Origin of the sequence: Streptomyces sp. NBC_00704 (genome assembly GCF_036226605.1) — a bacterium.
Lineage (GTDB): Bacteria > Actinomycetota > Actinomycetes > Streptomycetales > Streptomycetaceae > Streptomyces.
In genome coordinates this window covers 2302586-2417928 of sequence record NZ_CP109000.1, presented here as the reverse complement: position 1 = coordinate 2417928, position 115343 = coordinate 2302586, and the positions used below count along the sequence as shown (strand labels likewise).

At 72.4% G+C, this 115343-nt stretch carries 100 protein-coding genes, 1 tRNA gene, 1 other RNA gene and 1 pseudogene (1 of these 103 cut by a window edge); 50 read left to right on the top strand and 53 right to left on the bottom strand.

Features of this window, described 5'->3' with window-relative positions; translation table 11 throughout:
• Both OG802_RS10685 and OG802_RS10680 read left to right on the top strand, forming a co-directional pair.
• Positions 1–609, top strand: partial view of an MFS transporter gene (locus tag OG802_RS10685; RefSeq protein ID WP_329409438.1) — the 3' portion only. It extends 1011 nt beyond the left edge of the window; 609 of the gene's 1620 nt are visible here — the last part of the coding sequence; the start codon falls outside the window, past its left edge; its stop codon occupies positions 607–609.
• A gap of 265 nt (positions 610–874) precedes the next feature.
• Positions 875–1180, top strand: coding sequence for a small hydrophobic protein (locus tag OG802_RS10680; RefSeq protein ID WP_329409436.1), 306 nt, complete (start codon positions 875–877; stop codon positions 1178–1180).
• Positions 1181–1426: 246 nt separating this feature from the next.
• On the opposite strand, the gene aceE is transcribed toward OG802_RS10680, so the two are convergent.
• Entirely contained in the window at positions 1427–4174 is a 2748-nt protein-coding gene (gene aceE / locus OG802_RS10675; RefSeq protein ID WP_329409434.1) for a pyruvate dehydrogenase (acetyl-transferring), homodimeric type, read from the bottom strand.
• A 419-nt stretch (positions 4175–4593) separates the two neighbouring features.
• Between aceE and OG802_RS10670 the strand changes: the two genes are divergently transcribed.
• The 6 genes from OG802_RS10670 to OG802_RS10645 all read left to right on the top strand — a co-directional run bounded on the left by OG802_RS10670 (position 4594) and on the right by OG802_RS10645 (position 9293).
• The gene (locus OG802_RS10670) at positions 4594–5031 is read left to right on the top strand and encodes a DUF3052 domain-containing protein (protein ID WP_057583034.1); all 438 of its coding nucleotides are present in this window, start codon (positions 4594–4596) and stop codon (positions 5029–5031) included.
• A gap of 135 nt (positions 5032–5166) precedes the next feature.
• The gene (locus OG802_RS10665; protein WP_069769030.1) at positions 5167–5625 is read left to right on the top strand and encodes a peroxiredoxin; all 459 of its coding nucleotides are present in this window, start codon (positions 5167–5169) and stop codon (positions 5623–5625) included.
• Between the two features lie 172 nt (positions 5626–5797).
• Positions 5798–6373 carry a calcium homeostasis/redox stress adaptation protein gene (locus OG802_RS10660; RefSeq protein ID WP_329409430.1) on the top strand — a complete coding sequence of 192 codons (576 nt, stop codon included), beginning with the start codon at positions 5798–5800 and terminating at the stop codon, positions 6371–6373.
• A 128-nt stretch (positions 6374–6501) separates the two neighbouring features.
• A complete protein-coding gene (locus OG802_RS10655; protein ID WP_329409429.1) occupies positions 6502–7077 on the top strand; it encodes a TerD family protein in 576 nt (191 codons plus the stop codon).
• Between the two features lie 211 nt (positions 7078–7288).
• Entirely contained in the window at positions 7289–8437 is a 1149-nt protein-coding gene (locus tag OG802_RS10650) for a DUF475 domain-containing protein (RefSeq protein ID WP_329409427.1), read from the top strand.
• Positions 8438–8555: 118 nt separating this feature from the next.
• The gene (locus OG802_RS10645; RefSeq protein ID WP_329417019.1) at positions 8556–9293 is read left to right on the top strand and encodes a TerD family protein; all 738 of its coding nucleotides are present in this window, start codon (positions 8556–8558) and stop codon (positions 9291–9293) included.
• 64 nt (positions 9294–9357) lie between these two features.
• On the opposite strand, the gene OG802_RS10640 is transcribed toward OG802_RS10645, so the two are convergent.
• A complete protein-coding gene (locus OG802_RS10640) occupies positions 9358–10143 on the bottom strand; it encodes a TerD family protein (protein ID WP_329409425.1) in 786 nt (261 codons plus the stop codon).
• Between the two features lie 209 nt (positions 10144–10352).
• Between OG802_RS10640 and OG802_RS10635 the strand changes: the two genes are divergently transcribed.
• Genes OG802_RS10635 through OG802_RS10625 form a run of 3 tightly spaced genes read left to right on the top strand, consistent with a single transcriptional unit; the run spans position 10353 to position 14970 of the window.
• Complete coding sequence (locus tag OG802_RS10635) at positions 10353–11516, top strand: HpcH/HpaI aldolase/citrate lyase family protein (RefSeq protein WP_329409423.1); 1164 nt, start codon at positions 10353–10355, stop codon at positions 11514–11516.
• Positions 11517–11542: 26 nt separating this feature from the next.
• Positions 11543–14161, top strand: a complete 2619-nt coding sequence (locus OG802_RS10630; RefSeq protein WP_329409421.1) for a phosphoribosyltransferase — start codon at positions 11543–11545, stop codon at positions 14159–14161.
• Positions 14161–14970: an HAD family hydrolase gene (locus OG802_RS10625; RefSeq protein WP_329409419.1), complete on the top strand. Its 810-nt coding sequence runs from the start codon at positions 14161–14163 to the stop codon at positions 14968–14970. Before OG802_RS10630 ends, OG802_RS10625 begins: the two co-directional genes overlap by 1 nt.
• Before the next feature lie 62 nt (positions 14971–15032).
• Here OG802_RS10625 and OG802_RS10620 read toward each other — a convergent pair whose 3' ends face one another.
• Entirely contained in the window at positions 15033–15263 is a 231-nt protein-coding gene (locus OG802_RS10620) for an FmdB family zinc ribbon protein (RefSeq protein WP_329409418.1), read from the bottom strand.
• A gap of 285 nt (positions 15264–15548) precedes the next feature.
• Here OG802_RS10620 and OG802_RS10615 point away from each other — a divergent pair, with 285 nt between their 5' ends.
• From OG802_RS10615 to OG802_RS10605, 3 genes are all read left to right on the top strand, one after another.
• A complete protein-coding gene (locus OG802_RS10615) occupies positions 15549–17753 on the top strand; it encodes a transglycosylase domain-containing protein (protein ID WP_329417018.1) in 2205 nt (734 codons plus the stop codon).
• Between the two features lie 49 nt (positions 17754–17802).
• Positions 17803–19086, top strand: coding sequence for a hypothetical protein (locus OG802_RS10610; protein ID WP_329409415.1), 1284 nt, complete (start codon positions 17803–17805; stop codon positions 19084–19086).
• 123 nt (positions 19087–19209) lie between these two features.
• Positions 19210–20379: an amidase domain-containing protein gene (locus tag OG802_RS10605; RefSeq protein ID WP_329409414.1), complete on the top strand. Its 1170-nt coding sequence runs from the start codon at positions 19210–19212 to the stop codon at positions 20377–20379.
• Here the strand turns inward: OG802_RS10605 and OG802_RS10600 are convergent.
• The 3 genes from OG802_RS10600 to OG802_RS10590 all read right to left on the bottom strand — a co-directional run bounded on the left by OG802_RS10600 (position 20367) and on the right by OG802_RS10590 (position 23477).
• The gene (locus tag OG802_RS10600) at positions 20367–20948 is read right to left on the bottom strand and encodes a DUF4383 domain-containing protein (protein WP_329409412.1); all 582 of its coding nucleotides are present in this window, start codon (positions 20946–20948) and stop codon (positions 20367–20369) included. The two genes, OG802_RS10605 and OG802_RS10600, sit on opposite strands and share 13 nt — an antisense overlap.
• Before the next feature lie 307 nt (positions 20949–21255).
• Complete coding sequence (locus OG802_RS10595) at positions 21256–22629, bottom strand: hypothetical protein (protein WP_329409410.1); 1374 nt, start codon at positions 22627–22629, stop codon at positions 21256–21258.
• Positions 22630–22703: 74 nt separating this feature from the next.
• A complete protein-coding gene (locus OG802_RS10590; protein WP_329409408.1) occupies positions 22704–23477 on the bottom strand; it encodes a DUF4097 family beta strand repeat-containing protein in 774 nt (257 codons plus the stop codon).
• A 166-nt stretch (positions 23478–23643) separates the two neighbouring features.
• On the opposite strand from OG802_RS10590, the gene OG802_RS10585 reads away from it, so the two are divergent.
• Positions 23644–23715, top strand: a tRNA-Val gene (locus OG802_RS10585).
• 282 nt (positions 23716–23997) lie between these two features.
• Here OG802_RS10585 and OG802_RS10580 read toward each other — a convergent pair.
• The 3 genes from OG802_RS10580 to OG802_RS10570 form a co-directional block, all read right to left on the bottom strand.
• Positions 23998–24342 carry a hypothetical protein gene (locus tag OG802_RS10580; RefSeq protein WP_329409407.1) on the bottom strand — a complete coding sequence of 115 codons (345 nt, stop codon included), beginning with the start codon at positions 24340–24342 and terminating at the stop codon, positions 23998–24000.
• A 127-nt stretch (positions 24343–24469) separates the two neighbouring features.
• Complete coding sequence (locus OG802_RS10575) at positions 24470–25378, bottom strand: serine hydrolase (RefSeq protein ID WP_329409405.1); 909 nt, start codon at positions 25376–25378, stop codon at positions 24470–24472.
• Entirely contained in the window at positions 25348–25764 is a 417-nt protein-coding gene (locus OG802_RS10570; RefSeq protein WP_329409403.1) for a thiol-disulfide oxidoreductase DCC family protein, read from the bottom strand. Before OG802_RS10570 ends, OG802_RS10575 begins: the two co-directional genes overlap by 31 nt.
• Before the next feature lie 122 nt (positions 25765–25886).
• Here OG802_RS10570 and OG802_RS10565 point away from each other — a divergent pair, with 122 nt between their 5' ends.
• Both OG802_RS10565 and OG802_RS10560 read left to right on the top strand, forming a co-directional pair.
• Positions 25887–26501, top strand: coding sequence for a GNAT family N-acetyltransferase (locus OG802_RS10565; RefSeq protein ID WP_329409401.1), 615 nt, complete (start codon positions 25887–25889; stop codon positions 26499–26501).
• Between the two features lie 110 nt (positions 26502–26611).
• Positions 26612–26842 carry a DUF2277 domain-containing protein gene (locus tag OG802_RS10560; protein WP_329409399.1) on the top strand — a complete coding sequence of 77 codons (231 nt, stop codon included), beginning with the start codon at positions 26612–26614 and terminating at the stop codon, positions 26840–26842.
• Positions 26843–26921: 79 nt separating this feature from the next.
• Here OG802_RS10560 and OG802_RS10555 read toward each other — a convergent pair whose 3' ends face one another.
• The 4 genes from OG802_RS10555 to OG802_RS10540 form a co-directional block, all read right to left on the bottom strand.
• Positions 26922–27533, bottom strand: coding sequence for a DedA family protein (locus OG802_RS10555; RefSeq protein WP_329409396.1), 612 nt, complete (start codon positions 27531–27533; stop codon positions 26922–26924).
• Positions 27534–27755: 222 nt separating this feature from the next.
• Positions 27756–28208, bottom strand: coding sequence for a DoxX family protein (locus OG802_RS10550; protein WP_329409394.1), 453 nt, complete (start codon positions 28206–28208; stop codon positions 27756–27758).
• A gap of 319 nt (positions 28209–28527) precedes the next feature.
• Positions 28528–30219: an alkaline phosphatase D family protein gene (locus OG802_RS10545; protein ID WP_329409392.1), complete on the bottom strand. Its 1692-nt coding sequence runs from the start codon at positions 30217–30219 to the stop codon at positions 28528–28530.
• Between the two features lie 88 nt (positions 30220–30307).
• Positions 30308–30952 carry an HNH endonuclease family protein gene (locus OG802_RS10540; protein WP_329409390.1) on the bottom strand — a complete coding sequence of 215 codons (645 nt, stop codon included), beginning with the start codon at positions 30950–30952 and terminating at the stop codon, positions 30308–30310.
• A 411-nt stretch (positions 30953–31363) separates the two neighbouring features.
• On the opposite strand from OG802_RS10540, the gene OG802_RS10535 reads away from it, so the two are divergent.
• Together OG802_RS10535 and OG802_RS10530 are read left to right on the top strand one after the other, a co-directional pair.
• On the top strand, positions 31364–31945 hold the full coding sequence (locus tag OG802_RS10535) for a TMEM165/GDT1 family protein (protein WP_329409388.1): 582 nt from the start codon (positions 31364–31366) through the stop codon (positions 31943–31945).
• A gap of 347 nt (positions 31946–32292) precedes the next feature.
• Complete coding sequence (locus OG802_RS10530; RefSeq protein WP_329417017.1) at positions 32293–32946, top strand: HAD-IA family hydrolase; 654 nt, start codon at positions 32293–32295, stop codon at positions 32944–32946.
• A gap of 78 nt (positions 32947–33024) precedes the next feature.
• Here OG802_RS10530 and OG802_RS10525 read toward each other — a convergent pair whose 3' ends face one another.
• The gene (locus OG802_RS10525; RefSeq protein ID WP_329409387.1) at positions 33025–34401 is read right to left on the bottom strand and encodes a peptidoglycan-binding domain-containing protein; all 1377 of its coding nucleotides are present in this window, start codon (positions 34399–34401) and stop codon (positions 33025–33027) included.
• A gap of 172 nt (positions 34402–34573) precedes the next feature.
• Here OG802_RS10525 and OG802_RS10520 point away from each other — a divergent pair, with 172 nt between their 5' ends.
• Positions 34574–36613, top strand: coding sequence for an MDR family MFS transporter (locus tag OG802_RS10520; RefSeq protein WP_329409386.1), 2040 nt, complete (start codon positions 34574–34576; stop codon positions 36611–36613).
• Between the two features lie 45 nt (positions 36614–36658).
• Here OG802_RS10520 and OG802_RS10515 read toward each other — a convergent pair whose 3' ends face one another.
• Positions 36659–37150, bottom strand: a complete 492-nt coding sequence (locus tag OG802_RS10515; protein WP_329409384.1) for a GNAT family N-acetyltransferase — start codon at positions 37148–37150, stop codon at positions 36659–36661.
• A gap of 234 nt (positions 37151–37384) precedes the next feature.
• Here OG802_RS10515 and OG802_RS10510 point away from each other — a divergent pair, with 234 nt between their 5' ends.
• Both OG802_RS10510 and OG802_RS10505 read left to right on the top strand, forming a co-directional pair.
• A complete protein-coding gene (locus tag OG802_RS10510; RefSeq protein ID WP_329409382.1) occupies positions 37385–38047 on the top strand; it encodes a hypothetical protein in 663 nt (220 codons plus the stop codon).
• A gap of 5 nt (positions 38048–38052) precedes the next feature.
• A complete protein-coding gene (locus tag OG802_RS10505) occupies positions 38053–38928 on the top strand; it encodes a hypothetical protein (RefSeq protein ID WP_329409380.1) in 876 nt (291 codons plus the stop codon).
• A gap of 49 nt (positions 38929–38977) precedes the next feature.
• Here OG802_RS10505 and OG802_RS10500 read toward each other — a convergent pair whose 3' ends face one another.
• The gene (locus tag OG802_RS10500) at positions 38978–39400 is read right to left on the bottom strand and encodes a J-domain-containing protein (protein WP_329409378.1); all 423 of its coding nucleotides are present in this window, start codon (positions 39398–39400) and stop codon (positions 38978–38980) included.
• 117 nt (positions 39401–39517) lie between these two features.
• On the opposite strand from OG802_RS10500, the gene OG802_RS10495 reads away from it, so the two are divergent.
• Positions 39518–39904, top strand: a complete 387-nt coding sequence (locus OG802_RS10495) for a hypothetical protein (protein ID WP_329409376.1) — start codon at positions 39518–39520, stop codon at positions 39902–39904.
• Between the two features lie 132 nt (positions 39905–40036).
• Here the strand turns inward: OG802_RS10495 and OG802_RS10490 are convergent, their stop codons facing one another.
• Positions 40037–40708 carry an O-methyltransferase gene (locus tag OG802_RS10490; protein ID WP_329409374.1) on the bottom strand — a complete coding sequence of 224 codons (672 nt, stop codon included), beginning with the start codon at positions 40706–40708 and terminating at the stop codon, positions 40037–40039.
• Between the two features lie 512 nt (positions 40709–41220).
• Between OG802_RS10490 and OG802_RS10485 the strand changes: the two genes are divergently transcribed.
• The 5 genes from OG802_RS10485 (at position 41221) to OG802_RS10465 (ending at position 55881) form a co-directional block, all read left to right on the top strand.
• Positions 41221–43335 (top strand): bifunctional glycosyltransferase 87/phosphatase PAP2 family protein, encoded by a 2115-nt coding sequence (locus OG802_RS10485; RefSeq protein WP_329409373.1) that lies wholly within the window; start codon positions 41221–41223, stop codon positions 43333–43335.
• A 67-nt stretch (positions 43336–43402) separates the two neighbouring features.
• Entirely contained in the window at positions 43403–43819 is a 417-nt protein-coding gene (locus tag OG802_RS10480; protein WP_329409371.1) for a hypothetical protein, read from the top strand.
• 457 nt (positions 43820–44276) lie between these two features.
• Positions 44277–48677 (top strand): FG-GAP-like repeat-containing protein, encoded by a 4401-nt coding sequence (locus tag OG802_RS10475; RefSeq protein WP_329409369.1) that lies wholly within the window; start codon positions 44277–44279, stop codon positions 48675–48677.
• Between the two features lie 272 nt (positions 48678–48949).
• Entirely contained in the window at positions 48950–55534 is a 6585-nt protein-coding gene (locus OG802_RS10470; protein WP_329409367.1) for a polymorphic toxin-type HINT domain-containing protein, read from the top strand.
• 2 nt (positions 55535–55536) lie between these two features.
• The gene (locus OG802_RS10465; protein WP_329409365.1) at positions 55537–55881 is read left to right on the top strand and encodes a hypothetical protein; all 345 of its coding nucleotides are present in this window, start codon (positions 55537–55539) and stop codon (positions 55879–55881) included.
• 131 nt (positions 55882–56012) lie between these two features.
• On the opposite strand, the gene OG802_RS10460 is transcribed toward OG802_RS10465, so the two are convergent.
• The gene (locus OG802_RS10460; RefSeq protein ID WP_329417645.1) at positions 56013–56357 is read right to left on the bottom strand and encodes a hypothetical protein; all 345 of its coding nucleotides are present in this window, start codon (positions 56355–56357) and stop codon (positions 56013–56015) included.
• A gap of 459 nt (positions 56358–56816) precedes the next feature.
• Positions 56817–57260 carry an ATP-binding protein gene (locus OG802_RS10450; RefSeq protein WP_329409363.1) on the bottom strand — a complete coding sequence of 148 codons (444 nt, stop codon included), beginning with the start codon at positions 57258–57260 and terminating at the stop codon, positions 56817–56819.
• Positions 57261–57339: 79 nt separating this feature from the next.
• Between OG802_RS10450 and OG802_RS10445 the strand changes: the two genes are divergently transcribed.
• Together OG802_RS10445 and OG802_RS10440 are read left to right on the top strand one after the other, a co-directional pair.
• Positions 57340–58188, top strand: a complete 849-nt coding sequence (locus OG802_RS10445) for a helix-turn-helix domain-containing protein (RefSeq protein WP_329409361.1) — start codon at positions 57340–57342, stop codon at positions 58186–58188.
• Complete coding sequence (locus tag OG802_RS10440) at positions 58148–58348, top strand: DUF397 domain-containing protein (protein WP_329409360.1); 201 nt, start codon at positions 58148–58150, stop codon at positions 58346–58348. The genes OG802_RS10445 and OG802_RS10440 overlap by 41 nt, the downstream gene beginning before the upstream one ends.
• Here OG802_RS10440 and OG802_RS10435 read toward each other — a convergent pair.
• Entirely contained in the window at positions 58332–59501 is a 1170-nt protein-coding gene (locus OG802_RS10435; protein ID WP_329409358.1) for a steroid 3-ketoacyl-CoA thiolase, read from the bottom strand. The two genes, OG802_RS10440 and OG802_RS10435, sit on opposite strands and share 17 nt — an antisense overlap.
• 161 nt (positions 59502–59662) lie before the next feature.
• Between OG802_RS10435 and OG802_RS10430 the strand changes: the two genes are divergently transcribed.
• Positions 59663–60901 carry a cytochrome P450 gene (locus tag OG802_RS10430; RefSeq protein WP_329409356.1) on the top strand — a complete coding sequence of 413 codons (1239 nt, stop codon included), beginning with the start codon at positions 59663–59665 and terminating at the stop codon, positions 60899–60901.
• A gap of 54 nt (positions 60902–60955) precedes the next feature.
• Here OG802_RS10430 and OG802_RS10425 read toward each other — a convergent pair whose 3' ends face one another.
• The 8 genes from OG802_RS10425 to OG802_RS10390 all read right to left on the bottom strand — a co-directional run bounded on the left by OG802_RS10425 (position 60956) and on the right by OG802_RS10390 (position 69970).
• The gene (locus OG802_RS10425) at positions 60956–61675 is read right to left on the bottom strand and encodes a YoaK family protein (RefSeq protein ID WP_329409354.1); all 720 of its coding nucleotides are present in this window, start codon (positions 61673–61675) and stop codon (positions 60956–60958) included.
• Positions 61676–61832: 157 nt separating this feature from the next.
• The gene (locus tag OG802_RS10420) at positions 61833–62249 is read right to left on the bottom strand and encodes a transglycosylase SLT domain-containing protein (protein ID WP_329409352.1); all 417 of its coding nucleotides are present in this window, start codon (positions 62247–62249) and stop codon (positions 61833–61835) included.
• A gap of 330 nt (positions 62250–62579) precedes the next feature.
• Positions 62580–63440, bottom strand: a complete 861-nt coding sequence (locus OG802_RS10415) for an ECF transporter S component (RefSeq protein WP_329409351.1) — start codon at positions 63438–63440, stop codon at positions 62580–62582.
• Entirely contained in the window at positions 63437–65368 is a 1932-nt protein-coding gene (locus OG802_RS10410; RefSeq protein WP_329409349.1) for an ABC transporter ATP-binding protein, read from the bottom strand. Before OG802_RS10410 ends, OG802_RS10415 begins: the two co-directional genes overlap by 4 nt.
• Positions 65365–66438 carry an energy-coupling factor transporter transmembrane component T gene (locus OG802_RS10405; RefSeq protein ID WP_329409347.1) on the bottom strand — a complete coding sequence of 358 codons (1074 nt, stop codon included), beginning with the start codon at positions 66436–66438 and terminating at the stop codon, positions 65365–65367. The genes OG802_RS10410 and OG802_RS10405 overlap by 4 nt, the downstream gene beginning before the upstream one ends.
• Positions 66431–67105, bottom strand: coding sequence for an SCO2322 family protein (locus OG802_RS10400; RefSeq protein ID WP_329409345.1), 675 nt, complete (start codon positions 67103–67105; stop codon positions 66431–66433). Before OG802_RS10400 ends, OG802_RS10405 begins: the two co-directional genes overlap by 8 nt.
• Complete coding sequence (locus OG802_RS10395) at positions 67102–68376, bottom strand: prenyltransferase/squalene oxidase repeat-containing protein (RefSeq protein ID WP_329409344.1); 1275 nt, start codon at positions 68374–68376, stop codon at positions 67102–67104. The genes OG802_RS10400 and OG802_RS10395 overlap by 4 nt, the downstream gene beginning before the upstream one ends.
• A 487-nt stretch (positions 68377–68863) precedes the next feature.
• Positions 68864–69970, bottom strand: a complete 1107-nt coding sequence (locus OG802_RS10390; RefSeq protein WP_329409342.1) for an MBL fold metallo-hydrolase — start codon at positions 69968–69970, stop codon at positions 68864–68866.
• 312 nt (positions 69971–70282) lie between these two features.
• On the opposite strand from OG802_RS10390, the gene OG802_RS10385 reads away from it, so the two are divergent.
• Together OG802_RS10385 and OG802_RS10380 are read left to right on the top strand one after the other, a co-directional pair.
• Entirely contained in the window at positions 70283–71740 is a 1458-nt protein-coding gene (locus tag OG802_RS10385; RefSeq protein ID WP_329409341.1) for an aldehyde dehydrogenase, read from the top strand.
• 5 nt (positions 71741–71745) lie between these two features.
• Positions 71746–72018, top strand: coding sequence for a ferredoxin (locus OG802_RS10380; protein ID WP_329409339.1), 273 nt, complete (start codon positions 71746–71748; stop codon positions 72016–72018).
• Between the two features lie 50 nt (positions 72019–72068).
• Here the strand turns inward: OG802_RS10380 and OG802_RS10375 are convergent, their stop codons facing one another.
• On the bottom strand, positions 72069–72791 hold the full coding sequence (locus OG802_RS10375; protein ID WP_329409337.1) for a TetR family transcriptional regulator: 723 nt from the start codon (positions 72789–72791) through the stop codon (positions 72069–72071).
• A 231-nt stretch (positions 72792–73022) separates the two neighbouring features.
• On the opposite strand from OG802_RS10375, the gene OG802_RS10370 reads away from it, so the two are divergent.
• The 3 genes from OG802_RS10370 to OG802_RS10360 are packed head-to-tail and all read left to right on the top strand — an operon-like array spanning position 73023 to position 76377.
• Entirely contained in the window at positions 73023–74573 is a 1551-nt protein-coding gene (locus OG802_RS10370; protein WP_329409335.1) for a glycosyltransferase family 4 protein, read from the top strand.
• Positions 74567–75310, top strand: coding sequence for a class I SAM-dependent methyltransferase (locus tag OG802_RS10365; protein ID WP_329409333.1), 744 nt, complete (start codon positions 74567–74569; stop codon positions 75308–75310). The genes OG802_RS10370 and OG802_RS10365 overlap by 7 nt, the downstream gene beginning before the upstream one ends.
• Positions 75307–76377: a prenyltransferase/squalene oxidase repeat-containing protein gene (locus OG802_RS10360; RefSeq protein ID WP_329409331.1), complete on the top strand. Its 1071-nt coding sequence runs from the start codon at positions 75307–75309 to the stop codon at positions 76375–76377. Before OG802_RS10365 ends, OG802_RS10360 begins: the two co-directional genes overlap by 4 nt.
• A gap of 77 nt (positions 76378–76454) precedes the next feature.
• Here the strand turns inward: OG802_RS10360 and OG802_RS10355 are convergent, their stop codons facing one another.
• From OG802_RS10355 to OG802_RS10335, 5 genes are all read right to left on the bottom strand, one after another.
• Positions 76455–76745 (bottom strand): hypothetical protein, encoded by a 291-nt coding sequence (locus OG802_RS10355; RefSeq protein WP_057583141.1) that lies wholly within the window; start codon positions 76743–76745, stop codon positions 76455–76457.
• 80 nt (positions 76746–76825) lie between these two features.
• Positions 76826–77836 carry an LLM class F420-dependent oxidoreductase gene (locus OG802_RS10350; RefSeq protein ID WP_329409327.1) on the bottom strand — a complete coding sequence of 337 codons (1011 nt, stop codon included), beginning with the start codon at positions 77834–77836 and terminating at the stop codon, positions 76826–76828.
• Between the two features lie 116 nt (positions 77837–77952).
• Entirely contained in the window at positions 77953–78780 is an 828-nt protein-coding gene (locus tag OG802_RS10345) for a hypothetical protein (RefSeq protein ID WP_329409325.1), read from the bottom strand.
• Between the two features lie 173 nt (positions 78781–78953).
• Positions 78954–79925: an N-acetylmuramoyl-L-alanine amidase gene (locus tag OG802_RS10340; RefSeq protein WP_329409324.1), complete on the bottom strand. Its 972-nt coding sequence runs from the start codon at positions 79923–79925 to the stop codon at positions 78954–78956.
• A gap of 142 nt (positions 79926–80067) precedes the next feature.
• Positions 80068–80916 (bottom strand): NAD(P)H-binding protein, encoded by an 849-nt coding sequence (locus tag OG802_RS10335; RefSeq protein ID WP_329409322.1) that lies wholly within the window; start codon positions 80914–80916, stop codon positions 80068–80070.
• A gap of 150 nt (positions 80917–81066) precedes the next feature.
• Between OG802_RS10335 and OG802_RS10330 the strand changes: the two genes are divergently transcribed.
• The 3 genes from OG802_RS10330 (at position 81067) to OG802_RS10320 (ending at position 84590) form a co-directional block, all read left to right on the top strand.
• A complete protein-coding gene (locus OG802_RS10330; protein WP_329409320.1) occupies positions 81067–81888 on the top strand; it encodes a TetR/AcrR family transcriptional regulator in 822 nt (273 codons plus the stop codon).
• 120 nt (positions 81889–82008) lie between these two features.
• Positions 82009–83751, top strand: coding sequence for an MFS transporter (locus tag OG802_RS10325; RefSeq protein ID WP_329409318.1), 1743 nt, complete (start codon positions 82009–82011; stop codon positions 83749–83751).
• Positions 83752–83888: 137 nt separating this feature from the next.
• On the top strand, positions 83889–84590 hold the full coding sequence (locus tag OG802_RS10320; RefSeq protein ID WP_329409316.1) for a class I SAM-dependent methyltransferase: 702 nt from the start codon (positions 83889–83891) through the stop codon (positions 84588–84590).
• A 123-nt stretch (positions 84591–84713) separates the two neighbouring features.
• On the opposite strand, the gene OG802_RS10315 is transcribed toward OG802_RS10320, so the two are convergent.
• Both OG802_RS10315 and OG802_RS10310 read right to left on the bottom strand, forming a co-directional pair.
• Positions 84714–85346 carry a response regulator transcription factor gene (locus tag OG802_RS10315; protein WP_329417016.1) on the bottom strand — a complete coding sequence of 211 codons (633 nt, stop codon included), beginning with the start codon at positions 85344–85346 and terminating at the stop codon, positions 84714–84716.
• Positions 85347–85702: 356 nt separating this feature from the next.
• Positions 85703–87085, bottom strand: a pseudogene (locus OG802_RS10310) (sensor histidine kinase); the annotation flags it as partial.
• 474 nt (positions 87086–87559) lie between these two features.
• Here OG802_RS10310 and OG802_RS10305 point away from each other — a divergent pair.
• The 3 genes from OG802_RS10305 to OG802_RS10295 all read left to right on the top strand — a co-directional run bounded on the left by OG802_RS10305 (position 87560) and on the right by OG802_RS10295 (position 90736).
• A complete protein-coding gene (locus OG802_RS10305) occupies positions 87560–88417 on the top strand; it encodes a MaoC/PaaZ C-terminal domain-containing protein (RefSeq protein ID WP_329409313.1) in 858 nt (285 codons plus the stop codon).
• 201 nt (positions 88418–88618) lie between these two features.
• Positions 88619–89695, top strand: a complete 1077-nt coding sequence (locus tag OG802_RS10300) for a Zn-dependent alcohol dehydrogenase (protein ID WP_329409311.1) — start codon at positions 88619–88621, stop codon at positions 89693–89695.
• 72 nt (positions 89696–89767) lie between these two features.
• Positions 89768–90736: a 3-oxoacyl-ACP reductase gene (locus tag OG802_RS10295; protein ID WP_329409310.1), complete on the top strand. Its 969-nt coding sequence runs from the start codon at positions 89768–89770 to the stop codon at positions 90734–90736.
• A gap of 195 nt (positions 90737–90931) precedes the next feature.
• On the opposite strand, the gene OG802_RS10290 is transcribed toward OG802_RS10295, so the two are convergent.
• Entirely contained in the window at positions 90932–91114 is a 183-nt protein-coding gene (locus OG802_RS10290) for a hypothetical protein (protein ID WP_329409308.1), read from the bottom strand.
• Between the two features lie 97 nt (positions 91115–91211).
• Positions 91212–92387: a hypothetical protein gene (locus OG802_RS10285; protein ID WP_329417015.1), complete on the bottom strand. Its 1176-nt coding sequence runs from the start codon at positions 92385–92387 to the stop codon at positions 91212–91214.
• Between the two features lie 413 nt (positions 92388–92800).
• Between OG802_RS10285 and OG802_RS10280 the strand changes: the two genes are divergently transcribed.
• Genes OG802_RS10280 through OG802_RS10270 form a run of 3 tightly spaced genes read left to right on the top strand, consistent with a single transcriptional unit; the run spans position 92801 to position 95877 of the window.
• A complete protein-coding gene (locus tag OG802_RS10280; RefSeq protein ID WP_329409307.1) occupies positions 92801–93667 on the top strand; it encodes a Nif3-like dinuclear metal center hexameric protein in 867 nt (288 codons plus the stop codon).
• Positions 93664–94407, top strand: a complete 744-nt coding sequence (locus tag OG802_RS10275; RefSeq protein ID WP_329417014.1) for a zinc ribbon domain-containing protein — start codon at positions 93664–93666, stop codon at positions 94405–94407. Before OG802_RS10280 ends, OG802_RS10275 begins: the two co-directional genes overlap by 4 nt.
• Positions 94408–94431: 24 nt before the next feature.
• Positions 94432–95877, top strand: a complete 1446-nt coding sequence (locus OG802_RS10270; protein WP_329409304.1) for a bifunctional RNase H/acid phosphatase — start codon at positions 94432–94434, stop codon at positions 95875–95877.
• Here the strand turns inward: OG802_RS10270 and eda are convergent.
• The 3 genes from eda to OG802_RS10255 form a co-directional block, all read right to left on the bottom strand.
• A complete protein-coding gene (gene eda / locus OG802_RS10265; protein ID WP_329409303.1) occupies positions 95852–96517 on the bottom strand; it encodes a bifunctional 4-hydroxy-2-oxoglutarate aldolase/2-dehydro-3-deoxy-phosphogluconate aldolase in 666 nt (221 codons plus the stop codon). The genes OG802_RS10270 and eda overlap by 26 nt on opposite strands.
• Positions 96518–96688: 171 nt before the next feature.
• On the bottom strand, positions 96689–97471 hold the full coding sequence (gene yaaA / locus OG802_RS10260) for a peroxide stress protein YaaA (protein WP_329409301.1): 783 nt from the start codon (positions 97469–97471) through the stop codon (positions 96689–96691).
• Between the two features lie 85 nt (positions 97472–97556).
• Complete coding sequence (locus OG802_RS10255; protein ID WP_329409299.1) at positions 97557–97916, bottom strand: aromatic-ring hydroxylase C-terminal domain-containing protein; 360 nt, start codon at positions 97914–97916, stop codon at positions 97557–97559.
• A gap of 15 nt (positions 97917–97931) precedes the next feature.
• Between OG802_RS10255 and rnpB the strand changes: the two genes are divergently transcribed.
• Positions 97932–98334, top strand: an RNA gene (gene rnpB / locus OG802_RS10250) — RNase P RNA component class A.
• Between the two features lie 388 nt (positions 98335–98722).
• On the opposite strand, the gene OG802_RS10245 is transcribed toward rnpB, so the two are convergent.
• From OG802_RS10245 to OG802_RS10210, 8 genes are all read right to left on the bottom strand, one after another.
• On the bottom strand, positions 98723–99049 hold the full coding sequence (locus OG802_RS10245) for a Fic family protein (RefSeq protein ID WP_329417013.1): 327 nt from the start codon (positions 99047–99049) through the stop codon (positions 98723–98725).
• Between the two features lie 57 nt (positions 99050–99106).
• A complete protein-coding gene (locus OG802_RS10240; RefSeq protein ID WP_329409298.1) occupies positions 99107–99295 on the bottom strand; it encodes a hypothetical protein in 189 nt (62 codons plus the stop codon).
• Positions 99292–99642: a type II toxin-antitoxin system Phd/YefM family antitoxin gene (locus OG802_RS10235; RefSeq protein WP_329409296.1), complete on the bottom strand. Its 351-nt coding sequence runs from the start codon at positions 99640–99642 to the stop codon at positions 99292–99294. The genes OG802_RS10240 and OG802_RS10235 overlap by 4 nt, the downstream gene beginning before the upstream one ends.
• A gap of 323 nt (positions 99643–99965) precedes the next feature.
• On the bottom strand, positions 99966–102173 hold the full coding sequence (locus OG802_RS10230; protein WP_329409294.1) for a bifunctional serine/threonine-protein kinase/ABC transporter substrate-binding protein: 2208 nt from the start codon (positions 102171–102173) through the stop codon (positions 99966–99968).
• Entirely contained in the window at positions 102173–104881 is a 2709-nt protein-coding gene (locus tag OG802_RS10225; RefSeq protein WP_329409292.1) for a protein kinase domain-containing protein, read from the bottom strand. The genes OG802_RS10230 and OG802_RS10225 overlap by 1 nt, the downstream gene beginning before the upstream one ends.
• Positions 104881–105492, bottom strand: coding sequence for a hypothetical protein (locus tag OG802_RS10220; RefSeq protein WP_329409291.1), 612 nt, complete (start codon positions 105490–105492; stop codon positions 104881–104883). The genes OG802_RS10225 and OG802_RS10220 overlap by 1 nt, the downstream gene beginning before the upstream one ends.
• Positions 105493–105971: 479 nt before the next feature.
• Complete coding sequence (locus tag OG802_RS10215; RefSeq protein ID WP_329409289.1) at positions 105972–106343, bottom strand: MazG-like family protein; 372 nt, start codon at positions 106341–106343, stop codon at positions 105972–105974.
• 31 nt (positions 106344–106374) lie between these two features.
• Complete coding sequence (locus OG802_RS10210) at positions 106375–106920, bottom strand: DoxX family membrane protein (protein WP_329409288.1); 546 nt, start codon at positions 106918–106920, stop codon at positions 106375–106377.
• A 244-nt stretch (positions 106921–107164) separates the two neighbouring features.
• Here OG802_RS10210 and OG802_RS10205 point away from each other — a divergent pair, with 244 nt between their 5' ends.
• Positions 107165–107491 carry a nuclear transport factor 2 family protein gene (locus OG802_RS10205; RefSeq protein WP_329409287.1) on the top strand — a complete coding sequence of 109 codons (327 nt, stop codon included), beginning with the start codon at positions 107165–107167 and terminating at the stop codon, positions 107489–107491.
• A 366-nt stretch (positions 107492–107857) separates the two neighbouring features.
• Here OG802_RS10205 and OG802_RS10200 read toward each other — a convergent pair whose 3' ends face one another.
• The 4 genes from OG802_RS10200 to OG802_RS10185 all read right to left on the bottom strand — a co-directional run bounded on the left by OG802_RS10200 (position 107858) and on the right by OG802_RS10185 (position 112588).
• Positions 107858–108613 (bottom strand): SDR family oxidoreductase, encoded by a 756-nt coding sequence (locus OG802_RS10200; protein ID WP_329409286.1) that lies wholly within the window; start codon positions 108611–108613, stop codon positions 107858–107860.
• 154 nt (positions 108614–108767) lie between these two features.
• The gene (locus tag OG802_RS10195) at positions 108768–109754 is read right to left on the bottom strand and encodes a small ribosomal subunit Rsm22 family protein (protein WP_329409284.1); all 987 of its coding nucleotides are present in this window, start codon (positions 109752–109754) and stop codon (positions 108768–108770) included.
• A gap of 396 nt (positions 109755–110150) precedes the next feature.
• Entirely contained in the window at positions 110151–111344 is a 1194-nt protein-coding gene (locus OG802_RS10190) for a serine hydrolase domain-containing protein (protein WP_443055441.1), read from the bottom strand.
• A complete protein-coding gene (locus OG802_RS10185; protein WP_329409282.1) occupies positions 111272–112588 on the bottom strand; it encodes a multidrug effflux MFS transporter in 1317 nt (438 codons plus the stop codon). Before OG802_RS10185 ends, OG802_RS10190 begins: the two co-directional genes overlap by 73 nt.
• A gap of 87 nt (positions 112589–112675) precedes the next feature.
• Here OG802_RS10185 and OG802_RS10180 point away from each other — a divergent pair, with 87 nt between their 5' ends.
• From OG802_RS10180 to OG802_RS10170, 3 genes are all read left to right on the top strand, one after another.
• Positions 112676–113677, top strand: coding sequence for a Gfo/Idh/MocA family protein (locus tag OG802_RS10180; RefSeq protein ID WP_329409280.1), 1002 nt, complete (start codon positions 112676–112678; stop codon positions 113675–113677).
• Positions 113678–113768: 91 nt separating this feature from the next.
• Complete coding sequence (locus OG802_RS10175; RefSeq protein ID WP_329409279.1) at positions 113769–114401, top strand: TetR/AcrR family transcriptional regulator; 633 nt, start codon at positions 113769–113771, stop codon at positions 114399–114401.
• A gap of 149 nt (positions 114402–114550) precedes the next feature.
• Entirely contained in the window at positions 114551–115288 is a 738-nt protein-coding gene (locus OG802_RS10170; RefSeq protein WP_329409278.1) for a bifunctional DNA primase/polymerase, read from the top strand.
• The last annotated feature ends 55 nt before the right edge of the window (positions 115289–115343 follow it).

Here is a 115343-nt window from a genome sequence, read left to right as displayed (position 1 = left end):
ATCGTCGGCTCCCCGCTCGCGGGCGCGCTGATCACCAAGCTCGGCCCCCGCATCCCGCTGGCCGGCGGCATGGCGGCCACCGCCGTCGCCATGTACGGCATGTCCACGCTGGAGACGGACACCGGCAGCGGTGTCATGTCGGTCTGGTTCGCCCTGCTGGGCCTCGGCCTCGCGCCGGTCATGGTCGGGGCCACCGAGGTGATCGTCGGCAACGCGCCCATGGAGCTGTCCGGCGTGGCAGGCGGTCTCCAGCAGGCGGCCATGCAGATCGGCGGCAGCCTCGGCACGGCCGTGCTGGGCGCCGTGATGGCCTCCAAGGTCGACAGCGACCTCCCGGTGAACTGGAAGGAGGCGGGCCTGCCCGCGCTCACCCCCGACCGGCTCGACCAGGCGTCGGAGGCGGTCCAGGTCGGCGCGGCCCCGGTGGGTCCGGGCACGCCCCCGGCGATCGCCGCGAAGATCGCCGACGTCGCCCACGACACGTTCATCTCGGGCATGAGCCTCGCGTCCCTGGTGGCGTCCGGGGTCGCGGTGGTCGCCGTCGTCGTCGCGCTGTTCACCAAGCGCGGGGAGAACGCGGACGCGGGAGCCGGTGTGGGCCACATCTGAGGCTCCCGCCGGGTCGGCGGACCTGACGGGATTTCAACGAATATCCCTCATCTATCCCTCATCAGGGTGACAACGCTAAAGGTTCCTCGCATCCGGCACGCGCCGCAGGTCACAGTTAGTCAAGCCCTCCGGATGGCAGGGCTGCCAGGGCCGCGGCGCGCTGCCGGAGGGGGACAGCGCGCCGACAGCCCGGCAACCGCGGCGCATAGTCCGCCTGTCGCGGGTACCCGACCATCGAACAGCCCCGGATTCCAGGGAGTTGACGATGGCCGGTCTCGGAAACGGCGCCCGCAGGTACCCCCGCTCGAGTGGCCGCACGGGGTCACGGTCCGGGCCGGATCGCGCGACGCTGGGCATCATCGGCCTCGTCTGCGCGGTCGCCGGATTCTTCACGCTGGGGATCGTCCTCGGCCCCGCGGCGATCGTCTGCGGCTGGCTGGCCATGGGCCGCACCTGGGCGGGCTCCCGCCCGGTACCGGCCCTGGTCGCCGTCGTCCTCGGCGCCATCGACACACTGCTCGCGATCATCTGGCTGGCGGGCGCCACGGGAACGGGCAACGGACTGCTCTGACCGACGGCGGGATCCGTCCCGGCCCGGTGGCCGGCGAGGGCTCCCCGCCCCGCGGCTCAACGCCGTCGTGAACGGCCGCCGCGGGGCGTCACCCGGTGTGCGGATGTTCCCGTCCGGCGACCGTCGCCCTACCCGCGCGCGGGCAGGGCCTGCGGCCGGGAGCGTCAGGAACGGACGGGCGCGGGGAACGCGTGAAGGGGCGGCGGAGCCGGACCGGCTCCGCCGCCCCTTCACGCACGGCCCGTGCTACGCGTCGCCCCCGGCGACCCCCGGGTCCGCCGCCGACGCGTCCAGCAGCTGGTACCGGTCGATGGCCTGCTTGAGCAGCGACCGGTCGATCCTGCCCTCCTTGGCCAGCTCGGTGAGCACGCCGACGACCACCGACTGGGCGTCGATGTGGAAGAACCGGCGGGCCGCGCCGCGGGTGTCGGCGAAGCCGAAGCCGTCCGCCCCCAGCGACTGGTACGGGCCCGGCACCCAGCGGGCGATCTGGTCCGGCACCGACCGCATCCAGTCCGAGACGGCCACGAACGGCCCCTCGGCCCCGGCCAGCTTGCGCGTCACGTACGGCACGCGCTGCTCCTCCTCCGGGTGCAGCAGGTTGTGCCGCTCGACCTCGACGGCCTCGCGCCGCAGCTCGTTCCAGGAGGTCGCCGACCAGACGTCCGCCCGGACGTCCCACTCCTCGGCGAGGATCCGCTGCGCCTCGACCGCCCACGGCACCGCCACGCCGGAGGCGATGATCTGCGCCGGGATCGAGCCCGAGACGCCCTCGCTGAACCGGTGGATGCCCTTGACGATGCCCTCGGCGTCCACGTTCTCCGGCTCGGCCGGGTGCTGGATGGGCTCGTTGTAGACGGTGAGGTAGTAGAAGACGTCCTCGCCGTGCGGGTGCTCGGGCGAGCTGCCGTACATCCTGCGCAGCCCGTCCTGCACGATGTGCGCGATCTCGAAGCCGTACGCCGGGTCGTAGGCGACGCAGCCCGGGTTCGTCGAGGCGAGCAGCTGTGAGTGGCCGTCCGCGTGCTGAAGGCCCTCGCCGGTCAGCGTCGTACGGCCGGCGGTCGCGCCCAGGACGAAACCGCGCGCCAGCTGGTCCGCCATCTGCCAGAACTGGTCGCCGGTGCGCTGGAAACCGAACATCGAGTAGAAGACGTAGACCGGGATCAGCGGCTCGCCGTGGGTGGCGTACGCCGAGCCCGCGGCGATCAGTGACGCCGTGCAGCCCGCCTCCGAGATGCCGTCGTGCAGCATCTGCCCGGTCGGCGACTCCTTGTAGGCGAGCAGCAGTTCACGGTCCACCGACTCGTACTGCTGGCCGAGGGGGTTGTAGATCTTCGCACTCGGGAAGAAGGAGTCCATGCCGAACGTGCGGTACTCGTCCGGCGCGATCAGCACGAACCGCTTGCCCAGTTCCTTGTCCCGCATGAGGTCCTTGAGCAGCCGTACGAACGCCATGGTCGTGGCGATCGACTGCTGACCCGAGCCCTTCTTCACGGTCGCGTACGTCTTGTCGTCCGGCAGTGCGAGCGGCTTCGAGCGCACGACACGGGTCGGCACATAGCCGCCGAGGCCCTTGCGGCGGTCGTGCATGTACTGGATCTCTTCCGAGTTCCGGCCGGGGTGGAAGTACGGCGGGAGGCCGCTCTCCAGCTCCTTGTCGGAGATCGGCAGGTGCAGCCGGTCCCGGAAGCCCTTGAGGTCGGCGACCGTCAGCTTCTTCATCTGGTGGGTGGCGTTGCGGCCCTCGAAGTTCGGGCCCAGCGTCCAGCCCTTGACCGTCTTGGCCAGGATGACCGTCGGCTGGCCGGTGTGCTCCACGGCCGCCTTGAAGGCCGCGTAGATCTTCTTGTGGTCGTGACCGCCGCGGCCCAGGTGCAGGATCTGGTCGTCGGTCATGCCCTCGACCATCGCGCGCAGCCGCTGGTCGTCGCCGAAGAAGTGGTCGCGGATGTAGGAGCCGGACTCGGTGGCGTAGGTCTGGAACTGGCCGTCCGGCGTGGTGTTCATCCGGTTGACGAGGATGCCGTCGCGGTCCTGGGCGAGCAGCGGGTCCCAGGACCGGTCCCAGATCAGCTTGATCACGTTCCAGCCGGCGCCGCGGAAGACCGACTCCAGTTCCTGGATCACCTTGCCGTTGCCGCGCACCGGGCCGTCGAGCCGCTGGAGGTTGCAGTTGACGACGAAGGTCAGGTTGTCCAGGCCCTCGCGGGCGGCGATGGTGAGCTGGCCGAGCGACTCCGGCTCGTCCATCTCGCCGTCGCCGAGGAACGCCCACACGTGGGACTTCGACGTGTCGGCGATCCCGCGCGCGTGCATGTAGCGGTTCATCCGCGCCTGGTAGATCGCGCCGATCGGGCCGAGGCCCATCGACACCGTCGGGAACTCCCAGAAGTCCGGCATCAGCCGCGGATGGGGGTACGAGGACAGCCCGTGCGGCGCCTTCGACTTCTCCTGGCGGAACGCGTCGAGGTTCTCCTCGCTGAGCCGGTCGAGCAGGAACGCGCGCGCGTAGATGCCCGGCGAGGCGTGGCCCTGGAAGAAGACCTGGTCGCCGCCGTCGCCCTCGTCCTTGCCGCGGAAGAAGTGGTTGAAGCCGACGTCGTACAGGGACGCGGAGGAGGCGAAGGTGGCGATGTGACCGCCCACGCCGATGCCCGGGCGCTGGGCCCTGGACACCATCACGGCCGCGTTCCAGCGGGTCGCGTTGAGGATCTTGCGCTCGATCTCCTCGTTGCCCGGGAAGAACGGCTCGGCCCTGGTGGGGATGGTGTTGACGTAGTCCGTGCTGCGCATCTCGGGCACGGCCACGCGCTTCTCGCGGGCCCGCTCGATCAGGCGCAGCATGAGGTAGCGGGCCCGCTCCCGGCCGCGCTCGTCGATCGCGGCGTCGAGGGAGTCGAGCCACTCCTGGGTTTCCTCGGGATCGAAGTCAGGAACCTGACTCGGAAGGCCGCCAATGATGATCGGGTTGCGATCGGATCCGGAAGCCACGCTGTTCCTTACCTGTCAGAGGGGCTGTGTGGGGCTGTATGGGGCAGTGTGGGGGTGTTTTGTCTCGCTGGGGGTTGTCACCGGCGTCAAGCTGCTTCTCTCCGGTAGCTGCACCGCCCCCCATCGTGTACCTAGGGGCCGCAAACGTCATCTCTACCCCTAGGTAACCGGCACCCGTTCGAATCTCGTACCCTTGGATGGTTCTCAAATACGCAAACAGGGCAGATAGGTGTGGTGTGCATCACCATTCGTCCGCATCGAGTGCCTGAAGTTGCGTCGACACGGCCAGGATCGTCACCGTTTCGGCGGTCCGAACCGCCGGGTACTTGCGCGATCCGTCCCGCCCGTGTGGACTACGGCCAATGCTTCGCGCACGCGCGTGGCTGAGACATTCCCACATCATGATCAGGAGGCAACCCGTGAGCGCGACCGCGGACCACGCGGAGGAGCGGACCAGCCCTGCCGTCAGGCTGGGTTTCCAGCCCGAGCAGGTGGTCCAGGAGATCGGCTACGACGACGACGTCGACCAGGAGCTCCGCGAGTCCATCGAGGAAGTCATCGGCAGCGATCTGGTGGACGAGGACTACGACGACGTCGCCGACGCCGTAGTGCTCTGGTTCCGCGACGATGACGGAGACCTGACGGATGCGCTGGTGGACGCCACCACGTACATCGAAGAAGGCGGGTCCATCCTCCTCCTGACGCCGAAGACCGGCCGTACGGGATACGTGGAGCCGAGCGACATCTCCGAAGCCGCGACGACTGCGGGTCTGTCGGCCAGCAAGAGCGTCAGCGTGGGCAAGGACTGGAGCGGCAGCCGGCTGGTGACGCCCAAGGCGGCCAAGTCCAAGAAGTGACGTCCGAGGAGTGACGTCCCAGAAGTGACCGCGTCCGGACGGGCCGGGTCCCAGCGACCCGGCCCGTCCGTCCGTCCCGGTGATCGCTGCGTAGGCTGGTCTCACCCAGACAGCCCACGAAGGGACATCCAGGCGATGGCGATCCAGGTCGGCGACAAGGCCCCCGACTTCGAGCTCAAGGACAACCACGGCCGGGACGTGAAGCTCTCCGACTTCCGGGGGAGCAAGAACGTGATCCTGCTCTTCTACCCCTTCGCGTTCACCGGCGTGTGCACGGGCGAGCTGTGCGAGGTGCGCGACAACCTGCCGAAGTTCGCCGACCGCGAGACCGAGGTGCTGGCCGTCTCCAACGACTCCATCCACACCCTGCGCGTCTTCGCCGAGCAGGAGGGCCTGGAGTATCCGCTGCTCAGCGACTTCTGGCCGCACGGCGAGGTCTCCCGCGCCTACGGCGTGTTCGCCGAGGACAAGGGCTGCGCGGTGCGCGGCACCTTCGTCATCGACAAGGAGGGCGTCGTGCGCTGGACGGTCGTCAACGCGCTGCCGGACGCCCGTGACCTGGGCGCGTACGTGAAGGCGCTCGACACCCTCTGATCGCTCCGGCGGGGCTCGCGCGCGCCCGGATCGCGGCGCGCGGTTCCCGACACCCTGGGAATCTTCGGGTGCGGGGCCTGCGTAGTGCGGGAACCCGTCACTAGGATCGACTCGTTGATCCGATATCCAACGCACGACGGGGCCCCCGCCCCAGGACACCAATGGAGGACTCGTGGGAGTCAGCCTCAGCAAGGGCGGCAACGTTTCGCTGACCAAGGAGGCCCCGGGCCTGACCGCGGTCATCGTCGGTCTGGGGTGGGACGTGCGCACCACGACCGGCACCGACTTCGACCTGGACGCCAGCGCGCTGCTGCTGAACAGCTCGGGCAAGGTCGCCAGCGACGCCAACTTCGTCTTCTTCAACAACCTCAAGAGCCCCGACGGCTCGGTCGAGCACACCGGCGACAACACCACCGGTGAGGGCGAGGGCGACGACGAGGCGATCAAGGTGAACCTCGCCGCCGTCCCGGCCGACGTCGAGAAGATCGTCTTCCCGGTCTCCATCTACGACGCCGAGAACCGTCAGCAGTCCTTCGGGCAGGTCCGCAACGCGTTCATCCGCGTCGTGAACCAGGCCGGCGGCGCGGAGATCGCCCGCTACGACCTCAGCGAGGACGCGTCGACCGAGACCGCCATGGTCTTCGGTGAGCTGTACCGGCACGGCGCCGAGTGGAAGTTCCGCGCCATCGGCCAGGGCTACGCGTCCGGCCTGCGCGGCATCGCGCAGGACTTCGGCGTCAACGTCTGAGCCGCAGGGCTGAACCCACCCGACCGTCCGCTCCGTCCGGCGCCGCACCGTTTACGGTCGGCGCCGGACGCGCAGGACATCCAAGAGGCAGCACAGCACCGGGCACCACCTAGGGGAGGACCAGCAACATGGGCGTCACGCTCGCCAAGGGAGGCAACGTCTCCCTGTCCAAGGCCGCGCCGAACCTCACTCAGGTGATGGTCGGACTCGGCTGGGACGCGCGCTCCACCACCGGAGCCCCTTTCGACCTGGACGCCAGCGCCCTGCTGTGCACCAACGGGAGGGTGATGGGGGACGAGTGGTTCGTCTTCTACAACCAGCTCACGAGCCCGGACGGCTCGGTCGAGCACACCGGAGACAACCTCACCGGCGAGGGCGAGGGCGACGACGAGTCGCTCCTGGTGAACCTCCCCAAGGTGCCGCCGCAGTGCGACAAGATCGTCTTCCCGGTCTCCATCCACATGGCCGACGAGCGGGGGCAGACCTTCGGCCAGGTGGCCAACGCCTTCATCCGCGTCGTCAACCAGGCCGACGGCCAGGAACTCGCCCGCTACGACCTCAGCGAGGACGCGAGCACGGAGACCGCCATGATCTTCGGCGAGCTCTACCGGTACCAGGGCGAGTGGAAGTTCAGAGCCGTGGGACAGGGGTACGCGTCCGGACTGCGGGGCATCGCCCTCGACTTCGGGGTGAACGTCTCCTAGCGTTCTCGAGCGTTCCCGAACGCTCAGGAGCGCCCGGGACGGCGCGGCGCCCCGGCTACCGGCCGGTACGGGACCTCCTGTACCGCACGTAACGGTCGACCCTTAGACTCAGCAGCTCATAGTCAACGTTTCGTAAAGCCGAGTACGGCGCGGGGAGGCCCTCCCCCCGGACATCGTCCGGGAGGACCCCCAATACACGATTGGGTAGCCAGTGCTTCTGAAAACCTTCGGCTGGTCGTTCGCGATCACCGCGCTCGGCCTCGTGGCGGCGGGCTTCTACGGGGGGTGGGAGGCGCTCGGCATCGTGGCGATCCTCTGCATCCTGGAGATCTCGCTGTCGTTCGACAACGCGGTGGTCAACGCCGGGATCCTGAAGAAGATGAACGCCTTCTGGCAGAAGATCTTCCTCACGGTCGGCGTGCTGATCGCCGTCTTCGGCATGCGGCTGGTCTTTCCCGTCGTCATCGTCGCCATCAGCGCCAAGATCGGTCCGATCGACGCGGTGGACCTGGCGCTCAACGACAAGGACAAGTACCAGCAGCTCGTCACCGACGCCCACCCGTCGATCGCCGCCTTCGGCGGCATGTTCCTGCTGATGATCTTCCTGGACTTCATCTTCGAGGACCGGGACATCCAGTGGCTGCGCTGGATCGAGCGCCCGCTCGCAAAGCTGGGCAAGGTCGACATGCTGTCGGTCTGCATCGCGCTGATCGTCCTGCTGATCACCTCCTTCACCTTCGCCACCCACGCCCACCAGCACGGCGGCGCGCACGTCGACAAGGCGCAGACGGTCCTGATCTCCGGCATCGCCGGTCTCATCACGTACATGATCGTCGGCGGTCTCTCCGGCTACTTCGAGGACAAGCTCGAGGAAGAGGAGGAGCGCGAGCACGAGGAGGAGGAAGAGGCCGCGCGCAGCGGGAAGAAGCGCTCGCCCGTCGTCCTCGCCGGCCAGGCCGCCTTCTTCATGTTCCTCTACCTCGAGGTCCTGGACGCGTCCTTCTCCTTCGACGGCGTGATCGGCGCCTTCGCCATCACCAACGACATCGTCCTGATGGCCCTCGGCCTCGGCGTCGGCGCCATGTACGTCCGGTCGCTCACCGTGTACCTGGTCCGCCAGGGCACCCTCGACGACTACGTCTACCTGGAGCACGGCGCCCACTACGCGATCGGCGCCCTCGCCGTCATCCTCATGGTCACCATCCAGTACCAGATCAACGAGGTCATCACCGGCCTCGTCGGCGTCGTCCTGATCGCCTGGTCCTTCTGGTCCTCCGTGCGCCGCAACAAGGCGCTGGCAGCGGCAGAGGGAAAAGCCCAGGGCACGGACGAGAAGACTGAGGTCTCGTCCGGGGTGTGACCGCTCGCCCGGTGAGGAACGCTCTGAACGGGGCGGCCGTTGCGGACACTGTCCTGCACGCGGCCGCCCCGTCGCTTGTGTCCCGGCGAACGCCGTGGACGTGGATGTGGGGGCGGGAATGGGCTTCTTCGACGGGATCCTGGGCAGCAGGGCGGCCGACTTCGACTCGGGCAGCGCGGCCACCAACGCGATAGAGCTGACCAAACGGCATCACACGGTGTCCCTCACCAAACAGGGCGCCGCCACCGGCAACCTGCGGGTGAACCTGGCCTGGCGGATGCGCACCTCCGACATCGGCGGGCCGCAGCGCGAGAGCCTGCTGCGCCATCCGCTCAAGGCGCTGCGGCCCCCGGAGGTCGTCGGGCACAGCCAGAGCATGGTCAACGTCGACCTCGACCTCGGCTGCCTGTACGAGCTGGCCGACGGCACCAAGGGCGTCGTCCAGCCGCTGGGCGGCCTGCTGGGGGACGTCAACGCGCCGCCGTACGTGAAGCTGAGCGGCGACGACCGGTTCGGGTCGGCGTCCGGCGAGACGATGTACGTCAACCTCGACCACCGCGAGCAGATCAAGCGCCTCCTCGTCTTCGTCTACATCTACGACCAGACGCCGGCCTTCGACCGCACGCACGCGATCGTCACCCTCTACCCGAGCAACGGGCCGCGCATCGAGATCGGCCTCGACGAGCGGCATCCGCAGGCCCGCTCGTGCGCGGTGGTGATGATCGAGAACGTCAAGGAGGAGCTGATCGTGCGACGCGAGGTGCGCTTCGTCTACGGCTTCCAGGCCGAGCTGGACCGGCTCTACGGCTGGGGGCTCCAGTGGGGGCGGGGCTACAAGGCGAAGGCCGACAGGTGACGCCCGCAAGCGCCGGCTCCCCGGCCCGCCCCGAGGCGGGCGGTCCGCGCGCCGCCCCGGCGGCTCACCGGCCGATGAACTGCGGCCCCTGCGGCGGCAGGCGGAAGGCGCCGTCCGGATAGCCGTAGCCGTACGTCGGCAGACTCGCCGGATAGCCGTAGGACGGCTGCTGCTGGGGCACGGCCGCGGCCGGGCGCTCCGGAGGCAGCGGCTGGGCCGGGGCGGTGGTCGGCGGCGCCTGCTGGGTCTGCGGCGCCTGCTGGGCCTGGGACTGGGACTGGGCCGGCGTCGGGTCGGCGGCGGCCTCCTCCGACTCGTCCACCGAGATCCCGAAGTCGGTGGCCAGGCCCTTGAGGCCGTTGGAGTAGCCCTCGCCCAGCGCGCGGAACTTCCAGCCCTCGCCGCGCCGGTACAGCTCGCCGCAGATCAGGGCCGTCTCCTCGCCCGTCTCGGGCCGGATGTCGAAGGTGGCCAGCGGCTCGCCGTCGGCCGCCGCGTCGTACAGCAGGATGCTGAGGGAACGTACGCGGTCGAACGTGACGCCGTCCGCCGAAGCGACCAGCAGGATCTGGCCGACGCCGGACTCGACACCGGAGAGATCCGTCTGGATGGTGTCGGTGAGGCCCTCGGCGACGCGCTTCTTGCCGAGTCGCCACACCTTCCCCGACGGATGGCGGGGCTGGTTGTAGAAGACGAAGTCCTCGTCGGAGCGCACACGGCCGTCGAGCCCGAGGAGCAGCGCCGAGACGTCGACGTCCGGGACCCCCTGCCCGGGGGTCCAGCGCAGCACGGCGCGTACCGTGGTGGCTTCCAGCGGGACGTTCGACCCCTTCAGCATCGCGTGCGTCATGCGGTCATCCTGCCTTCTCGGGCCTGCTCACGACAATGCGGGGTACCCGGGTGCCCCGCACGCGACCGTACGGGCGGGTGCGCGACTGTACGAGCCCGGGTTACCTGAAATTCATCACCGGTGGGAACCCGGGACACCGATCCCTACGTACTATTACCGGCCACCTCTTGCCGAATCCACCGCCTCACCTTGCATCACCGGGGAGCTTTATGCGTCATTTCGGGCACCTCGCCCCTGAGGTGCGGCATCGCCTCTTCCACCGGGAGCCGTGCGTCTTCGACGCCGGCTCCCCGGCCAGGCTGCTCTCCGCCGCCCTGGGCGCCACGCTCTACAGCCCGGCCACGCGGCCCCGGCTGGCGGACGACATCGTCAAGCAGACCGGGCGCGGCGTCGTGTCGATGGTGCTGTGCCTGGAGGACTCCATCGGCGACGAGGACGTCGAGGCCGGCGAGGAGAACCTCGTCCGGCAGTTCGCCGACCTCGCCTCCCGCGGCGCGGACCTGCCGCTGCTCTTCATCCGGGTGCGCACCCCCGAGCAGATCCCGGACCTCGTCCGGCGCCTGGGGGACACCGCCGCCCTTCTCAGCGGGTTCGTGTTCCCGAAGTTCACCGAGGAACGCGGCATCCCCTTCCTGGAGGCCCTGGCGGGCGCCGAGGCGGCGAGCGGGCACCGGCTGTTCGGCATGCCCGTGCTGGAGACGCCGGAGCTGATGTACCGCGAGTCGCGCGTGGACGCCCTCGAGGGCATCGCCCGCGCCGTCGAGAAGTACCGCAGCCGGGTCCTCGCCCTGCGCCTGGGCGTGACCGACTTCTGCTCCTCCTACGGGCTGCGCAGAGCGCCCGACATGACCGCCTACGACGTCCAGATCGTCGCTTCCGTGATCGCCGACGTCGTGAACATGCTGGGCCGCGCCGACGGCACCGGGTTCACCGTGACCGGGCCGGTCTGGGAGTACTTCCGGGTCCCCGAGCGCATGTTCAAGCCGATGCTGCGGCACAGCCCCTTCCTGGAGGGGCAGGCCGTCGAGCTGCGCGAGAGACTGATCGAGCACGCGATGGACGGGCTGCTGCGCGAGATCTCCCTCGACCACGCCAACGGTCTGCTCGGCAAGACCTGCATCCATCCCTCGCACGTGCCGGCCGTGCACGCGCTGTCCGTGGTCAGCCACGAGGAGTACAGCGACGCGGCGGACATCCTGCGGCCGGAACGCGGCGGCGGGGGTGTACTGCGGTCGCAGTACACGAACAAGATGAACGAGGTGAAACCGCACCGCGCCTGGGCCGAGCGCACCATGCTCCGCGCGGAGGTCTTCGGCGTCGCCCACGAGGACGTCAGCTTCGTCGACCTGCTCGCCGCCGGCATACCCGGCTGACCACCCACCTCATCCACAAGGGACGCATGAACAACGCAGTGAACAACGGGCCCGGCGACGCGATCTGGTCCGGGACCTGGGTCGCGGAGCGGCTCGGCGTCGAGCTCGTCGGCGACGACACGCTGACCGACCTGCTGGGGCTGGCGCTGCGCCGCAACCCCAAGCGGGCGCATCTGCTGGTCTCCCACGTGCTGGGCAAGCACATCCCGCAGTCCCCGTCCGTCGTGCACGGACACGGCTTCGCGCTCGGCCGCCGGGTCCGCGACCTCCTCGGCGACCGGGAGGCGGCCCGCGCGGTCGTCCTCGGCTACGCGGAGACCGCCACCGGCCTCGGCCACTGCGTCGCCGACGGTCTCGGCTCCGCCCCCTACCTGCACTCCACCCGCCGTCCCGTCGCGGGCGTCGTCACGGCGGGCGGCTTCGAGGAGTCCCACTCCCACGCCACCTCACACCTGCTGCTCCCCGAGGACCCCGCGCTGCTGGTCGGGGACGGCCCGCTGGTCCTCGTCGACGACGAGTTCTCCACCGGCAACACGGTCCTGAACACGATCCGGGCCCTGCACGAGCGCTATCCGCGCCGGCGCTACGTCGTCGTCGCCCTCGTCGACATGCGCTCGGCGGACGACGCGGGCCGGCTCGCCGCGTTCGCCCGCGAGATCGGCGCCCGGGTGGACCTGATCGCCACCGCCTCCGGCACCGCCCGCCTGCCCGAGGACGTGCTGGAGAAGGGCCGGGAACTGGTCGCCCGGTACGAGGGCGACGCGGGCGGTGACCGGCCGTCCGCGGGGGAGCGGGGCGCCGGCGCCGGGTCCGGCCCCTCCGGGGCGCGCGGCGCCGCCGACGCCGGGTCCGGCCGTGCGGCGGAGCCCGCCCCGGCGGACCCGCACCCGGAGACCGGCCGCACCCGGCACGCCCGGCCCGCGACGCCTCCCGGCCACGTCACCCGCGTCGACCTGCGCTGGCCCCGCGGCCTTCCCGACGGCGGCCGGCACGGCTTCACCCCGCGCCACCGCACCCGCCTGGAGACCGCCCTGCCCGCGATGGCCGCGAGGCTCGCCGAGGCGATACCGCAGGACGCCTCCCGCGTCCTCGTCCTGGGCTTCGAGGAGCTGATGTACGCCCCCCTGCGCCTCGCCCGGCAACTGGAGGAGAGCGTCCCCGCCGAGGTCCGCTACTCGACCACCACCCGCTCGCCCGTGCTCGCGGTCGACGACCCCGGCTACGCGATACGCAGCCGCATCGTCTTCCCGGCCCACGACGACCCGGCCGACGGCCCCGGCGAGCGCTACGCCTACAACGTCGCGGGCAACGGCTTCGACGCCGTCGTCGCCGTCGTGGACTCCGTGGCCGACACCCCGCAGCTGCACGCCCCCGACGGCCTCCTGGCCCGGCTCGCCGCGCACACGCCGCACGTCGTCCTCGCGGTCGTCCCCTCGTACGTCCCCGAGCCGCTGTACGCAGCCGCCCCGTCTGAAGAGAGACCCGCCATGCTGCCCGAGCCCCTCCGCGGCCCCGCCTTCTCCTCGTACGCGCCCGAGGAGGTCGGCTGGCTGCTTCAGGACCTCTCGGACGTCACGCTGGAGGCGCCGACCGAGGAGCGCGAGGAGGCCATCCAGGCCGGCGGCGCACACTACGCCGAGTCGCTGCCCGTCGAGTACCAGCCCAGCGAGCAGTACCAGCAGCTCTTCCACGCCGCCCTGGAGACCTCGGCGCCGCGGATCGCGCGGGCCGTGGGCGTCGTCACGGACACCGTGATCGCCGAGCGGTCGCCCCGGCCCGTCCTGGTCTCGCTGGCCCGGGCCGGCACCCCCGTCGGCGTGCTGATGCGCCGCTGGGCGCGGTTCCGGCACGGACTCGACCTGCCGCACTACGCCGTGTCGATCGTGCGCGGCCGGGGCATCGACGCCAACGCGCTGCGCTGGCTGGCCGCGCACCACGACCCGCGGGACGTCGTCTTCGTGGACGGCTGGACCGGCAAGGGCGCGATCACCCGGGAACTGGCCGCGGCGGTCGAGGAGTTCGAGGCGGGCGGCGGAGCGGCCGGTTTCGACCCGGAGATCGCGGTGCTGGCCGACCCCGGCTCGTGCGTGCGGACCTACGGCACCCGCGACGACTTCCTCATCCCCTCCGCGTGCCTCAACTCGACCGTGTCGGGGCTCGTCTCGCGGACCGTGCTGCGGGCCGACCTGGTCGGACCCGACGACTTCCACGGCGCGAAGTTCTACCGCGAGCTGGCCGGCGCGGACGTCTCGGCGGACTTCCTGGACGCCGTCGCCGCCCGCTTCCCGGAGGTCGCCGACGCCGTCGACGGCGCGGTGAAGGAGCTGCTGGCCGGCGACCGCACGCCGAGCTGGGAGGGCTGGGCGGCGGTCGAGCGGATCAGCGAGGAGTACGGCATCCACGACGTGAACCTGGTCAAGCCGGGCGTCGGCGAGACCACCCGGGTGCTGCTGCGCCGCGTGCCGTGGAAGATCCTGGCGCGGGCCGGGGCGGGCCCCGACCTGGACCATGTGCGCCTGCTCGCGGAGCAGCGGGGCGTGCCGGTCGAGGAGGTCGGCGACCTGCCGTACACCTGCGTCGGCCTCATCCACCCGCGGTTCACCCGCGGCGCGACCGGCGCCGACGGCCGGGCGGTGACGGTCTGATGCCGGTTCTGGTGGCGAGCGACCTCGACCGGACGCTCATCTACTCGGCGGCCGCCCTGGCGCTGACCATGCCGGACGCCCGCGCGCCGCGGCTGCTGTGCGTGGAGGTGCACGAGGCGAGGCCGCTGTCGTTCATGACGGAGACGGCCGCGCAGCTGCTGACCGACCTCGGCGACACGGCCGTCTTCGTCCCGACGACCACCCGCACGCGCAAGCAGTACCAGCGCATCAACCTGCCGGGCCCGCCGCCGAAGTACGCGATCTGCGCCAACGGCGGCCATCTCCTCGTGGACGGGGCGACCGACCAGGACTGGCACGCGTCGGTGCTGGCGCGGCTGGCCGCCGAGTGCGCGCCGCTCGCCGAGGTGCAGGACCACCTGACGAGGACCGCCGACCCGCTCTGGCTGCGCAAGCAGCGGATCGCCGAGGACCTCTTCGCGTACCTGGTGGTGGAGCGCGAGCTGCTGCCCGAGGAGTGGGTGAAGGAGCTGGGGGCCTGGGCGGAGAACCGCGGCTGGACGGTGTCCTTGCAGGGCCGCAAGATCTACGCGGTGCCGGGGCCGCTGACCAAGAGCGCGGCCGTGCACGAGGTGGTCCGCCGCGCCGGCGCGGAACTGACGCTGGCGGCCGGCGACTCGCTGCTCGACGCCGACCTGCTGCTGGCCGCCGACCGGGGCTGGCGTCCGGGGCACGGCGAGCTGGCCGACGCCGCCTGGACGGCCCCGCAGATCACCGCCCTGCCCGAGCGGGGCGTCCTGGCCGGCGAGCGCATCCTGCGCGAGTTCCTCAAGGGATCACGGCTCGGCTAGGGCGAAGCACGCCCTGGAGGACCCGGCGACGGCCCGCACGGACCGGCCTCGCCGGGACCGGGTCAGCCGCAGCAGCCGCCTCCGCAGCAGCCGCCCCCGCCTCCGCCGCCCGCGCCGGGCGCGGGTGCGGGGGCGGCGGCGGACCGGGAGCCGCCCACCGCGACCGTTGAGAGAAGCTTCACTGTGTCGTCGTGTCCGGCGGGGCAGGCGGCGGGATCGGCGGACTGCGCCATGGGACGGCTCAGTTCGAAGGTGTCGCCGCAGGTCCGGCAGCGGTACTCATAGCGAGGCATGCCGTCAGACTAAGGCCCTATGCTCGGTGGTGGCGTCAGCAGTTTGACCTCTGTTCACTTCTGTCGATTTCTTATGTGGAGAATTTGCGAAGGGCGCTGGTAATTTGAGAGCGCCGTGTTGAACCCCGAGGTCGGGAGGGTTCGAGGATTGCGGCCGCGTCAACGGCAACCATGTCAGGCCCTCGTAAGTCTGTACGTCTGCCCGCGAGCAACACGGAATGCGGAGGGAGACGCGTAGTGACCCGTACGGGGCAGGGGGAGGAGCCCCAAGAGCCGGATGCCACCATGCAGTTGAAGGTCCCCGCCTCTTTGAAGGCGGACGAGACCATGCAACTGCGGGTATCGGATATTCCGGTGATGCCGGACATATCTGATGAGGGCGCCGACGAGAAAGCGCGTTCCTCGAAGAACAGACGCAAAGCCCCTCGACTCTCCCTCTTTGTCCGCGTATGGGCCGTTCTGGGTCCTCGACTGGCCCCGCTCGTCGCCGCTCTGACGCCGTATGTGGCTCGTGTCACGCCGTACGCCCGCAAACTGCGCCCGCTGTACCCGCGCCCCGGCCGCACCGACTGGCGGCGCTGGATACCCTCCTGGCGCCAGTGCCTCGGCGGCGTCCTCGCGTCCATAGGACTCAGCGGCATGTTCCTCGTCGTGGCCTACGCGGCCACCGACATCCCGGACAACCTCAACACGTACGCCACCCAGCAGGACAACGTGTACTTCTGGGCCGACGGCACACCGATGGCCCGCACCGGCTGGGTCCAGCGCCAGGCCATGCCGCTGAAGGACATCCCCGAGGACGTCCGCTGGGCGGTGCTCGCCGCCGAGAACGCCAGCTTCTACAGCGACCCCGGCATCTCCTTCAAGGGCATCAGCCGCGCCCTGTTCCGCACGCTCGGCCAGGGCGACACCCAGGGCGGCTCGACGATCACCCAGCAGTACGTCAAGAACGTCTACCTCAACCAGAACCAGACGGTGAGCCGCAAGTTCACCGAGGCGATGATCGCCCTCAAGCTCGACAACCAGATGAGCAAGGACGACATCCTCGAGGGCTACCTCAACACCAGCTGGTTCGGCCGCGGCACCTACGGCATCCAGCGCGCCGCCCAGGCCTACTACGGCAAGGACGTCAGCGAGCTGAACGCCAGCGAGGCCGCCTTCCTCGCCTCCCTGCTCAAGGGCGCCGGCCTCTACGACCCCACCCTCGGCCCCGCCAACCGCGCCCGGGCCGTCGAACGCTGGTCGTGGACCCTGGACCGGATGGTCGACATCGGCAAGCTGTCCAAGGCCGAGCGCGCCAAGTACACCAAGTTCCCCGAGCCGCTCAAGTCCAACCCGCTGTACGACACCGGCCAGCAGAGCGACTACCTGGTGGAGCTGGCCTCCCAGTACGCCAAGAAGGCCGGGCACATCTCCGACAAGGACTACGACCTCGGCGGCTACCAGATCTACACGACGTTCGACAAGAACCGTGAGGCCCATCTCACCGCCGCCGTCACCAAGGCCCGCAAGAAGGCCCTGAGGGACGACCCGAAGAACGCCGAGGACGCCCACTTCGGCGCCTCCTCGGTGGCCTCCGACGGACGGATCCTCGCCGTCTACGGCGGCCCCGACCACCGCACGCAGGGCTTCAACGAGTCCAACGCCACCACCGTCCCCGCCGGCTCGGCGTTCCAGCCGTTCGTCTACGCGGCCGGCCTGGAGCACGGCGTCCACAAGACCCGCGACGGCGACACCGAGACCGTCACCGGGCAGACGCTCTACAACGGCGACAACCTGGTGCCCGTCACCACGCCCGAAGGGCCGTACTGGGACCGCAGCGGCCGCAAGGCGGCCGCCAAGAACGACGGCGGCAAGTCGTACGGGCGGATCTCCCTGCACCGCGCGCTGGCACTCTCCGTCAACACGCCGTTCATGCAGCTCGGCATGGACACCGGCCTCGACGTGGTGCGCTCCACCGCGGAGCGCTCCGGGCTGCTGCCGTCCAGCTTCGGCGCCCAGGTGCCCGCCCTGTCCACGGGCAGCGCCACGCCCAGCGCGATCCGCATGGCGAGCGGCTACTCCACCTTCGCGGCGGGCGGCAAGCACACCGAGCCCTACTCGGTGCGCCTGATCACCAAGAACGGCACGAAGCTCGTCCTGGAGACGCCCGCCGCGAGCCGGGCGTTCGGCGCCGACGCGGCCGAGGAGGTCAACTCCGCCCTCGCGGACTCCTTCCGCACCGCCCACCCGGACGACGTGCCCGCCGCGCAGGCGCAGTCCGGCCGCACCGGGTCGCTCGGCCAGGTCACCGGCAAGGCGGGCACCACCCAGAACGACACCGCCGCCTGGTACGTCGGCACCGCCAAGACCGTCTCCACGGCGGTCGTCGTCTACCGCATCGACCTCGGAAAGAGTCTCGAACCGCTTCCCCTGAAGGGCATCGCCGGCACGACCGACGACAACGTTCCGTACGGCATCTGGTCAGGTGCCATGAGCCCGCTCGGCTGACCACCGACCCGGGCACCCGCGCCCCCGAACCCCGGAGAATGATCCGCACATGAAGTCACCGTCGGGCCGCCGCCGCAAGGCCGTGGCAACGCGCCGCCCCGCCGCCACGCACCCGGGGTTCCTGACGCTGGCCGCGCTCCTCGTCGTCGCGTCCCTGGTGGGCGGGTACCTGGTGCTCAACCGCACCTCCAACACCCAGCCGACCGCGTCCGCGGGGGACAGCAAGAAGGCGTCGGCGGGGGCCGGCAAGGAGCCGAAGTGGGACGGCAAGACGCATGTCCTGGGGGACGGTTCCACCTCGTACACGGGCCCGCAGAAGGGACAGCTGAAGCCCGTCCCGCTCAAGCCCGGCGAGAAGCCGCCCCAGTTCGTGGTGTTCTCCTGGGACGGCGCGCTCCAGGGCGACGACGGCCTCTTCGAGCACTACCGCAAGATGGGCGAGCAGTACAACGCCGACATGACCTTCTTCCTCACGGGCATCTACCTGCTGCCCAAGAGCAAGAAGGACCTGTACGCCCCGCCCCAGCACCCCGTCGGCTCGGCCGCGATCAGCTTCCCCACCGACGAGCACATCCGCACCACGCTGGAGCAGCTCGGCGAGGCGTGGAAAGAGGGCAACGAGATCGGCACCCACTTCAACGGCCACTTCTGCGGAGCCAAGGGCGGCGGCTTCTGGAGCGTCGACGAGTGGAAGTCCGAGATCGACCAGTTCTACAAGTTCGTGGAGAACTGGAAGACCAACACCGGCTACAAGGACATCCCGCCGCTGCCCTTCGACTTCAAGAAGGAGGTCACCGGCGGCCGGGCGCCCTGCCTGGAGGGCCAGGCGAACCTCCTGAAGGCCGCCAAGGCCTACGGCTGGCGCTATGACGCCAGCTCCTCGGGCGACTTCCAGATCTGGCCCGCGAAGAAGGACGGCCTGTGGGACTTCCCGCTCCAGGCCCTCCCGTACGACGGCGGCAAGTACCAGGGCCTGTCCATGGACTTCAACTTCCTGGCCAACCAGTCCGACGGCGAACCCACGGGCGACCCCGCCAAGTACCCGCAGTGGGAGCAGCAGACGCTCGACGCCTACATGGCGGGCTTCAACCGGGTCTACTACGGCAGCCGGGCCCCGCTGTTCATCGGCAACCACTTCGAGGAGTGGAACGGCGGCATCTACATGAAGGCCGTCGACGAGGTCATCAAGAACGTGTGCGTCAAGAAGGACGTCAAGTGCGTGTCCTTCAAGGAGCTTTCGGACTGGATGGACGTCCAGTCGCCCGCGACGCTGGAGCGGCTGCGCAGCCTGGATCCGGCCCAGAATCCCGACTGGTCGACAGTCGTGAAGTGACCCACCCCGGGGGCGGCGGCGACGTAACCAAACCTCAACCGCTCCCCCCTTCACACGAGCCACACACCCCGTGCAAAGATGCCCTCCCGGCATCCCACCGCCGGGGCAAGAGGGGAAACACCAGTGAAGTCAAGGAAATTGAGCGGCACGCGCCGCCGCGTCACGATACTCGGGGCAGCCGCGACCTCGGTCGTCGCCGGAGTCGCCCTGCTGCCCAACTGGTCCGCGGGCGCCGCGGTCGTCGACGACCCCACGGTCGACGCGCGGACCAAGGCCACCTTCCAGCGGCTCGCCGACGCGGTCTTCACCGACCGCACGGACGCGCTGGTCACCGGCGCCCAGGGCGGCCGGTCCAAGCCGCTGACCCACGCCTTCTCCGGCGACGTCAAGCTGTCCTCCGGCACGGCCCGCACCGAGGGCGCGACCCTGTCCTCGCTCGGGCAGCGCAAGAACAAGCTGGCCAAGGCCGGCGAGAAGTACAGCAAGGCCTCCACGACCGTCACCCTGAACGCCACCCGCGTGACGGGCCGCACGGCCAAGGCCGACGTCACCGAGACCACGACCCTGACGTACTCCCAGGTCCGCGGCAACGCGCCGAAGTCGACCGGGTTCCAGGCCACGCACGAGCTGACGTTCAAGGCCGACCGCCACGGCAACTGGCAGCTCACCACGATCCGCGACACCGACCAGGGCGGTCTCGCGGTGAACACGCTGTCCAAGCCGGTCTCGGTCAAGACGGCGACCACCGACGACACCATGCCGAACGCCCCGCGGGCCGCCACCACCCGCAACCCGGCCGCCGCCCCGAAGACCGGCACCGCCTACGACTACAAGGCGATGGCGGCGTACGCCGAGAAGTACGTGTACACGTACAACAAGGACTACCCGGACTACAACAACCACACCGCGGGCGGCGACTGCACCAACTTCGTCAGCCAGTCCCTGAAGGCCGGCGGTTGGAAGCACGTCCCGGGCTACGTGTACGACTACACCCGGTGGTTCGGCAACGCCGACATCCAGTCGGACTCGTTCGTCGGCGTCAACGAGTGGTCCTGGTTCGCGCAGAACTCCAAGCGCACCACCCCGCTCGCCAACGTCTACCAGCTGGAGGTCGGCGACGTCCTCCAGATGGACTTCGACCGCGACGGGTCCAAGGACCACACGATGATCGTCACCGCCAAGAGCAACGGCGTGCCGTACGTGACGTACCACTCGAACAACACCCTGCGCCGGTCGGTGTCGAGCCTCGTCTCGTCGTACCCGACCGCGTACTTCTACGCCTACCGCACCTGATCCGACGACGGGGGCGACGACGGAGGCCAGTTCTCCCGGAGCTCCCGGTGGCGGTCCTGCTCCTCCACGAGATCGGGGTGGCGGGACCGCCAGTAGGGGTTGTCGTGCGGCAGGGCGGACCCCACCCTGCCGTACATCCCGAAGACCATCAGCAGGATCCCGATCACGAAGCTGAGCATGCAGTTCTGGATCTCGAAGGCCAGGAAGTTGTAGTCCGTCTGCAACAGGGCCATGTTCAGGAACCCGCTGAGGATGAACAGGACGCCGAGGACCATGTTCAGCGTGGACGCGAAGTTCCCGCCGATCACCATCCCCACGAAGAGCAGCAGCCCCACAGCCACCGACAGCCAGCTGAGCGCGCCGTTGGTGTTGAGGCTCCACACCTCGTCCCCACCGGTGTCGAAGAAGCCGATCTTGTCGATGATGCCGAAGATCCCGAAGACGAGCAGACCCAGGCCCATCAGCCCGGCGCCGATCCGGTAGACCAGGTTGAGCCGGTGGTCGAGCGGCAGATGGTCGTCGAACCGGATACGCCGCCTCGACTCGGAACGCACCGCGTGTGTCGCCATCTCCGCCTCCCGGAGGGTGAGACAAGCCGGCGTGCAACATGCCGACGAGGCCGTACCCCACTCAATATCCGCCCGTCGAGCGCGACGGGCAACGCAGCGCGGCGCCCCGCGGCGACGACGTGCGCCGTCCGCCCCCGGCCCCGCCCCCGTCCCGCCCGGCCATCAGCCTCCGGCCGTCAGCGGTCCCGACGCCGGTGTCCAGCCGTCCAGCGTTTCCGACGCCGGTGTCCCGTCGGCAGCGGTCCCGACGCCGGTGTCCCGCCTTCAGCGGTCCGGACGCCGGTCTCCAGCCGTCAGCTTCCGGACATCAGTGTCCGGCGCCGCGCTCCTCGCGGATACGGGCCACCACGTCGGCCGCCTCCCGCCGGACGGCCTCCGTCTCCGTCAGGAAGTGCCAGTAGTCGGGATGGCGGCCCTCCAGCGCGCCGATCGCCCGCTCCAGCCGCGCCACCGCGTCGTCCAGCGGACGCGCGTGCCGCGGATCGGGCGTGTTGCGGCCCGCCATGGCCAGCCGCTGGGCGTCCCGGATCGCGAACCTGGTCCGGTCGATCTCGGCCTGCGGATCCTTCTGGACGGCGTTCAGCCTGGCGAGGCGGTCGCCGGCGGCCGAGACCGCCTCGTCCGTGGTGTTCAGCAGGGCCCGCGCCGTCGACAGCAGCGAGGTGGCGTCCGGCCACCGCTGTGCGTCGCGCGCCGCCTGCGCCTCCTTCAGCTTGGCCTCGGCCTGCCGGACGTGCTCCCCGGCCTGGTCGGGCACGTGCTGGAGGTCCTGCCAGCACGCGGCCGAGAAGCGCCGCCGCAGCTCGCTCAGGATCGGCTCCACCTGCTCCGAGCGGGTCGTCAGCGCCTGCGCGCGGGTGCGCAGCGACACCAGCCGGTGGTCGGTCTCGGCGGCCCGCTCGGGCAGCCGCCCGGCCTCCGCACGGACCGCCTCCGCCTCCCGCGAGACCCGCTCCGCCCGCTCCAGGGTGAGCGCCACCCCGTGCCGGCCCGCGCCCTCGTTCAGCTTCGTCAGCTCGGGCGCCAGCGCCGCCAGCCGCGCCGCGAGGTCGTCCGCCCGCAGCCCGCTCTCCCGCACCGCGTCCAGCGCGTCCGACGCGCCCAGCAGCGCCTGCCGGGCCCGCTCCACGGCGGGCGCGAGCCGGGCGAGCCGGGTCTCCGCCTTGCCGAGCAGCGGACCCAGCCCCTCGGCGAAGCGGTCCAGCTCCCGCTTGACCCGCACCAGCTCGTCCTTGGCGCGGGTCAGCTGCGCGCGCGCCTGGGAGGCCGCGGCGGCCTCCAGGTCGTCCCGGTCGAGGTCGTGGGCGTCGACGGCGTCGATGTACTGGGTGCTGACCTCGTCGATGCGCCGGCCGACGGCCTCGAAGTCGGACACCGCGCGGCGGGCCGCCGGGGTGTCGTCGACGGCCCTGATCGTCTCGATGGAGATCCGCAGGTCGCGCTGGGCGCTGTCCAGCTCGTAGAACGCGGTCGCCGCCGCGTCCTTCGCCGCCTGCGCCTCGGCCCGCTGTCCTTCGGCGCGCCCGCCGAACCAGCGCCGGGTGCCGCCGCCGGCGAACGCGGCGGGCAGCGCGAGGGCGAGCACGAGCGGGAGCGCGACGAGGGTGAGGACGTCGCCCGGGGCACGGGTCCGTGCGCGCGGCTCCGACGGCGAATACCGCTGCGATGGTGTCGCCGTCACATCCCTCTCCCGTGCTGTGATCCGCCCTGCCCGGTGCCATTCTCCCACCGGTTAAGGACGAACACACGGGCCCGTTAGTTCGCGTTCCGGACCGTGACTTTGCCGTCGGCGGTGCGCGCGCTCACCACGTGGGCGCTGGACGCGTCGCGCGGCACCGACACGTCCACCCCGCCGTCGTCGGTCTTCGTGGAGACCCGGTAGGAGGCCGCGGGCAGCGCGATCGTCACGGACCCGTCCTCGCTGACGGAGTCCACCCGGTCCGGCACGGTGCTCAGGTCGAGGCGGACCGAGCCGTCCTCGGTGCGCGTGCGCACGGAGCGGGAGGCGACCTCGGCGCGCACGGAGCCGTCCTCGGTGCGCAGGTCCAGCGGCCCGCTGGAGTCGGTGACGTGCACCGAGCCGTCCTGGGCGCGCACGCTGAGCGCCTCGCGGAACCCCAGCGCGCGGACGCTGCCGTCGTCGTCCTCGACCTTCACGGCGACGCCGCGGGGCACCTCGACGCGGTGCTTGGCGGAGCAGTCGGCGATCACACCGGAGCAGTGCATCCGCAGCGTCAGCCGGTCGTCCTTCATGGACCAGGTCACCTTCGGCTCGGAGCCGACGGTGACGGATCCCTCGAACCACCGGGTGACGGCGACCGCGCCCGTCTTCGCCGCGTCCGTCGCGACGATCTCCAGCGCCGAGTCGTCGGAGTCGATCGTCAGGGTGTCGCCCTGCAAGGCGAACGAACGGTGGTCGGGGTGCTTGTCGTCGGCCGCGGAGGCTCCGCAGCCGACGGCGCCTGCGGCGAGGGCCACGACGACCGCGGTGACGAGGACCGAGCGGGCGGAAAGGGTCGTACGGGCCATGGTGGTCTCCCCCTGAGCTGCTTGACGACGCACTGACGACCCTAGGGAGACCGGCCCGGCCGGACGATCCGGCACACTCCCGGACACGGGGTGGGGTTAACCCCCCGGCCCCCGGCAGGCGTTTGCGGGGCACGGCCCAGGTCGATGTAGGCTGTCGACTCGTCTCGGGTGCGTAGCTCAGGGGTAGAGCGCCTGCCTTACAAGCAGGATGTCGGCGGTTCGAAACCGTCCGCGCCCACCGAGGACGACGCCCCGCGCGAGGCGTCGCCGGCCGCGGCCCTCCGGTACCTTCCGGAGGGCCGCGGCCGTGCCCGGCCCCCGTCCGGGGCGGGGGCCCCCGGCGACGGGAACCGCCCGACGGCCGCCCGTGGTCAGCTGCCGAGCGCCCGAGGCCAGCCGTCCGCCCGCCCACCCGTCCACCGCCCCGGCATCTCCGGACGGCACGCGCATGCGACGTCGTGCGATGCGGCGTCGGTCGACCTCGGTCGACGTCAGACGTCGTCCGGGCGCGCCATCGACGTCAGTCGGCGTCCGGGCGGGCGGTCTCGTGGGCGTGCTTGAGGTTCATGCGGGCGTCGACCCGGTCGGCGGCGGCGACCTCCGCCCAGAAGCGGTGGCACGTCACGAACACCGCCAGCTCGTGCTCGCGGCGGCGCAGCTTCTCGACCTCGGCCTGTTCGTCGGCCGTCCAGCCGGGGGAGGCGGGGCGCTCCGTCTTGCGCCAGCCCGCCGCGTCGCTGAAGCCGTCCAGGGGCTCGACCGACCAGGGAAGCCGCTTCAGCAGGGCCGACAGCTCGGCCCGGACCTGATGCAGCTCCTCCTGACCGGCGCGCAGGTCGCTGGGAAAGTCATAGGTCGTAGCCACCCGGCAATGGTACGCCTGTTCGAATTTGAGTCGCGAGGTTCTTCGGGGTGTTCCTGTGAACGTGTGTTCGATTAGAGGGGGAATGGGATGCGGATCGGCACGGATCGGCGGGTGGGCCGGATGCCGGTCAGGGCGCGGTGGACGGGGCTCCCGGAGCGGCGGCGCCCCGGATCGCCCGGAGGGTCTCCACGCCGAGACGGTCGGTGCCGTCCGGGTCCGCGCCGAGGCGGTGGACCAGCACCCAACTCCCGTCCTCCGTCGCCCCGGTGAACACCGAGGCGTGCCGGGTCGCCCCGTTGTGCCAGCGCAGCGCACCGGTCACCTGCCAGGACGGCGCGGGCTCGCCGAACCGCCGCTCGACCAGCAACCGGACGACCAGGTCGGCCGCCGCCCGGGGAGTGGCCCACAGTCCCCCGGCGGGCAGGATCGCCCCGGTCATCGTCCAGGGCCGGTGCCGGCCGCCCGGCCACCGCGGCGCGAGCAGCCTGCGCTCCGTGTCCGGACGCACGGCCACCTCGGTGACGCCCAGCGGGCGCAGCACGTACTCGTCCACCAGTTCCCCGTACGACGCCCCGGAGGCGGCCGCGCCCAGGGCCGCGCCGAGCACCGCGTACCCGAGGTTGGAGTACTCCTCCCGCTCGCCGGGCGCACCGGCGGCGAGCGCGTCGAGGCGGGGCAGGAGCGCCCGCAGGGCGGCGGCGTCGAACGCGGTGTACGGGTCGCGGCGGGGCAGCCGGCCCGGTGGCAGCCGGGGCAGTCCGGAGGTGTGGCGGGCCAGGTGGAGGAGGGTGATCCCGGTCGTGGGGGCCTCGGGGAGCCAGCGTTCGACCGGGTCGTCGAGGGCGAGGACTCCCGCGGCGGCCATCCGCGCCAGCGCCGTGCCGGTGACGACCTTGGTGAGCGAGCCGATCTCGACGTACCGGTCCACCGCGTGACCGGCGGTGAGCACGGGTCCGGCCGTGGACGTGAGGACGCAGACCGGGACGCGGGGACGCGCGAGAGGGCTCACCGCGTGCCGGCGGGGCGCACGGCGCACGCGGGCGTTCCGCCGGGCAGCCGGTGACGGTTGCGGGCCACCCCGCGGTAGACCACGCGCGCGCAGCCGCGGACTCCGGGCAGCCGCAGGACGGCCCCCACCACGCGACATCCGGCGGACGGCGACGAGCCCAGCCAGCGGGCCACCGCGTCCGCCCCGCCCGCGAGGACGGTGGAGCCGCGCAGCAGCAGGACCTCCCGGTCCAGTCGGGCGCGGTGCGGCGCGGTCGACTCCTCGGGCAGGAACTGCCAGGGCACCGCTTCCAGCGTCGGCGCCGCCAGGGAACGGATGCGGTCGACGGAGGACTGGCAGAAACCGCAGTCCCCGTCGTAGGCGAGGACAGGAGGCGCGGAGCCGGGGGCAGGCCCGGTCGCTCGTCGTCCCACCACGGTTCTCCCTCCGCGCCCTGCGCCGACGCCCGTCGCGGACGCCCGTCGCCGATGTGTGTGCGACGGCGATCGTACTGCCGTCCGGGGCCGCTGTCAGACCCACGTCCTAGTGTGGGGGAATGGACGGATCGGGCGTGGAGCGCGTGCGGTTGACCCCTTGGTCGGACGGCGATTTCTGGCTGCTGCGCCGGGCCAACAGCCCCGAGATGACCGAGCACCTGGGCGGGCCGGAGAGCGAGGAGAGGCTCGCCGACCGGCAGCGGCGGTACGTCGAGCCGTTCGCCGGCCGCATGTACCGGATCAGCCTCGCGGACAGCGGGGACAGCGGGGACAGCGCGGGCAGCGCGGGCAGCGGGGAGAGCGTCGGCTCGATCGGGTACTGGGAGCGTGAGTGGCGGGGCGCGACGGTGTGGGAGACGGGCTGGGCAATCCTGCCCGGGTTCCAGGGCAGAGGCCTCGCCGCGGCGGCGGCCCGTGTTCTCGTCGACGTCGTCCGGCAGGCGGGCGGCCACCGGGCCCTGCACGCGTTCCCCGGGGTGGACCACCGCGCGTCCAACGGGGTGTGCCGGAAAGCGGGGTTCACGCTGCTCGGTCAGGCGGACTTCGAGTACCCGAAGGGGCACTGGATCAGATCCAACGACTGGTTCGTCGACCTGAGCACCGGCCCCGCGGAGGATTCCGGCGCCGACTCCGCGCCGGGTCGGCACGACCGGCCGGCCCGACGTCGGGAATGACGATGAACGGCCGGGACGGCAGGTTCCGCAGACACGCCCCGGTCGGCCGCCGCGCTTCCCGCGCGGTGGCGGCGAACGCGACCGGGGCCCACAGGAGGGAGACTCGGAGTATGTGCCGGAGTATCAAGACATTGCGTCCGCCCGCGCTGCCCGAGGAGGCGACCGAGGACGACATCCGCGCCGCGGCCCTCCAGTACGTGCGCAAGGTGTCCGGGTTCCGGGCGCCGGCCGCGCACAACCGGGAGGTGTTCGACAGAGCGGTCGAGGCCGTGGCCGCGGCCACCGCCGAACTGCTGGACGGCCTGGAGGTACGCGGGTCGCACCGCCCGACGGCGGCATGACGGCAGGCCCGACGCCCTGCCCGGCGCTGTCGCGGGGCCGGGACCTCGTGGCGGGGCGGGAACCGTCGTGCGCGGTCCGTCACGCGGGCCGGCGGCGCATCAGGAACGCCGCGCCCGCGCCCGCGCCGAACAGGGCGAGGACCGACACCCCGGTGGCCACCCAGGTGGTGCCCAGCCAGTGGGCCCCGAAGTAGCCGAGGGCGACGCTGTAGCCCGCCCAGGACAGCCCGGCCAGCGCGGACCAGGGGAGGAAGTCGCGGGGGCGGCGATGCGCGGCGCCCGCGATGAGGGAGACGACGGACCGTCCGGCCGGGGCGAACCGCGCCAGGACGACCAGGGCGCCGCCGCCCCGCGCCAGCGCGCCGCCGAGACGTTCCTGCGCGCTGGTCAGCCGGCGCGAGCGGGAGATCGCCCGGTCCAGGCGCTCGCCGCCGCGCCAGGCCAGCCGGTAGGCGACCAGGTCGCCCAGCACCGAGGCCGTCGTCGCGGAGAGGATCAGCACCATGATGTCCGGGACCTCGTGCGGGACCTGGCCGGTCGCCGCGCCGGAGCCCGCCGCCGCGGCCGTCGCGGCCGTGATGACGAGCACTCCGCTGGGCAGCACCGGCAGGAACACGTCGAGGAGGACCGACAGGCCCACCACCGCGTAGATCCAGGGGCTGCCGAGCAGCGCCCCCACACTCTCCAACACCGCGTACTCCCCGTGTCTCCCCCCGTGACGGCCTGACGTGCCGCTGTGTCGCGGGGGAGCGGCAGATGCGGCCAATGACAGCCCTACAGCGTACGCCGGGGGTGGGGCAGCGGATTCACGGGGGGTGCGTGCGTTCGGCACGGCATGTTCACGGGCGGGGCGCGCCCAGGTGCAGGGCGCGTCCAGGTGGGGGGCGCGTCCAGAGCCCTTCGCGGCGACTGCTCAGGCGGAGACGGTGGCCTTGGGCGCCGCGGCCTCGCGCTGCGGGCTGGTGCGGCCCGCGAGAAGGCGGTCCAGGCCGAGGGCGCCGGAACCGGTGAAGATCAGCAGCAGGAACGCCCAGCAGAACATCGCCGAGGCCTCGCCGCCGTTCTGCATCGGCCACAGGGCGTGGGGCTGGTGCACGTTGAAGTAGGCGTAGGCCATCGAGCCCGAGGCCAGGAACGCGGCGGCCCGGGTGCCCAGGCCCAGCAGGACCAGGGTGCCGCAGACGAGCTGGATCGCGGCGGCGTACCAGCCGGGCCAGGTTCCGGCGTCGATGGTGCCGCCCTTGCCGCCGGCGCCGCCGAGGACGCCGAACAGGGAGGCCGCGCCGTGGCAGGCGAACAGCAGGCCCACGACGATGCGGAAGAGGCCGATGACGTAGGGCTGTGCGGTGTCGATGCGAGCGGACATGGGTGGGGGGTGCTCCTTCGGTCTCGGGTCGGGCCGGTCCGTGTCGGGGAGAGGGCCGGTCGGTTGGGGGAAGCGGTACCGAATCAGCGATTCACGGTAGGCGGGGCCGATCGATGCTTGCAAGTTCAACTTCTAGCCACGATCAGGGTCCCCGCATAGGCCCTTTTCCCCTGGTCGTCGCACGTCGGCCGACTCCCGTTCACCCCGCCCTCGTCCGAAAGCGTGACCGAATCCACTCCTGGGAGGGGGTGCGCGTCGGTCGCCACGAGGCGGGCGCCGACTCGACGTCGAGGAGCGGACCGGCCGCTATGGGGCCCAACTACCGTGGAGCCGAAGGTTTCTGACCATTCATCAGCAAAGGCCCCGGCCCGCGGGCTTCACCGGGGGTGAGGTCGGACTCCGTCACGGTCGCCAGACGGCCGTCCGCGCGGGCCTTCTCCAGCTTCAGGCGGGCCGAACGGCCGCGCACCGTCAGGGACATGAGCTGGTTGCCGAACCAGGGTCCGCCCGTCCTGCGCCAGCTGACGGGCGGCCGGGGGCAGCGGCCGTGTCTGCGCAGCCCGCGCCCGAGCGCACGGGCCGCCGCGCTCCACCCGAACCGGAAGCCCACCCGCATCGAGGCCGGGACGGAGTTGTGCACGGGGGAGCAGGTGAGCTGAAGCACCCGCGCGTCCGGGCCGGCGCCGTCGGGCCAGTGCGGCTCGGCCGCGTACGCGTGGTGGACGTCGCCGGACAGCACCAGCACGCTCGCGGGCGCCCGGCTTCCCGTGCCGACCTCGGTGATGAGGTCCGCCAGCGCCGTGAACGACTCCGGGAAGGCCGCCCAGTGTTCCAGGTCCGCCCCGCGCCGCAGCTTCTCCCCGAACCGGGCCCAGCGCGCCCCGCGCTCGCCCCGGCACAGGGCCGCGTCCCACTCCTCGGCGTCGTGCACCAGGTGCGGCAGCAGCCAGGGCAGGGAGGTGCCGATCAGGAGGTGGTCGTAGGAGCCGAGGCCGTCGAGGGCCTGTTCGCGCAGCCAGGTCTCCTCGCCGGGCTGGAGCATCGAGCGCGCGTCCTCGTCCAGCACGCGGGCGGCCCGGCTGTCGGCCATCAGCAGCCGCACCCGCCCGAAGTCGCGGCGGTAGCTCCACCGCACGGAGGCGGGGTCGGTGTCGGCGCGTCCGGCGAAGTCGCGCAGCAGGCCGGTGCCGTCGGCGGTCTCGCGCACGGCCGCGTAGAGCGGGTCGGCGGCGAGTTCGGCCGGGGTGAGGTTGCCGAGGTGCTGGTGCACCCAGTACGACATCAGGCCGCTCATCAGCCGCTCGTGCCACCAGGGCGTGTCCCGCATGTCGGCCAGCCACGAGGCGGAGGTGTTCCAGTCGTCGATGACGTCGTGATCGTCGAAGACCATGCAGGTGGGCACGGTGGACAGCAGCCAGCGCACCTCGGGGTCGAGCCAGGACTCGTAGTAGAGCCAGGTGTACTCCTCGTAGTCCGCGACCTGGGCTCCCGGCGCGTCGTCGAGCCCCCGGCGGGCGGCGATCCTCTCCTTGGTCGCGTCGGAGACCTCGTCGGCGTAGACCTGGTCGCCCAGCAGGAGCAGCACGTCGGGCCGCTCGCCCGTGGGGTCGGCGGCGAGCCGGGTGGCCAGGCTGTCCAGGGCGTCGGGACCGGCGGGGTCCTTGCCGCCGGCCGGGGGCGCCGCCCAGCGGCAGGACCCGAACGCGACGCGCACCTCGTCGGCGTCGTCGGCGAGGGTGCGGATCCGCGAGGGCGGGAAGCGGGAGCCGGGCGGCGGCCACACGGGGGCGTCGTCGAGGAACACCTCGTACGCGGTCTCGGCGCCCGGGGTGAGGCCGCCGACCTCGACGAGGGCGTAGTGGTGGCCCGCCACCTGGAAGGTCGCCGCTCTGCCGCCGGCGCCGTCGGCGCAGCGCACCTCGGCGGTGCACGGGCGGCTCGTCTCGACCCAGACGGTCGCCGTCGGGCCGTCGGCGTACCTCAGCAGTGGACCCAGCCGCAGTCCGGCCATGCGATCACCCTCCTCCGTCGCCCCGTACGGTACGGAACGACGGAGGTCCGCGGGAGGATCCCGGCGGCCGCGGCCCGGCCCGCTCCGGTCAGCAGTTGGCGAGGTAGCCCGTCAGCGCGCTCTTCTCGGCGGAGTCGACCGAGAGGCCGTAGTAGTACTTCACCTGCACCCAGGCGCGGACGTAGGTGCAGCGGTACGAGGTGAGGGACGGCATCCACTCGGCCGGGTCCTGGTCGCTCTTGGACTGGTTCACGTTGTCCGTGACGGCGAGGAGCTGCGGACGGGTGACGTCGTTGGCGAAGGACTGCCGCCGGGCGGTGGTCCAGGCGCTCGCCCCGGAGTCCCAGGCCTCGGCGAGCGGGACCAGGTGGTCGATGTCGAGGTCGGAGGCGGCGGTCCAGGTGGCTCCGTCGTAGGGGGAGTACCAGGTGCCGCTGGTGGCGGTGCAGGCGGAGTTGGTGACGACGTTCGAGCCGTCGCGCTTGAGGATGTACTCGCGCGTGTTGCAGGTGCCGCTGATGGTGATCCAGGTGGGGAAGAGGTCGCGGTTGTAGCCGGTGCGGTTCTCGGTCTTCACGCTGAGGGAGGCCAGGTAGGTCCGGGCGGTGGCGGCGCTGACCGGGGTGGGCAGGGCTGCGGAGGCGGTCGGGGCGGTGAAGAGCCCGACCGAGGCTATGAGACCGGTGAGGGCGGCGAGTACGCTCAGCCGTCCACGCGCGTAGAACTTCGACATGCGAACTCCGTTGGTGAGGCAGGGTGCTGAAGTGCGGGCAGGGGAATGCTCGCGCTCGCGCATTGCGGGGAGATGTGCGACCGGTTAGAAGCTAGTGACGCGAACATGACACGACAAGGTGTACGACGGAACGATCTCCGGGAACGGGCGTGCGAGCCGTCTCGTGGCCGTCTCGTACACTGGGGGACGCAGAAGGGGAGTAGCTCTTCGCCGGACCGTCGACACACTGCTCAGCTCGTCTGAGCCGGCGCCCGGAGGCAGACCCGTCGTACGGGCCGGCCAGCGAGACCTTCGGCAAGCAGTGCACATCCGTGCCGTACGGCACGGGTGACGTGTGCGCTGCCCTGCCGAGGCGTCTGGTGCGGAGCGTGCGGACTCTCGGTGGGGCGGCACCCGACCGATTGAGGAACCTTGATCAGCATCACCGTGACGGCGGTCGTCTTCGGCGTCGTCTTCCTGGCCGAGCTGCCGGACAAGACCGCCCTGGCCGGCCTCGTCCTGGGCACCCGCTACCGCGCCTCGTACGTCTTCGCCGGGGTCGCCGCGGCCTTCGCCCTGCACGTCGCGCTGGCCGTCGCGGCCGGCAGCGTCCTCACGCTGCTGCCGCAGCAGCTCGTGCACGCGCTGACCGGCGTCCTCTTCCTGGGCGGCGCGGCGGTCCTCCTGCTGAAGAAGGACGACGGCGAGGAGGAGATCCGGGGGCCCGGGGACCAGTCCTTCTGGAAGGTCGCGGGCGCGGGCTTCATGCTGATCCTGGTGGCCGAGTTCGGCGACCTCACCCAGATCATGACGGCGAACCTCGCCGCCCGCTACGACGACCCGCTCTCCGTCGGCCTCGGCGCGGTGCTCGCACTGTGGGCGGTGGCCGGACTCGGCATCGTCGGCGGAAAGGCGCTGATGAAGCGGGTGCCATTGAAGCTGATCACGCAGATCGCGGCGCTGCTGATGCTGGCCCTCGGCGTGTGGAGCCTGTGGGAGGCGGTCACCGGCTGAGCCGGACACGTACCGGGCCGGGCGTCGCGGCCGGTATGGGGGCGGATGCGGGCCCGGCGTCGCGGCCGGTATGGGGGCGGAGGCCGGGCGCGGCATCGGGGCGGACACCGGGCCCGGCGTCGGGGCGGACGTCTTTGGGCGTTCCCGCGTCCCCTGCGCCTCCCGCGTCCCCTGCGCCTCCTCGCGCCTCCCGCTCCTCCTCGCGCCTCCCGCTCCTCCCGCGCCTCCCGGTCGGGGTGGCGTCGGGGCGGCATTGTTTTGTACCGTGGGAAAACAAAGTGGCTCCCGCTCGTTTTCCCTGACCGGCGGGCGGGGCCGCCTTGTCCCCTACGCACCTGGAGCTGCTGATGCCGGCCCTGACCGCCCGCGCCCTCCTGCTCGACATGGACGGCACGCTCGTGAACTCCGACGCCGTCGTCGAACGGATCTGGCGGCGCTGGGCCGACGCGCACGGGCTCGACGGCGACGAGGTCATGAAGGTCGTCCACGGCCGGCAGGGCCACGCCTCGATGGCGGTGCTGCTGCCCGGCCGTCCTGTGCGTCTGAACCACGCGGACAACGCGCGCATGCTGGCCGAGGAGACCGCCGACATGGACGGCGTCGTCCCGGTGCCCGGCGCGCCGGAGTTCCTCGCCTCGCTGCGGGGCGTCCCGCACGCCCTGGTCACCTCGGCGGACGTCGCGCTGTCCACGGCCCGTATGGCCGCGGCCGGGCTGGACCTGCCCGACGTGCGGATCACCGCCGAGTCGGTCGGCGCGAGCAAGCCGGACCCCGAGGGCTTCCTCAAGGGCGCCGCCGAACTGGGGATCGCCCCGGCGGACTGCGTCGTGTTCGAGGACTCCGGGGCGGGCATCGCGGCCGGACACGCCGCCGGAATGCGGGTCGTCGGCGTCGGTCCCCGCGCGGCGGCGCACGCTCCGGACGTGCTCGTGCGCGATCTGCGCCAGGTGCGCGTGGAGCGACTGGCGGACGGCGTCCGCATCGACGTCCGCACTGCCTGAGGGCGCACCGTCCGCCGCACGAACTGACCGGGAGGCCGGGCGAGCGGCTCGCGGTGCGCTGACTCGCGGGGCCGCGGTTCAGGGTGTGTTCGTCTCCGACTCCAGGGCCTTGCGGGTCGCCGGGCCGTAGACGCCCAGGCCGTCCGACGTCGTCCCCCGGGACCACTGGTAGTTGCGCAGGGCGTCCTCGACCTCCCCGCTGAACGTGCCGTCGGCCTGCCCGTTGTAGAGGTACAGCTGACGCAGCCGCAGCTGGAGTTCGGTCACCTCGGCGCCCTTGTCGCCGCGCCGCAGGACGGCGGTGTCGGCCGGGGCGTCCGGCGCGTGGTCGCCCCCCTTGCCGGGCGCCAGGGAGGCGCTCGTGCCGGCGGTCGGCGTGGGGCTGGGGGCGTCGGCGGACGGGGAGGCCGAGGGCGAGGCGCTCGCCGCCGAAGGGGAGGGCGAGGGGCTCGCGCTCTCGGAGGGCGACGCCGAGGACTCGGACGGCGACGCGGAAGCGGAGGGGCTCGCCGAGGGCGAGCCGGACGCCGTCTCGGTCGAGGTGTCGGGCACGGCGGCCCGCACGTCCTCGGAGACGGCCCGGTCGCGCGTGGGCTTCTCGTAGGAGAACAGCCCGGTCGCGAACCCGGCGGCCGCCACCACGCCCACCGCGGCGGCGGCCGTGGCGATCAGCAGGGTGCGTCGGCGGCGCGAGCCGCGCGGTTCCTCGTCCTGCGGGTCCCCGGGTCCGACGTCCACCGCGTCGAACAGGCTCAGGTCGCCGGCGGCGGGCTCGGACGCGGACGCGTTCAGCGGTGCGCCGAGTGGCGCGTCGCCCGGCGCATCGCCCGGCGCGTTCAGCGGTGCGGGCAGCGCCGTCGTCGCGTCGAACCCGGAACCGCCGTGGGCGACGGCGGGCAGCCGCACGGTCGCGTCGGCGGGAACCGCCCGCAGCGGCATGGTGACGTCGGCGCCGGAAGCCGCGCCCGTACCCGCGCCGGAAGCCGCACCCGTACCCGCGCCCGTACCCGCGCCGGAAGCCGCACCCGTTCCCGCGCCGGAAGCCGCACCCGTACCCGCGCCCGTACCCGCGCCGGAAGCCGCACCCGTTCCCGCGCCGGAAGCCGCACCCGTTCCCGCGCCGGTCGACGCATCCGTTCCCGCGCCGGTCGACGCATCCGTGCCCGCGCCCGTACCTGTTCCCGCGCCCGTTCCTGTCCCCGTGCCCGTACTCGCGGCCGTGCCCGGTCCGGGGGGTGAGTCCGAGTCGTCCAGTTCCACGTACGGCCGTATCCGCAGCGGATCGAAGTCCTCCGCCGCTGCCGCCTCCGCCGTGCGCGTGTCGCGCAGGGCCTCGGAGGCGCGCCGGGCACAGGCGCAGGACGGGGTGTTGTCGGCCGCCCGGAGCGCTCCGCACTCCGGGCACGGCAGTCCCTGCCGCCCCGCTCGCCCCTGCTGTCCCGTCGGATCGCTCACGTGTTCGTTCCTCCCCGTTCAAACTTCAGAGATTATGCAGATCCTCTCCACAAGCGATCGCCCGTGGCCCCCGGAATGTCGGAATCCGTCAGAATCCAGGAGGACTACAAGAGGCCATAACGGGTCACACCGATCACGATGGAGAGGGTCACCAGAGCCCCAGGAGGCATCCATGGCCTTGGACGCGCACAGCAGGACGGCGGATCCACGTCAGGAACACGTGTCCGGAAACGTCCTCGTCTCGATCGGCGCCCTGCTGCTGGGCATGCTCCTCGCCGCCCTCGACCAGACGATCGTGTCGACCGCCCTGCCGACGATCGTCAGCGACCTCGGTGGTATGGAGCACCTGTCGTGGGTGGTCACCGCGTACATGCTGGCGTCGACGGCCGCGACGCCGCTGTGGGGCAAACTGGGTGACCAGTACGGGCGCAAGAGGCTGTTCCAGATCGCGATCGTCATCTTCCTCATCGGATCGGCGCTGTGCGGAATGGCGCAGAACATGCCCGAGCTGATCGCCTTCCGGGCCGTCCAGGGACTGGGCGGCGGCGGCCTGATGGTGCTGTCGATGGCGATCGTCGGCGACATCGTCCCGCCGCGCGACCGCGGCCGCTACCAGGGCCTGTTCGGCGCGGTGTTCGGCGCGACCAGCGTCCTGGGCCCGCTGCTCGGCGGCCTGTTCACCGAACACCTCAGCTGGCGCTGGGTCTTCTACGTCAACCTGCCCGTCGGCGTCGTCGCGCTCGTCGTGATCGCGGCGGTGCTCCACACCCCGCGCAAGTCGACCCGGCACGTCATCGACTATCTCGGCACCTTCCTCATCGCCTCCGTCGCCACCTGCCTCGTGCTGGTGGCCTCCCTCGGCGGCACCACCTGGGACTGGTCCTCGCCGCAGATCATCGGGCTGGCGGTCCTCGGCGTGTTGCTGGCCGTGGCGTTCGTCGCCGTCGAACGGCGGGCGGCCGAACCCGTCCTCCCGCTCAAGCTGTTCGGCATCCGCACCTTCACGCTCTCCGCCGTCATCAGCTTCATCGTCGGCTTCGCGATGTTCGGCGCGATGACCTACCTGCCGACGTTCCTGCAAGTCGTGCAGGGCGTCTCGCCGACCATGTCCGGCGTGCACATGCTGCCCATGGTGGCGGGCATGCTGCTGTCGTCCACGGGCTCCGGGCAGATCGTCAGCCGCACCGGCCGCTGGAAGGTGTTCCCGGTCGCGGGCACCGCGGTCACCACCGTCGGCCTGCTCCTGCTGCACCGGCTCGACGAGCACAGCTCCACCGCCGAGATGAGCCTCTGCTTCTTCGTGTTCGGCCTCGGCCTCGGCCTGGTCATGCAGGTGCTGGTGCTGATCGTGCAGAACGCCGTCGCCTACGAGGACCTCGGCGTCGCCACCTCCGGCGCGACGTTCTTCCGCTCCATCGGGGCCTCCTTCGGCGTCGCCATCTTCGGCACCGTCTTCGCGAGCCGCCTCGCCGACAAGCTCGCGGACGCCTTCCGCGGCGTCCGGCTCCCGCCCGGCGTCTCGGCGGGCACGCTGGAATCCGACCCGCGGGGCATCGCCGCCCTGCCGTCCGACCTGCGCCCGCGCGTCCTGCACGCGTACGCCGCGTCCATCACCGACGTCTTCCTGTACGCGGCCCCGGTCGCGTTCCTGGGCTTCGTCCTGGCCTGGTTCCTGCGGGAGGACCCGCTGCGCGGCTCGGTCACCGCGCCCGACGTGACCGAGACCCTCGCCAGCAACCCCGTCGAACGCTCCTCGTACGACGAGGTGTGCCGGGCGCTGTCCGCCCTCGGCACCCACGAGGGCCGCCGCGAGGTCTACCGGAAGATCACCGCGCGGGCCGGTTACGACCTCCTCCCGGCCGCGAGCTGGCTGCTGCTGCGCATCAAGCGGTACGGCAGCGTGGAGCCGTCGATGCTGGCCGAGCGCAGCACCGTCCCGCTGCGGGTGATCATGGAGGCTGCCCGGCAGATCGAGGAGCGCCGCCTCGCCGTGCGCGACGGCCTCGGCATGATCCTGACCGCCGAGGGCCGCGAGGTCGCCGAACGGCTCGGCGAGGTCCGCGAGGAGTCGCTGGCCGAACTGCTCGGCGACTGGTGGGGCCCGGACCGGCCCACCGACCTCGTCCAGCTGGTCAAGGAACTCAACGGCGAGCTGTGCGGCTCGGACCGGGAACAGCCGCACGACGCACGGCCGGCGCCCCGGGTCAGGTGACGCCGCGGGTCGGATGACGCCCCGGGTCAGGTGACGCCCCCCGATTCAGGTGAGCCGCCGGGCGAACCAGTGGTCGGCGTACGGCTCGTCGTTGTGCGCGTCGGTCTCCTCGTAACCGAGCCGGGCGTACAGGGCACGGGCCTCGACCAGGTCGCCGCGCGTGTCCAGCACCATCCGCGTGGCGCCGAACGCGCGAGCGGCGTCCTCGGCGGCCCGGACGAGCAGCGCCGCGCCGCCCTTGCCGCGCAGCCCCTCCCGCACGAACACCCGCTTCAGCTCGGCGGTTCCGTCCGGCAGCAGCCGCACCCCGGCACAGCCGCCCGGCTCGCCGTCATACCGTCCCACGACCAACTGCCCCCGCGGAGGCGTGAGTTCGTCCCAGCTCTGGGCGGCGATCTCCCGCTCCAGCTCGGCCGGATCGGTGCGGCGGCCCTCGTGGAGCAGATACCAGCGGTCGCTGACCTCGGTGTAGTAGTCCCGCCACAGCGCTGCGGCGACGGGGGAGTCGAACGGTTCCGGGGCGACGGTCCAGGTCATCCGCTCATTCTGCGACGACGGCCCGCCCGCCCGGCAACCCGATATCCACGGCCGACCGGACCGCCGGAACCTCCCGAATCACCTGGCCCGGACCGCCCGAAGCACCTGGCCCGGCTGGGTCGTCCGGCGTGACGGCCGGACCGGCGGGCGGCCGTGCCCGCCGTTTACGCCATCGGGTTGCGGCAACCCGATGGAAGAACCGGCCCGTGGGGCCGACACACCGGAAGGCAAGGCATGTCCACAGGAGTGATCATCGCTCTGATCGTGGTCGTGGCGGCCCTCGTCGCCGTCGCGGCCGTCCTGGTCGTGAGGGCCCGCGGCTCGCACGGCGGACACGGTCTGAAGCGCCGATTCGGACCCGAGTACGACCGGGCCGTGGCCCGCCACGACGGAGACGTCAAGGCCGCTGAGCGTGAACTCGGCGCTCTCGTCGAACGGCACGGCGGACTGCGCGAGCGGCCGCTGGAGCCCGCCGAGCGCGAGCGCTTCGAAGCCCGCTGGACGGCGGCGCAGGAGCGGTTCGTCGACTCGCCCCGCGAGGCCGTCGTCGAGGCCGACCGGCTGCTCGCCGAGGTGGCAGGCGCCCGCGGCTTCCCGGCCGGCGACCAGTACGAGGAGCAGGTCGCCGCCCTCTCCGTCCACCACGCGAACCACGTCCAGGGCTACCGGCGCGTCCACCGCGTCGTCCGGACCTCCGACGGCGGCGCGCCCGACACGGAGGACATGCGTTCCGCCCTGGTGGAGGCGCGCGCCCTGTTCGACGACCTGATCTCGACGTCCGGCCGTGACTTCGGCCGTGACTCCGACCGCCACCGCGCCCAGGAACCGGCGACCCGGGACCGCTCCGGACACCGTCCGCAGCTGGGCTTCCACCGGCACCAGACGAAGGAGGGCTGACCGTCATGTCCGACCTGACACCTGACAGGGGCGTGAGCGGCGACGACCGCCGCTCGGCCGACGACCGTGCCAAGTCCGCGCGAACCGGCCGAGCCGTCCTGCCCGGAGAGGTCGTCCTGCCGCTCGACAAGGACCGGTCGACGACCGGTCACCGCGGCGACGGCACGGCGGCCGAGCCCGGCACCGCGAACCACGGACACACCGCGCCGGACCCGACGGCCGCCACCGGGAACACGGACGTAGCGGGCACGACCGGCACAGCAGGTTCGGCGGGCACCCCAGGCACGGCGGGCGCCGCCGCTCCGACGGGTGCGAAGCCCGTGCCGCTCAGCCCCGAAACGGTCACGAACGCCCGAACCGGCACCAGCCCAGGCACCGGCACCGGCCCCGGCACCGGACTCGGCACCGGACTCGGCTCCCCCACCGGAACCGGCGACCGGAGCGAGGCCGGGCGCACCTCAGCCTCCGGAACTGCGGTCCCCCCGATCACGGCCCCCACCACCGGCCCGTCCTCCTCCGTCGAGCGGACGGCCCATGCGGGGACGTCCGGCGGGCACGAGAGCGCGCACAACGAGCGTGCGTCCCTGTTCCCGGACGAGGAGTGCGACCGGATCTCCGCCCGGATGCGGCAGGCGGTCGTCGGGTTCGTCGACGGTCCGCGCGACGCGGTGGCGGAGGCGGACGAGGTGCTGGAGGAACTCGCCGCGCGCCTGACGGACGTCGTGGACCGGCGACGCCGCACCCTGCGCGGTGCCTGGCACCAGCCGGAGGGCGGCGGCAAGGACAAGGCCGCCTCGGCCGCGACCGCCGTCGACACCGAACAACTCCGCCTGGCCCTGCGGGACTACCGCGAACTGACCGAGCGGCTCCTGCACCTCTGAAACCGGCCGCCCGCCCGGTCCCGGCCCATTGGGCCGACCCGTCGACCCGTCAGCCCTCCGCACCCTCAGCCGTCGCCCGGCGCTCCCGCCATTCCCGTACGACCGCTTCCACGTCGTACGGCTTCATGCCCAGCGGGGGCCCGGGCGGCGGCTTGAACATCATGTCGCGCAGCTTGACGTTGACGTCCGTGACGATCTTCCGGACGATCCGCTCCGAGGGCGCCGCGTAGGCCGCCGCGAGCGCGTCCTCCGCCTCCTTGCGCAGGGCGAGAGCCGGCGGCAGCACGGACAGGCCCTCGCGGGCCATCTTCCGTCTGATCCACCACAGTTCGTCGTACGGCGTTTCCAGTTCCGCAGGCAACGGCTTGCCCGCGCCCGGCAGTTGATCGAACTCGCCGCGCTGTTCCGCGTCCCGGATCTGCTTGTCGACCCAGGACTCGAACGGAACGCCCGGTGGCTTTCGCTCGGTCATGCGTCCATTGTGCCGGACGCGATGTGCCCGGGCGATTTATCATGCGGCCGCTGCACAAACACATTCGGGACCCAGGACGCCGACAGGCATGCCGAGGAAATCTCAAGGGGAGCGCACGTGCTCGAACTGACCATGGCCACCGTCTCCGGGACGGAAGAGGGCGCCACGGCCGGCATGCTCATGGCCGACTCGCCCAGCGACCCGGGCGCCGTGCTGCGGGTGGGCAGGGACAGGTCCGTGTGCCGCCTCGCCACACCCGAGGACTGGCTGTTCGTCTCGCGCGTGCACCTGGAGTTCCTGTGCGGGCCCGACGGCGCCTGGCAGGTCTCGTGGCTGCGCGGCTCGCAGGACGAACCGTCCTCCGAGGTGCGCCTGGTGATCGGGCAGTACACGCAGTCGCTCGTGTACGGCGGAACGCTGCCGCTGGCGGGCTCCGGCGAGATCATCGTGTACGACCGCACCGGACCGCGCAGCGTCAACGTCGGCTTCTACCACGAGGCCTGAGCCCCGGCACGAGGCCTGAGCCGCGGCAGCACGAGGCTTGAGCCCCGGCACGAGGCCTGAGCCTCGGCAGCACGAGGCCTGAGCCCCGGCACGATGCCCGAGGCCTGAGCCGCGGCGAGAGCCTGCGTGGGGCTACGCCAGGACGCGCGCCAGCGCGAAACCGTCGTAGCCCTTGGTCCCCACCGTCTGGATCGCGGTGCCGCTCAGCCTCGGGTGCGTCGCGATCAGGTCGATCGCGGCGCGGGTGCCCAGGACGTCCGCGGCGTCGCTGTCGGCGTCCACCACCCGGCCGCCCCGCACGACGTTGTCGAGGACGATCAGACTGCCCGCGCTCGTGAGCCTCAGCGCCCACTCCATGTAGGAGGCGTTGTTGGTCTTGTCGGCGTCGATGAACACGAGGTCGAACGGGGGCGGGTTCTCGTCGGCCAGCAGCGGCAGCGATTCCAGGGCCGCGCCGACCCGCACCTCGACCAGCTTGTCGAGACCGGCACGGGCGATGTTGCGGGTGGCCACCTCGGCGTGCCGGGGGTCGTACTCCAGCGAGACCAGGCGGCCGTCGGGGGGCAGTGCGCGGGCCAGCCAGATCGTGCTGTAGCCGCCGAGCGTGCCGATCTCCAGGATCGACCGGGCCCCCTGGATCTCCGCGAGCAACTGGAGCAGCTTGCCCTGGTTCGCCGTGACGCTGATCGCCGGCAGACCGGCGGCGTCGCTCTCCCGCAGAGCGGCGGCCGTGATCTCGTCGTCCGGGGCCAGGCGGTCGGTGAAGTAGGCGTCGACGGCGTCCCAGGCCTGCGACTCGCTCATGTTCTGCCTCTCGTGTCCTGTGGTTCCTGTCGATCCTGTCGTTCCTGCTCGCATCTCTAGTTAGGGATGCTAACTACTCATGTCAACGGCACGGCCGCCGCACCGGTTCCTTCCGGCCGCGCCGCACGGCCCTGCGGGGCGCGATTCAGCCATTCGGCCCAGGAAGCGCGAGGAACCCGGAAGGCGCGCCGTCACCCCCGTCGGGGAGGGAGGGCGATCGCGACGCAGGGTGAGGGACGTGGGGCGCGGGGTGAGGGGTGCGGGGCCGGGGTGCGGGGCGCGGGATGCGGGCGTGGATCGCGTGCGGGCCGCGCGCCGGATCCCGCCCCTCGTGGAAGCGGTCCCTCTCGGTACGGACTATCGTCTTCCGGACAAAAGGCGGGCCGACGGCAGGTGACGCACGGCTCGCCCGCGTCTGTGCCAGGAGACGCCGCCGAGCCGTGTCCACGGCTGTGTTCGGCGGCCCCGGCGCACGAAACGCGTGACACGAACGAGGCGGAGGCCGACGAAGCGTGGCGAATGCGGAGCACAGCGGGGGGACGGCGGGGACCTTCGGGGACACGGGGCTCGACACGGCGAGAGCGCGCCTGCGCGCGGCCCGCCTCGGCCTGTGGCTCCTGGCGGCGGCCCTCGCCGTACGCCAGGTGGCCGCCTTCCTCGGCACCCCGCGCGCGGAACGGCTGACGGACCTGGAGGCCTGGGCCGGACCCGACGGCGTACTGCACGTCAACGGCTCGCTCTACGCGTCGACCCGCTTCACCGGCACCCCCTTCACCGGGCTCGTCCTCAAGCCCCTCACCAGGGCCGCCGAACAAGCCCTCGGCTGGGGCTGGACCTTCGGCACCCTGCTGCTGGTGGCCGCCCTCGCCGTGGTCCTGGCCCGCTCCCTGCCCCGGCCGGCCGGCAGACGGACGGAGCTGCTGGCCGCGCCCGTCGCGGCCAGTCTGCTGATGCTCTCCCTGCCGGTGCGCAACACGTTCTGGCTGGGCCAGACCAGCATCCTCCCCGTCCTCCTCGTCCTGCTCGGCTGCCTCGTCGTACGCGACCGGCGGGCCGCCGGCGTCCTGATCGGGGTGGCCGCCGCCCTCCAGCCCACGGTGCTCCTCTTCACCGCCCTGCTGTGGTTCACCGGCCGCCGCCGGACCGCGGCGGCCGCCGGCGCGACCTTCGCCGTCGGGACGGCGCTCGCCTGGGCGGCGATGCCGCACGATTCGTACGTGTACTGGGTGCACCACCTGGCGGGGGCCGGGCTCGGCGGCGAGGCCGACGCGCTCGCCAACCAGTCCCTGCACGGCGCCCTGCTGCGCCTCGGCCTCACCGGCCCGCTGGAGATCGGCCTGTTCCTGTTCCTGGGCGCGGCCGTCGCCGCCCTGGGCGTGCGCCGGGCGGTCCGTTACGCCCGGGACGGCCAGCTGCTGCTCGCGGTCGCCCTCACCGGCTGCGCGGCGATCGTCGTCTCGCCCACGACCTGGCAGCACCAGCTGCTGTGGGTGCTGCCGACCCTCGTCGGCCGGGTCGGCAGGCGCGCCTCCGACCGCTACGTCTGGCCGGTGGCCGTCGTCCTGGTGACGACCCTCCCGACCACCATGCTGCTCCCGCACATGGAGTCCCTCTACCCCCTGCGCGACAACGCGGTGCTGCTCCTCGCGCTCGCCGCGGCGACCGTCGTCCCGTTCCTGCCGCGGACCTCCCCCCACTACCGCGCGCCGATCCCCACGCAGTGCGCCGAACCGGTCCCCGCCCGCTGGAAGCACGTCCCGCTGCTGCCGTTCCTCAAACGCGTGCTCACCCGCCCCAACCTGCTGCTGGAGCTTCTGCTGCTGCGCGTGACGTACGCGGCGTACCAGCAGGTGCGGCTCGCGGCGACCGGCGGCACCAACTCCGGCGGCCGGGCCCGGGCGGAGGTACACGGCCACGACGTCCTCGCCCTCGAACGGCTTCTGCACATCGACGTCGAACGATCCGTCAACCACTGGGTGGTCGGCGTCACCTGGCTGCGCGACTTCTTCGACTTCTACTACAGCTCCCTGCACTTCGTCGTCCCGCTGACCGTCCTCGGCGTCCTGTACTGGCGCCGCCCGGTCGACTACCGCTGGGCCCGCTCGTCCCTGGGCTTCGCGACCCTGCTCGCCCTGGCCGGCTTCTGGCTCTACCCGCTGGCCCCGCCGCGCCTGCTGCCGAACCTGGGCGTCATCGACACCGTCCACGGCGTCCAGGACTTCTCCAAGCCGGACTACGGCACGCTCACCTCGCTCACCAACCAGTACGCGGCGATGCCCTCCCTGCACTTCGGCTGGTCCCTGTGGTGCGGCCTGGTCATCGCGATCGTCGCCCGCAACCGGTGGACGAAGTCCCTGGGCCTGCTGCACCCTCTCTTCACCGTCTCGGCCATCGTGGCCACCGGCAACCACTGGGTCCTGGACGCGGTGGGCGGCGCGGCGGTGGTATGCGCGGGCTTCGCCCTGTCATACGTCCTGATGGGCCCCCGCCCCCACACCGCCAACCCGGCAACGACGACGACAACCCGGAACCCCCCGGAACCACCGACACCCCCGAAGCCGTCACCCTCCAGGGCGTCGGCATCGGCCTCGACCCCGACACCGACAAGGAACTCGACAGCGCGCTGACCGAACAGGACAGCAGCCCCAGTAGGTGAGCGGTGAGCGGTGAGCGGTGAGTGGTGATTGGGGAGCGATGAACAAGGAACGGGACGTCGGCAGGCGGCGGCAACGCCCCCTGCGCTGGCTCCTGTTCTCGACGCTGTCCTGCGCCGCGACGCTCCTGACCTGGCTCCGGGGAGCACTGGCCGGCGGCCTGGACGTCGGCGAAACCTGCGCCCTCTACAAGGGCCAGCCCTTCGACAGTGACTACCGCGCCGGTCACCTGCGCGAGTCGACCCAGTGGTTCCCCCTGCACAACATGTGCAACGCCTCCTACGACCTGGTCCCGGCCTGGATCAACCCGACGGTGGCCTTCCTCACCCTCGCCACCGCCGCCGGCCTGCTGATGACGGCCTGGGTTACGGGAGCCAGACTCCGAGCGCACCTGCTCGACCGCCGGGGAACTTCGACCGACGGGACGGGGGCGGGGACGGGCGCGGCGCGGGTGTGAGTGCGGGTGCCGGTGCCGGTGCCGGTGCCGGTGCCGGTGCCGGTGCGATGAGCCTCGGTGGGGACGGGGCGTCCGACCTGTCCGGCGACGGCGGATAGTGATCGTTTCAGCCACAGACGCTCGGCCGGTGATCGCGAACGGAATGCCGCGGACCGGCAGTCGCCGATCGCCCAACAGTCAGCTGACCAGGGCATACGTGCATGCCTCGTTGCCTCTGGCATGTCCTCAATGACGAGGCGTTTCACGCCAGATGAGCCTGACGGGGCGACTTCGCTAGGTGATAAATCCTTGACCCAATGTGAGAGGAAGGTTTGAATGCGCTGACCTTTTTTGAAGATCATGTGACTCTGGGGGCGGGGTTCTGTGGGGTTCTGTGGGGTTCGTGCGGGGTGCGTCGGCCGTGTTCAGACGTCCGGGACGCGGCACACGAGGGAGGCGAGGCAGTCGCCACGGGTCCATGGCGGGGAGCACGAGCGCCGTCACCCTTGCCGTGCTGCTCGGCACGGTGGCGCTACCCGCACAGCAGACCGCGGCGGCCTCTTCCGGGGCCACGTCCACACCCTCGGCCGTGACGGCTCCGTCCCTGGCCGACCCTGTTGCCGACGGGTCGATGAGCGAGGAGGACAAGGCACTCCAGGACGCCCGGGCCTCCAACCAGCCCGTCGAACTGATCTCCGCGCGCACGGAGGCGAGCGACACCTGGGCGCTGCCGGACGGATCGTTCTCGGTGAAGCGGCACGGCACGGTGGTGCGACTGTGGCGCGGCGGCGTGTGGGTCGCCGCCGACCCGACCCTCGCCTTCGCCACCGACGGATCCGTACAGCCGAAGGCGACGTCGGTGTCGGTCAAGTTCTCCGGTGGCGGCACGGGCCCGATGCTGACGGGAGTCAAGGACGGGCGCACCCTCTCGCTCGCCTGGCCCAAGTCACTGCCCAAGCCGACCCTCGACGCCAACGTGGCCACGTACGCCGAAGTGCTGCCGGGCGTCGACCTCCAGCTGAAGGCGGAGGTGGAAGGTTTCTCCCAACTCCTCGTCGTCAAGACCGCGGAGGCCGCCGGCAACCCGGAACTGGCAGCGCTGAAGTTCTCGATGAGCACGGTCGGCCTGGACGTGGCCGAGGACGCCGACACCGGCATGCTCGCGGCCACGGATCCCGCGGGACAGACCGTCTTCACGAGCCCCGCGCCCTCGATGTGGGACTCGCGGCCGCCCGCCGCCCCCGCGTCGCAGACCAAGGCGGCCGCCACCGCCGGCAGGACGGTCGCCGGGCCCGCCGACGATCCTTCGGCCGGGAACGTCTTCGAACCCGGCGCCGGCGCGCAGGAAGCGCAGATGCAGGCCGAGGTCAGCGGCGACGCTCTCACCATCACCCCGGACCAGAAGCTGCTGACCGGCGCGGACACGACCTACCCCGTCTACATCGACCCCAGCTGGGCCTGGGGTGAATGGCAGCACTGGACCCGCGTCTACCAGGCCTACCCGGACAACTCCTACTGGGACGCCAAGGGCGACGTACGCGTCGGATACGAGGCGGAGACCGGAGGACAGAACCGGATCTCACGCTCCTTCTTCCAGCTCGACACCGGTGACGTCGTCGGCGCCCACATCAAGAGCGCCACCTTCCGGGTGCGCAACACCTGGTCGTGGTCGTGCCAGGCCCGACCGGTCCAGCTGTACGAGGTCGGCGACATCTCGAAGAAGACCACCTGGAAGAACCAGCCCGGCAAGATCGGCTCCGCGCTGTCCACGGTGAACGACTCGAAGGGGTGGAGCAGGGACTGCGCCGCAGGCAACCTCGAGTTCGACGCGACCGACGCGGTGAGCAGAGCGGCCGGCAAGCGCGAAGCCAGCGTGACGCTCGGCCTCTACGCGAGCAACGAGGCGGACACCTTCGGCTGGAAGCGGTTCGACCCGAAGACCGCCACTCTCGAGATCAAATACAACAATCCGCCGAAGACTCCCACCGGTCTGGGCACCAACCCGCGCACCAGCTGCTCCGCGGGCGGGACCGTGGGCAACACCGCCGTCAGCGTCCACGCGAAGATCGACGATCCCGACGGCGGCAATCTCACCGCCCAGTTCCAGGTCTTCAGAACCGGCGCCTCGGCTGCGGTCGTCGACACCTCGGTGCCCGCGCTGAAGGGGAGGGTGGCCACGCTGGTCCTGCCCGCCGCGAGTACGCCCACGGGCGCGTACACCTGGAAGGTGCGCGCCAAGGACCCGGACGGGGCGTACTCGGACTGGAGCCCCACCTGCAAGTTCACCCTCGACCGCACCCGCCCGAGCAAGCCGCCGGTCATCACGTCCCAGGGCGACGCCTTCCCCGACGGTGACCAGGGCTGGCCTGCGCAGACCGGTCCCGCGCGGTCCGAGGGCACGTTCCTCCTGGCCCCCAACGGTGTCACGGACGTCGCCTCGTACCACTGGTGGACGGACAGCGACCCCGAGGTGCACGACACCACTGCGAGCACGGCCGTCTTCGGGGTGACACCGCCGTCCTACGGCCCCCACATGATCTACGCCTACAGCGTCGACGCCGCGGGCAACCGTTCCGACACGGCCACCTACCTCTACTACGCCACGCGCGCACAGGTGAGGGACGAGCCCGGGGACCTCAACGGCGACGGCTTCACGGACATCTGGAACACGGACTCCAACGGCACGCTGCTCACCTACGCGGGACAGGGCAACGGGCAGTTCTCCTCGGCGACGAACGGCGGCGGGGCCTTCCCCACGCAGCAGGTGACGTTCAGCGGCGACTGGAAGCAGGACGGGTACAACGACCTGGTCTCGCTGGAGAGCGGAGCGAGCGGCACCAAGAGGGAACTTCGTGTCTATGCGAACAACGGGACCGGAGTGATCGACGCCGAGTCGCCGCTCACATTGAACGTGAAGTGCCCCGTCGCGACCACGAGCGGCAGGTGCAAGGGGGACGCGAACTGGACCGGGGACGATCACTGGTCCAACGCGGAGCAGATCGCCACCAGCGGTGACCTCAACGGTGACGGGAACCCCGACCTGCTCGTCAAGCAGGGCAAGTACCTGTGGGTCTACTACGGCATGCGCTCGAACGTCCTGCTCGACATGGTTCGCCCTCACCCGGTCCTCGCCGGTGCGGCCGACTGGGACAAGTACACCGTCGTCGTCCCCGGGGACCTCAACGGCGACGGCATCCCCGACCTGCTTCTGCGGGAGAACGCCTCCGGCGATCTCTACCGTTCCTACGGCAAGAGCGACCCCAACGGCATCCTGGACGCCGCGACATGGGGCAACGCGAGCAGCCGTGTCAAGATCGCCTCCGGCATCCTGCCCCAGAGCCTCTACCCGGTCATCGGTTCCTCCGGAGACCTGGGCAGCGACGGCATCCCCGACCTCTGGGCCCGCAAGAAGGACAACGCCCTGATCGGCTGGGCCGGACGCAAGACCGGCGGCGACTACACCGGCGTCGGCACGGGCTTCCTCATCGACGGAGCCGGCGGAGGTCAGCGCATCACCGCCGGCACCACCCTCGCGAGCGGCCAGTCCCTCTCCTCGAACTCCGCCAAGCTCACCATGCAGGCGGACGGCAACCTGGTCATCACGTCGAAGGCCAACAAGGTCCTCTGGTCCAGCGGCACCGCCGGCAACAACGGCGCCACCGCACGCGTCCTCGCCAACGGCTATGTCGCGGTCTACTCGGCTGACGGCAGCACCGTGCTGTGGCGCCCCGCCGCCGCGAGCGGGGCCACCGGCGAGGGGTACGCGCTCCTTCAGGACCGCGGCAGTCTCGTCGTCTACAACGGCAAGGGCCAGTCGCAGTGGACGAGCAACAGCTCCGTGCGGGGCGACGTGGACGGAGACGGCTACGGCGACATGCTCACCTGGCGTGAGTACGCCGACGGCAGCGACAAGATCCACACCCTCTCCGGTACGTCCGACGGTTCCATCAAGGCACCGCGCGACGCCTTCACGTTCAGCGGCTGGACCGCGAGCAGTGTGAAGAAGGTGTCGGGCGACTTCAACGGCGACGGACGCACCGATGTCGCGGCCATGTACTACTACCCGGACCGTTCCACCAAGTTGTGGACGCTGCTCGGACAGGCCGACGGCACCTTCCGCTCGCCGGTCGTCTCCTGGGGAGCCAACCCCGGGAAATGGGGATTCGCCAACGCCACCCTCCAGGTGGGCGACTTCAACGGCGACGGCCGCGACGACATCGCCGCCTGGTACGCCTCTCCCGACGGCAGCGACACCCTGTACACCTTCACCGCGAACGTGCAGGGCGGGTTCAATGCGCTCTTCGCCAGTTGGAGCGGCACGTGGAACCGCACCATCGTGAAGCTGACGACCGGCGACTTCAACGGCGACGGGCGGGACGACATCGCCGCACTCGCCGACGCTCCTGACGACGCCGTGACGTTCTGGCAGTTCCAGGGACAGCCGGAAGGCGGGTTCAAGGCACCGGTGCAGTCCCTCGCCGTGACCAACTGGGGCGACTGGAACCGCACCGGCTTCTACGCCGGCGACTTCAACGGTGACGGGCTGGACGACGTCGCGACCTGGTACGACTATCCGGATACCAGCGACAGGGTCCACACCTTCGTCAGCCTCTCGTCGGGAATCGGAACGTTCGCTTCCCCGAAGATCGCCACCAGCGCGGACGCCGGCAAGCTGAACTTCCAGAAGATGCTGATCACGTCCGGCGACTACAACGGTGACGGACGAGACGACCTGGGCGCGGTGCACGACATGGGCGACGGCACGGTGAAGATGCTCACCTACCTGGGCCGGGCCGACAGCACGATGACCGGCGTGGCCAGTTGGGTCGGCGCCTGGGACTTCCTGCACACGTCTCTCATCACTCGCAACACCCCCTGAGCGGGGCCCGAAGCCGGGAGCGGCAGTCCTTCACCGCTCCCGGCGCCACCGCCGATCGCCCCGCCCAGCGGTGCTCCGGCGGCTGACCACTGCTGTTGTCCTGAAGATTCGATCACCGTCACGAGGGGTGGGGCGTGAGCCGGTACGGCGCGCGTAGATGGGGCAGCGTGATCTGCGCTGCCCTCATAGTCGGGTTGCTTCCCGCGAACAGTCTGGCCGCGGCTCCCTCGGCCAAGGGGGCCGGCACTCCCCGGCCGAAGCAGCCACCGACGGTGGCCGTGAAGACGGCGGCCGTGGGCAGCACCGACAAGCGCTCCGACGCCGCGCGTCCGTGGAAGGCGCCGAAGGTCACCTGGCCGACCGCGGGCACGGCGACCGTGAAGCTCGTCCCGTCGGAGACCAAGGCGTCCCTGCGGAAGGCTGGTTCGCTGCCGCTGGCTCTCGCGGCATCCCCGGCCCGGCCACCGGCCTCAGCCAAGACGTCCACGAAGGTCCCGACGAACACGGCCGCGCCGGCTCCCACCACGGCGACCGTCCGTCTCGCCGACCAGAAGACGACCCGCAAGGCCGGCGTCGAGGGTCTCCTGTTCTCGCTCGCAGCGGCGGACGGAAACAGTGCGGCGCCGGGCAGCGCCTCGGTCCAGGTGGACTACAACTCGTTCAAGGGTGCGTACGGCGGTGACTGGGCGGCCCGCCTGCGGTTGGTTCAACTGCCTGCCTGTGCGCTGACCACGCCGGACGAGTCGGCATGCCGCATCGCGAGGCCCCTGGCCACGACCAACGACACGAAGGCCGGAACGCTCACCGCGAGCGCCCCCCTGTCCACGGCCTCCGGGACGTCCAGGACCGCTACCGTGCTGGCGGCCACCGCCGCGGCCTCGGGGGCCGCCGGCGACTACAAGGCGACCTCCCTGCAACCCTCCGGCTCGTGGACGGCGGGCGGCGCGACCGGCGGATTCTCCTGGTCGTACCCGATCGACGCACCGGCGGTGCCCGGCGGTCTGAAGCCCGCGGTCTCCCTCGGCTACAGCTCGCAGGCAGTGGACGGCCGCACCTCGGCCTCCAACAACCAGCCCTCCTGGATCGGCGACGGCTGGGACTGGCAGCCCGGATACATCGAGCGCCGCTACAAGTCCTGCGAGGACGACAAGGACAAGGCCGGCGCGACCAACACCACCAAGGTCGGCGACCAGTGCTGGTACAACGACAACGCCGTCATGTCCCTGGGCGGCAAGAGCGTCGACCTGGTCTTCGACAAGACCGAGGGGTGGCACCCGGCCGACGACTCGGCCGAAAAGGTGGAGAAGCTCACCGGCGCCGTCAACGGTGACGACGGCACGACCGGGGTCGACGGCAAGGGCGAGTACTGGAAGGTCACCTCGGCTGACGGAACGCAGTACTTCTTCGGCCGCAACCGGCTTCCGGGCTGGAGCGACCACGGCACGGCCGCCGACGACCCGGTGACCAACTCGACTTGGACCGCGCCGGTCTTCGGCAACCACTCCGGCGAGCCCTGCTACAACTCCTCCTTCGCGTCGGCCTGGTGCCAGCAGGCCTGGCGCTGGCAGCTGGACTACGTCGTCGACCCGCGCGGCAACGCGATGGCCTACTACTGGTCCAAGGAGTCCAACAACTACGGACGCAACGTCTCGACGACGACCGGCAAGGCCACGGTCACCCCGTACGTGCGCGGCGGCTGGCTGGACCACATCGACTACGGTCTGCGCGACGACGCCGTCTACACGGGCAAGGCCGCGGGCCAGGTCCAGTTCGGCGTGTCGTCGCGCTGCCTGAGCGGCTGCACCTTCGACCAGACCAACGCCTCGCACTGGCCGGACGTCCCCTACGACCAGTACTGCAAGGACGGCTCCACCGAGTGCAAGGACCAGTACTCGCCGACGTTCTGGTCGCAGAAGCGCCTCTCCACCATCACGACCAGGATCCTCACCGGCGGTGTGTACAAGGACGTCGACACCTGGACCCTGGCACAGGACTTCCCCCCTTCCGGCGACGGCATATCCACCCCGATGTGGCTGAAGTCCATTCAGCACACCGGCAAGACGGGGACTGCCGAAATCCTGCCCGCCGTCACCTTCACAGGCGTGCAGAAGCCCAACCGCGTCGACAAACTGGGTGACGGCCTGGCGCCGTTCGTCCGGCTGCGGATGTCGCAGGTCAAGACCGAGACCGGGGGCACCATCGGCGTCGACTACTACGACCCCGACTGCACCGCCACCACGCTGCCCCCGGCTGACGGGACGAACACCACTCGCTGCTACCCGGTCAAGTGGCCCTTCGAGGGCGAGACGGCCAAGCAGGACTGGTTCGTCATCTACCCGGTCAAGCGAGTCGTCGAGGGCGACAACCTCGTCGAGTCCCCCGACGTCGTGACCGAGTACGCGTATCTCGGCGGCGCCAAGTGGGCCAAGAGCACGGACGAGTTCGCCAAGACCAAGGACCGTACCTACTCGGTCTCCCGCGGGTACGAGCGGGTCCAGACCCGCAAGGGAGCAGGGCTGGACGCCCGCACCCTGGCGGAGACCCGGTACTTCCGGGGCATCGACGGCGCCGACGTGAAGGACTCGGCGGGAGCGGCCGTCACCGACCGCGAGCAGTTCGCCGGGATGGTCCGCGAGAACGCGACCTACAACGGCGACGGCGGCGCGCTCGTCTCGGCGACCTCCTACACGCCCTGGCGCTCCGCCGCGACCGCGACGCGATCCCGCACGGAAGCGGACCTCCCCGCCCTCACCGCCTATCACACAGGCGTCGCGGCCGAGGAGACCCGCAGCACGGTCACCGGCGGCACCCGTACCACGAAGACCACACGGGCCTTCGACGCGTACGGCATGGTCACGCAGGTCGCCGAACACGGCGACATCGCCAAAACCACCAGCGACACCGTGGTCGGCGACGAGAAGTGCACCACCACGACCTACGCCCGCAACACCAGCGCCTGGATCCTCAGCGCCGTCTCCCGTACCGAGACCGTGGCCCGTCTGTGCAGCGTCACGGCCGAGCGTCCCGCGGACGTCATCGACGACGTACGCACCTACTACGACAACGCGGCCTTCGGCGTGGCGCCGACCAAGGGCCTGGTGACCAAGACCGACCGCATCAACGGGAAGGGCACCGGCTACGACACGGTCGGCTCCGTTCCCAGCGTCTGCGGAACGGCCAAGAACCAGCTCTGCTACGACCAGTACGGCCGGGCCCTGGCGGCCGCCGACGCGTACGGCGAGATCACGACCACCTCCTACGCGCCCGCCACCGGCGAGAACCCCACCGCGACGACGGTGACCAACCCCCTCGGCCACACCGCGACGACCAAGCTCGACCCGTTGCGAGGGCAGCCGACGGAGGCGAAGGACGCCAACGGCAATGTCACGACCACGGCGTACGACGGCCTCGGCCGCGTGAGCAAGGTGTGGCTGCCGACCCGCTCGGCGGCGTCCCTCCCCAACGCCCCGAACTACTCCTACGCCTACCTGGTCCGTGCCGACGGCCCCGCGGTCGTCACCAGCAAGCGCCTCGACCACAACTCCAAGTACCAGACCAGCTACGCCTTCTACGACGGCCTTCTCCGGGAGCGCCAGACGCAGGAGACGTCCCCGGACCGGGCCGGCCGCCTGGTGTCCGAGTCGTTCTACAACACGCGTGGCGAGGCGTGGCGTTCGTCGGGCGCCTACTTCACGACGGGCACCCCCGAACCGGTCCTCGTGACCGGCGAGGACACGAAGTACCCGTCGTCCACCGAGACCGTCTTCGACGGCGCGGGCCGGCCCACCGCCGTCATCGCGAAGAAGTTCGGCGACGAGACCAAGCGCACCACCACCAGCTACACGGGCGACACCACCACGGTGATCCCGCCCAAGGGCGGCACCGCGACCACCACGGTGGTGGACGCGCTCGGCCGCACGGTGGAACTCAAGCAGTACACGGACGCGGCACGCACGTCGTCGCAGTCCGTCGCCTACCGGTACGACAGCCACGGTCAGCTCGAACAGGTCACCGACGCCTCCGGGGCGAAATGGCAGTACACCTACGACGTCCGAGGCCGCAAGACCGTCGTCGACGACCCGGACACGGGCGAGTCCCACACGGTCTACGACAAGGCCGACCGGGTCAGCGACGTCACCGACGCCCGCAACATCACCCTCCACACCGACTACGACGCCCTCGGCCGCAAAACGGCTGTGAAGAAGGGCACGACGACGCTGTCGTCCTGGACCTACGACGAGATCGCCAAGGGCCAGCCCGCCAAGACCACCCGCTACATCGGCGACAAGGCCTACGTCAGCGAGATCACCGAGTACAACGCCTACTACCAGCCTGTCGGCACCAAGGTCACCGTGCCGGAGGGCCTGGGCGTACCCGCGGCAAGCTACGAGTGGTTCAACTTCTACGACGACAACACCGGGCTGCTCAAGGGCACCGAGCAACCCGAGATCTCCGACCTGCCGTTCGAATTCGTCACCACCGACTACGACACCGCCGGCCTGTTGACCCAATTCAGCGCCGAAGTAAGCGGCCCTCTGATCTCGGAGACCGTCTACGACCACTACGGTCGCAACACCCGCCTCGAGTACGGCGCGTTCGGCCGGCACATGGTCACCACCAGCGTCTTCGACGACCACACCGGTGCGCTGACAGACGCCTACACCGACCGGGACACAGCTCCCCAGCGGATCGAGGACTCGCACTACACCTACGACCCGGCCGGCAACATCACCCGGATCAACACCAACTACGGCCAGGACGCGGCACGCACGACCGACACCCAGTGCTTCACCCTGGACGGGCTCGCCCGTATCACGGAGGCGTGGACGAACACGGGCAGCGCGTGCGCCGACGCTCCCGCCGACACCGTGGTCGGAGGCCAGGACCCGTACTGGACGACCTACACCTACGACGCGCTCGGCAACCGCAAGACCGAAACCCAGCACAAGACGGCCGCGGGCCCGACGGCGGACACGATCCGCACCTACACCGAGCCCGCCGCCGGCACGCACAACCTGCCCGGTGTCACCCAGACGGGCACCGACCCGCACACGGAGACCTACACGTACGAGGCGGGCAGCACGAAGACCCGCACCTTCAAGCAGGGCGGCACGACAACTGTCGGCCAGGACCTGGTCTGGGACGACGAAGGCCACCTCAAGTCGGTCACCGACGGCGGAAAGTCCACCAGCTACACCTACGACGCCGACGGACAGCGCCTGACCCGCACCGACTCGACCGGCACGACGCTCTACCTCCCCGGGGGCAACGAGCTCACCATCGACAAGGCCGGCAAGGCCACGGGCACCCGCTACTACAGCACCGGCGCCCAGACGGTCGCCATGCGCACCGGCGGCAAGCTCACCTTCCTGCTCGCCGACCACCACGGCACGACCACGACCCAGGTCACGGCGGACGCGGCCCAGGCGATCACCCGCAGAAAGACGGGCATCTTCGGCAACCCGCGCGGCGCCCAGCTCGGACCCTGGTCGGGTGACAAGGGCTTCGTAGGCGGCACCAAGGACACAGACACAGGCCTGACCCACCTCGGAGCCCGCGAATACGACCCCTCGATCGGCCGCTTCCTCAGCGTCGACCCGATCATGGACCTGACCGACCCTCAGCAACTCCATGGCTATACCTACGCCAACAACAACCCCATCACCATCACCGACCCGTCCGGCCTGAAGCTCGACAACTGTGCCTACTACCTGAACTGCACGGCCAACGGCGGCACCATCGACGAGACGGTAAAGGCCAAGAAAAAGAAGACCACCGGTAAGACTACGAGTGAATCTTCCACGAACAAATCTCTTTCAGTAAGCGACCTTGCATATGTGGGACCCGACGGCGGCGACATTCCAATTCCCGACGATCCTGCATTTATCAAGGCATTCCATCGCTACTACGACTTCGAAATCCAGTGGCACGATCCTCGTGATAATGAAGCGCGTTGGCTCGTGCAGACCGGTGCAATGCTTCAGGCATGTCAAGATGTCGACTGCGATAGGTTGAGATACTACCTGGCCGTCTACCATCAGGGGAATCTTGACGCCGGATTTTACGTGGGGTCCGACTCATCCGTCGGGTTCTCTGAGGGCCTCGCGCTGGGCCCCGCAGCGCGCGGTGGTTCAAAGAGTGCGATCAAGCGCCCCTGCAGTCAGTGTTTCCTTGCCGGCACCGACGTCCTGATGGCGGACGGTGAGAAAAAGGACATCGAAGATGTCGGAATCGGCGACGAAGTATGGGCCACCGACCCTGAAACCGGCCAATCCGGAGCGAGAAAAGTAACCCGCCTCATCGTCACCGAGGACGACAAGCACTTCAACGAACTCGTAGTCGCCACCGAAAACGGTGTCGCGCAGGTGACGGCAACTTACGAGCATCCCTTCTGGTCGCCGTCCGCGAAACGTTGGGTCGAGGCGCGCAACCTGGCTCCCGGCATGACCTTGCTCACTGACAAGGGTGAAGCGGTCAGTATCCAGGCCAACCGTCCCTTCAGCAAGCATGCCCGCACGTACAACCTGACGGTAGAAGACCTGCACACGTACTATGTCCTGGCGGGCGACACGCCGGTTCTGGTTCACAATGCGGGCTGTGATGGGTGGGCAGCCGAGCATGCCGCCGCAAATGGCGGAAAAATTTTCACATTCCACGGTCCGGGCGGCAAAGATCTCCCTATGGGGCCATATCGGCCTAAGGGGCCGGGTACTCCGGAACTCGGTGAGAGCTGGTTCCATCACACTGTGGTGGTAAGAGACGGGAAAGTGTACGACCAATGGGCACCAAAGGGGATCGAAATTGACAAATTCAAGGAACGTTTCGACTACGGGGATGATATTGATTTCGGGTTCTGATCATGAGTGAACCGCTGCGTGAATTCTTTCCCGAGCTGAGGAAGCATCACGGCATTTACGTCATGCGGCGAACTTATGAAGGAACCTGTGCGTTCCTTTCGGGGTACGAGGTGGGGTCGGGTCACTACTTCCTGAAGGAATTTCACACTTGGCTGCTGCCTCGAAAGAAAGGGAGGCCAGAGCTCTTCTGGCCTTTGCTCGTGCTTTGTGAGGTCTATCCGGATGGCTCACTGCCAGACATTAGATACTTCACGGCCGAGCAGGACGAAAAGATGGTTGCGGTACTCTTTGATCTGCTTGGAGAGTTCTTCAATGCGACAGAGGAAATGGAGGCGGTTGAAGGCTGAGCAGCGGTCCTGGGTCCGGTCGCCTCTGACCCGACCGTCCTCCGCCTGATCGGCACCCTCACCGCGCTTCCAGCAAGACGAAGATGTGTGAGCAGGTGGACCGCGCCCACGCCCAACAGCGATTGTGCGAGTCAGAGCATGAAGCCGCCGCCGAGCGCCACTTCTGAACCGGCCTGGCCCTGACGTTGGACATGGCTGTTTACGACCGGCGTAAGTAGCTGGGCCTGAGCGTGGCCGACCCAACCGAGCGCATGCATGTCGACGTCGATGACATCGAAGGCATCGAGACGGTCACCGAGCTGCCGCCCATCGCGGTCATCATGCGCCTGGCCCGCGCAGTGGACCTCACGGTGGACGTACATCTCGCTGGCGGAGACGAGCCCACCGTCACCATCGTCGCCCCAGCAGCCTGTGGCGGGGAGGAAATGCAGGACCCGCCTTTCGTGCTCGCCCGTGAGCTTGGGTAACTCGTTCACGACCGGCGCGTCGAGCTCGGGCTGTCCCAGGCCGAACTCGCCGAGCGGTGCGGGATGAAGCAGCCGTGGATCCTCCGCTTTGAAGGTGGCGGGACCGTGCCCGCGCTTCCTCTCCTGCGCCGCCTTGCCTCAGGCTCTCGGCGCCGACCTGACCATCAGCTTCACTCCGCACGACGACGCCGCTTGACAAGCATTCAAATTCCTGGAATCACCCCTGCGTGTGGATCGCTGATGGCGGTAATGACGGCAACACCAGAAGACTCCAGCGTACGAGCACGAACGTCCGGCGAGTGTCAAATCGCCCGCTGCGCTGATGGTTACGCCGCGGACTACCGGCTTCTGTCCGACATAGTGGGCTGCATCGAAGCCTGGCCGGCTCTTCATCGGCTGATCGCTCGAGCTGGGCGAAAGCCGCGATGGGCAAGTCAGGGAGATCGGCGAGGAACTTGCCCGCATTCCTCAGGGGTTGCTGTCCTGCGCCTGCGGCGTGGCGTGCTCGAACCACACCGTTTTGCCGCCCTCCGGGGTCGGGGTCACGCCCCATGTGTCGACCAGGGCGTTCAGGAGGAGCAGGCCTCTGCCGCCTTCTGCGTCCGCCTGCTGCAATACCTGCCGAGCGGGCAGCAGTTGGCCGTAGGCGTCCGTCACCTCTGTCCGTACTCCCGGTCCCTGCTTCAGGAGCAGCAGTGTGCAGCGGCGGTCCGGGACGTGGCGGACCACGTTGGCGATCAGTTCCGTCAGCGCCAGTTCCACCGTGTCCGTCAGCTCCTCCAGCGCCCAGTCCGTCAGGAACCTGCGGGCGATCCTGCGGATGTGGCGGGCGGAGTGGGCGTCGACCGTCAGGGTCATCCGGTACTGCGTGGGGACCGGGGACGCGTAGATCGAGGGGAAGTATCCGTTCACGCTACGAGGGTGGCCTCGCGCAACTACTGTGGGCTACAGGTTGAATGCAACGAGTGGCCGCGTGAGAGAGGTGCCCTGCGTGACCCATGTGAACGTCCTTGACCCCGGAGCCTCGCCGCTCGACTACTACGGGTTCGAGCTGCGGCGGTTGCGGGAGGCCGCCGGGCTCACGCAGCGGCAACTCGGGGACATCCTGAATTACACCGGCTCGCTGGTTGGGCAGGTCGAGACCGCCCGCAAGGTGCCCACCCCCGAGTTCAGCGAACGGGTGGACGCCGCCCTCGGGACCGGTGGGCTGTTCTCGCGGCTCGTCGTACTCGTGCTTCGAAGTCAACTTCCGGCCTGGTTCAGGGAAGTCGCCGAGCTGGAAGCGCGAGCCACCGAGATCTGCACCTTCCAAACCCACCTGGTGCACGGCCTGCTTCAGACTCCTGCGTACGCGCGGGCCATCCTCGGGGTCTTCGACAAGGACGATCTCGACGACCGCACCGCCGTCCGGCTCGCCCGTCAGCGCATCTTCGAGAAGGGGGAGCCGCCCGTCTTCTGGCTGGTCCTGAGCGAGGCCGTGCTGCGGCAGGAGATCGGCGGACCGGCCGTCATGCGGCAGCAACTCGCTCACCTGTTGTCGTTCGAAGGCAACCCCCGGATCAACGTCCAGGTGCTGCCGTTCGTCGTCGGGGCGCACCCCGGGACGCAAGGCTCGTTCACGCTCTTCCGCTTCACGGCGGATCCGGCCATTGTCTATACGGAGGGGTACGGCAGCGGTGACCCCAGTGCAAACCCGAACGCGGTCAAGGACTGTTCGCTCCGTTACGATCATCTTCGGGCTGCCGCTCTCTCCCTCAAGGATTCGGCGGAGCTGATCCGGCGAGTGATGGAGGAGCGCTATGGGGAGCAACGTGACTCTGGCGGGGATCCAGTGGCGTAAGTCCAGCCACAGCGGTGATCAGGGCGGCGAGTGCGTCGAGGTCGCTGCCTTGCCCGCCGCCATCGCCGTCCGTGACTCCAAGTCCCCGGCGGGCCCGGTCCTCACTGTCGAGCCCGCCGTCTTCTCGGAGTTCGTGCGCTGGACTACAGCCGCTGGATGATCGTCCCCGTCGCCAGTGCGCCGCCCGCGCACATGGTGATCAGGGCGAACTCCTTGTCGGTGCGTTCCAGTTCGTGCAGGGCCGTGGTGATGAGGCGGGCGCCCGTCGCGCCGACCGGGTGGCCGAGGGCGATGGCGCCGCCGTTGACGTTGACCTTGGTCATGTCGGCCTCGAAGACCTGGGACCAGCTCAGGACCACCGACGCGAACGCCTCGTTGATCTCGACGAGGTCGATGTCCTTGAGGGTCATGCCCGCCTTTCCGAGGACGGCTTTGGTCGCGTCGATGGGGCCGTCGAGGTGGAAGTGGGGGTCGGCTCCCACGAGGGCCTGGGCCACGATCCTCGCCCTCGGCTTCAGTTTCAGTGCCTTCGCCATCCGTTTCGACGCCCACATGATCGCCGCCGCGCCGTCGCTGATCTGCGACGAGTTGCCGGCGGTGTGGATCGCCGTCGGCATCACCGGTTTGAGGCCCGCGAGGGCGTCGAGGGAGGTGTCGCGCAGGCCCTCGTCGCGGTCGACCAGGCGCCACATGCCCTGGCCCGCGGCCTGCTCGTCCTCCGTGGTGGGAACCTGGACCGCGAACGTCTCGCGCTTGAAGCGCTCCTCCGACCAGGCCGTCGCCGCCCGTTCCTGAGACATCAGGCCCAGTCCGTCCACGTCCTCGCGGCTCAACCCCCTTCTGCGGGAGATGCGTTCCGCCGCCTCGAACTGGTTGGGGAGGTCCACGTTCCACTCGTCCGGGAACGGTTTTCCCGGGCCGTGCTTCGAGCCGGAGCCGAGAGGGACGCGCGACATCGCCTCGACGCCGCACGAGATGCCGACGTCGATCACGCCCGCCGCGATCATGTTGGCCGTCATGTGCGAGGCCTGCTGCGAGGAGCCGCACTGACAGTCGACCGTCGTCGCCGCCGTCTCGTAGGGGAGGCCCACGGTGAGCCAGGCCGTTCTCGCGGGGTTCATGGACTGTTCGCCGGCGTGGGTCACCGTCCCGCCGACGATCTGTTCCACCGCGTCGGCGGGGATGCCGGTGCGGCCAAGGACCTCGCGGTAGGTCTCGCCCAGGAGGTAGGCGGGGTGCAGGTTGGCGAGCGCGCCGCCGCGCTTGCCGATGGGGGTGCGGACTGCTTCCACGATCACGGGTTCGGCGGCCATGGGTGCGGATCCCTTCGGAACTAGTACGTGTTCTAGTTCTCTGCTCCGTGCAGTCTGCTTACGTGATGTGCGTCACCGCAAGGGTCTTGCAGCCTCGAGGGTCCTGAACTACCTTCACCGCACTCTGTTTCTGATGGCTCGTCAGACGGCTGGAGCCGCCGATGCCCTGTCCAGCGCTTCCCGACGGGTTCGACTTCACCGACCCCGACCTGCTGCAACACCACGTGCCCCTGCCGGAGTTCGCCGCGCTGCGACAGGCCGAACCGGTCCGCTGGATCCCGCAGTCGGGCAACGTCGCCGGATTCCAGGACGCGGGGTACTGGGCCGTGACCCGGCACGCCGACGTGAAATACGTGTCCACGCACCCCGAGATCTACTCCTCCTACCTCAACACCGCGATCATCCGCTTCAACGAGCACATCGAGCGCGCCTCGATCGACGCCCAGCGCTTCATCCTGCTGAACATGGACCCGCCCGAGCACACCCGCGTCCGGCAGATCGTTCAGCGCGGGTTCACGCCGAGGGCGATCCGGGGGCTCGAGGGGCGGCTGCGGGCGCGGGCCACCGACATCGTCGCGCGAGCGCGCGAACAGGGCGGCGGCTCCTTCGACTTCGTGACGTCCGTCGCCTCGGAACTGCCGCTCCAGGCCATCGCGGAACTGATCGGCGTGCCGCAGGACGACCGGTCCAGGATCTTCGACTGGTCCAACAAGATGATCGCCTACGACGACCCCGAGTACGCCATCACCGCCGAGGTCGGCCAGCAGTCCGCCGCCGAGATCCTCGCGTACGCCATGGACATGGCCGCCGAGCGCAAGAAGTGCCCCGCCCAGGACATCGTCTCCACGCTCGTGGCCGCCGAGAACGAGGGCAACCTCAACTCCGACGAGTTCGGGTTCTTCGTGCTCATGCTCGCCGTCGCCGGGAACGAGACGACCCGCAACGCCACCACGCACGGCATGCACGCCTTCCTCACCCACCCCGAGCAGTGGGAGCTGTACAAGCGCGAGCGGCCCGCCACGGCCGCCGAGGAGATCGTGCGGTGGGCCACGCCCGTCGTCGCCTTCCAGCGCACCGCCACCCAGGACACCGAACTCGGCGGCAAGCTGATCAGGAAGGGCGACCGGGTCGGGATCTTCTACGCCTCCGCCAACCGTGATCCCGAGGTGTTCGACCGGCCCGACGACTTCGACGTCACTCGCGATCCCAATCCGCACCTCGGGTTCGGCGGGGGAGGACCCCACTTCTGCCTCGGCAAGTCCCTCGCCGTGCTGGAGATCAACCTCATCTTCAACGCCATCGCCGACGCCATGCCGGATCTGCGCCTCGTCGAGGATCCGCGCCGGCTGCGGTCCGCCTGGATCAACGGCGTGAAGGAGCTGCGGGTCGACGCGGGGTGAGGTGAGGGAGTGGCGCGCAGGCCCGGGTGGGAGCGTCGTGGGTCGGCGTCGGGGTCAGTCCTCGCCGGAGATCGTGCCCGCCAGGACCGCCGACGTCGCCGCCGCCAGCAGCAGTGGGACCGCCAGGTCGTGGTGGAGCACCAGGACCGCGCCGAGGACCGCGCCCGCGAACATCGTGACCACGGACCCCGTGCGGCGCGGGGAGCGCGGGCGGGTGCCGTCGCCCGCGCGGGAGTCGGCGGCCAGGCCGGTCAGGGTCATCGTCACGACGGTCGTCGTGGTGAGGCCGCGGACCCCCAGCTTGCGGACCGTCGCGTTGCGCAGTCCCATGGCGAACGCGGTCAGCGCGATGATCGTGTAGACCGTGACCGGGGCGTCGTCCGGGGTGAGGGCGGCCACGGCCGACGCCGCGCCCAGGAGGAGGGCCTCCGCGCCCAGCGTCGTGCGGGCCAGGCCGCGGCGGGAACGCGGGGTCAGGCGCCGTGTCATCCGGCCGCCGGTCGTGGCGCCCAGCAGGAAGCAGGCGAGCGAGGCCGCCGTGTGCGGGACCGAGAAGCCCGGGGCCCCGGCGGCGGCGAAGCCGAGGACGACGACGTTGCCGGTCATGTTGGCGGTGAAGACATGGCCCAGCCCGAGATAGGTCACCGCGTCGATCAGGCCGCTCATGGCGGTCAGGGCGAGCAGGGCGTGGACCAGACGCAGGCCGCGTGCGTCGTGCGGGGCCCCCGCCCGCGGGTCCCGCGGTGGGTCGGTCGGGTGCTGGGTGCCGGTCATCCGCTCAGTGCAGCACGAAGAGGTGAGGGAATGCCGAAGTCACCGCGGAGAGGGCGTGGAGCGCCGAAAGCGGCGGCCCCGGGGATCGGGGGCCGCCGCTCTCGGCGCGCTGAGCGCGCGTTCTTGGGGGGAACTCAGTGGTTCACCGGGGTTCGGCTCAGTACCAGCCGTTCGCCTGCCAGAAGTTCCAGGCGGCGACGGGGCTGCCGTAGCGGGAGTTCATGTAGTCCAGACCCCACTTGATCTGGGTCTTGGCGTTGCTCTTCCAGTCCGAGCCGGCCGAGGCCATCTTCGAGCCGGGCAGGGCCTGGACGAGGCCGTAGGCGCCGGAGGAGGAGTTGGTGGCGCTGACGTTCCAGCCGCTCTCGTGCTTCACGATGTTGGAGAAGGCCTTGTACTGGGCCGCGTTCGGGATCATCTTGTGCGCGATCGCCTGGGCCTGGGAGGCGGAGGACGTCGTCGCGGCGTGGGCGGGGGCGGCGGACAGCGCCATGCCCGCGGCGGCGGCGGCCACGGCGATGCCGGTGAGGGCCTTCTTCGGGGAAGCGATGCGACGGATGACGGAGACGGACACGGAGAACCTTTTCCTTCGGGGACGTTGTCGTCGCGTTGCATGCCGGAGTCACGCGGTGCGTGGGCCGCACCGCGTGAGGTGCGGTGGGTGGCTGCATGCCGTGGGGCCGAGGCCGTGAGGCCCGTCGGCGCCCTGCGACGTCATCCAGAGAAACAGGCTTCGACGCTGTCCGCAAAGACCCCTTTTGCTAGTTGTGGCCGTACTCGGGGGGAGGTTCGCGCGTGTGATCTGGATCTCGATGTGCAGGTCAGAGCGGGTGCGAGCGTGGACGCTCCGCCCCTTTTGTCCGACTAGGGCAGGTAGTAGGTGATGTGGGTCATGTGGGGTGGTTCACCGGTCAACGGCCTTCCGGGCCGCTTCCGCCGGTTCCTCGGGACCCTCGAACGTGACCGCGGTCTCGAAGGCCGCCCTGCGGGTGGCTCTGCGTAGCGCCTTGAGCACGGCCGGGCCGAGGGTGAGCGTCAGCAGCACCGTCACCAGGGCCCGCCCCAGGTCCCAGCCCAGCGACGTCGCCACGCAGTACGCGACGAACCGGGCCAGGTTCGCCGGGACCGTCCCGTCCGGGTCGAAGGCCACCCCCGAGGCCAGCGCGCCCATGAACGGCCAGCCCGCCATGTTCATCGCCGTGCCGTAGGCGAAGGCGGCCAGGAAGCCGTACGCGGCCAGCAGCGCCAGCTCCGCCCGGCCGCGCAGCCGCTCCGGGCCCGGCAGCAGGCCCGCCCCCATCGTGAACCAGCCCATCGCCAGCATCTGGAACGGCATCCACGGCCCCACCCCGCCCGTGAGCAGCGCGGACGCGAACATCGTGACGGAACCCAGGACGAATCCGAACCCCGGGCCCAGGACCCGGCCGCTCAGCACCATCAGGAAGAACATGGGCTCGATGCCCGCCGTCCCCGCGCCGATCGGACGCAGCGCCGCACCCGTCGCCGCCAGCACGCCGAGCATCGCGACCGCCTTCGCGCCCAGCCCGGACTCCGAGATCGTCGCCGTCACGACCGCGACCAGCAGGACCAGCAGGCCCGCGAACAGCCAGGGCGCGTCCTGCGCGTGCGCGTTCAGGGCGGAACTCGGCGGGGCCAGGAAGGGCCAGCCGAACGCGACCACGCCCACGGCCCCGACCAGCGCCAACGCCGTCAGGGAGCGGGGGCCCAGCCGCACGGGGCGGGGACGCCGAGGGGGAGTCGTCATCGCAGCGCCCGCCTCACCTGCGCGACGGTCAGCCACTCCTGCGGCGCGAGGATCTTGGTCACCTGCGGGGCGAAGGACGGGGACGAGACCACCACCTCCGCCGTGGGACCGTCGGCGATCACCTCGCCCTCCGCGAGCAGCACCACCCGGTGGGCCAGCTCCGCGGCCAGTTCCACGTCGTGCGTGGCCAGGACGATCGCGTGACCGGCCGCGGCCAGTCCGCGCAGGACGGCGACCAGGCGGCCCTTGGCCGCGTAGTCCAGGCCGCGGGTGGGCTCGTCGAGCAGCAGGAGCGGCGGCCGGGCGGCCAGCACGACCGCCAGTGCGAGCGTGAGCCGCTGCCCCTCGGACAGATCGCGGGGGTGGGTGTCGTCCGCGATGCCGGGGAGCAGCTCCGAGACCAGGGCGCGGCAGGTGCCGGGCGCGGCCTGCGCGTCGCGGTCGGCGGCCGCGCACTCGGCGGCGACCGTGTCGGCGTAGAGCAGGTCGCGCGGCTCCTGCGGGACGAGGCCGACGCGGCGGACCAGGTCGCGGGGAGAGGTGCGGTGCGGGACCGCGCCGCCGACGCGCACCGTGCCGGCGGACGGCGCGACCAGCCCGACGAAGGCGTTGAGCAGCGTCGACTTCCCGGCTCCGTTGCGTCCCATGAGGGCGACCGTCTCGCCGGGCCCGACGGTGAGGCCGACGTCGCGCAGCGCCTGGACGCCGCCCAGCCGAACGGCGAGCGACCGCGCCTCCGCGGGCGGCGAGGAGGGGGACGGCACGGAATCGGACGGTACGGAAGCGGAGGGGGCGGAGGGCGGGGCTGAGAGGGAGGGCGGGGCGGCAGGGGTGCGGCGCAAGCGGCGGAGGAGTCGGCGGGCCGGGGGGTCCGCGGGCGCGGCGGAAGCGGTGGGCGCCGACTCCGGCGCCTCCGCCGCTGCGGCCGTCGTGGCCGGCGCCTTCGCCGTCGCCGGGGCGGCTGCCGCTGCCGCCGCCGTCTCCGCCGTCACTGCCGTCTCTGCCGCCTCTGCCGTTTCGGGGTCGTCGTGGTCCGTCGGCCCTCCGGCCGCCTCGCGTATCTCCCCCGCCGGCCACGCCAGAGGTGCCCGCGCCGTCTCGCGGGGGTCCCGTGCGGCCAGGCGTTCCCGCAGGCCGGCCGCCCTGCGCCGGGCGTCGCGGACCGTCAGCGGCAGCGGGGACCAGCCCGCGAGCCTGCCCAGGTCCACCACCGGCGGGCACACGGGGGAGACGGCCATGACGTCGGCCGGCGCGCCGAGGAGCGGGGGCGCACCGGGGGCGGGCAGCAGGGCGACCCGGTCGGCGTACTGGAGCACGCGTTCCAGGCGGTGCTCGGCCAGCAGCACCGTCGTCCCGAGGTCGTGGACCAGCCGCAGGAGGACGGCGAGGACCTCCTCCGCGGCCGCCGGGTCGAGCGCGGACGTCGGCTCGTCCAGGACGAGCACCCGGGGGTGCGGGGTGAGGACCGAGCCGATCGCGACCCGCTGCTGCTGGCCGCCCGAGAGGGTGGCGAGGGGACGGTCGCGCAGTGGGGCCAGGCCGAGCAGGTCGAGGGTCTCCTCGACGCGCCGGCGCATCACCGCGGGCGGCAGGCCCAACGACTCCATGCCGTAGGCGAGTTCGTCCTCGACGGTGTCCGTCACGAAGTGCGACAGCGGGTCCTGGCCCACCGTCCCCACGACGTCGGCCAGTTCACGCGGCTTGTGGGTGCGGGTGTCGCGGCCGGCGACCGTGACGCGGCCGCGCAGGAGCCCGCCGGTGAAGTGCGGCACGAGGCCGCTCACCGCGCCCAGCAGCGTCGACTTGCCCACGCCCGACGGCCCGGCCAGCAGCACGAGTTCACCCTCGGGGACGGTGAAGTCGACGCCCCTGACGGTGGGTTCGGCGAGGCCGTCGTACGTCACGGAGACGTTCTCGAAGCGGATCACGACGGCTCCTTGTGCACGAACGCGGGCAGCAGGGCGAGGAGTACGGCCGCCGCGGGCCACAGCGGGAGGGCGGGCGCGGTCAGCGGGACCACTCCGGGGTTCAGGGCGGCCGGGTCGGCGGACGCGGCCAGGGCGAGCAGGGCCCCGACGGCGACGCCGGAGGCCGCGGTCACGACGGCCCGCGGGGTCCAGCGGTCCGGGCGGTAGCGGGTGCGCGCGGAGCGGCGGCCGCCCAGCCGCAGCCCGGCGAGGGCCGCGACCACGCCGGCGAGCAGCACCGGCAGTCCGTAGGCGCCGCCGGCGGCGGTGAGCAGTCCGTACGTTCCCGCGCAGACGCCGAGCAGGCCGCCCAGCGTGAGGGCGGCCGTCGTGCGGCGGACGGGGGCGGGGACGTCGGCGGTACGGCCGTAGCCGCGCGCGTCCATCGCGGCGGCCAGCGACACGGACCGCTCCAGCGCGCCCTCCAGCACCGGCAGCCCCACCTGGAGCAGCCCGCGCAGTCCCCGGTCCGGACGGCCGCGCAGACGGCGGGCGGCGCGCAGCCGCTGGACGTCCGCGATGAGGTTCGGGGCGAAGGTGAGCGCCACGACCACCGCGACGCCCGTCTCGTACAGGGCGCCCGGGAGCGCCTTCAGCATGCGCGACGGGGAGGCCAGGGCGTTCGCCGCGCCGACGCACACGAGGAGCGTGGCCAGCCTCAGGCCGTCGTAGCAGGCGAAGAGCAGGCCCTCCGCCGTGACCGCGCCGCCCAGCCGGATGCCCTGCGCCCAGTGCGGCAGCGGCACTTCGGGCAGCGTGACCACCACATGCGTGCCGGGGATGGGCGAGCCGAGCACGACCACGAAGGCGAGACGCACGACGAGGACGGCGAGGGCCAGTTTCAGGAACGCGGAGTAGGACCGGGACCAGGGGGTGTCGGGGCGGCACACCGTGACGACGTACGCGGAGGCGGTGAGCAGCAGGCCGAGCAGGAGCGGATTGGTGGTGCGGGTGGCCCCGGCGCCCAGGCCGAGGGCCCACAGCCACCAGGCGCCGGGGTGCAGCGGGGGCCGGGAGCGGCGGTCAGTCATTCCGGCGCCGCCGCGCCTGCCACACCGCGGCCGCGCCCAGCACCGCCACCGCCGCCGCGCCCGCGTACAGGCCCACCGACGGGCCGCCGTCCTCGCCGCCGCCGTTCCCGTCCGCTCCCGCTTTCGCGTCGGCCGACGCCGGTTTCCGGGTGCTCGTCCCGTCCGTCGCCACCTGCTCGCCGCAGCCCGAGCGCGGGTACCCGGCGATCGCGCACAGCAGGGCGTTGGCGTCGTAGCGCAGGGGTCTGGCGACGGCGGCGAGCGCCTCGGCCGTCGTCGCGCCGGAGGCGACGCGGGCGCACGCCGTGCGCGGCGAGGGCGGGGCCTCGCCGTCGGGGGCGTCCGCCGCCGTGCCGAAGTCGATGACGAGCGCCACCCGCTTCATGCCGTCCCGCGGGGGCGTCTTCGCACAGATCGCGGCGAAGGACACCGCGCCGCGCGGCCGGGTCGCGTCCTGGGAGTCCGCGCTCACCGCGAACCGGAAGCCCTCGACGTCGCCGTCGGAGGGGCGGGCGGTGGACGGGCCCTGGGTGGCGTACGTCCACCCGTCCGCGGTCCGGTCCCAGAAGGACCAGTAGCGGTACCCGGTCGCCTGCGCCGACTGGGCCGCGCCGGTCAGGGTCAGCAGCAGCGCGGCGAGGACGAGGGCGGCGGACCGGCGCTTCACGGCTGACGCCGCTTCCGGCCGCTGATGAGGAACCCGATGCCGGCACCGGCGACGAGGAAGACGCCGACCGTCCACCAGACGCCGAACACGGAATCCGACGCGTCCTTCTCGTCGGCCTTGTCGCCCTTGGCGTTCTTGTCGCCGTTTTTGTCGTCGTCGGCGTCGGCTCCGGAGGCCTTCGCCACGGCCTGCGGGACCGGGCCCGTCGCGTTGAGCAGGGCGACCAGGTCGGAGCCGCCGAAGTGGCGGGGGTCGGCGCCCATGGAACGGGCCGCGAAGATCAGCTGGGCGTAGGCGGCGGGGCCGCTCTGCTTCGCCCAGGCCGCGGAGTGCTGCCGGAGCCAGGCGAGGGGCTTCTTCGCCTGCTCGGTCCACCCCTGCGCGGCGAGGGCGACCACGGCGTCGGCGGTGTTGCCGTAGTCGGGCTGGTCCTCGGCGCCGGGGAGCACCGACTTCAGGTAGCCGGCGCCGCCGACCGCCGAGGCGAGGTACCGCGCGCCGTTGCGGGCGAGCGCGGCCGGGGTGAGCGGCTCGGGGGAGTCGCCGCAGATGTGGGCTTCCGTGGACGGCTTGCCCGCCTGCGCCGCGAACCCCTTGCCGAGGACGCCGAGCACGCCCGCGGCCGTGGCGTCCGCGTTGGCCGCGAGGGCGCCCTTCTTGTCCGGCTGGTACGCGAAAGCGCCGCCGCCGGACGGGTCGCCGCACGGGAGGGAAAGCCCGGCGAGGGCGTCGTACGGCGACTTGCCGGCCTTCTTCACCTGCGCCGGCTGCTGTCCGGTCGCCGTGAGCGCTCCCGCGACCACCGAGGTCGAGTTCGCGTCGCTGGCGCCGCCGGGGGTGTAGCCCCAGCCGCCGTCGGCGTTCTGGACCGACTTCAGCCAGCCGACCGCCTTGTCCGTCGCGGCCTCGTGGCCGCCGAGCGCGGCCAGCGCCTGGACCGCCGCCGCCGTGCTGTTGGTGTCCACCATCAGCTTGGCGTCGCACCCCTTGGCGGGGTCCGCGCGGAAGGCGGCGAACGCGCCGTTCGCGCACTGCTGCCCGGTCAGCCAGGACACCGCGCCGGCCGCCGGGGTGACGCCCGTGGTCCGCTGCGCGAGCAGGGCCACCGACTGGCGCCAGACGCCGTCGTACGTGGGGTCGGCGGTGCCGTACAGCCCGTCGGGTATCGCCACCGTCGGGGTGGGGGCCGGGGGCGCCGCGACGGCGGGGACGGCGGCACCCAGCACGACGGCTGCGGCGGCCAGGGTCGCGGCGCTGCGACGGATGTTCATGATCGGCGGGTGCCTCTCCCGGTCGGGGAGGTCACGCGGCCGGGCAGCGCGGGACATCCCGGCGGCTCGGCTCCGTGACCCGGACGGTGCCGTGCGACGGCGGGCTTGCTGACGCACGTGAGCCGGTCACGCCCCCGTGCCGGACGCGCCCGCCCCGCGCCGGGACAGGGGTCTGCCGGGACGAGGCGGCCGGGGCCCGGGAGGAGGACGACGCCGGAATTGCACCGGCTTTCCCCCGTACGGGCGTGATGACGACGCGGCCACTCTACCGGCAGGTACTCGGCCCGCCGGGGGGCGGCCGTACCCCGCGGGACCGGCCGGCGGCCGGTCGGGGGGCGATCGGCGCTAGGCCGAGGGCCGGCGGGCGGTCGGCCGGCGACGCGACGGCCCGTCACCGGCCGCCCGGACACGCCCTCGACCGACGGCCCGGAGCCGTCTGCCGGTCGCCGGGGGCGCGACGTAGGTCACCGCCGCACCGCGACGAACGTCACGCGCCCTGCGCCCACGCCCGTGTCCCGCGCCGCGCCCCGCCACCGCCGGTCTGCACGGCGACGTACGTCACCGGCTCGCTCCCCGTCACGGCCTCCGCGCGGCCCTGTTTCACCAGGCGCCGCAGATGGGCCTCGGCCTCCGACACCGCGATGTTGCGCGAGGCGTGGGCGATCTGCTCCCAGGGCCTGTTCCACTCCATGCGCTCCGCGAGCTGCCAGGGCGTGAGCGGGGTGACGAGCAGGGCGAGCAGGCCGGTGAGGCGCTCCTCGTGGTGGACGAGCAGTTCCCGCACCCGCGAGGGCGCGTCGGTGAAGGCGTGCTGGTGGGCGGGGAGGATCTCGGCGGGGGCGAGCCTGCCGACCCGTTCGAGCGAGTCGAGGTAGTCGCCGAGGGGGTCGGTGACGGTGGCGTCGTCGGGGTCCTCGTACAGGCCGATGTGCGGGGTGATCTCCGGCAGCAGGTGGTCGCCGGAGAACAGGCGGCCGCGGCCGGGGAGCCCGCGGGGGTGGTCCTCCTCCAGGTGGAGGCAGACGTGGCCCGGCGTGTGGCCCGGCGTCCAGATCGCGCGCAGGCGGCGGCCGGGCAGGGCGAGGAGTTCGCCGGGGACGATCTCGCGGTCCGGGAGGGCGGGCGCCAGCCCCGGGAAGGGGCGCCGGAGGGCGGGCGGTCTGCGCAGCGGGGCGATGTGCTCCTGCGGTGCTCCGGCGGCCGTGAGCTTGTCCGCCATGTACGTGTACCAGCGCTCGGGGCGGGTCTCGCGGGTGCGCCGGACGATCGCGGCGTCGGCCGCGTGCATCGCCACCCACGCCCCGGAGGCCTCCCGTACCCGGCCGGACAGGCCGTGGTGGTCGGGATGGTGGTGGGTGATCACCACGCCGTGCACCTCGCCGACGGAGACGCCGCACGCGTCCAGCCCGGCGGCCAGGGCGTCCCAGGACGCAGGATCGTCCCAGCCGGTGTCGATCAGGACCGGACCCCGGTCGGTGTCGACGACGTGGACGAGCGTGTGCCCGAGCGGGTTGTCCGGGATGGGCACCCGCAGCGAGCGGACGCCGCCGCCGTGGTCGTACGCAGTGGGTCCGTTCGGGCTGCTGCTCTTCATCTGCCCTCCGTCGCAAGGCCGTTGCCCACTATAGCCAGAGCTGACGTGCTGTCAGATAGATGGGAGCGACCCATACGCGTGGACCCCGTCAAGGGTGGCGACCGTCGCGCGGCAGTGCCACCACATCCAGTTGCGCCCGCCCTCCCCGGTCCGGCCGTGCCGTTCCGGGCAGGACGGTCCCGGCCGGTCCGGCGGCAGCGTCCGCCGGCGGCGAATCCGCTGGTGGAGGCCGCTCCCGCGGGAGCCCTGGCTTACTCGGGCGGGAACTGGTATCAGTTCCTGAAACACCGTCAGAAAATGAGGGCAGTGGCCATGGCCGAGCTCGTGGAACACGGAAAGCTTTTCATCGGCGGGAAGTTGACCGACCCGTTGGGCGACGACGTCATCGAGGTGATCTCGCCGCACACCGAGGAGGTCATCGGACGGGTGCCGCACGCTTCGCGGGCCGACGTGGACCGGGCCGTCGCCGTCGCCCGGCAGGCCTTCGACGAGGGCCCCTGGCCCCGCCTCCCGCTCGACGAGCGGATCGGGGTCGTCGGCCGGATCAAGGACGGCATCCTCGCGCGGCACGAGGAACTCGCCCGCCTCATCTCCTCCGAGAACGGCTCCCCGTACTCCTGGAGCGTCCTCGCGCAGGCCCTCGGCGCGATGATGGTCTGGGACGCGGCGATCACCGTCGCCCGCGGCTTCACCTACGAGGAGCGGCGCGACGGCGTGCTCGGCAGGATCCTGGTGCGGCGCGAGCCGGTCGGGGTGGTCGCGGCCGTCGTCCCCTGGAACGTCCCGCAGTTCGTCGCCGCCGCCAAGCTGGCCCCCGCGCTGCTCACCGGCTGCACGGTGGTCCTCAAGCCGTCCCCCGAGTCGCCGCTGGACGCCTATGTCCTCGCGGACATCGCGCGGGAGGCCGGGCTGCCGGAGGGCGTGCTGTCGATCCTCCCGGCGGACCGCGAGGTGAGCGAGTACCTGGTCGGGCACCCGGGCGTGGACAAGGTGTCGTTCACCGGCTCGGTCGCGGCCGGCAAGCGGGTCATGGAGGTGGCGTCCCGCAATCTCACCCGGGTGACCCTGGAGCTGGGCGGCAAGTCCGCGGCGGTCGTCCTGCCGGACGCGGACCTCGACACGGCCGTCCCGCAGATCGCCGCGGCCGCCTGGATGAACAACGGCCAGGCCTGTGTCGCCCAGACCCGCATCCTGCTCCCGCGTTCGCGCTACGACGAGTTCGCGGACGCCCTCGCCGCGGCGGCGGACGCCCTCGTGGTCGGCGACCCGCTGGACCCGGCCACCCAGCTCGGCCCGCTGGTGGCCGAGCGGCAGCAGCGCCGCAGCCTCGACTACATCCGCATCGGCCAGGAGGAGGGGGCGAAGATCCTCACGGGCGGCGGGCGTCCGGCGGGCCTGGAACGCGGCTGGTACGTCGAGCCGACGCTCTTCGGCGACGTCGACAACTCCATGCGGATCGCCCGCGAGGAGATCTTCGGCCCGGTGATCTGCCTGCTGCCCTACGGCGACGAGGCCGAGGCGGTGAAGATCGCGAACGACTCGGACTACGGGCTCAGCGGCAGCGTCTGGACCGCCGACGTCGGACACGGCGTCGACGTCGCGCGCCGGGTCCGCACCGGGACGTACTCCGTGAACACCTTCAGCCTGGACATGCTCGGCCCGTTCGGCGGCTACAAGAACTCCGGCCTGGGACGGGAGTTCGGGCCCGAGGGCTTCGGCGAGTACCTCGAACACAAGATGATCCATCTGCCCGCGGGCTGGGAGGGGTGAGCGGGGTGGAGGCGCCTCCCGCGGCACAGCGTCCCGGCGCAGGAACGGCCGACCGGTGGCACGTCGAGGTGGACCGGTCCCTGTGCATCGGCTCCGCCCAGTGCGTCCACCACGCGCCGGACGGCTTCCGCCTGGACACCGCACGCCAGTCCCGTCCGGCCGCCCCGGACACGGACGCCAACGAACGGGTGCTGGCGGCGGCGGAGAGCTGCCCGGTGGAGGCGATCATGATCACCCTGGCCCGCAACGGCGAACCGGTGTTCCCGCCCGAGGAGTGACGCCGGTCAGGCGGATCGCGGTCGCCGCTGTCCCGGCCGGCGCGTCCTGGTCAGGGAGCGGACCGCAGCGGCGGCGCCGGCCGCGTCGTCCCCGGCGGCTGCGGCTGCGGCTGCGGCTGGGGCAGGGGCAGGGGCACGGGCGGGGGCTCGGTCCGGGCCGCCGCCGCGGGGTCGGTGACGTCGATGAGCCGGCACACCGTCTCGATGTCGATGCGCACCTGGGCGATGGAGGCGCGGCCCGACAGCCAGGTGATGAGCGCCGAGTGCCAGGTGTGCTCGATGACGCGGACCGCGGAGAGCTGCTCGGGGGTGGGGTCGGTCAGGCCCATCGAGTCCAGGATGATCGCCGTCGTCTGACGCGAGACCTGGTCGACCTCCGGCGAGACGCTGCGGTCGGCGAAGGTGAGCGCGCGGACCATCGCGTCGGCCAGATGCGGCTCGCGCTGAAGGGCGCGGAACGCGCGCATCAGCGTCTCGGCGACCCGCTCCGCCGCCCGCTCGCCCGTCGGCGGCTTCTTCCGCAGCGTGCCGTGCATGTGCTCCAACTGGTCCTGCATGGTGGCCACCAGCAGGTGCACCTTGGACGGGAAGTAGCGGTACAGCGTGCCGAGGGCGACCTGCGAGGACTCCGCGACCTCGCGCATCTGCACCGCGTCGAAACCGCCCCGGCTGGCCAGCTGCGCGCTCGCGTGCAGGATGCGGCGGCGGCGCGCCTCCTGCCGCTCGGTGAGGGCGGAGTGCGCGGGGCGCTGAGGGGTGGCTTCCGCAGACATGGGTCCCGTTCCGGTCCGTTCCGTGACAGTCGTGGTGACAGTCGGTGAGGGGGCGGTGATCATACGGCTCGGCGGGGTGATCGGTGGTGGCGTGAATCACCTGATCCACCGCTCACAGCGCTCGTACCTGCCGGTAGATTCAGAGCCTCCCGAACGATCAAGTCTGAAACTTGTTCTAGATTAGCGTCCCACGTAGTCTCGCGGGACAATGCAGGCAGAAGGGGGCCCGGGGTGACCGCTGAGGCCAGTCAGGCAGGGTCTCGGCATGACCTTGCCGCTGACGGCGGGCGACCGCTCAAGATCGCGCTCCTCACCTACAAGGGAAACCCGTTCTGCGGGGGCCAGGGCGTCTACGTACGGCATCTCTCGCGCGAACTCGCCCGGCTCGGGCACAGCGTCGAGGTGATCGGTTCGCAGCCCTATCCGGTCCTCGACCCGGGCCACGAGGACCGGCTGTCGCTGACCGAGCTGCCCAGCCTCGACCTCTACCGCCAGCCGGACCCCTTCCGCACTCCCGGCCGGGGCGAGTACCGCGACTGGATCGACGCCCTCGAAGTGGCGACGATGTGGACCGGAGGGTTCCCCGAGCCGCTGACCTTCTCGCTGCGCGCCCGCCGCCATCTGCGCGCCCGCCGCGGCGAGTTCGACGTCGTGCACGACAACCAGACCCTGGGCTACGGCCTGCTCGGCGACGTCGGCGCGCCCCTGGTCACCACCATCCACCACCCCATCACCGTCGACCGGCAGTTGGAGCTGGACGCGGCCGAGGGGTGGCGGCGCCGGTACTCCGTGCGGCGCTGGTACGGCTTCACCGCCATGCAGAAGCGCGTCGCCCGCCGCCTGCCCTCCGTGCTCACCGTGTCCGGCACCTCCCGCCAGGAGATCGTCGACCACCTCGGCGTCCGCGACGACCGCATCCACGTCGTCCACATCGGCGCCGACACCGACCTGTTCTCGCCGAATCCCGCCGTGGCGCGGATACCGGGCCGGATCGTGACGACGTCCAGCGCGGACGTGCCGCTCAAGGGCCTCGTCCATCTCGTCGACGCCCTGGCGAAGACGCGCACCGAGCACCCGCACGCGCACCTGGTCGTCGTCGGCAAGCGCCCGCAGGAAGGGCCGGTCGCCCAATCGATCGAGCGGTACGGCCTCGAAGGGGCCGTCGAGTTCGTCAAGGGCATCTCCGACGCCCAACTGGTCGACCTGGTGCGCTCGGCGGAAGTCGCCTGCGTGCCGTCGCTCTACGAGGGCTTCTCCCTGCCGGCCGCCGAGGCCATGGCCACGGGCACCCCGCTGCTCGCCACGACCGGCGGGGCGATCCCCGAGGTCGCCGGGCGCGACGGGGAGACCTGCCTGGCCGTGCCGCCCGGCGACGCGGGGGCGCTCGCCGCGGGCCTGGGCCGGCTGCTCGGCGACCCCGCACTGCGGGCCCGGCTCGGCGCGGCCGGACGGCAGCGGGTGCTGGAGCGGTTCACCTGGGCACGGGCGGCCGAGGGGACCGTGGCCCGCTACCGCGAGGCGATGGCCGACGACCGCCGCACCCGCCGCGCCCCCGGGTCCTCCCCGGCTCCCGCATCCTCGCCGGCTCCCGGGTCCGCGCCGAGCCGTTCCGGCGCCGTCACAGCCGACGCGGGCACGGCAGCGTCCCCCGCGGCCGCCGTGGTGACCGCGGCGCTCGCCGCTCCCTCCGCTCCCGAGGCCGTCGACGCCCGGGCCACCGGCGGCGCTCCCGCCGCCGACGTAACCGAAGCATCCGATCGCGAAAGCAGGGCCACGTGCTGACCGTCGACTTCTCCCGGTTCCCGCTCGCCCCGGGAGACCGGGTCCTCGACCTCGGCTGCGGGGCCGGCCGGCACGCCTTCGAGTGCTACCGGCGCGGCGCGCAGGTGGTGGCCCTCGACCAGAACGCCGAGGAGATCCGCGAGGTCGCCAAGTGGTTCGCGGCGATGAAGGACGCCGGGGAGGCCCCCGAGGGCGCGACCGCCACCGCCATGGAGGGCGACGCCCTCGCCCTGCCCTTCCCCGACGAGTCCTTCGACGTCGTCATCATCTCCGAGGTCATGGAGCACATACCGGACGACAAGGGCGTCCTCGCGGAGATGGTGCGCGTGCTGAAGCCGGGCGGCCGCATCGCGATCACCGTCCCGCGCTACGGCCCCGAGAAGGTCTGCTGGACGCTCTCCGACGCTTACCACGAGGTCGAGGGCGGCCACATCCGCATCTACAAGGCGGATGAACTCCTCGGCAAGATCCGCGAGGCCGGCCTCAAGCCGTACGGCACCCACCACGCCCACGCGCTGCACTCGCCGTACTGGTGGCTCAAGTGCGCGTTCGGCGTCGACAACGACAAGGCGCTGCCGGTGCGCGCCTACCACAAGCTGCTGGTGTGGGACATCATGAAGAAGCCGCTGGCGACCCGCGTCGCCGAGCAGGCGCTGAACCCGCTCATCGGCAAGAGCTTCGTGGCCTACGCGACCAAGCCGCATCTGCCCACGCTGGCCGAGGCGGACGCCAAGTGACGACGCCCCGGACAGAACACCTCGTCCTGACCGGGGTCCTCACCGCCGAGCAGGCCGCCGCGACCGTCGCCGGCATCCTCGCCGTGCAGCGTGAGGACGGCGCCATCCCGTGGTTCCGCGGCCACCACCTCGACCCGTGGGACCACACCGAGGCCGCCATGGCGCTGGACGCGGCCGGCGAGCACGAGGCCGCCGAGCGCGCCTACGACTGGCTGGCCCGGCACCAGAACGATGACGGCTCCTGGTTCGCGGCCTACCAGGACGGCGACTTCGACGCCGTCACCGACCGGGGGCGCGAGACGAACTTCGTGGCCTACGTCGCCGTCGGCGTCTGGCACCACTACCTGTCCACCGGCGACGACACCTTCCTCGACCGCATGTGGCCGACCGTGTACGCGGCGATCGAGTACGTGCTGCGGCTCCAGCAGCCCGGCGGGCAGATCGGCTGGCGGCGCGACGACGACGGCACGCCGACCGCCGACGCGCTGCTCACCGGCTCCTCCTCGATCCACCAGGCGCTGCGCTGTGCGCTCGCCGTCGCCGAACAGCGCGAAGAGCCGCAGCCCGACTGGGAGTTGGCGGCGGGCGCCCTGCGGCACGCCATACGACGGCACCCGGAACGGTTCCTCGACAAGGGCCGCTACTCGATGGACTGGTACTACCCCGTCCTGGGCGGCGCGCTGACCGGCGCGGAGGCCAAGGCCCGCATCGAGGCGGACTGGGACCGGTTCGTCGTCCCCGGCCTGGGCGTGCGCTGCGTGGTGCCCAACCCCTGGGTGACGGGCGGCGAGTCGGCCGAACTCGCCCTCGCGCTGTGGGTGATGGGCGAGTCCGACCGGGCGCTGGAGATCCTCCAGGCGATCCAGCACCTCCGGGACGCGGAGTCGGGGCTGTACTGGACCGGGTTCGTGTTCGAGGACGACGCGATCTGGCCCCGGGAGCTGACCAGCTGGACGGCGGGCTCGCTGCTGCTCGCCGTCGCGGCCCTGGGCGGCCACGAGGCCACCTGCGCCGTCTTCGGCGGAGAGCAGCTGCCCTCCGGACTGGAAGCGGACTGCTGCGCCTGAGCGGTACTCGGGCCTCAGAACCGAGGCCGCTCAGGACTCAAGACGCAGGCCGGGCCCCAGCGTTCAGGAGGCGGGCCTCAGTGGCGGTGGACGCGGTTCGCGATGGCGTGGCCGACGAACAGGTACACCACCGCCGCCAGGCCGTAACCGGCCACGACCCGGGCCCACGCCTCGTCGAACGTGAAGAGGTCACGGGACCAGCCGGCCAGCCAGTTGGCCGCGTGGTGGACGAACTGGACCAGGTCGTTGCCCCGGTTGGCGTCCAGCAGATACATGAGGATCCAGAGCCCCAGGATGACGGCCATGACGTCCGCGACGACCGCTATGACCGTTCCTGCCGAGTTGGAACCACTGCGATATCGAGACATGCCATCCGGATTGCCGTTCGATTCCGAATGAAACCTCGGCCGCGCGGGGCCACGTGCCGATCCCGGTCGCTCGCCGGCCCTCAGGAGTTCAGCTCCGCCAGCACCCGCAGCGAGACCGGGTCCGGCGCCACCGCCAGCAGGTCCGTCACCGGGCCCTTGCGCCACGACTCCAGCCGCTCCGCGATGCGTTCGCGCGGTCCGACGAGGGAGATCTCGTCGGCGAACGCGTCCGGCACGGCGAGCACGGCCTCCTCGCGACGGCCCGTCAGGAACAGCTCCTGGACCCGCCGTGCCTCCTCCTCGTACCCCATGCGCGCCATCAGGTCGGCGTGGAAGTTGCGGGTGGCGTGCCCCATGCCGCCGATGTAGAAGCCGAGCATGGCCTTGACCGCGAGCAGCCCCTCGGCGACGTCGTCGCACACCGTGACCCGTGCCATCGGGGCCACCCGGAAGCCCTCCGGCAGCTCCCGCACCGCCGGCCCGTACGCGTCCGGCCGGCTCGGCGACCAGTACAGCGGCAGCCAGCCGTCGGCGATCCGCACGGTCTGCGCGACGTTCTTCGGCCCCTCTGCCCCGAGCAGCACCGGCAGGTCCGGCCGCAGCGGGTGGGTGATGGACTTCAGGGCCCTGCCCAGCCCGGTCGCGTCGGGGCCCCGGTAGGGGAGGGGGTGGAACCGGCCCTCCGACTCGACCGGCGCCTCCCGCCGCAGCACCTGCCGGACGACGTCCACGTACTCGCGGGTCGCGGTCAGCGGCGACGCGGGGAAGGGGCGGCCGTACCAGCCCTCGACGACCTGCGGGCCGGACAGCCCGAGGCCCAGCGTCATCCGTCCCCCGGACAGATGGTCCAGGGTGAGGGCGTGCATCGCGGTCGTGGCGGGGGAGCGGGCCGCCATCTGCGCGACCGCCGTGCCCAGCCCGATCCGTGAGGTGCGGGCGGCGATCCAGGTGAGCGGCGTGAAGGCGTCCGAGCCCCAGGACTCCGCCGTCCACACCGAGTCGTATCCGAGCCGCTCCGCCTCCCGGGCCAGCTCCACATGGTCCGCGGAGGGGCCGCGGCCCCAGTAGCCGAGCGCCAGACCGAGCCGCATCACAGCCTCCTGACGGTCCGTCAGTCACAGGGGTCTGCGACTGTACGACAACGGCCCCCCGCCCGGAAGGGCGAGGGGCCTGCTTGCCGTCGTGCGACGCCCCGCGGGGCGGACGGTCAGCCGCGCTGGATGCCGGAGGCGTCCCGCAGCACACCGCGCCGGCCGTCCTGGGTCTGTGCGACGAGACCCTGGGCGCCCTGCTCGACGGCCAGGTACCAGGTGCCCGGAGCCAGTTCGGCGATCGGCGTCGGCGCGCCGTCCTCCGCGTACAGCGGACGCGGCACCGGCACGGCGAACCAGAACGGCGAGAAGTCGCCGGACGCCGGCTGCGCCGGACCCGGCTGCCCGCCGAACGACTGCCCGGCCGGCTGACCGGGCTGGCCCGGCTGCGGCTGACCGCCGAACGCCGACGGCTGCGGCGCGCCCGGGTAGCCGTAACCGGCGGGCGGCTGCGCACCGTAGGGCTGCGGAGCCTGCGGCTTCGGCGCCGGGACGAGACCGGCCTGGAGGGCGGGCACCAGCGGCGTGGCGACGGCGGCGCCGGCCAGGACCAGCGTGGCGATGAGGGCGAGGATCAGACCCGCGCCGGCGTCGGGGGCGTTCGAGCTGTCGCCGACGTTGTCGTAACCGCCGGACGGGTCGAAGATGTTGCCGAGGGCGCTCCACGCCGCGAAGACCGTGAACGCCACGCCGAACTGACGCAGCTCGAGTCCGAAGACCTTGGGCGGCTGCGGCAGCCCCCTGCTGACGACCACGAGAGCGGCGCCGATGATCCCCGCGAGCACGACGCCGAACAGCACGGGCCCGCTGTTCCAGAGGTTCGGCAGGTCGTAGCTGTCAGGGATCCCGTCGATCGAGTAGTTGTCGAGGAACGACGCGACGAACAGCAGTACCGCTGCTCCGATCACCACGCCGTCGCCTCGAGTGAGGGAGCGGATATTCACTTCAGGTCCTTCGTCAGTCGTCTCGTCATCGGCACACGCATGCACATATCGGTAGAGGCGTCGCTGTCACCAGATCGCCGTCGGCCCCGGTGTGAGCGCGGGGGTGGCCCCTCATCGTAGGGACGACATTATCGTCCGCACGATCGCGCTGTCCGCCGGGATCCGCGCCCAGGTCACGACCCGTGCAGGAAACTCACGATTCCCTCAGACATCCCTTGCGCCGCCTTCTGCCGCCACACGCCACTGGTCAGCAGCGCAGCGTCCTTGCTATCGCGCATGTTGCCGCACTCGATGAACACCTTGGGAACCGTTGACAGATTGAGACCGCCGAGGTCCCTGCGCGTGACGAGACCGGTTCCGTCTCCGATGTAGTTGGACGCCGAAGTGCCCGTCGAACGGGCGAAGTCGCTCGCGATCAGCTTCCCGAGGTCCTTCGACGGGCCGGCGACGGCCCGGGTGTCCGCGGCGCCCGCGTGCACCGCGGCCGGCAGGATCACATGGAAGCCGCGGTTGCCGGCCGCCGAGCCGTCGGCGTGGATCGAGACGACCGCGTCGGCGTGCGCCGTGTTCCCGATGCGGGCGCGCTCGTCGACGCACGGCCCGAACGGCCGGTCCCCGTCCTGCGTCAGCTTCACCGTCGCGCCCTGCCGCTGGAGCAGCGTGCGCAGCCGGTGGGCGACGTCCAGCGTGAACTCGGCCTCGCTGTAACCGGCGTTCGTGGCCGTCCCGGTGGTGTCGCACTCCTTGCGGTTGGTGCCGATGTCCACCTGCCGGCCGATCTCGCCGGTGTGCCGTGCGTTGGCGGGGTTGTGCCCCGGATCGATGACGACGACCTTGCCGGTGAGAGGGGCGGCGGCGCTGCTCGGCGGCGCGGAGAGGGTGCCCGGCCGGTCGTCGCCGGCCGCGGCGGTCCCCGGACCGCTCGCCGGGGCGCTGGAGACGCCCGCTCCCGCCCGCGCCCCGCCCGGCCCGCCGTCCCCGCCGCTCCCGGTCCCGCCCAGCGCCTCGTACGCCAGCCAGCCCAGCAGCGCGCCGGGCACGAGCGCGGCGAGCGCCACGGTCAGCGGACGGCGCAGCCGCGACCGCCGGGGCCGGTAGGGGTCGGAGGGACCGTAGGGGTCGGAGGGCGGGCCTGAGTACGACACGCCTGTCACCCTAACCGGCGCCTCTCACGGGCACCTCGGACGCGTCACCTCCGCCGACGCGTACGCGGCGCCCGGTGGGGACCGGGCCGACCGGCTCCTTCGCGGCGTGCCTTTCCCCGGGTCCGTAAGGCCGGCCGGTCGCTCAGGGCGCGGTGAAGTCGGCGATGTGGTCGGCGGCCCAGACGGTGAAGGGGCGGGCGGGGTGGCCGGTCAGTTCCTCGACATCGCGGGTGAGGGCGACGGGCCTGCCGTCCGTGGACCGCCACCAGGCGAGGAGGGCGTCGGCGTAGGCGGCCGGGACGTGCTCGGCCGTCTCCTTCTTCCACTGCTCCGGGGTGACGTGCTCGTACGCGATCGCCAGGCCGGTGACGGCGGAGAGGCGGTCGATCTGCTCGGCGAACGTCAGCGACTCGGGTCCGGTGAGGGTGAACCGGCCGCCGCGGAACCGGGGGTCGGTGAGCGCGGCACGGGCGGCCTCGGCGACGTCCTTCTCGTGGACGGGGTCGGTGTGGGCGCCCGGGAACGGCAGGGTGATGGGGCTTCCGGACCGGATGGGCCAGGCCCAGGCGGTGGCGTTGGAGGCGAAGGCGCCCGGCCGCAGGAGGGTGGTCTCGATCGGGGAGTCGAGCAGGGCGCGCTCCACGGCCAGGTGGGAGGCGGCCAGCGCGTCGTCCTTCGGCTCGGAGCCGAGCAGCCCCAGGACGCTGGAGCTGGACAGCACCACGACATGGGCGACCCCGGCCCGCCGGGCGTGCTCGGCGAAGTCGTCGACGCGCTCGGCGCTCGCGTAGAGGAAGACGGAGGTGACGCCGGCCAGCGCGGCCGGGAAGGTCGCGGGGTCGGTGAGGTCGAGCGCGACCGTCTCGACGCCGGGCGGCGGGGCGAGGTCGGCGGGCCGGGCGGAGCCGACCCGCAGGGGCAGACCGTCCGCGTGCAGCAGCGCGAGCAGCTCGGTGGCGATCGCGCCGCGGCCGCCGGTGATCAGGATCATGTGGTTCCCCCTGGGGAGTCGGGTGGGTGAACGCGTCGGCGAACGCTGTTCGTGGCGAACGGTGTTCGTTGGCGTTCATGCGGCACGCTAGGAAACGAACGGTGTTCGTGTCAAAAGGTTTGCGGTCCGTGCGCGGATACCCTCTCCTCCGTGACCCGCGTGACCTCCGAACTTCCCGAGCCGCCCGAGCAGCCCGAGCCGCCCGACGACTCCGAGCCGCCCCGGGCCGCTGTGCCGCCGGTGGACTCCGAGCCGCCCGCGGCCTCGGGGGCCGTCGGCTCGCGGTCGTCCGCCGCCGCCGCCGCGGCGGCCGCCGGGCCGGTCAGCCGGCGTGCGCGGCCGGCGAAGGCGCCTCTCAGCCGGGAGCTGATCGTGCGCACGGGGCTGGCCATCCTCGACCGCGAGGGCCTGGACGCGCTCACCATGCGCCGGGTCGCCAGGGAGCTGGACACCGGGCCCGCCTCCCTCTACGTCTATGTCGCCCACCGCGAGGACCTGATGGCGGCGATGCTGGACGAGGCGCTCGCGCTGGTCCCGCTCACCGCGCCGGGCACCTGGCGCGAGCAGTTGCGGGCCCTGGTCGCGGCGGGCGTCGAGGCGATGGGCCGGCACGAGGGGCTGGCCGCCGTCGCGCTCGGCGCGATCCCCACCGGCGACAACGCCCTGCTCGTCCTCGACCGCGTGCTCGCCCTCCTCAAGCAGGGGGGCCTGGACGACGTCACCGCCGCCTGGGCCGTCGATCTGCTCTACCTCCACATGGCCGCGGCCGCCGCCGAACACAGCGCCCGCGCCTCGCGGGGCGGCGACGAGAGCGGCGTCGTGGCGGACGCCGAACGCCGGTACGCGGCCCTGCCCGCCGACCGCTACCCGACGATCACCGCGTTGCGGCCCGCCCTGTTCTCGTCCGGCGACCGGGACTCCTGGGGTCTGGACGTGCTGCTGAACGGCATCCTGGGGACGCCGGCCCGCTGAGCGGTTGCGTCAAGAGACGATAAAGAAATCGTTAGTACGCCGAAGCATCGGAATAGTTGCCCGTGCATACAGGTTCAGCTCCCATGTAATCGCCGAACCACCGCCCGGAGGCACCTCCTCATGACGCACACGACCACCGATCGGCCGACCCGCGAGGCGAGCGGAGCCGTGGTACCGGTCCTCGCCTTCGCGGGCATCGTGGTCGCGGTGATGCAGACCCTGCTGGTCCCCGTCATCAAGGACCTGCCGCAGCTCCTGGGCACCGCGCCCAGCAACGCCACCTGGGTCCTGACCTCGACCCTGCTGTCGGGGGCCGTGGCCACCCCGATCATGGGCCGCCTCGGCGACCTGTTCGGCAAGCGGCGCATGCTGATAGCCAGCCTCGCCGTGATGGTCGTCGGCGCGCTGGTCAGCGCGCTCACCAGCGACCTGCTCACCATGATCGCCGGGCGCACCCTCCAGGGCTTCGCCATGGGCGCGATCCCGCTCGGCATCGGCCTGATGCGGGACATGCTGCCCCGCGAGAAGCTCGGCTCGGCGATGGCCCTGATGAGCTCCTCGATCGGCGTCGGCGGCGGCCTCGCGCTGCCGCTCGCGGCCCTGATCGCCCAGCACGCCGACTGGCACGCCCTGTTCTACGGCGCCGCCGGCCTCGGCGTGCTCGCCATCGTCCTCACCCTCCTCGTCGTCCCCGAGTCGCCGGCGCGCGCCGAGGGCACCTTCGACGTCGCGGGCGCGATCGGCCTCACCATCGGTCTCGTCCTCTTCCTGCTGCCCATCACCAAGGGCAGCGACTGGGGCTGGACCTCCGGCACCACCCTCGGCCTGTTCGCCGCCGCCGCCGTCGTCCTCGTCCTGTGGGGCGTGATGGAGCTGCGCGTGAAGGCGCCGCTGGTCGACCTGCGCACCACGGCCCGTCCGGCCGTCCTGTTCACCAACCTGGCCTCGATCATGGTCGGCGTCTCGTTCTACGTCGTCTCCCTGGTCCTGCCGCAGCTGCTCCAGCTCCCGAAGGCCACCGGCTACGGCCTCGGCCAGTCGATGGTCGTCGCCGGACTGCTGGTCGCGCCGCTCGGCCTGACGATGATGGTCACCGCGCCCGTCTACGCCCGGCTGTCCGCCAAGTACGGCCCCAAGTTCACCCTGATCCTGGGCATGCTGATCATCGCGATCGGCTACGGCGCGGGCCTCGGGCTGATGAGCGCCGCCTGGCAGAGCCTCGTCATCGCGGTCGTCCTCGGCGCGGGCATCGGCCTCGCCTACTCCTCGCTGCCCGCGCTGATCGTCGGCGCGGTCCCGGCCTCCGAGACCGGCGCCGCCAACGGCCTCAACACCCTGATGCGCTCCATCGGCACGTCGGTGTCCAGCGCCGTCATCGGCATGGTGCTGGCCAACACCGCGAACGACGTCGGCGGCGTCGCCGTCCCGACCATGCACGGCTTCCGCGTGTCCTTCCTGATCGCCACGGCCGCCGTCGCGGTGGGCCTCGTCCTCGCCCTGTTCCTGCCCCGGCAGCAGCGTCCGTCGGCCGTGCCGCAGCTGCGCGCCAGCAGCGAGGAGGACGCCAACCTGGAGCGCGCCGAGCAGGCCCTGCGGGGCTTCCGCGGCCGGGTCCTGGACGCCGGCGGCGCCCCGGTCGCCCGCGCCAAGGTCACCCTCATCGACCGCCGCGGCCGCCAGGCGGGCGCCACCCTCTCGCAGGATGACGGCAGCTACGCCCTCGCGGTCCCGGCCCAGGGCGCCTACGTCCTCGCCGCGAAGGCCGCGGGCCACGGCCCGCTCGCCAGCTCCGCGACCCACGCGGGCGACGAGCGGCCCGTCGACCTGGACCTGGCCCTGCCGGGCGAGACGGTCAACGCCTGACCGCACCGGCGCGCCGGGCACGGTGAGCGCCGTCCCCGGCAGTCCTGGCCCCCTCCTTTCCGCACCCCCTGTCGCGACGGCGCCGGGGGGTGCGGCAGCATGGGCGCCCACACCCCCGTACCACCGGAAGGACCCCCATGACCGCGACCCCCGCGACCGTTGCGCCCGAGCGCGAGATCCTGGCCGCGTTCGAGGCGGCCAAGGGGTTCATGCCCGTGGACGAGGGACTCGCGCTGTACGCGGCCGCCGTCGAGGCGGGCGCGCTCGGGCTGCCGCTGCTGGAGGTCGGCACCTACTGCGGACGGTCCACGATCCTGCTCGCGGACGCCGCCCGCCGGGCCGGGGTGAGCGCCCTGACGCTCGACCACCACCGAGGCAGCGAGGAGCAGCAGCCCGGCTGGGAGTACCACGACCCGGAGACGGTCGACCCGGAGATCGGCCTGATGGACACACTGCCCGCCTTCCGCCGGACCCTGCACCGGGCGGGCCTGGAGGAGCACGTGGTCGCGCTCGTCGGACGGTCGCCGCAGATCGCCGCGTTCTGGAACTCGCCCCTCGGGCTCGTCTTCGTGGACGGCGGCCACACCGACGAGCACGCGAGCGCCGACTACGAGGGCTGGGCGCCGCACGTCGCCGAGGGCGGACTCCTCGTCATCCACGACGTGTTCCCGGACCCGGTCGACGAGTTCACCGGCCAGGCCCCCTACCGCGTCTACCTGCGCGCCCTGGAGTCCGGGGCCTTCACCGAGGTCTCGGCCACCGGCTCGCTGCGCGTGCTGCGCCGCGCGGGCGGCACGGGCGGCGCGGTCGCCGAGGCCGTCGAGGCCGCCGGACTGTAGGGGGCGCAGGACGCCCTCGGGCCTGTCCGCCGGGTACCCGCCGGGTGCCGGCGCCTGCCCGACGGGTGCCGCCGGCCGTCCGCTGCCCGCTGCCCGTCTCGGGGCCGGGTCTGCGGCCGGGGCCTACAGCCAGCCCTGCTGCCGGGCCTCGCGCATCGCCTCCATGCGGTTGCGCGTGCCCGTCTTGCCGATGGCGGAGGACAGGTAGTTGCGGACCGTGGACTCCGACAGGTGCAGCCGTGCGGCGATGTCGGCGACCGTCGCGCCGTCGACGGACGCCTTCAGGACGTCGCGCTCACGGGCGGTCAGCGGATCGGGACCGGCGCTCAGCGCGGCGGCGGCCAGCGCCGGGTCGACGACCGTCTCGCCGGTCAGCACCCGGCGGATCGCCGCCGCCAGCTCCTCCACGGGACCGTCCTTGACCAGGAAGCCCGCTGCCCCGGCCTCCATCGCCCGGCGCAGATAGCCGGGCCGGCCGAACGTCGTCAGGATCAGCACCCGGCAGTCGGGGGCCTGTTCCCGCAGCTCGGCGGCCGCGTCCAGACCGCTCATGCCCGGCAGTTCGATGTCGAGGAGCGCGATGTCGGGGCGGTGCAGGAGGGCCGCGTCGACGATCACGTCGCCCGCGCCCACCTGGGCGACCACCTCGATGTCGGGTTCGAGGCCCAGCAGCAGGGCCAGCGCGCCGCGCATCATCCCCTGGTCCTCCGCGAGCAGCACCCTGATCGACTTGGCGGGGCGGTGAGGGCGGGGCATCTCGTTCACGGGCCCGCCCGGCGTCTCGTTCACGGCCCAAGGTTAGGGCCGACGGCGACGGACGGCACCGTCCCGACGGATTCCGGCGCCGCGGACGACGCCGCCTCGCCCCGAATCCCGCCCCGGCCCGCCCTGCCGTCCACCGCCCGGCCCGCGTTCCCGTCGGCGTTCCCGTTGCCGGTGTCGTTGCCGTCCTGGTCCGGGGTCGCGCCGCCGTTCCCGTGGCCGTCCCCGCTGTCGGTCCCGATGCCGGTGTCGGTCCCGGTGCCGGTGTCGTCCGGGTCGCCGTCCGTCGTCGTACTGCCGCTCACCGGGCGTCCCGCCGTCAGCCCCCTCCGCGACCCGGCCCGTGACCCGGCCCGCGACCCGGCCCGTGTCTCGGGCCGCGTCCCGGCCCCTGTCTCGTCCTGCGACCCGGCCTGCGGTCCGGCCGGGGTCCGCTCCGCCGGTTCGACCGGCAGTTCCGCCGTGACCGTGAAGCCGCCGCGCGGGTCCGGGCCCGCCGTCAGGGAGCCGCCCGCCGCCGCGAGGCGCTCGCGCAGGCCGGTCAGGCCGGTGCCGCCGCCGGGGGCGCGGCCGTCGTCGCCGGTCGCGTCCGGCCGGCCGCGGCCGTCGTCCGTGACCGTCAGCCGGATCCGCTCCGGGGCGGCCGCGAGCGTGATCAGGCACCGGGTCGCGCCGCTGTGCCGGACGACGTTGGTGACCGCCTCGCGCACCACCCAGCCCAGCAGCGCCGAACTCTGCGGGTCCGGCGGCGGCCCGGACCGCGTCACCGACGGCTCGACCCCCGCCGCCGTGAGCGCCGAGCGGGCCCGGTCCAGCTCGCCGGCCAGGCTTCCCTCGCGGTAGCCGGTGACCGCCTCCCGGATCTCGGTCAGCGCCTGGCGGCCGACCGCCTCGATGTCCGTCACCTGGGCGAGGGCCGCGTCCATGTCACGCGGGGCCAGACGCCGGGCCGCCTCCGACTTCACCACGATCACCGAGAGGGTGTGGCCGAGCAGGTCGTGCAGATCGCGCGAGAAGCGCAGCCGCTCCTCCTCCACCGCCCGGCGGGCCAGCTCCTCGCGGGCCGCGCGCAGCTCCCGCACGGCCTCCGAGAGGGAGAGGATCGCGGCCGTCACCATCGTCGAGATCCAGGTGGCGTAGGCGATCGTCAGGCCGTCCCAGCCGTCGTGGAGGGCCGAGACCACCCCCGCCACCACCGCCAGCCCGGTCCCGATGCCGCGCAGGTGGGGGCCGCGCAGGGCCGCGCCCGTCGCGAGGCCCAGCAGCGGGAAGAACAGCAGCCAGCTGTCGCCGTAGGCGAGCGCGAGACCGCAGGTCACCAGGGCCATCAGGGCCAGCGCCACCCGGGTGGAGGCCGCGCGCCGGGTCTCCTTCACGAAGGAGCGGAAGGTGACGTAGATGTAGAGGGAGTTGAACGTCAGCAGGCCGAGGACGCCGATCCACGGGTTCGGGGTCTCGCCGTGGAACAGGTTGGCGATGGCCCCCATCCCCATCAGCAGCCACGGCATCAGCGTGAAGCCGCTGGCGGGCGGGCCCGCTTCGTCGTCGGGGATCCGCCGTGCCGGGCAGCCGCGCCCGTCTCCCGCCTTGTGGGCCGCCCGGTACCGGTCCTTGAGGTCCTCCTTGTCCGCCTTCCACTGCCGCTGCCGCTCCCGGGCCTGCCGGAAGGCCGAGCGCCAGGCGGCCCGGCGGCACGCCCGCGCACGCCGCCACTCCTCGAACGACCTTGTCATGGTCCCGTCCCCGTTTCCGTCTCCCGTGTCCACCGCACCCGTGTCGTGCGGCCGGTTCCGACGCTACGGGCCCGGGCCCGGACGCGGCAGGGCCGGGATGTACGGGCCCGGCCGGTACAAATGTCACCGGCGGCGCCGGCCCCCGGACCCGGCCGGAGAGCATGCCGGGGACTGCCGGAGACGTGCCGGGGACGACTGTTTCTGACGTACCGTCAGGTGTCGCCCGTCAGGTCTCTTCACAAGTGCCGGGGCCTGGGCTATACAGGGGATCGCCGCACTGGAACGCGTTCTAGATCTGTTCCCGTTCCCTGGATCCGCTCTCGTTCCGCGGATCCGTTCCCGTTCCGCGGGGGACGGAGCGGGGGACGGAGGACGCGGTCCGCGGCCCGTGGCGACCTCGGTGCGGCCGATCGGTGCGGACGGCCGTGCCGAGGTCTCGACACGATCCGAGCGATCCGAGCGATCAGGAGCCCCATGCCCATCGACGCAGCCAAGGCGCTCGCCGCCGAACCCCGGACCGGCGAGATCGCCTGGGACCGCCGGGACGTCCAGCTGTACCACCTCGGCATCGGCGCGGGCGTCCCCGCCACCGACCCCGACGAACTGCGGTACACGCTGGAGTCGCGCCTGCACGTCCTGCCGAGCTTCGCCACGGTCGCGGGGTCCGGATCGCCCGGGGTGATCAGCAGTCTGTCCATGCCCGGCGTCGAGGTCGACCTCGCCCGCGTCCTGCACGGCGGCCAGCGCCTGGAGATCCACCGGCCCCTCCCGGTCGAGGGCCGCGCCACCGCCACCGGGCACATCGCGGCCGTGTACGACAAGGGCAAGGCCGCCGTCCTCGTCATGCGGACCGAGGCCGCCGACGCGGACGGACCGCTGTGGACCAACGACGCGCAGATCTACGTCCGCGGCGAGGGCGGCTGGGGCGGCGACCGCGGCCCTTCCGCCCGGCCCGGCCCGCCCGCCGGCGATCCCGACAAGGAGGTGGAGCGGGCCGTCCGCGAGGACCAGGCGCTCCTCTACCGCCTCTCCGGCGACTACAACCCGCTGCACGCCGACCCGGACTTCGCGAAGTCCGCCGGTTTCGACCGGCCCATCCTGCACGGCCTGTGCACCTACGGGATCACGCTCAAGGCGGTCGTCGACACGCTGCTCGACGGGGACGTCACGAGGGTGCGCGGTTACGCGACGCGGTTCGCCGGGGTGGTCTTCCCGGGGGAGACCCTGCGCATCCGGATGTGGCGCGGCGAGGGGTCGGTCCGGGTGACGGTCGGGGCCGTGCAGCGGGACGACGCGCCGGTCCTCGTCGACACGGTCGTCGAGCACGCCTGACCACCGCCGTCACCGCCGTCACCGCTGGCACCACTGGCGCCGCCATCTGCCATCACCACCGGCACCGGCACCGGCGCAATCACCACCATCACCATCACCACCGGCACCGCCACAGCCGTCACCGTCACCACCACCTCCTGTGCCGTCCCGGCCGCCGGAGGCGTCCGAGGGGACCGGAGAGGAACAGAGGGGAGCCGCACCATGCGCGCAGCCGTACTGCACGAGATCGGTCAGGACAAGCTGGAGGTCCTCGACGACGTCGAGGCGGTGGGCTTCGGCCCCGGCCGGGTCAGGATCCGGGTGCGGGCCACCGGGCTGTGCCACTCGGACCTCTCCGCGATGAGCGGGGTGCTGCCGCAGCCCGCGCCGTTCGTGCCCGGTCACGAGGGCGCGGGCGAGATCCTGGAGGTCGGGGAGGGAGTCACCCGGGTGAAGCCCGGCGACCGGGTGGTCGTCTGCTGGCTGCCGGCCTGCGGAGCGTGCCCCGCGTGCAGGCGCGGCCAGACCGAACTGTGCCTGGCCGGGTTCATGAACGCCGGCACGCCCAACTTCCGCCGCCCCGGCGGGGACGTCTTCGGCTTCGCCGGCACCGGGACCTTCGCCGAGGAGGTCGTCGTCGACGCCGGCTGCGCGGTCCCCATCCCCGACGACGTCCCCTTCGACATCGCCGCGCTCATCGGATGCGGCGTGACGACCGGACTGGGCGCCGCGCTCAACACGGCGGACGTGGAGGCCGGTTCGTCGGTCGCCGTCATCGGCTGCGGGGGCGTCGGCATCTCCGCGATCCAGGGCGCGCGGCTCAAGGGCGCCGCCGAGATCGTCGCCGTCGACCCGGTCGCCTCACGGCGGGAGGCCGCGCTGAACTTCGGTGCCACGAAGGCCGTTTCACCGGAAGGGCTGCCCGGAGCGAAGCAACTCGTCACGGGCGGCGAGGGGTTCGACTACGTCTTCGAGGTCGTCGGCCGCTCCTCGACCGCGCGCACCGCCTACGAGAACACCCGGCGCGGCGGCACCCTCGTCGTGGTCGGCGCGGGCGCCATGGACGACTGCCTCCAGCTCAACATGTTCGAGCTGTTCTTCGACGAGAAGCGGATCCTGCCCTCGATGTACGGCGGCGGCGACGTCCTGCGCTCCTACGAGCGGACGATCTCCCTGTGGCGGGCCGGCCGGATCGACCTGTCGGGCCTGATCACGCACCGGGTGGCGCTCGCCGAGATCAACGAGGCCCTCGACCAGATGCGTACCGGGGCCGCGCTCCGTACGTGCATCGAGATCTGAGGCCGCCGCATGTCCCGGCACAGGTCCCACGGTGTCCAGGCGACGGACCCGTCCCACCCTGACTCCCCCCGCGTGTCCCGGCCGCTCGAGGGGCTGTCGGCGATCGTCACCGGCGCCGGGCGGGGGCTCGGCCGGGCCGAGGCGCTGGAACTGGCCCGGCTGGGCGCGTCCGTCGTCGTCAACGACTTCGGGCAGCCCGGCCGCGACGGTTCGGGCGAGGCGTCGGCCGGTCCCGCCGAGGAGGTGGCCCGCGAGATCCGGGAGGCGGGCGGCGCCGCGCTCGCCCACACCGGGGACGTCGCCGACTTCGCCCAGGCCCGGCAGCTCGTCGACACGGCGATCGCCGCGTTCGGCAAGCTCGACGTGCTCGTCAACAACGCGGGCATCCTGCGCGACCGCATGGTCTTCTCGATGGCCGAGGAGGAGTGGGACGCGGTCGTCCGGGTCCACCTCAAGGGCCACTTCAACACGACCCGGTTCGCCGCCGCGCACTGGCGTGAGCGGTCCAAGGCGTCGGGGGCGCCGGTGTACGGACGGATCGTGAACACCTCGTCGGAGGCGTTCCTCGCCGGGTCGGCCGGACAGCCCAACTACGCGGCGGCCAAGGGCGGGATCGTCGGGCTGACGACGTCCACGGCGCTCGCGCTCGCCAAGTACGGGGTGACGGCCAACGTCATCTGCCCGCGCGCCCGCACCCGGATGACGGAGGACGTCTTCGCCGGGCTGTCCGGACCCGAGGGCGGCGGGCTCGACCCGCTCGCCCCCGAGCACGTCGCCCCGCTGGTCGGCTATCTGGCCTCGCCGGCCGCCGCGCGGATCAACGGGCAGCTGCTGGTGGTGCACGGCGGCATGGTCGCCGTCGTCGAACGGCCGCGTGTGCGCGCGAAGTTCGACAGCAAGGAGGACGTGTTCGGCTTCGAGGAGCTGGACGCCGTGCTCGGCGCGCACTTCGCACAGCGCCCGCCCGGGGAGACGTTCGCGGCGGCGGAGGTACTGGGCCTGCGCCGCGGCGACGGCGACGGCGACGGCGACGACACGTAGGACCTGCGGCGCGGCGGCCGTGGCGCGCGGGACCTGTGGCGCGGCGGCCGTGGCACGTGCGGCGTGAGGGGTGCGGGCGTCGGGCGTGCGGAGCCGTGGGCGTCGGGCGTGCGGAGCTGTGGGGCGTCGGGCATGCGGAAGGGGCTCCGGCCGTCGTTGGACGGCCGGAGCCCCTTCGTTGTGCCTGGGGCGCCGTCAGACGGTCGCCTCCGCCCTGTCGTCGGCCCGGTTCTCGGTCCTGGGCTCGGTCGGCTTGCGGTGCCGGCCGTGCGGTGCCGCGTCGCCGTCCTGGGACGAGACCGGGCCCCGGTGCCGGCCGTGACCGGCCGTGTCCATGGAATCGGCGGACAGCGGCCGCATCGTACTGGTGTCGTTCATCGGAAAAGTTCACCCCGTCAACATGATCTTTCTTTACAGCCGGGCGATTTTATCCAGCACACCGAGGGGCGAATCCAGGCGGCCACGCCAACCGCGGCTAGTTCGTTACAAGGCCGCCCAGCGGGGCCTGTTGAAGGGGGATCGGACGGGGTGCGCAGGCCGTCGGCGGCACCGGCCCGGCCGCTTCCGCCGAGGCCGCGGACCCGTCGCCGGCGTCGGCTTCGGGCGGCGGCGCGACGGGCACGGACAGCGGCGCCACGCCGCACGGCTCGGCCCCGGTGGCGTACGGCAGACGCAGCACGCCCTGCGGCGTCCACAGCCCACTGCCCGTCAGCCATCCCTCGGGAGCGGCGAGTTGCAGCAGACGGCGCTCGCCGGGGCGCCAGACGCCGACCCAGGCGCCGAAGGGGCCGTCGATGCGCAGCGCCACCGCGCAGGCCTCCGGCAGCAGCATCTGGCCCGGCTGGATCGCGAACGGGGTGAGCACCAGGCCGGGCAGCCGCAGGCACTCCGGGAAGCGGACCGGCAGCGTGCTGCCGAGGACCCCCCAGCCCAGCCGGGTCTCGCCCGGCGACGGGGCGTCCGAGGCGATGAGCAGCAGGCCGCTGTCGGGGTCGGCCAGCAGCAGCCGGTCGTCGCTGTCGGCGGCGATCTGCAACAGGGGGGACACCTCGCCGCCGCGCTCCAGGTCCACCACGACGGTCTTCGTCCGGCCGGCGATCTCCCGGTCCAGCGCGAGCATGCGGCCCGTACGGTCCAGCCAGACGCCGCCGGAGCAGCGGCCGGGGATCTCGGCGAGGTGCTCGGGGCCGAAGGAACCGCCCGCCACCAGCCACACGCTCGTCGTGTACGCGCCGACGGCCAGGGCGTACGCCCGCTCGCCGCAGGGGGCCGGCGGCAGCAGGCGCAGCCCGGTCCCCTCGTCGGGGCACTCGACCGCGCCCAGCGGAAGCTCGCCCGTGTCCGGGCCGGTGGGATACAGCAGGGAGAAGGCGTGCCGCCCGTCCGTGAACCGCCGGATGAGGACCCGGCCGTCGGCCATCGGGTGCACCTGCGTGCCGGGCTCCTCTGGCTGGTTGCCGGGCAGCGGCACGGCATAGGGCTCGGGGCCGTCCAGCGTCCAGCGCTCCGGGAACCAGGAGTCGCCGTCGTCGCCCCGGGCGAGGCGGGCGGCATAGGCGCCGTTCGCCGTGATCACGCAGTCCCCGTGCGTCGGTGCGGGCTCGGGGATCGGGCCTTCCGCCGCGGCGGTCTCGATCGCACGGGCCGCCATCGGCGCCGGCAGCGGCATCGTCGTCGGCGTCGTCGTCGGCATCGGCATCGGCATCGTGGTGTCACCTCCGGCGACGAAGCTAGTTTTCGCACGTGCGGGCGTGGGACCTGTGAGCAGCCTTCTTCCCTCGAAGGAGTGGCGCAGAAGCGATTCGCCTGAGGTCGGAGCGGCGGGTATGCATCGCCGGGCCCCCTCCGCCGGGCCCACGAGCCGTCCGCGGCGGTCGCGGCGGTCGTCACGCAGGCCCCTCGGCCGGAGGCGCGCCTCCCGCCTCCGACCCTCTCGGTCCCGCGTCGGGGTCTCGTGCTCCGGCACGGTGCGGTGGACCCCGCCGGGGTCCGGCGGGCCGGTTCTCCCGAGGAGGGCGGTACGGGCGGTACGGGTGCGCAGAGGGGGCAGGTAGCCTTTTGCCCGTGCCCCGTCTGTCTGAAGTCATCGCCGCGCTCGAGACCCTGTGGCCCGCCGAGCGGGCCGAGTCCTGGGACGCGGTCGGCACGGTCGTGGGCGATCCCGGGCAGGAGGTCTCCCGGGTGCTGTTCGCGGTCGACCCCGTCCAGGAGATCGCCGAGGAGGCCGTGAGACTCGGCGCCGATCTGCTCGTCACCCACCACCCGCTGTATCTGCGCGGGACGACGACCGTCGCGGCGTCCACGTTCAAGGGCCGCGTCGTGCACACCCTCATCAAGAACGACGTCGCCCTGCACGTCGCCCACACCAACGCCGACAGCGCCGACCCCGGAGTCAGCGACGCCCTCGCGGGCGCCCTCGACCTGCGGGTCGTGGGCCCCCTCGTGCCGGACCCGACCGACGGCGACGGCCGTCGCGGTCTCGGGCGCGTCTGCGAACTCGACCACCCGGTCACCGTCCGCGAACTCGCCGCCCGCGCCGCCGAGCGGCTGCCCGCCACCGCGCAGGGCATCCGCGTGGCAGGCGACCCGGAGGCGCTCGTGCGGACCGTGGCCGTCAGCGGCGGCTCCGGCGACAGCCTCTTCGGGCAGGTCCGCGCGGCCGGCGTCGACGCCTTCCTCACCGCGGACCTGCGCCACCACCCGGTGTCCGAGTTCGTCGCGGCCGGCGCCCACCGTCCTCTCGCGCTGCTCGACGCGGCGCACTGGGCCACCGAGTGGCCCTGGTGCGAGCTGGCCGCGTCCCAGCTCGACGAGATCTCCGACCGGCGCGGATGGGACCTCCGGGTCCACGTCTCCCGCACGGTCACCGACCCCTGGACCGCCCACGCGGCGTCCGACCCCACCTCTAGCTCAACGGGAGCCCCCAACTGAACGCCGAGCCCGCCGACCAGATCCGACTCCTCGACGTCCAGGCCCTCGACGTCCGTCTGCAGCAGCTCGCGCACAAGCGCAGGTCCCTGCCCGAGCACGCCGAGATCGAGTCGCTGACCAAGGACCTCACGCAGCTGCGCGACCTCCTCGTCGCCGCGCAGACCGAGGAGGGCGACACCGCCCGCGAGCAGACCAAGGCCGAGCAGGACGTCGACCAGGTGCGCCAGCGTGCCGCCCGCGACCAGCAGCGGCTGGACTCCGGCGCCGTCACCTCCCCCAAGGACCTGGAGAACCTCCAGAGGGAGATCGTCTCCCTCGCCAAGCGCCAGGGGGACCTCGAGGACGTCGTCCTGGAGGTCATGGAGCGCCGCGAGAGCGCCCAGGAGCGGGTCGCCGAGCTGACCGAGCGGGTCGGCTCCGTCCAGGGGAAGATCGACGACGCCACCGCGCGCCGGGACGCGGCCGTCGAGCAGCTCGACGGCGAGGCGGCCACCGTGACGAAGGACCGCGAGGTCATCGCCGCGACCGTCCCCGCCGACCTGCTCAAGCTCTACGACAAGCTGCGCGAGCAGCAGGGCGGCATCGGCGCGGCCAAGCTCTACCAGCGCACCTGCCAGGGCTGCCGCCAGGAGCTGGCGATCACCGACATCAACGACATCCGCTCGGCCCCGCCCACCACGGTCGTCCGCTGCGAGAACTGCCGCCGCATCCTGGTGCGCACGTCCGAGTCCGGTCTGTAGCCGCGCCGCTGAGAGGCTTGTTCCGTGCGGGAGTTCATCGTCGAGGCGGACGGCGGGTCACGGGGCAACCCGGGGCCCGCGGGCTACGGCAGCGTGGTGATCGACGCGGCGACGGGGGAGACCCTGGCCGAGCGCGCCGAGTACATCGGCGTCGCCACCAACAACGTCGCCGAGTACCGGGGCCTGCTGGCCGGGCTGCGGGCCGCCCGTGAACTCGACCCGTCGGCGCGGGTGCGCGTGCGCATGGACTCCAAGCTGGTCGTCGAGCAGATGTCGGGCCGCTGGAAGATCAAGCACCCCGACATGAAACCGCTCGCCGCGGAGGCGGCCCGCGTGCTGCCGGCCGCGCAGGTCTCCTACGAGTGGATCCCGCGCGAACAGAACAAGCACGCCGACCGGCTGGCCAACGAGGCCATGGACGCGGGCAAGCGGGGCGAGCAGTGGGACGCCGGCGCGTCGAGGGCCGCGCTCGGCGCCCGGACCGCCGCGGCCCCGCCCGCTCTCGAGCCGTCAGGGCCGCCCGGCGACGCCGCCGCGGGCGCGGCCAGGGCCCGCGAGGCGCTGACCCGGACCCGCCGCGCCCCCGCCGCCGCGCCCCGGCCCGCCCCCTCCGCCGACGCCGCCTCCGACGCTTCCTCCGCCGACGCCGCCTCCGACGCTTCCTCCGCCGACGCTGCCGCCGCATCCGACGTCCGCGCCGCCGGTACCGTCGCCGCGTCCACCACCACGCCCGGTGTCTCCGCCGCCACCACGTCCGGCGTCTCCGCCGCCGCCACGTCCGGCGAGGCGCCCGGCGTCTCCGCCGCCGAGGCGCCCACCGTCGGCTGGGGCGCGGCACCCGACCTCGGGGCGCCCGCGACCTTCGTCCTCCTGCGGCACGGCGAGACGCCGCTCACCCCGCAGAAGCGGTTCTCCGGCAGCGGCGGCACGGATCCCTCGCTCTCGGACGTCGGCCGGGAGCAGGCCGAGCGGGTCGCCGCCGCACTCGCCCGCCGGGGCACCGTGCAGCACGTCCTCGCCTCCCCGCTGGCCCGCACGCGGGAGACCGCCGCCGTGGTCGCGGCCCGTCTGGGGCTGGACGTCACCGTCGACGACGGGCTGGTCGAGACGGACTTCGGCGCCTGGGAGGGACTGACCTTCGGCGAGGTCCGCGAGCGCTACCCCGACGACCTGAACGCCTGGCTGGCCGACCCGGAGGCCGAGCCGACCGGCGGCGGCGAGAGCTTCGCGGCGACCGCCGTGCGCATCGCGGCCGCCCGCGACAGACTGGCCGCGGCCTACGCGGGCCGCACGGTCCTGCTGGTCACCCACGTGACCCCGATCAAGACGTTCGTCCGCCTCGCCCTTGGCGCCCCGCCCGCGTCCCTGTTCCGCATGGAGCTGTCGGCCGCGTCGCTGTCGGCGGTGGCCTACTTCGCGGACGGCAACGCCAGCGTCCGCCTGTTCAACGACACGTCCCACCTGCGCTGAGCCGGGAGGCGGCACGCGCCAGGCCCTCGATCCGGGACCAGTCCCGTGCCGCGACCGCCTCCGCCGGGACCATCCAACTCCCGCCCACCCGGCGGACGTTGGGCAGGGCGAGGTACTCGGGCGCGTTGTCGGGGCCGATGCCGCCCGTGGGGCAGAAGCGGGCCTGCGGGAGCGGCCCGGCGAGCGAGCGCAGATAGCCGGTCCCGCCCGCCGCCTGCGCCGGGAAGAACTTCATGTCCCGCACGCCGCGTTCCAGCAGGGCGACGACCTCCGACGTGGTCGACACCCCGGGCAGGAACGGCAGCCCGCACGCGCGCATCGCCGTCAGCAGGACGTCCGTCCAGCCGGGGCTCACCAGGAAGCGCGCCCCGGCCCGCGCGCACGCCGTCACCTGCTCCGGCGAGATCACCGTCCCCGCCCCCACCACCGCGCCAGGGACCGACCCGGACATCTCCCGGATCGCGTCGAGCGCGGCCGGCGTCCGCAGCGTCACCTCGATCGCGGGCAGACCGCCCGCCACCAGCGCCCGCGCCAGCGGCACGGCGTCGGCGGCGTCCTCGACGACCACCACGGGCACCACCGCGGCCGGGGCGAGGTCCAGCACCGAGGCAGGCGGCGGCAGGGGCACGGCTGAGGTCATGCGCCTCATCCTGCCGTCGGCGAGCACCCTCCGCAAAGCCCATTGCACATGCTGCAACGCAACGCTGCGCTGTGGTGTGGTGTGGCGGTGTTCGGGCGGGGGTGTGGGCGTGGGCGGGCGCGCGGGTGCGGTTGGGTGTGGAGGGGTGTGGGCGTGCCCGGGGCCGGTCGGTCAGTGGACGTCGTCCACCAGGACGTCCAGCGACCACGCGGTCCCCGGACGCGCCGGAGCGTGCTCCTCGACCGTGTAGCCGAGATCCCGCAAGGCCTCCACCAGCTCGGCCGGGCCCTTGGGCGCGATCCCCGCCGTCAGCAGGGCGCGGACGATCCGCCCCTTGGTCGCCTTGTTGAAGTGGCTGACGACCTTGCGGGTCGGCGCGTGCAGGACCCGCACACCGGCCGTCCGCTCCGCGATCTCGCCCTTCGGCTTCCACGCCGCCGCGTACGCCGCCGACCGCAGATCAAGCACCAGCCCGTTCCCGGCGGCCTCGGGCAGCACGGACGCCATCGGCCCGCGCCAGTGCGCGCCCAGCGCCCCCAGGCCGGGCAGCCGCACGCCCATGGAGCACCGGTACGAGGGGATCCGGTCCGTCACCCGGACCGCGCCCCACAGCCCCGAGAACACGAGCAGCGACCTGGCCGCGCGCCGCTTCGCCGCGGCGTCCAGGGAGGCCAGGCCGAGGGCGTCGTACAGGACGCCCGTGTAGATCTCCCCGGCGGGACGGGCGCCGGCGGTGCGCAGCCGGGTGTTCTTCGCGACCTCGCCGCGCAGCCCCTCGCTCAGCCCCAGCACTTCGCACGCCTTGTCCTCGTCGGCGGCGCACAGCTCGACCAGCTCCTCGAGGACCGCCTCGCGGGCGGGGCCCAGCCCGGGCAGCGAGAGCCCCTCCGGCTTGAGCGGGGCGCCGCGTCCGGAGGACGCCTTGCCTTCGGAGGGCGGCAGCAGGACCAGCACGGGACATCTCCTCACATCGAGCTCAGCAGCACAGCGTACGGCGTGCCGCCGAAGGCCCCCGCCCCCGCGTCGACGAGAGGGCCGGTCAGGCGGCGGGCGGGCCGAACCACCGCTCCAGGGCCGCCTCCAGGGTGTCCTGCGGGACATGCCCGGGGTCCGCGGCCCAGGCGACGCATCCGTCCGGCCGCACGAGGAGCGCCGTGAGACCGGAGCGCTCGCGGGCGGTCCGGGTGCGGACGTCCACCTGACCGGCACCTTGACCGGCATCCTGCCGGCGCCCGATCCGGCATGGAACCGGCCCCGGACGGGTTGCGCCGGTGCGCCGTCGGCGCGGTCCTCCCGCTCCCCTTCGTCCCGCTCCCCTTCGCCCTGCGCCGACGCGGCCTCGCGGCCTCGGTCCTCGCGACGGCGGCCGGACCGAAGCGCGACGTGCGCCCGGTAGCATGGTCGGCACGGCAGACGAGCCGGGCGGGCGGCCGCGTGGAGTCCCTCACGGGACTTCCCGAGGAACGTCCGGGCTCCACAGGGCAGGGTGATGGCTAACGGCCACCCGGGGTGACCCGCGGGACAGTGCCACAGAAAACAGACCGCCGAGGGCTCCGGCCCCCGGTAAGGGTGAAACGGTGGTGTAAGAGACCACCAGTGCCCAGGGCGACCTGGGCAGCTAGGTAAACCCCACCCGGAGCAAGGTCAAAAGGAGCACCGTGAAACGTGCTCTGCGCGGACGTTCGAGGGCTGCCCGCCCGAGTCCGCGGGTAGACCGCACGAGGCCGGCGGCAACGCCGGCCCTAGATGGATGGCCGTCACCGAGGCCCTCGCGAGAGACCTCGGCACAGAACCCGGCGTACAGCCCGACTCGTCTGCCTGCAAGTCCAGTGAGATGCCCTGGGGGCGTGGACGTCTATCCAGCCAGCAACGCGAAGTGCCTGGCCTTCGCGCACGAGCCCCCGGCGCTGCAGCTCCTGTAGGCGATCCGCAGCGTGCCGGAAGTGGGACGAAGGGATCATTGAGCCTCGCCGAGGGGTGCCAGGTGCCAGGAGTTTCGCCGTTGCGCTGGCCGGCCGGAAGGCCGGGCGTTGTCGCGGTAAGATCTCGATTCTGCCGTGGCCATGTGGTGCCGAGTCAGGTTCAGCTGAGTTCGGCCCGATGATTGTCCAGCGACTGCGGACCGGGACCGGCGTGGTCAGGGAGCGCGCACTCCATCGGAGGGCCTGGCACGCGCAGGCGCCTGCCGGGCAGGAGAAGGCTGCGTCACTCTGTGGTGATGATGAGCTCGTCGAGTTGCTGCGCCAATAGGCTGTTGTCACCCAGGAAGCTCTTCACCGAGGCGTCCTCGTTGCGCTGGGGGTCTGTTCCCGACCAGTTCAGGTCGTAGCCCGCGTCCGCGCTGAGCTGGGTCAGGAACGCCCGCTGGGTGCGGCCGTTGCCCTCGCGGAACGGGTGGAGGACGTTCAAGTCGCCGTACAGCGCGGCAAGTCGAATGACGAATTCCTGCCGGGGGAGATCCCTTAGGTAACCGGACGAGGCGAGCGGCCGAAGACCTCTCCGGCGTAGGGCACCAGGTTTCTTGCAGGGCAGAACGGTGTGCGCTTGGCGATGTTCACGGTGAGTAACTCACCTGCCCACGGATAGATGTCACCGAAGATCGCGGCATGGAACGCTTGGAGATGGCCGAGGTCGTACGCGCCGGGTAGAGGGGCGCTCGGCGAGCATGACGAGGCGCGCCCGGGTGATGTCCGCCTCTGCTGCCGCGAGCAGTTGATGGTCGGTGATGCCGAGGTTGTTGCGCAGCACGCCGTTGGGCATGGCGTACGGATCGTTCACCCTGCCCGCCGCTCCGAAGTCTGTCGGTGGCGGGCCACCGCGCGCGCGACAAGGGTGTCCGCGTCGATGTCGCCCTTCACGTACGCCTCGCTGTCGCGGTCTGAGGCATTGGAGGCCCGGAGCCCCTCGGCCTCGATGGAGCCGGTGGCCGAGGCGACGGCTGCACGTCGTGCCGCTCGGCCGCTCAGGGCTTCGAAGGCCTCGACGGACAGGAGGACGCCCTGGGGCTTGCGGTGGGCGCCGATCAGGATCGGGGTGGCATCAGCGCCGGACTCCGACAGGTCGGTCAGAATCCGTGACAGTCTCGCGCGCGCGTCGCTGACCGTCACGACCTCAGGGATCTCCATGCTGTCACCGTACTCGTATAGAGGCTTGATTCTGTACAGATTCTAGTACGGATTCCGGTGAGTGTCTCGCCCGCCCGAGAAGGGGGCGAGGAACCTCCTGCTTCGGCGTCCAGATGACGAAGCAGTCGTTCGCGAAGACCGTCTCAAAGGCCATCCCCCTCGTCGGGGCCGCCGTCTCCGGCGGGCTCGCCTTCGCCACCTACTTTCCGATGGCCAAGAGGCTCAAGAGGCACCTTTCCAGCCTGCCTCTGGCCGGACGCCCTCGATGCAGGTGGGCGACGGCCCGCCTTCGCTGTGATCGCCACCATGCCGACGGATCTGTCTCACGACACCGCCGCCTCCAGGTACTGGCCGAGGTAGCGGAACGCGCCCCCGGTGACCTCGTACAGGAACATCGCGTCGTCGTTGTAGCCGCGCGACGTGCGGAACTGGACGGTACGAGTGATCCCGGTGTGCGCGACCTCGGGCAGTCGGCGGGCGATCGCGCCGCGCTCGCGCAGGGCCGTGCCGCCGCGGGTGCAGGCCTCGGCCAGGAACATCACCGCGTCGTAGGCCTCCGCCGCGTACCAGCCGGGGGCGGCGCCGAACCGGGTGCGGTAGGCGGCGACGAAGGCGCGGGCGGACGGGCGCGCGACGGGGTCGACGAACGAGGTGGCGAAGACCCAGCCGGTCGCCGCCGCGCCGGCGGCGGAGAGGAAGCCGGGGCCGAAGGCCGCTTCCGTCGCCATACGGGCGCCGGTGAACCGGGCCGCCTTCAGGGCGGAGGCGATACCCGCGGTCCGCGCCGGATCGCCCGTGCACACAACGGCGTCCGCGCCCCAGGACAGCACCGACGCGGCCAGCGCCGCGTAGTCGGTCCTCCCGGCGGCCACGCTCGTCAGCGTGGCCGCACGGCCGGCGTTCTGCAGCCCCCGCTGGGCCAGGTCGCACAGCTCCCAGGCGGCGTCGCCCTGCGCCCGGTCGTCCACCAGGAACACCTTGCGCGCGTCGACGTGCCGGCTGAGATAGCGGGTGCAGGGGGCGGCGAGGAGCGTCCTCTCGACGTGCAGCGCCGCGTGGGAGCGGAACTGGTCGTAGCCGAACGACCTGCCGTCGAGCTTGAGGTCCACCGAGACGGTGACCACCGGCATCGTCGCCCGGGTGTACGCGGACTCGGTGCGCAGGAAGCAGGCGTCGCTGGTGGGCCCCAGCACCGCGAGGACGGAGGTGTCCTTCACCAGCCGCCCGGCCAGGCTCGCGGCCCGGGCCGGGTCGCCGCCGTCGTCGTACGGGACCAGCTTCAGACGCAGGGGCCGGCCGCTCTGGGCGTTGATCTGCTCGACGGCCAGCCGGGCCCCGTTCAGCTGGGCATGGCCGCCGGTCCTCGCGGGGCCGCTCAGGTCGCCCTGGAACGCGACGACCAGTTCCGGACGCGTGCCCGCCGCGGGCGGCGTCGTCGGCGTACCGCGACGGGTGCTCCACCACCAGGCCCCGCCGCCACCGGCCGCCAGAACCCCGGCCGTCGATCCGAGGCGCAGGAAGCCGCGACGGCGCATTCCCGGTGCGACGGGCGCAGTGACCCCGACGGCTGTCATCGTCGCGGCGTCCGAGGATCCCGTGCTCGCCGGGGTCGAGAGCTGGGTGGGCTCGATCGCGCCGATGGCCAGCACGGCGGCGGAGCGTTCGCCGATCAGGCGGACGACCGGCTCGGGCAGCCAGCTCACCTCGGCGTCCGGGCCGGAGCCGGCGCCGGCTCCGAGTTCCGCTCGCAGCCGGGCGAGGTCGGGGCGGCGGGCCGGGTCCTTGTGCAGACAGGCTCTGAGCAGCATGGCCAGGTCGTCCGGGATCGCGGCGGGGTCCGGCTCCTCGTAGACCGTGCGCAGCAGCACGCCGGCCGCCCCGCCCGCGCCGAACGGGCGCACCCCGGTCGCGGCGAACGCCAGCACGCACGCCAGCGAGAACACGTCGCTGGGCGGGCCGATCTCCCCGGACCGCGCCCGCGCCTGCTCCGGTGAGAGGAAGCCGGGCGAGCCGACGATCACGCCGCTGGAGGTGAGCGCGGTGGCCTCCGGGGCCCGGGCGATGCCGAAGTCGATGAGCCGGGGGCCGTCCGGCGCCAGCAGGATGTTGCCCGGCTTCACGTCGCGGTGGACGAGACCGGCCGCGTGCACCGCGTCGAGCGCCTCGGCCAGCCGCCGGCCCAGCACCCGCACCGAGGCCGGGGCGAACGGGCCGAAGACGTCCACCGTCTCGGCGAGGGACGGACCCGGGACGTATGCGGTCGCCAGCCACGGCGTCTCCGCGTCGGCGTCCGCGTCCAGCAGCGGGACCACCCACGGGCTGTCCACCCGCCGGGCGGCCTCCACCTCACGGCGGAACCGGGCCCGGAAGCCCCGTTCGTCGGCGTAGGACGCCCGGACCGTCTTGACCGCGGCGACGCCCCCGCCCGGCGCGCGGGCCAGGAAGACGACGCCCATCCCGCCGGCGCCCAGCCGCCGGAGCAGCCGGTAGCGGCCCAGCCGGGACGGGTCGGCGGAGCGCAGCGGTTCCATCAGACCGTGAGCGGCGCCGGGCCGCCGTACACGAAGTCGCCCTGCTCGACGCGCCAGAGGAAGCCGCCGGTGCCGTCGATGACCATGAGACCGGTCCTGACCATCTTGCCGGTCTGCTCGAACGCGAACGTCTTCGTGATGCCCTCGTACTTCCCGGTCTGCACCGCCGCCAGCAGGTTCTTCCTGGTCCTGCCCGCCGCCGGCAACCGGGACAGCGCCGTCAGCAGCATGCCCGTCACGTCGTAGGCCTCCGCCGCGTACCGGGGCGGCGCCTCCTTCCACCGCTCGCGGTAGGCGGCGGCGAACTTCCTCGCCTCGGGCTTGCCGGTCGCGTCGATGACGGGCGCCACCATCGCCCAGCCCTCGGCGGCCTCCTGGGCCCGCGTCAGGAAACGGCCGTCGAGCAGCGCCGGGCCGGACACCCGCGCACCGCGAAAGCCGCGCTCGCGCAGCGTCGAGGCGATCAGCGCCCCCCGGTCCGGCAGACCGGCGAAGAACACGGAGTCGACGCCGGCGGAGAGCACCGCGTCCACCGCCGTGCCGAAGTCGCGGCGCATCGCGCTGACCACCTCCGGCACCGGCGGCTGCCCCGCGTTGCTGAGCTGGGTGGCGAGGGCGGTGCCGAGATCCGTCCCGTACGTGCCCGCGGGACGATCGACGACCAGGCCGACCTTGCGTGAACGGCCGCTCCCGCGAAGGTAGTTGCTGAGGTACACGCCGAGCACCGAGTCGGGCAGCCGGCCGAGCAGGAACGAGCGGAACCCCTGGAGGACGAGGCTGATCGCACCGGGGGAGACGGCGACCACCGGCAGCAGCCCGGCGTCGTACTTCCCGAGCGCCGCCTGCGCTGTCGCGTCGGTCGTCGGGCCGACCACGGCGAGGACCGCCGGGTCGCCCGCCAGTTCCGCCGCGAGCCGGGCCGAGGCCGCCGGGTTGCCGCCGTCGTCGACGGTCCTGACCCTGACGGTGAACGGGGCGTCGGCGCGCGCGTTGAACTCGGCGACGGCCAGCCGCAGTCCGCGCTCCTGCGCCCTGCCCGTGTCCCGCTGCGGGCCGCTGAGGTCGCCGTGCAGCGCGACGGTGTGCACGGGGCGTCGCGCCGACGCGGCGGCGGCCGGGCTGCCGCCTCCCGTGCCGTCGTCGTCCCGGGCGGCGGCCCACCAGGCCCCGCCCCCGGCCGCCGTCAGCGCGACGGCCCCGCCGGCCAGCAGCAGGAACCGGCGCCGGCCGGCCGCACGCACGCCCTCCGCCCCGCCCTCCGCCTCCGCCGCCGGGCCGGCCGCCGTCCCTTGCGTGTCGGCCTCCGCCCGTCCCGCGCCGGCCGTGTCACCCGCACCGGTCTCCGCCCGGCCGGTGCCGGACCTCCCGGCCGTGTCCGGCGACGGGGCGGGTCCGGGGACGGACGCGGGAGCCGCGTCGGACGGGGCTTGGGTGTGCTCGATGTCCGGCAGCGCGAGCGCGGCGGCCGACCGCTCGGCGATCAGCCGCGCGACCGGCTCCGGCAGCCACCCGTCGACCTCCGCGTCCCGCGGGCCGTTGTCACCGGCCACCGCGTCCCGCGGGCCGTTGTCGGCAGTCCCCGCACCGCCATGTCGGCCGTCACCGGCCACCGCGTCCCGTGAGTCGTTGTCGGCAGCCCTCGTATCGCGCGGGCCGCCGTCACCGGCCGCCGTGTCGCGCGGGCCGCCGTCACCGGCCGCCGTGTCGCGCGGGCCGCCGTCACCGGCCGCCGTGTCGCGCGGGCCGCCGTCACCGGCCCCCGTGTCGCGCGGGCCGGCGTCACCGGCCCCCGTGTCGCGCGGGCCGGCGTCACCGGTCGTGGTGTCGCGCGCGTCGTCGTTCGCGGCCGCCGCCGCGTCCTGCGGGCCGCTGTCGGCCGGGGCGGTGGTGCGCGGGTCGCGGAGGGCCGCCAACCGGCGTGCCAGCAGGGCGGTTTCGGGGCGCCGGGCGGGGTCCTTCGCCAGGCAGTCCTCCACCGCCTCGCGCAACCGCGGCGGGATCCCGTCGAGGTCCGCCGGGTCGTGCACGGCCCGGTACAGCAGGGCGTCGACCGGGCCCGTGCCGAACGGCGGCCGTCCGGTCGCCGCGAACGCCAGGACGCAGCCGAGGGAGAACACGTCGCTCGCCGGGCCGATGCCGTCGCCGCCGGGTCCCGTGGCCTGCTCGGGCGACAGATAGCCGGGGGTGCCGACGACCAGCCCGGTCGCGGTGAGCGCGGTGTCCTCCGGCGCGCGGGCGATGCCGAAGTCGATGAGGCGGGGCCCGTCGTGCGCGATCAGCACGTTGCCCGGCTTGAGGTCCCGGTGGACCAGTCCCGCCCGGTGCACCTCGCCCAGCGCCTCGGCCAGCCGGGCCCCGAGCAGCCGCACGCCGTGCTCCGCCAGCGGGCCGTGCGCGGCAACCGCCTCGGCCAGGGACGGGCCGGGCACGAACGCGGTCGCCAGCCACGGCGCCCCGGCGTCCGGGTCGGCGTCCACCAGCGGCACCGCCCACGGACTGACGACCCGCCGGGCGACCTCGACCTCGCGGCGGAACCGCTCCTTGAAACCGGGCTCCTCGGCGTACTCGGCGAGCAGGACCTTCAGCGCCACCAGCGCGCCGCCCGGCGTGCGCGCCAGGTACACCACACCCATGCCTCCGGAGCCCAGCCGCCCCAGCAGACGGTGGCCGGCGATCCGCGAGGGATCGGAAGGACGCAACGGCTCCATCAGTTCTTCCCCCCGAGCTCGGACTCGATCCGGCCGAGCATGGTCGTCAGGGCGTACGACGCGTACCTCGTCAACTCATCCTCCCGGTAACCGGTCGCGCCCATCACGGCCACCGCCACGGTGACCGGGCCGAGCCGGGCGACATTCCAGCGGTACGGCTGCGGGACGTTCCCCGTGAGGTAGGAGCCGATCTCCAGCACCGAGTCGTCGGCGTAGGTGTTGCCGTTCTGGCCGTACGGGGTGGCGACCGACGCGAGCTGCGAGATCCGCTCGTCGGTGCGGACCTGCTGCTCCCGGCAGCGCAGCGCGTCCTCCAGGGTGGTGGCCAGCTGCTCGTCGGCGGCCCCGACCGTGGCGTGCACGGTGACCGACGCGGTCACCTTCAACGTCCCCCTGCCGTCCGTGCCGGGCAGTTCGCCGTAGCGGGACGACGAGGCCAGCACGCTGCCCGGCAGGGGCCGGCGCTGCCAGCTGCACCGCGCGTCGAGCACCGCGACGGTGCCGGGGGCGCTCGCGGCCGGCCGCTGGGCCCGGAAGCCCGGCCCCCAGCCCTCCGGCCGCAGCACGACCGCCTGCGCCAGGGCGTCGGCCCGCGGCCTGGTCCGGGGCACCCTGGCGGGGTCCGCCCTGAACGGCGTCGGTGTGGGCGTCGGCGTCGCGGCGCCCCCGCCCGGCCCGGCGGCGGCGGGTGAGCCGGACGCGGACGGCGCCGGGGACCGGCCGGACGCCGAGGGGCTCGGCCCCGCTGCCTCGCCGCCCCCCGCGCCGCAGCCGCCCACGAGCAGCGCCGCCCCGGCCGCCGCGGCGGCCGCCCGTACCGGCCAGGTGGTCCTGTGTCTGCGCGCCTCGTTCACTATGCCCGCCCCCTCCGCCTCAGCGGCCCCCGCTTCACGTGCGGTGATCGTACAGAGGCACGCGGACGGCGTACGGGCGGTTGCACGAACCGGGGAAACGTTCGAAACGACCGCCGCCGGGGGCACCGCCGGGGCACGGAGGGCGGTCCGCAGGGGACGGCTGACGGTTCGTAGGCCGCGGCTGACGGTTCGTAGGCCCGGCGGACGGCGGTTCGCAGGCCGGGGCGGACGGTTCGTCAGGTGGGGCGGTCGCCCACGTCCCCGTCGCCCAGGGACCGGTCCGCCACCCGCGCCAGGTGTCGCGCGAACACCGCGGGGGCGTCGGGCGTGAGGGTGCGCAGCGCGACCAGCGCCGTGACGACCACGTCGCACAACTCGGCCTGGACGTCCTCCCACGTGTGGTCGACGCCCTTGCGGGGGTTCTGGCCGGTCGCGCCGATGACGGCCTGGGCGACCTCGCCGACCTCCTCGGACAGTTTCAGCACGCGCAGCAGCAGGCCCTCGCGGCCGTCGTGCGCCCGGTTGTCGTCCAGCCAGGTCCGCAGTGCGTCGACGGTGGTCCACACGTCGGCGCCGGCCCACCGGCCGTCGGGGTAAGGGGTGTCCATGACGGCAGCCTGCCAGGGCGTGCCTCGCGGGTCACTCGTCGAACAGCGACTCCTGCTCGCCCTCGGCCTGCCTGCGCAGCCGCTGGTTGCGCAGGCCCACCACCACCGCGGTGACGGCCGCCGTCGCGCCGAGCGCCGCCGGGACCATCCAGCCGCGGTCGACGGTGTGGCCGAGGGCGTGGTCCAGGGACAGCCGGCCGGGGCCGGCGACGGCGAGGCCCGCGGCGGCCAGGCCCAGGGAGGCCGCGTGTTCGTAGCCGCCGCTCGCCGCGAAGAAGCCGTTGGGGGTGTGCACGGCGGCCGCGCCCGCCATCGCGCCGGCGGCCGCCGCGCCGGCCGCCGGGGTGGCCAGCCCCAGCGCGAGCAGGGTGCCGCCGCCGGCCTCCGCGAGGCCCGCCGCCGTCGCGCTGGCCTTGCCGGGCGCGTAGCCGACGGACTCCATGAACTGCCCCGTTCCCTCGAGGCCGTGGCCGCCGAACCAGCCGAACAGCTTCTGCGCGCCGTGCGCCGCCAGCACTCCGCCGGTGCCCAGCCGGAGCAGCAGCAGGCCCAGATCACGTCGGTCGTAACAGGTCACGGTGACTCCCTGAACAGACAGCAGGAACAAGCGGAAACGGCCGGAACGGGAACGCAAGCGGAAACGGCCGGAAGGGAACGCAAGCGGCAACGGGTGGAGCGGGTCGCGAGGATCGGGGTGGAACGCCGCGGACGTCTCTCATGCCTCTCACGCGTTTCCACCGTCGCACCTCTCACACCCGCCCGGCCCCTTCTGGAAGCCGTTCGGGTGGCGGGGCCCGGCCCGCGGTGTGAGTGTGGCCCGTATGGCGATCCAGACCGACAGACTCAGCGACCCGGCCGTGCGGGCCTTCGTCGCCGCCGTCAACGCCCATGACGAGGAGGCCTTCCGCGGTCTCCTGACCCCCGACGCGACCATGGCGGACGACGGCTCCGACCGGGACCTGGCCGAGTGGGCCGACCGGGAGATCTTCTCCTCGCGCGGCCACATCGACGTCACCAAGGAGTCGGACGGAGGGCGCTCCCTGCTCGCGGACTACCGCAACGACACCTGGGGCGAGATGCGCACCCGCTGGAGCTTCACCGTCGCGGAGGACGGCCGGATCTCCCGGTTCGAGACCGGGCAGGCGTAACGGCTCCCCGGGCCGACGCCCCCAGTCGGCCGATCCCCTCCGCGGAGAGGATGTGCCCGCCCGTGCCCGCCCGTGCCCGTCCGGCGGGAGATGGTGCGGCAGCCGTCCCGCGGCTCCGGTGTGCACCTCGCGGTCCCTTGCGAGGTCCACCCCCACCCGGAGTCGTGGGACGGCTGCCCCTCCCCCTCGGTATGGCTCTTACGGTCCCGCCGTGCGGAACTCATGTGCCGCACATGTGGAGTTCCTGTGCAGAAGAGTTGAGCATAGGCCCGCCATCGGCCGCAATGGTGCGGACCGGTAAATTCCGGTTGTGCAGGTTGACGAGTTGACGACCCGGTTGACGACCCGTGGGCCGGGACGGCCCCGTCAGCCCCGCCCCACGTACGGCATCGCGGTCGCCATCACCGTCGCGAACTGGACGTTCGCCTCCAGCGGCAGTTCGGCCATGTGCCGCACCGTGCGCGCCACATCGGCGACGTCCATCACCGGCTCCGGCGCGGTCTCCCCGTTCGCCTGCGGCACGCCGGTCCGCATCCGGTCCGTCATGTCGGTCGCCGCGTTGCCGATGTCGATCTGGCCGACGGCGATCCCGTACGCCCGCCCGTCCAGCGAGAGGGACTTGGTCAGGCCGGTCAGCGCGTGCTTGGTCGCCGTGTAGGGGGCAGAGCGCGGCCGGGGCGCGTGCGCCGAGACCGAGCCGTTGTTGATGATCCGTCCGCCCCGAGGTTCCTGTTCCTTCATCAGCCGGTACGCGCCCTGCGCACACAGGAACGCCCCGTTGAGGTTCGTGTCCACCACGTGCCGCCAGGCGTCGAAGGGGAGGTCCTCGAACGGCACGCCCCCCGGCCCGAACATGCCGGCGTTGTTGAACAGCAGGTCCAGCCGCCCGAAACGCTCGCGCACGGCGGTGAACAGGGCCGTCACGTCCTCCGGGCGTGAGACGTCCGTCCGCACGGCGAGACCGGGGCTTCCGGGCGCCAGCGCGGCCGTCTCCTCCAGCGGCTCGACGCGCCGCCCGGCCAGCGCCACCGACCAGCCCGTGCGCAGCAGTTCGACGGCCACGGCGCGGCCGATGCCCGATCCCGCGCCCGTGACGACCGCGATCTTCGTCTTCGCATCCATGGGCCCGCAGCGTACGGGAGGGCCGGGCGGGCAGCCGGGGTCCGGCATGCGGGACGTTTCCGTCCGCCATTCGGCCGTCGCGTGCAACCAGTCGTGAGGACTCCGCCGTCAGGACCCGGCGGACCCGGCGGACCCGGCGTCAGGACTCCTCCGTTCAGGCCTCCGGCGGCCAGGCGTCGCCCCAGTCCGCGTCCCGCGCCGCCCGGTACAGCTCGCCGTGTCGCTTCGTCACCGTCGTACGGCTCAGCCGCTCGTCGGTCTCGCACAGGTCGAGGAGCACCTGGCCCTTGCGGATCTGCGGCCGCCGCACGACGCGGGAGGGGGCCGGGGAGACGGGGAAGCGGGCGGCCGCCACATAGCTGAACTTCTCGTCCTCGTAGGGCAGCGAGCCGCCCTTGACCTGCCGGTGCAGGGAGGAGCGGCTGACCCGCGCCGAGAAGTGGCACCAGTCCGACCCGGGCGCGATCGGGCAGGCCGCGCTGTGCGGGCACGGCGCGGCGACCCGGAAGCCGGCCGCGATCAGCCGGTCGCGGGCCTCGATCACCCGCGCGTACCCGTCGGGCGTGCCCGGCTCCACGATCACCACGGCCCGCGCGGCCGACGCGGCGGCGTCCACGAGGGCGGCCCGGTCGGGCGCGGCCAGTTCGTTGAGGACGTAGGAGACGGTGACGAGGTCGGCGCTCTCCAGCGTCAGCGACGCGTTGATGCGGGCGCGCTGCCAGCGGACGTCCCCGAGCGCCGGGTGCGCGGCGGCCACCTCGCGGCCCAGGGCCAGGGCGGGCTCCGCCCAGTCGAGCACGGTCACCGGGCGGGCCCCCGGCCAGGTCGCGTTCACCGCCCAGGTCGCCGCGCCCGTCCCGCCGCCGACGTCGACGTGGCTGTCCGGCGTCCACCCCGGAGCGGCGTCGGCGAACGCCTCCAGCGCCGAGCGCACCGCCTCGAACGTGGCCGGCATGCGGTACGCGGCGTAGGCGGCGACGTCCGCGCGGTCGCGCAGGATCGGCGCGTCGGTCGGGGTCGCGCCGCGGTAGCTGGCGATCAGCCGGTCGACGGCCTGCGAGGCCTGCTTGGGCGGCAGTCCGTCGAGAAGGTCTCCGAGGGCGGCACGGAGGGTCTCGGCGGCGGATGCGGAGAGGTTCACGCACCGATTTTCTCAGGCCGCGGGCCCGGCCCTCCCCACGAGCCCCACCCGTCGCGGGCTCCGCCGGGCATCCGCCTCACCACGAGCCCCACCCGTCGCGGGCTCCGCCGGGCATCCGCCTCACCACGAGCCCCACCCGTCGCGGGCCCCGCCGGGCCTCCGCCTCACCACGAGCCCCACCCGTCGCGGGCCCCGCCGGGCCTCCGCCTCCCCACGAGCCCCACCCGTCGCGGGCCCCGCCGGGCCTCCGCCTCCCCACGAGCCCCACCATGCCTGAGCCCGGTCATCCGCTACACGCGCTGCACCTGCTGCACCACGAGCCCCACCCGTCCCGGCCCCCGCCGGGCATCCGCCTCACCGAGGGCCCCGCCGGTTCCGGGCCCGGTCCGGGCCCAGTCAGCGCACCGCCATCGCCATCCGGGTCCCCGCCAGGGCGCGCGGCGCGCTGTCGGGCGTCCGGCGCACCGGGTGGACGGTGTTCGCCAGCAGCACCACGAAGGTGTCCGTCGCCGGGTCGAGGACCAGCGAGGTCCCGGTGAACCCCGTGTGGCCGGCCGCGCCCTCGCCGGCCAGTTCGCCCATGAACCACGGCTGGTCCACCGCGAAGCCCAGCCCCGGCGGCGTCAGCAGCAGTTCCACGAAGTCGGGGCCGAGGACGCGGGCGGGACCGTACGAGCCGCCCGCCAGCAGCGTCCGGCAGAACACCGCCAGGTCGCGGCCGGTGGAGAACAGGCCCGCGTGACCGGCCACCCCGCCCAGCGCCCACGCGTTCTCGTCGTGCACCACGCCCCGCAGCATCCCGCGGTCCGCCTTGGCCCACGGCCGCCGCTGGTCCTCGGTGGCGGCCGCGCCGGGGCAGGGCCCGAACGAGGTCGAGGTCATGCCCAGCGGACGGGTGATGCCCTCGTGGATCAGGACGTCCAGCGTGCGCCCGGTCAGCCGCTCCAGGAGCTGTTGCAGCAGCAGCATGTTCAGGTCGGAGTAGAGGTACTCGCCGGGCTCGCCGGCCGGCTCCTCGGCGCGCAGCAGCTCCAGCCGCGCGGCGTCGTCCGGGCAGTCGTACAGGGGCAGCTCGGGGCGCAGCCCGGACGTGTGGGTGAGGAGTCGGCGGACGGTGACGTCGTGCGCGGCGGCCGCGGTGAAGTCGGGCAGGTAGGCCCCGACGCGGGCGTCGATGCCGAGGGTGCCCCGCTCGATCTGCTGGACCGCCGCGACGGAGGTGAACAGCTTGGTGAGGGAGGCCAGGTCGAACGGGGTGTCCACGGTCATCGCGACCCGAGCCGCGGGCGGCAGCTCCACACCCGCGTCGGCCGCCGGATCGTAGGCCGCGTACCGCACCGCCCAGCCCACGGCTTCCTCCACGGCGATCACCGGGCCGCGCCCGGCGACCACGACGGCGCCGGGCGCCCAGGGCCGGTCGCCCGCCGTGAGGTCGGCGACGTCACGGACCAGCAGCCGCGTCTCCTCCGGGTCGAGCCCGGCCCGCTCCGGAGTGTCGACGCGCAGTCTCGGTGCGCTCAGTTCTCTTCTCCCGCTCTCGAAGGTTCCGGACCCGGGTGAGCGCCGTCGGGCGTCCCCGGGTCCGTCCAGGGACGGCACATAACCACGAAGCAGGCCGAGGCCACCAGTGCGGCGGCCACCTGGACGACGGCCATCGGGACGGCGCTGCGCTCCCCGGCGATCCCGACGAGGGGGGTGGCGATCGCGCCGATCAGGAACGAGGAGGTGCCCAGGAGGGCGGAGGCGGAGCCGGCCGAGTGCCGGACCCGCGTCAGGGCCAGCGTCTGCGCGTTGGGCAGCGTCACGCCCATCGCGGACATCAGCACGAACAGCGCGGCGGCCACCGGGGCCAGTCCGGGTTCGCCGAACACGCCGGTCGTCATCAGCAGCAGCGCGGTCGCGGCCAGCGTGACCGTCGCCAGGCCGCCCGCCAGCACCCGGTCCAGCCGCACCCGCCCCACGAGGATCTTGCCGTTGACCTGGCCGGCCGCCACCAGCCCGACCGAGTTCGCGCCGAACAGCAGGCCGAACGTCTGCGGCGAGGCGCCGTAGATCTCCTGCATCACGAACGGCGAGGCCGAGATGTACGCGAACAGCGCGGCGAAGGCGAAGCCGCCGGTGAGGACGTAGCCGGTGAACGGGCGGTCGGACAGCAGCCGGCGCATCGAGCGCAGGGCCTCGCCGGTCCCGCCCGCGTGCCGGTCCTCGGCGGGCAGCGTCTCCGGGAGCCTGAACCAGACCAGGACGGCCAGCAGCAGCCCGATCGCCGTGAGCAGCGCGAACACGCCCCGCCAGTCCGTCGTCCGCAGGATCTGCGCGCCGATCAGCGGCGCCACCACCGGGGCGACCCCGGAGACCAGCATCAGGTTGGAGAAGAAGCGGGCCATCGCCACGCCGTCGTAGAGGTCCCGGACGACGGCCCGCGCGATCACGATCCCGGCCGCGCCCGCGAGCCCCTGGAGCAGCCGGAACGCGATCAGCGTCTCGACGGTCGGCGCCAGGGCGCACAGCGCGGTCGCCACGACGTACACCGCGAGCCCGGCGAGCAGGGGGCGTCTGCGGCCCCACCGGTCGCTCATCGGGCCGACGACCAGTTGCCCCAGCGCCATGCCCGCCAGGCACGTGGTGAGGGTGAGCTGCACCGTCGCCGCGGGCGCGTGCAGGGTGCGGGTGACCTCCGGCAGCGCCGGGAGGTACATGTCCATCGCCAGCGGGGGAGTGGCGGTCAGCCCGCCGAGGACGAGGGTGACGAGCAGCCCCGTCGTGCGCCGGCCGCGCGGCGGCGCGAGGACGGCTGCCTGCGGCGCCTCGGGTACGGTCCCGCCCTGCGGCATGTGGTTGCCCCTCCCTCTGCGACGTCCCGGCCACCTATGCTCTCAGCTCGAACACACTGACGGGACGGCACGAGGGCGGGGCAGGGTATGACGACGGACACGGTGCGGTGGGGGATCCTGGCGACGGGCGGCATAGCCGGCGCGTTCACGGCGGACCTGATCGACCTGCCCGACGCCGAGGTCGTCGCGGTCGCCTCGCGCAGCGAGGCCTCCGCCAAGGCGTTCGCCGACCGCTTCGGCATTCCGCGGGCCTACGGCGACTGGGCCGCCCTCGCGGCCGACGAGGACATCGATGTCGTCTACGTGGCCACCCCGCACGCCGCGCACCGCACCGCGGCCGGCCTGTGCCTGGAGGCCGGGCGCAACGTGCTGTGCGAGAAGGCGTTCACGCTGAACGCGGGCGAGGCCGAGGAGCTCGTCGCGCTGGCCCGGAGCAACGGCCGCTTCCTCATGGAGGCCATGTGGATGTACTGCAACCCGGTCATCCGCCGCCTCAAGGCCCTCGTCGACGACGGCGCGATCGGCGAGGTCCGCACGGTGCAGGCCGACTTCGGCCTCGAGGGGCCCTTCCCGCCCTCGCACCGGCTGCGCGACCCCGCGCAGGGCGGCGGCGCCCTCCTCGACCTCGGCGTCTACCCGGTCTCCTTCGCCCACCTGCTGCTCGGCGAGCCCTCGGGCATCGCCGCCCAGGCCGTGATGTCCGCCGAGGGCGTCGACCTGCAGACGGCGCTGGCGCTGTCCTGGGACTCCGGTGCGCTCGCCACGCTGCACTGCTCGATCTCCGGCGGGACCGGCACGACCGCCTCCGTCACCGGTTCGAGCGGCCGCATCGACATCCCGTCCGGCTTCTTCCACCCCGACCGGCTGGTGCTGCACCGGGCCGGCCGGGACCCGCAGGAGTTCGCCGCCGACCCGGCCGACGGCCCCCGTACGACGTTCCGGCACGAGGCCCGCGAGGTCATGCGCGCGCTGCGGGCCGGTGAGACCGAGTCGCCGCTGATCCCCCTCGACGGAAGCCTCGCCGTGATGCGGACGCTGGACGCGGTCCGCGAACGCATCGGCGTCCGCTACCCGCAGGAAGCCTCCTGATCGGTCGCCGGCCCCCCCTGAGGCGCGGGTCCCGGCGCCCGTCCGGACCGCTCGCGAGACGCGTCGTCTCACAACTTGGTACCGTCGGGGCATGGTCACCCAGCCCGGCAAGCCGGCCCCCGACACCAGCCGTCGCAGCGAGCGGTCCCGGCGCGCCATCTACGACGCGGCCCTCGCGCTGGTGGCGGAGGTCGGCTACCCGAGGACCACGATCGAGGGCATCGCCGCCCGCGCGGGCGTCGGCAAGCAGACCATCTACCGCTGGTGGGGGTCGAAGGCCGACGTCCTGCTGGAGGCGTTCCTGGACCTCGGCGACCAGGCCGCCCGCGAGGCCGGCCCGGCCGGGGGCGAGCCCTACGCCATCCCCGACACCGGTGACCTCGCCGCCGACCTCAAGGCCGTCCTGCGGGCCACCGTCGACCAGCTGAAGGACCCCCGCTTCGAGGCGCCCTCGCGGGCGCTGGCCGCCGAGGGCGTGGTGAACGAGCAGGTGGGCCGCGAGTTCACGGCGCGGCTGCTGGAGCCGTCCATCCAGCTGTACGTCGACCGGCTGCGCTCGGCCCAGCGGGCCGGCCAGGTCCGCGCCGACCTCGACCCGCGCATCGCCCTGGAGTTCTTCATCTCCCCGCTCGCCCAGCGCTGGCTCCAGTACACGGGACCCATCACCTACGAGTACACCGACGCCCTGGTCGACTACGCGCTCCACGGCCTCGCCCCCCGCTGACCGGACCGGGGTTCCGGGGCACATCGGCCGCACATGGACCGCTCTGGCCACACCCGTCCCACCTGCCCCGATTCACGGGCAGGGGCCCCGATGCGCCGGAAGGTGCGACGATAGGGCATGCTGGCCGCACCAGCGAGGCGAGGGGACAGATGAGCGCGGAGTTCGACGGCCGGACCGGACTGTGGGGAAGACTCACGGAGTGGCTGCGCGCGAGCGGCCCGACCGAGGCCGCCGACGGCGGCGACCGTGAGGCCCTGCTGCTGGCCGCCGCCGAAGCGGGCCTGCCGCTGGCGCCCGCCGCGCACCCGGCTCCGGGCTACGGCTGTTCCTGCGACCGGGTCGGCTGTCCGACCCCCGCCCGCCACCCGGTGTCCTTCGCCTGGCAGACGCAGTCCACGACCGACCGCGCCCAGGTCGAGCGCTGGGCCCGGCACCAGCCTCAGGCCAACTTCATCACCGCCACCGGCACCACGCACGACGTCCTCGACGTGCCCCTGGAAGCCGGCCGGGAGGCCCTGGAACGGCTGCTCGGCGCGGGCGTCGCGGTCGGCCCGGTGGCCGAGAGCGACGACGGACGCCTGCTCTTCTTCACCCTCACCCGCGGCACCCCCGAGGACGAGGACGAGTGGTGGCCCTGCGAGCTGGACTGCCACCCCGAGACCATGGACGAGCACCCCGGCCTGCGCTGGCACTGCCGCGGCTCCTACGTCCTCGTGCCGCCCGCCCGCCTCACCGGTGAGGACGACCGGACCGTGCACTGGCTGCGCGGACCCGAGCACCCCCTGCCCGACCCGCTGACCCTCCTGGAGACCCTCACCGACGCCTGCGCCCGCCACACCGGGCAGGGCCAGGACCACTCGACGGGCGCCTGGCCGCTGAGCCGGTGACCGCGAGGACGCGCGGGCCCGAGCGCGGTACGTCCGGCCGCTACGGCGAGGGCGA

Coding starts and splice junctions, on each gene's coding strand:
- OG802_RS10680 (WP_329409436.1), top strand. CDS start 875: ATGGCCGGTCTCGGAAACGGCGCCCGCAGGTACCCCCGCTCGAGTGGC.
- OG802_RS10665 (WP_069769030.1), top strand. CDS start 5,167: ATGGCGATCCAGGTCGGCGACAAGGCCCCCGACTTCGAGCTCAAGGAC.
- OG802_RS10655 (WP_329409429.1), top strand. CDS start 6,502: ATGGGCGTCACGCTCGCCAAGGGAGGCAACGTCTCCCTGTCCAAGGCC.
- OG802_RS10645 (WP_329417019.1), top strand. CDS start 8,556: ATGGGCTTCTTCGACGGGATCCTGGGCAGCAGGGCGGCCGACTTCGAC.
- OG802_RS10640 (WP_329409425.1), bottom strand. CDS start 10,143: ATGACGCACGCGATGCTGAAGGGGTCGAACGTCCCGCTGGAAGCCACC.
- OG802_RS10635 (WP_329409423.1), top strand. CDS start 10,353: ATGCGTCATTTCGGGCACCTCGCCCCTGAGGTGCGGCATCGCCTCTTC.
- OG802_RS10630 (WP_329409421.1), top strand. CDS start 11,543: ATGAACAACGCAGTGAACAACGGGCCCGGCGACGCGATCTGGTCCGGG.
- OG802_RS10625 (WP_329409419.1), top strand. CDS start 14,161: ATGCCGGTTCTGGTGGCGAGCGACCTCGACCGGACGCTCATCTACTCG.
- OG802_RS10620 (WP_329409418.1), bottom strand. CDS start 15,263: ATGCCTCGCTATGAGTACCGCTGCCGGACCTGCGGCGACACCTTCGAA.
- OG802_RS10615 (WP_329417018.1), top strand. CDS start 15,549: ATGCAGTTGAAGGTCCCCGCCTCTTTGAAGGCGGACGAGACCATGCAA.
- OG802_RS10610 (WP_329409415.1), top strand. CDS start 17,803: ATGAAGTCACCGTCGGGCCGCCGCCGCAAGGCCGTGGCAACGCGCCGC.
- OG802_RS10600 (WP_329409412.1), bottom strand. CDS start 20,948: ATGGCGACACACGCGGTGCGTTCCGAGTCGAGGCGGCGTATCCGGTTC.
- OG802_RS10590 (WP_329409408.1), bottom strand. CDS start 23,477: ATGGCCCGTACGACCCTTTCCGCCCGCTCGGTCCTCGTCACCGCGGTC.
- OG802_RS10565 (WP_329409401.1), top strand. CDS start 25,887: ATGGACGGATCGGGCGTGGAGCGCGTGCGGTTGACCCCTTGGTCGGAC.
- OG802_RS10560 (WP_329409399.1), top strand. CDS start 26,612: ATGTGCCGGAGTATCAAGACATTGCGTCCGCCCGCGCTGCCCGAGGAG.
- OG802_RS10550 (WP_329409394.1), bottom strand. CDS start 28,208: ATGTCCGCTCGCATCGACACCGCACAGCCCTACGTCATCGGCCTCTTC.
- OG802_RS10545 (WP_329409392.1), bottom strand. CDS start 30,219: ATGGCCGGACTGCGGCTGGGTCCACTGCTGAGGTACGCCGACGGCCCG.
- OG802_RS10540 (WP_329409390.1), bottom strand. CDS start 30,952: ATGTCGAAGTTCTACGCGCGTGGACGGCTGAGCGTACTCGCCGCCCTC.
- OG802_RS10530 (WP_329417017.1), top strand. CDS start 32,293: ATGCCGGCCCTGACCGCCCGCGCCCTCCTGCTCGACATGGACGGCACG.
- OG802_RS10520 (WP_329409386.1), top strand. CDS start 34,574: ATGGCCTTGGACGCGCACAGCAGGACGGCGGATCCACGTCAGGAACAC.
- OG802_RS10515 (WP_329409384.1), bottom strand. CDS start 37,150: ATGACCTGGACCGTCGCCCCGGAACCGTTCGACTCCCCCGTCGCCGCA.
- OG802_RS10510 (WP_329409382.1), top strand. CDS start 37,385: ATGTCCACAGGAGTGATCATCGCTCTGATCGTGGTCGTGGCGGCCCTC.
- OG802_RS10505 (WP_329409380.1), top strand. CDS start 38,053: ATGTCCGACCTGACACCTGACAGGGGCGTGAGCGGCGACGACCGCCGC.
- OG802_RS10500 (WP_329409378.1), bottom strand. CDS start 39,400: ATGACCGAGCGAAAGCCACCGGGCGTTCCGTTCGAGTCCTGGGTCGAC.
- OG802_RS10490 (WP_329409374.1), bottom strand. CDS start 40,708: ATGAGCGAGTCGCAGGCCTGGGACGCCGTCGACGCCTACTTCACCGAC.
- OG802_RS10480 (WP_329409371.1), top strand. CDS start 43,403: ATGAACAAGGAACGGGACGTCGGCAGGCGGCGGCAACGCCCCCTGCGC.
- OG802_RS10475 (WP_329409369.1), top strand. CDS start 44,277: ATGGCGGGGAGCACGAGCGCCGTCACCCTTGCCGTGCTGCTCGGCACG.
- OG802_RS10465 (WP_329409365.1), top strand. CDS start 55,537: ATGAGTGAACCGCTGCGTGAATTCTTTCCCGAGCTGAGGAAGCATCAC.
- OG802_RS10440 (WP_329409360.1), top strand. CDS start 58,148: ATGGGGAGCAACGTGACTCTGGCGGGGATCCAGTGGCGTAAGTCCAGC.
- OG802_RS10435 (WP_329409358.1), bottom strand. CDS start 59,501: ATGGCCGCCGAACCCGTGATCGTGGAAGCAGTCCGCACCCCCATCGGC.
- OG802_RS10430 (WP_329409356.1), top strand. CDS start 59,663: ATGCCCTGTCCAGCGCTTCCCGACGGGTTCGACTTCACCGACCCCGAC.
- OG802_RS10425 (WP_329409354.1), bottom strand. CDS start 61,675: ATGACCGGCACCCAGCACCCGACCGACCCACCGCGGGACCCGCGGGCG.
- OG802_RS10415 (WP_329409351.1), bottom strand. CDS start 63,440: ATGACGACTCCCCCTCGGCGTCCCCGCCCCGTGCGGCTGGGCCCCCGC.
- OG802_RS10405 (WP_329409347.1), bottom strand. CDS start 66,438: ATGACTGACCGCCGCTCCCGGCCCCCGCTGCACCCCGGCGCCTGGTGG.
- OG802_RS10395 (WP_329409344.1), bottom strand. CDS start 68,376: ATGAACATCCGTCGCAGCGCCGCGACCCTGGCCGCCGCAGCCGTCGTG.
- OG802_RS10390 (WP_329409342.1), bottom strand. CDS start 69,970: ATGAAGAGCAGCAGCCCGAACGGACCCACTGCGTACGACCACGGCGGC.
- OG802_RS10385 (WP_329409341.1), top strand. CDS start 70,283: ATGGCCGAGCTCGTGGAACACGGAAAGCTTTTCATCGGCGGGAAGTTG.
- OG802_RS10375 (WP_329409337.1), bottom strand. CDS start 72,791: ATGTCTGCGGAAGCCACCCCTCAGCGCCCCGCGCACTCCGCCCTCACC.
- OG802_RS10355 (WP_057583141.1), bottom strand. CDS start 76,745: ATGTCTCGATATCGCAGTGGTTCCAACTCGGCAGGAACGGTCATAGCG.
- OG802_RS10350 (WP_329409327.1), bottom strand. CDS start 77,836: ATGCGGCTCGGTCTGGCGCTCGGCTACTGGGGCCGCGGCCCCTCCGCG.
- OG802_RS10335 (WP_329409322.1), bottom strand. CDS start 80,916: ATGATCCTGATCACCGGCGGCCGCGGCGCGATCGCCACCGAGCTGCTC.
- OG802_RS10325 (WP_329409318.1), top strand. CDS start 82,009: ATGACGCACACGACCACCGATCGGCCGACCCGCGAGGCGAGCGGAGCC.
- OG802_RS10320 (WP_329409316.1), top strand. CDS start 83,889: ATGACCGCGACCCCCGCGACCGTTGCGCCCGAGCGCGAGATCCTGGCC.
- OG802_RS10315 (WP_329417016.1), bottom strand. CDS start 85,346: ATGCCCCGCCCTCACCGCCCCGCCAAGTCGATCAGGGTGCTGCTCGCG.
- OG802_RS10305 (WP_329409313.1), top strand. CDS start 87,560: ATGCCCATCGACGCAGCCAAGGCGCTCGCCGCCGAACCCCGGACCGGC.
- OG802_RS10300 (WP_329409311.1), top strand. CDS start 88,619: ATGCGCGCAGCCGTACTGCACGAGATCGGTCAGGACAAGCTGGAGGTC.
- OG802_RS10290 (WP_329409308.1), bottom strand. CDS start 91,114: ATGAACGACACCAGTACGATGCGGCCGCTGTCCGCCGATTCCATGGAC.
- OG802_RS10285 (WP_329417015.1), bottom strand. CDS start 92,387: ATGGCGGCCCGTGCGATCGAGACCGCCGCGGCGGAAGGCCCGATCCCC.
- eda (WP_329409303.1), bottom strand. CDS start 96,517: ATGACCTCAGCCGTGCCCCTGCCGCCGCCTGCCTCGGTGCTGGACCTC.
- OG802_RS10255 (WP_329409299.1), bottom strand. CDS start 97,916: ATGCTACCGGGCGCACGTCGCGCTTCGGTCCGGCCGCCGTCGCGAGGA.
- OG802_RS10235 (WP_329409296.1), bottom strand. CDS start 99,642: ATGGAGATCCCTGAGGTCGTGACGGTCAGCGACGCGCGCGCGAGACTG.
- OG802_RS10230 (WP_329409294.1), bottom strand. CDS start 102,173: ATGGAACCGCTGCGCTCCGCCGACCCGTCCCGGCTGGGCCGCTACCGG.
- OG802_RS10225 (WP_329409292.1), bottom strand. CDS start 104,881: ATGGAGCCGTTGCGTCCTTCCGATCCCTCGCGGATCGCCGGCCACCGT.
- OG802_RS10215 (WP_329409289.1), bottom strand. CDS start 106,343: ATGGACACCCCTTACCCCGACGGCCGGTGGGCCGGCGCCGACGTGTGG.
- OG802_RS10205 (WP_329409287.1), top strand. CDS start 107,165: ATGGCGATCCAGACCGACAGACTCAGCGACCCGGCCGTGCGGGCCTTC.
- OG802_RS10200 (WP_329409286.1), bottom strand. CDS start 108,613: ATGGATGCGAAGACGAAGATCGCGGTCGTCACGGGCGCGGGATCGGGC.
- OG802_RS10185 (WP_329409282.1), bottom strand. CDS start 112,588: ATGCCGCAGGGCGGGACCGTACCCGAGGCGCCGCAGGCAGCCGTCCTC.
- OG802_RS10180 (WP_329409280.1), top strand. CDS start 112,676: ATGACGACGGACACGGTGCGGTGGGGGATCCTGGCGACGGGCGGCATA.
- OG802_RS10175 (WP_329409279.1), top strand. CDS start 113,769: ATGGTCACCCAGCCCGGCAAGCCGGCCCCCGACACCAGCCGTCGCAGC.
- OG802_RS10170 (WP_329409278.1), top strand. CDS start 114,551: ATGAGCGCGGAGTTCGACGGCCGGACCGGACTGTGGGGAAGACTCACG.